Origin of the sequence: Rhodococcus sp. MEB064, from assembly GCF_000834565.1 — a bacterium.
Taxonomy (GTDB): domain Bacteria; phylum Actinomycetota; class Actinomycetes; order Mycobacteriales; family Mycobacteriaceae; genus Rhodococcoides.
The window spans coordinates 114,976-230,318 of record NZ_JXQS01000058.1; the positions used below are offsets into that span (position 1 = coordinate 114,976).

Sequence of the window (115,343 nt, forward strand, 5' to 3'; positions counted from 1 at the left end):
TTGGTCTTGCCGCACGCGGACGGGAAGGCCGCGGCGATGTAGTACGCCTTGTCCTCGGGGGAGATCAGCTTGAGGATCAGCATGTGCTCGGCCAGCCAGCCCTCGTCGTGGGCCATGGCCGACGCGATGCGCAGCGAGTAGCACTTCTTGCCCAGCAGAGCGTTGCCGCCGTAGCCCGAGCCGTAGCTCCAGATCTCACGATCCTCGGGGAAGTGCGAGATGTACTTGGTGTCGTTGCAGGGCCACGGGACGTCCTGCTGGCCCTCGTCGAGCGGTGCGCCCAGCGAGTGCAGGGCCTTGACGAAGAAACCGTCGTCGCCCAGCTTCTCGAGCACTGCGGCACCCATGCGGGTCATCACGCGCATGGAGACCACGACGTACTCGGAGTCGGTGATCTCGACGCCCAGCTTGGGATCCTCCGCGTCGAGCGGGCCCATGCAGAACGGAATCACGTACATCGTGCGGCCTCGCATGCATCCGCGGTACAGCTCGCGCATGGTGCTACGCATCTCGTCCGGAGCCATCCAGTTGTTGGTGGGGCCGGCGTCGATCTCGCGGTGCGAGCAGATGTAGGTGCGCGACTCGACACGCGCCACGTCCGACGGGTCGGAGTTGCCCAGGAACGAGTTCGGCTTCTTGTCCGCGTTCAAGCGGGTGAAGGTGCCGGCGTCGACGAGCTGGTCGGTGAGGCGGCTCCATTCGGCGTCCGAGCCGTCCGCGAAGACGATGCTGTCGGGCTGAGTCAGCTCCGCTACCTCGCGTACCCAGGCCAGCAAGCCGGCGTGCGTGGTGGGGGGCGTGCCGTCGGTTCCGTTGAGACCCGGAATGGTCGCGGTCATCTTGTCTCCTGGGGGTGCTGCAGGAACCGATCCGTCCGATGCCTGTGGACGAGTCATGTGTTCCAGTGGGCGGGCTCCTCCCGTGACCAGCGATCGACGGATCGCAGGGCCTCGAGTGTCCTGGACCTAGAGGTTAACGCCGTGATCTTCGGCCGGGGCACTCGGGGCATGTCCGGTCTGTCACAAAACCGATTCAGTGACCTGGCCGTAAAGCGCACTATGTCAGGACATTTGGAGTCACGTCGGTCACAACGAGCCGCGTTCCGCCGCCCGCCACGACTCGTCCGCGGGGTCCTCCGAGTCGGACGTGAGCACCCACGCGACATAGTCGCCGTCCGCATCGATCTCGGTCACACGGTCGAGGTGACCGTCCGCGTCCACGTCGGACCAGACCACCGTTCCGGCCCCGCCACCTCCGTGCGTCACGACGGTGTCGAAGATGCCGTCGCCGTCGGTGTCGATGTCCGGAAGGAACATGTCCTCGGACCCGAGCGGTCCGCAGTCGGCCACCCCTGCATCGAACGTCCCCGACCACTCGACCACGCGGCCCCCTTCCGTCATCCGTTCTCGTGCTTCGACGCACGCGGTCGGTCGTCGGTTCCCCGTTCCAGGATCTCGAGGTCTCGTTGATACGCGGCCGCACGGGACGCGGCACGCGACGACACGTCACGGATCTCGGCGTCGACGTCCGCGAGCGCCGCATCGCGTCGTGCGGCGCGGTCCCGAGCGCGGGACACCGCGAGGTCGGCAGCCGACGCGTCGGCGGCGAGGATCCGGGATGCGATGTCCCGTTCCCACGTGGCGGCAGCATCGGCGACCACCTCGATCGCCCACCGGCGCAGCCGTGCGCGGGAGGACGCCGTGGCCCGTGTGCCGACGACCGCGGTGGCCATGGACACCGCACCGAGGACGGCAACGACCGACGCGAGCAGTCCTCCCACCGACATCGCCCACGCCCCCGCTCGCCCCACGCCGGCACCGGCCGACGCGCCGACGATGCCCGCCAGCACGTCCTCCGACGTCCACCGGCCTCCCGGCGGCGCCGGTTGATCGGTGGACGAGCCGCCCGCCGCGATGACCGTCCCGACCGCACCCCGCCTACCGAATGCAGCGTCGACCTCGGCGGTCAGCCGCGCGGACGCGGCGTCGATCTCCTCCATGACACCAGCCGGGATCTGTCGCAGGTCGGCGCGGCGAGCGGACGCTACCGCCTCCGACACGCGGGCTGCAGTCTCACGGCGATGCACTCCCACCCGGTGAGCCAGCTCGATGCGAAGCTCCCCGCTCGACGTCCGTCCGTCACCGGTGCCGGCGTCGACGAGGACGCGGCGGCGGCGTTCGCGCAACGCCGCGATCTCGTCGACGCCGGTGTCGTTCCGCGCCGCGGCCGCCAGTGCCGACCGGGCCGACGCGAGGGCGTCGGCACGCAGCAGTCGGTCGACCTCGGCGTCGTCGATGCGGCCGACCGCTCGCTCCACCGTCTCGACGAGCGCGGACGGTCCGTCCACCGACGGCACGACGACAGGTGCGGACGCGCACCGCGGCGCCAGGGCGGCGACGGCGGACCGTATCCGTGCGGCCTGCTCGTGGTCGGCCGCCGGCACAACGACGACGATCGGCAGATCCAGCGGGACCGCTCGCACGGACTCGATCAGCGCTCGGCCCACCGGCAGGTCCGGATCGAGCAGAACGATCACGGCCGCGCCGGACGCCACCGGGACAACCGCCCAGCCTGCGCTCTCCACCGCACGCCGGACATCCCGCTCGCTCATCCCCGGGGCGGACAACACGGCGACGACACCGGATCGGGCGCGCGGCCGCGACAGTGCGTCCAGAGAGTCCGGGCTCCACCTGCCGATCACACGGCGCATGTCCGCCGGCAGGGTCACGATCCGTTCCGCACCGTCGACGCGGCAGTGGACCGGAGGAAGGTCTCCACGAACGGACGCGTGTCTGGACGCGCCGCCGCGACACGTTCGAGGTCGCGGAGCAGCGTCGCGTCCCGACGACGGCGCGCCCGCTCCCGCGCGTCGACACACCAGTGCCGCACGGCGGTGGTGTCGTCGGCGGGCAGCACCGGGCCGTCGACGTCGAGTGACGCGACGTAGGCGCGGGGGTCGTCTTCTAGATCCAGCCGTCCCGCGACGACGAGAGTGTCGCGCCCCACCCGCGACGACAGAACCCGACGATCGGCCGGGGTGACGGTCCTCGCGACGACGTGTACGAGAACGTCCTGGTCGAGGACCGGGTCGGCCGCTCCGGGCGTATCGACGCCGTGCACCTCGTGCACGTCGTCGAGCTGACTCACCAGCGCGGACTTTCCGACTCCGGGGCGACCGGACACCCCCGCCGTCACCGGTGATCCCCACGTGGCGACGGCACGCCGGAGTTCCCCGTCGTCGGACTGTCTCGTCAGCTGTTCCACGGCGCTCGCGAGCGCATCCGTACTGGTCCCCGGCATCCTTCGTCCCCCGATTCGGCGATGCGATCGTGCGATTCTCCCATGCACCTCGGGTGCCCCACCGATCCCGAGTCTCGACCTGAAGTCGAGACCCTGCTGTCCCAGAACGAGTCCATGGGAGACAATGGACCCATGACCGACCCTGACGCCCTGGACACAGTGCCCGGTCGAGGCCTGTACGACGGCGCCGCCGAGGGTGGTTCGAGGCTCTATCCGCGAGTCACGAGTTTCCGATCGCGTCGTGGTGCGCTCACCGAGCCCCAGCAGGCGTCGTGGGACAGGATGTGGCCCGTCATCGGCCGCGACGTGGCTGACGAGCCGCTCGATCCGGAGTCCTGGTTCGGTCGATCCGCACCGGTGGTTCTCGAGATCGGGTCCGGCACCGGCACCGCTGCGCTGGCGATGGCCGCGCGCGAACCGCAGGTCGATCTGATTGCCGTCGAGGTCTACCGCCCCGGGATCGCGCAGACGGTCCAGGGCATCGAGAGGGACTCGCTCGGCAACGTCCGGATCCTGCGCGGCGACGCCGCCGACGTGCTGGAGAACATGGTCTCTCCCGCGTCGCTGGCCGGAATCCGTGTGTTCTTCCCGGATCCGTGGCCGAAGGCTCGCCACCACAAGCGCCGCTTCCTCAAGGCGGAGACCTTCGCGCTGATGGCAGACCGTCTCGAGCCCGGCGGGATCCTGCACGTCGCCACCGATCACGCGGACTACGCCGAATGGATAGAAGAGGTCGGCGACGCCGAGCCCGCTCTGACGCGGCTGCCCTTCGATGCCGAACGACGTACCGTCGAGGGGTCCTCCCTGTCCGTGGACCGTCCGGTGACGAAGTTCGAAGGTAAGGCACAGCAGGTCGGACGTCCGACGAACGAATTCGTCTGGATCAGGCCGGGCCGATGAGCACGCGACGAGGAAGCGAGAACACACTCCGATGAGCGTGGACGACCAGAGCCCCACGGGCGCCGTGCTCGACGTGTCCGGTGATTCTCGCCATACCAAGCGCGTTCTGCTGGTGTGGGACGCACCCAACCTCGACATGGGACTCGGCGCCATTCTCGGCGGCCGACCCACCGCCGCGTACCGGCCACGCTTCGATGCGCTGGGCCGATGGCTCCTCGGCCGTACCGCGCAGCTCTCCGTGCACCAGACCGCGACCCTCGAACCCGAGGCGACGGTGTTCACCAATATCGCCCAGGGCAGCGCCGATGTCGTGCGGCCGTGGGTGGAGGCGTTGCGTAACGTGGGTTTCGCGGTCTTCGCGAAACCGAAGATCGACGAGGACAGCGACGTCGATTCCGACATGCTCGATCACATCGAGCTCCGCGCGGCCGATCACGGTCTGGCCGGAGTCGTGGTGGCGTCGGCGGACGGGCAGGCCTTCCGTATCCCTCTCGAAGCGATAGCGGCGACAGGTGTGCCGGTCCAGGTGATCGGGTTCCGGGAGCACGCCAGCTGGGCCGTGTCGTCCGAGACGCTCGAATTCGTCGATCTCGAGGACATCCCCGGGGTGTTCCGCGAGCCGCTGCCTCGTGTCAGCCTCGAGTCCCTGCCCGACGAGGGCGCGTGGCTGCAGCCGTTCCGTCCGCTGTCCGCCCTGCTCGTCGGGCGTCAAGGAGTGTCCTGAGTGTTTGCTCGTTGGGGTGATCTGGTCCACCGATCGCGGTACACCGTGATCGGTGTGATGGTCGCGTTCCTGTTGGGCCTCGCCGCGTACGGCCTCACGCTGAACGACCATCTCAGTCAGAGCGGCTGGGACGATCCGAATTCGGAGTCCGTGCACGCCGCGGTCACTGCCGACGGCACGTTCGGCCGGGACAGCACCGGCGACGTCGTCGCCCTCTACACCGCTCCTGCGGGCTCGACGGTCGACGACCCGACGTTCCAGCAGACGGTCACCGCAGGTCAGGACGCCATGATGGCGGCCCACGCGGACAAGATCTCCAAGATCAACATCAATTACTTCCAGCAGAAACTTCCGGCGCTCGCCTCGCCGGACAAGACCAAGGCCATCGCGACCTTCGCCATCGCCGGAGCGAACGACACCGAACTGACCAACAACTTCCGTGACGTGAAGGACGCGTTCGCGATCGACGGCGTCGACGTGCAGCTCGCGGGGCTCCAGCCCATCGCCAACGCCTTGAACGACACCATGGCCGGCGACATCCACCGCATGGAGATTCTGGCGATTCCGGTCGTCGGCGTGCTGCTGTTCTTCGTGTTCGGCGGCGTCGTGGCGGCCGCGTTGCCGCTGATCATCGGCGGTCTCACCGTCGTCGCGGCCAACGGCATGGTGCGACTGTTCACCAACTTCGTCGAGGTGAACAGCTTCGTCGCACCCGTGGTCTCTCTGATCGGGCTGGGCCTGGCCATCGACTACGCCCTGTTCATCGTCAGCCGGTTCCGAGAAGAGCTGGCCGACGGCCGCACGACCCAGCAGGCCGTGCAGCGCTCCGTCATGACCGCGGGCCGAACGGTCGTCTTCTCCGCGACGATGATCGTCGCGAGTCTGGGCGGCCTGCTGCTCTTCCCTCAGGGATTCCTGAAGTCCGTCGCCTTCGGTGCCATCGCCACCGTCGCGTTGGCAGCCCTGACCGCCATCACCATTCTTCCGGCCATCCTGTCGATCCTCGGCCCGCGCATCGACGCTCTCGGCCTCAAGAGCATGCGCAAGACCAAGACGACCGAGGAGATCGAGTCCGGTCCCTGGGGCAAGCTCACCCGGTGGGTCATGCGCAACCCCCTGAAGGTCTGCGTTCCCATCGTCCTGGGCCTGCTGATCCTCACGCTGCCCGTCGGTGCCATCAAGTTCGGCGGCATCAACGAGACGTACCTTCCGCCGGACAACGGCACCCGCGAGGCGCAGAACGAGTTCGACGCCAACTTCCCGTCGTACCGCACCGAGCCCCTCAAGATCGTGCTCGAGAATGCTGCCGGCCCGCAGCTCGGCGCGATCCTGCGCGAGGCGTCCAACGCTCCCGGCCTGGTCGAGAAGTTCTCTATCGAGCGCAACGAGAACGGCGTGGCCGTCCTCAAGGCCGGGCTGGTCGACCGCAACGTCTCCAACCCCGCGATCGACTACATCCGCTCCATCGACGTTCCCGACGGCGTGACCATGTCGGTGGGCGGCACCCCGGCCATCGAGCAGGACTCGATCGCCGCACTGGTCGACCGACTACCGCTGATGGCGGGGCTCGTGGTCCTGGTGACGACCCTGCTGATGTTCCTCACCTTCGGATCACTTGTCCTGCCGCTCAAGGCCATCCTCATGACGACGCTGGGGCTCGGCGCGACGCTCGGCATCCTGACGTTCATCTTCGTGGACGGAAACGGTGCGGGTCTGCTGAACTTCACGCCGGGCCCGATCATGGCACCCGTCCTCGTGTTGATCATCGCGATCATCTTCGGGTTGTCGACGGACTACGAGGTCTTCCTCCTCTCCCGCATGGTCGAGGCCCGAGCACGCGGCGCCAGTACGTCCGAAGCCATCCGCGTCGGTACCTCGCACACGGGTCGCATCATCACCGCCGCCGCGCTGATCCTGATCGTCGTCACCGGCGCCTTCGCGTTCTCCGAGCTGGTGATGATGAAGTACATCGCCTACGGCATGATCGCCGCCCTGATCATCGACGCGACGCTGATCCGCATGTTCCTCGTGCCGGCAACGATGAAGTTGCTCGGTGACGACTGCTGGTGGGCACCGCAGTGGATGAAGCGCATCCAGCAGAAGCTCGGACTCGGCGAGCCCGTGCTCGACGAGGAGCTCATGCCTGCCGACGTTCCGGAGCTCGTCGCGATCGGGTCCGCGCCGCTGCCTGCGCGCACCCGTGAGCCGCTCACCCAGCCCATTCCGCGGGTCCTGCAGAACGGTCCGTCCGCGGCACGTCCGCCGTCGGAGCGACCACGCCCGTCGAAGTTCGCCCCCGCGCCGGCCTCGCGCGTGCAGAAGCCTGCCGAAGAACCGGTCGCCGAGCCCACGACAGCCATCCCCACTCCCGAACCGACTCGCGCGGCCACCCCGGTGGAGGAACCGCGCACCGTCTCGCGCCCGGAGGAAGCTCGTCCGACGCCGCCTCGGACTGCACCGGAGGAGGCCCCGGCGTCGCCTCGGCCCGGCGTCCCCGCTCCGCGACCCATCGAGTCCTGGCTCGCAGAGCTTCGCTCGCCCTCCGCGACCCAGCGTCCCGACACCTCGCCCGCTCCGGCAGAGGCGTCGTACCGCTACGGGTCCACCAACGGCGACGGCATCGACACCGGACGCTCACGAAACGGCAACGGCCGCAACGGCTCCACAACCAACGGTTCCGCGACCAACGGCTCCGGAACCAACGGGCACGGAACCAACGGTCATGGATCCAACGGTCATGGCTCGAACGGCAACGGTGTGCACACCAGCGCCGAGGTCGACTCGTGGATCGCCGGACTGCGGATGCCGGAGCAGGAGTCTCCCGAACCCGAACAGCCGGTGGACGAGCACATCGACATCGATCCGCGTTCCGACGACGACGAGACACCGCCGGCAGCCTCTACGGGCCGCCGACGGGCTCGGGAATCGGACGAGTCGGGTGGTCGCCACCACGGTCAGTCCGGCGCGATCAGCGTCAGCGAGCTGCTGGCTCGCCAGCGCCATCAGTGACGTCCGTGCCGGCTCGATCGGCGAAGGCTCGCGCGTAGCGAGTGCCGATGCCCAGCAGCAACATTCCCACGACAAGGAATGCTGCGGCGCGGGGTAGTCCGCCGAGCGCGCCGAGGTCGAAGAGGAACAGTTTCGCGACGGCAGCGGCGACCACCGCAAGTCCGATGACGAGGAGCGTGTGGCCGTCGCGGCGGTCGGCCAGACCGCGGACGAGGGCGACGACGGCCACGATCATCCACGAGATGGTGGCGATGCCATGTCCGACGAAGAACCCTGTGTCGGAGCCGATCTCGACACCGGCGACAACGGATGTCGCCGTGATGGCGTAGAGACCCGCGATGCCGAACGACGACGCGGACACGGTTCGGGCGGTCGCGTCGTCGAGAGTCCGCACCGACGCCCACACTCCGGCGACAGCCATCGCGAGTGCGGCGACGGAGCCCGGGATCGACGCCCATCCGCTCGCCGCGGCGGTGCCGGGGTAGGTGAGGGCATCGACGGAAGTGACCTGCGTATGAGCGACCAGCCCGGCGAGCGCGACGAATGCTCCGACACCGGCAGTGACGCGCGATCGCGTCCAGCCGCCGGTGACGAGGGCTGCGACTGCGACCGTCAGCAGCGTCACGGCGTGGATCGACCGCGGTGTCCCGACGAGAACTGCCGAGATACCGGCGACCGCACCCGTCACCGCGAACACGAAACGGACCGGCGACGCGAGGCCGCGCGTGGTGGCAGTGACGGCGAGGAGAACCATTGCGACTGCAGCGCAGGTGATTCCGGCCACGGGTCGTGAGAACAGGGTCGCGGTGGCCAGCGTAGATCCTGCAGTCGCGACGACGGCCGCGACGGACACCGGATCGACGGGACGTCGGGTCAGCGTCGAGTACCAGGCGGCGACGGCCGCTGCGAAGGACACGGCGGCGACGACGAGCAGAGGCGCGAGTTCGGACCCCCTCGCGCCGCCGATGCTCGCCGTCAGCACCGCCAGCAGGATCGCCCCGACGACCGGTACGGTGCGGGCGACCCGCAGCCAGACCCAGTCGAGGCGGGAATCGACGGGTGATGCGGCGATCTGCAGGATAACCAGGAATGCGAGGAGCGCGGACGTGATCCCCGCCGTGGCGACAGGTGCGAGGACGGCGACCCCGACGAGGACCATGACGGCCAGTGGCTGCGACGACCACCGGGTGGCGACACCGATGCCGAGGGATGCCACCGCCAGTCCGGTCACGAGGCCGACGACGGGGTGCACCCATCCGTAGAGCGCTGTGACCGCGGCGATGTCCAGGTAGAGGCCGGCGAAGCCGGTGGCCGCGAGCGCGACGGCACCGACGGTTCCGCCGGGCCGTGCGACGATGCGATGCGCGGCGGCGATCAAGACGGCGGACAGCGTTGCTCCCGCAGCGACGCGAGCTCCGGGGCCGAACCAGCCCGACTGCGCGGCGAGGACAACCAGCATGACGACGCCGATCACGGTGACGCCTGCTCCGGCCGCGGCCAGGAGCCGGCTCACGACGCCGTCGCGCTGCCACCACGGGACGGTGGGCGGGGGCTGGAACCGGGGCTGGGCCTGGGCCTGGGGCTGCGGGCGCATGGGTGCAGGCGCCGGTCTGTGCACGACGGGCTGCGGCGCGGGTGCCTGCACGGTGGCCAGTTGCTGCGCGAGGATGCCCAGGTCGTGGCCGACGCGGCCGAGGTGTTGCTGGAGGGCGGCGACCTCGCCGGTCAGGACGTGCACGAGGCGCGGATCGATCGAAGGTGTGGTCATACGTCGATCGTGGTCGGCCACGGAGGCGCCGACCATGCGTAGTTCTACTCGGATACGCCGAGAAGTACGCAGTACGTCAGCCGAACATCTTCTTGATCGCTGTGCCGAACGGATGCTTCGCCGTCACGGAACCGAATCGCACGCGACCACGAACGGTGACGTGCAGGCCGCCGTCGACAGGACGGCTCTTGACCCGGTTGTTCGCGCTGCCGCCGACGGTGTCGACACCGTCGAGGTCGACGGACGCGCCTTCGGGCACGACGACGGTGATGGTGCTGCAGTAATCGTCGACGTCGATGGCGACGTGGCGGGAGGACAGCACCGCCGAGGTGAAGTCGAGCGTGACGGTGGCCATCTTGGATGCCACCCTGATCTCCGACGGTGCATTCCAGGTACCCGAGCGGGTCACCGTCGACATCGTCGCCCGGATGTCGACGGGCGGCGCCGACGGATGCTGCGGCGCGACGGGTGCGGCCGACGGGTGTTCGGCGTTCGACATCCCGGGCAGGTCGATCAGCACAGCGTTCAGCTCGCCCCGCGTCTTGGCGGCCAGGACGGTGTCCATCCGCTCGGTGAACTCCCCGAGGGACAGCATCCCCTGACCGACCGCACGCTGAAGCAATCCGCCGACGTGCTCGCGCTCGGCATCACTGACGCGGAGGTCCTTCGGATCCATGCTGTCAGTGTAGAGGCGGGCGCCCGGTCAGAGGCCTCGCTCGATGGCCCATCGCGTCAGTTCCACGCGGTTGGCGAGGTGCAGTTTCCGCAGCGTCGCCTGTACGTGATTCTCGACGGTCCGGTGACTCAGCGTCAGCTTGGCGCCGATCTGCTTCGCGCTCAACCCTTTCGCCACCATCCGCAGGATCTCGGTCTCCCGGTCGGTCAGCGCCGGAGGCGTCTCGTCCTCGGGCGGCGCCGACGCCATCCGTCGGTACTCCCCCAACACCAGTCCTGCGAGCCCCGGTGTGAACACGGCGTCACCTCGTGCCGTCGCCGTCACCGCAGCCACCAGATCCTCGATCGACGCACTCTTGACCAGGTATCCCGTCGCTCCCGCCTTGACCGCCTCGAGGACGTCGTCGCGTTCGGCGGACGCCGAGAGCACCAGTACCCGACTGGCCGGGGACACCGCGAGCACCGAGGCCGTCCCCACCGCGCCGTTGTCGTCTCCGAGGTCCATGTCCATCAGAACCACCTGTGGGACAGTCGCCTTCGCGCGAACGGTGGCGGCTTCGACGCCGTCCGCGGTGGCCACGACTTGGAACCCGCGAGCCTCCAGATCGCGTGCCACGGCGTCCCGCCACATCGGATGGTCGTCGACGACCATCACCGTCAGGTCCCGTTCGTCCCGGCCGGCCTCCGGCCGTCCCGCTGCACCGTCAGTTCCCATTCCGTTCCCTCTCCGGGCGCACTGTCCACCCTCGCTCGTCCACCGAGTGCGTCCATCCGGCCGATGATGGAGCCGGACACACCCATTCGGCCTTCCGCGCGCGCGGCGTCGAGTCGACCGGGTTCGATTCCCGGACCGGCGTCGCGCACGGTCACCACGACACTGTCACCCAGATCTTCCACCAGGACGAAGATGTCGACGTCGGGTCCGCCGTGCCGGTGCGCGTTGTCCACGGCGGCCAGCACCGCGGCGGTGACCTCCGACGCGACCGCGGCGGACAGCAGCACCGCACCCGACGGTGCCGACACGGTCACCGCCGGCCCCACGGACTGCCGTACGGCGACGCTGAGATCGGACGTGCCATCCGTCCTGGACTGCGTCGAACCGGACAGCAGCGCTCGCAGCGCGGACTCCTGCCGTCCCGCGAGGGTGGCCAGTTCGGCTGTCTCACCGCCGATCTCGGCGCCGCGTCGACTCACCATCGCCAACACCTGCAGGACGCCGTCGTGAACTTCGCGCGCCAGGCGTTCTCGTTCCGCGGTGGCGGCGGCCAATGCCACGGCCTCGTCGAGGCGGGTTCTCGCGACACGCGCCGTTCGCGCAGCGAGGCCCAGGGCGAGTCCGACGGACAGCAGGACGGGTCCGGTCGAATCCCTCCACAGATCCGCGTCGACGTTCCCCCGCACCACGGCGATCGCGACGGTCATGGTCACGGCGGACAGCAGACCGATCCGCGGGCCTCCGAGGATGGCGGCAGCGATGACGGCATTGGACACCCAGATCGTCGTCGGCAGCACCTGATGATCGGAGCGCCAGCGCGGACCGGCGACGAGGATCGTCGACACGACGAGCCCCAGAGTAACCACCTGGTCCGCCACGACGAACACCCGTCGTTCGAACCACCGTCGTTCGAACCACGGACTCACCGACGGCTCGAGCGTCGCCACGACCGCCACGCCGGACCAGACGACGGTGACCAGCACGAGGAACCAGCTCAGCCGGAAGGAGTCGTACTCCTGCCCGACGACGACCTGGAATCCGACCGCGTAGACGACGGTGACCAGCCGGAATGCCGCTGCGGCGCGCCACAGCGGTCCGTCGGCGGCGTCACTTCCCGTCCGCGGGCCCGTCGACCTCACCGTGCCCGAGTTGCTTGTTCTCCGGATGCGGACTGTCCGGGGCCGCCGGGTACATACCGTCGGACGGATCGCCGACGGCGATCTCCTCGTAGGCCTCTTCCGGATCGTCGGCGAGCAGCGACCGGATCGCGGTGTTGGCCATCGCGACGAGGGGGACGGACAGGAGTCCGCCGATGATGCCGGCGAGCAGGATGCCGGTTGCGATGGCCAGCACCACGGCCAGCGGGTGGACCCGCACGGCTCGGCCCAGGAGCAGGGGCTGCAGGACGTGGCCCTCGAGCTGCATCACGGCGACGACGATCGCGAGAGCAATGAGGGCGGTGATCAGCCCCTTGGTGACCAGGGCGACGATGACCGCCACGAATCCCGTCAGCACCGCGCCCACGATGGGGATGAAGGCGCCGATGAAGACCAGCGACGCCAGGGGAAGCGCCAGCGGCACTCCGAGAACGGCCAGCCCTGCACCGATACCGATGGCGTCGACCGCGGCGACGGCGACCGTCGCCCGCACGTATCCGACCAGCGAGCCGAACGCCTGACTGCCCGCCAGTCGTACCCGGCGGCGGGCCGGCGTCGGGAAGATCCGGCTGACGAACTCCCAGATCTGCTGTCCTCCGTAGAGGAAGAAGATAAGAGTGAACAGCAGCAGCAGCGCACCGGTGAGGATCTCGCCGATGACCGCGGCCGTGGTGAGCGCCCCGCTGGTGATGGCTTCCTGGTTCGACTGGATCGACGTGACGACGGAGTCGCCGGCGCTGCGGATCTGGTCCTCGCTGAAGTGCAGGGGACCTCGGGTCAGCCAGTCCTGAATCTGGGTGATGCTGTCGGTGAACTGGTCGGTGAGGGCCGGGAGACCGACGATGAACTGCTCGACGACGAACGTCAGGATGCCCACGACGAGGCCGAGGCTGCCCAGGATGGCGACGACGACCGCGAGTACACGCGGCACTCCGCGGCGCTGCATCCAGTCGACCAGCGGCGAGAGCAGGCCCGACGCCAGCAGAGCGAGCGCCACGGGGACCAGCACGCTGTCCAGACGCTCGACGATCTTGCCGACGGCGATCAGCCCGGCGAACAACACCAGCAGCCGCCACGTCCAGGCCGCGCCCACGCGAACGACGGGATGGACCGAGTCGGACGGGTCGCCTGTCACCGCGTGAGCCTAGCCGAGAGACGGTCCGGCCTCACCCGGTAAGTTCATCTCGTGCTGACGCTTCTTCGTGCGGTCTCGTTGACCCTGAGAAGTCGCTGGCCTCTTTATCTGGCGTCCATGTTGCTGGCCAATCTGCTCGGCGCGATCCTGGTGTTCGCCTTCGTCCGCTACGGACTTCCCATTCCGGAGAATCAGTCGATCGTCGTGGATCGGGTGCGCAACGGCGTGATCTTCGGGGCGTACCTCGTCTTCGCGGGCATCGTCAGCCTCGCCACGGCGGCATTCATGTTGCGCAGCGTCGTGCGGTGGCAGTTGCGCGGTGGGCCTCCGAGCCGATCCGAGCAGATGGCGGCACTTCACGCGCCTCTGCGTCAGGCGATCGTCCATCTCGTCCTGTGGATCATCGGCGGCATCATCTTCATGCTGCTGACCGCGGCCGAGATGCCCTCCCTGGCGGTGGCCGTGGCCGTGACGGTCGCGATGTCGGCCGCCATCACGTTCGGATTCACGTACATGCTCGGCGAGCGCATCCTGCGGCCGGTCGCCGCGCAGGCGCTCAGCGAGGGACGCTTCGACCGGACGATGACTCCCGGCGTGGGCACCCGGATGGCGATGACCTGGGGACTCGGCACTCTGATCCCCGTCGTCGGCATCCTGCTACTGTGTGCGACCCAGCTGACGACCGACCTGGTCTTCTCGCCCGACTCGCTGGCCATCGCGATCAGCCTGCTGTGTCTGCTGGCGATCGTCCAGGCGTTCTGCCTGTCGATGCTCACCGCCAGCCAGATCTCCGACCCGATCCGCCAGCTGCGCCGAGCCATCGAGAAGGTGCAGGAAGGTCACACCGAGGTCCAGGTCGAGGTGTTCGACGGCAGCGAGATCGGACGGCTGCAGGTCGGGTTCAACCGCATGATGGCCGACGCGTCGGAAAGGGCCGTGCTGCGCGAGCTCTTCGGCCAGCACGTCGGTGAGGACGTGGCGCGCCGCGCCCTGCAGTTCGGTACCGAACTGGGCGGCGAGACCCGGTTCGTGGCCGTCCTGTTCGTCGACATGGTCGGGTCCACGGCAGCCGCGTCCGAGCGTCCTCCCGGTGAGGTCGTGGAGCTGCTGAACGACTTCTTCCGCGTGGTCGTCGACATCGTCGACCGACACCACGGGTTCGTCAACAAGTTCGTCGGCGATGCGGCCCTCGCCATCTTCGGTGCGCCGCTCGATCGCCCGGACGCACCGACGGCTGCGCTGTCCGCTGCCCGTGAGCTGCGGAGAGAGCTGAGCACGATCGTCGGGCTGGACATCGGCATCGGCGTGTCGGCAGGACTCGCGGTCGCCGGCAACATCGGTGCCAAGGAACGATTCGAGTACACCGTGATCGGCGACCCGGTGAACGAGGCGTCCCGGCTGACGGAGCTGGCGAAGTTCACTCCCAGTCGCGTTCTTGCCTCGACGTCCGCCCTCTACTTCGCGGACGAGGACGAGCAGTCGGAGTGGGAACTGGGCGAGAAAGTGCAGCTTCGCGGACGTCGCCGGGCGACTCACCTGGCCTCGCCCGTCGACTACCCGCAGTAGTTCACCGCACGGTTCGTTACGCTCGCTCTCGTGGTAGATCCGGAGCAGGGCCGATCCGCAGGGTCGACCCGCGCCGGTGGCACGTGGCGATGGCTGCGCTGGGTCGGTGCGATCGCCCTCATCGGCCTGCTCGTCGGCGAGGGCGTCTACCTCTGGCCCCGCCTCCACGAATCGTGGCGGGCGCTGACCGAGATCCACTGGGGATTCGCCGCCGCATGCGTCGTCACGCAGGCAGTCTCGCTCTCGGCCTTCGCCCGCGTGCAAAAACAACTCCTGCACGCCGGCGGGGTCCGCATCACGCAACGACGATCCCTGTCGGTCATCTACGGCAGTACCGCCATGGCTCTGACGCTTCCCGCCGGCCAGGTCTTCTCGACGGCGTTCACCTACCGCGAGACACGCCGGTGGGGGGCCAGCCCGGTGGTCGCGTCGTGGCAGCTGGCCATCTCGGGCGTGATCGCCGCCCTGGGTCTGGCCGTCCTGGGTGTGACCGGAGCGTTCCTGGTCGGAGGCAGCGCCGACCCGATCGCCCTGGTCGTCCCCGTCGTCGGTGTCGTGGCGATCGTGCTGACCGTCCGCTACATCCGCTCGCACCCGCAGGCGATCATCGCCGTCGGTCGATGGGGGCTCTCCAAGTACAACTCGCTGCGCAACAACGATCCCGATACCGGAATGGTGCGGCTCGACGAGATCGTCGAGCAGGTCAGATCGGTGCGCCTCGGACCGCGGGACGCCTCGCTCGCACTCGGCTTCTCCGCCGTCCACCGGTTGGCCGACGTCGCGTGTCTCGGATTCGCCTGTTACGCGATCGGTGCGGATCCCAAGATCTACGGGCTCCTGATCGCGTTCTCGGCGAGCAAGACCGTCGGCTCGATTCCCGGCGCTCCCGGTGGTCTGGTCATCGTCGACGCCACCTTGATCGCGACGCTGACCACCGCGGCGAGTATCAGTGCGTCGCAAGCAGTCGCGTCGGCGTTGGTCTACCGGCTGGTCAGCTTCATTCTCGTGGCGCTCGTCGGATGGATCGTCTTCCTGGTGATCTTCCGCAAGCACCAGCACGAAGATCTCCACTTCGACCTCGAGGTCGAACAGCGCGAGATGACCGAGTTGCGCACGCAGCAGCGACCGACGTCGGGAGATACCTCGACCACTCGGGAATAGATGCGGACCGCGGTCCGGTTGTGTACTGTGAGGCTTGAAACTTCAACCACACAGGAGCTCGACATGACTTCATCAGTGACCGTCCCCCAGCTGTCCGCCGGCACGTGGGCCATCGATCCCGCCCACTCGACCGTCGGATTCACCGTCCGCCACCTGATGGTGAGCAAGGTCCGAGGACGCTTCCAGGCCTTCACCGGCACCGTCACGATCGACGAGAACGGCGCTCCGTCCATCGACGCCGAGATCGACGTCACCTCGATCACGACCGACAACGCGCAGCGCGACGGCCACCTCAAGACCGCCGACTTCTTCGAGGTCGAGAAGTTCCCCACCGCGACCTTCCGTTCCACCTCCGTCCAGGCCAAGGGTGACGACTTCGTCCTCACCGGCGACTTCACGCTGCACGGCGTCACCAAGTCGATCGACCTGAACGTCGAGTTCAACGGAGTCAACGCCGGAATGGGCAACGGACCCGTCGCAGGCTTCGAAGCCACCACGACGATCAACCGCAAGGACTTCGGCATCAGCATCGACATGCCCCTCGAAGGCGGCGGCGCTGTCGTCGGCGACAAGATCGCCCTCCTCCTCGAGATCGAGGCCGGCCTGCAGGCCTGATCCACTCTCGACCACGAAGGACCCGCTCGGCACGTCGCCGAGCGGGTCTTTCGTACGCTGGGGGCATGACAGCTCCCGTGCGCACTCGTTCTCTCGCCGTCTCGGCGGTCCTCGACGTCGTTCTCGTCCTGGTCTTCAGTGCCATCGGTCGGAGCAGTCACGCCGAAGGCGTCACCGCCGGGGGCGTCGTCTCCACCGCGTGGCCGTTCCTCGTCGGTCTCGTCGTCGGATGGGCTGTCACCTATGCGCTCTACCGGGAGAAGTTCGTCGCGGATTCCCTCGTTCCGACGGGTGTGATCGCGTGGATCGGCACGGTCCTGGTCGGCATGCTCCTGCGTCAGCTGACGGACGAGGGCACTGCGTTCAGCTTCATCGTCGTCGCATCGGTGACGCTGGGGATCTTCCTTCTCGGGTGGCGCGCCATCGCACGGTTCGTCCGCACGCGTCGGTGACGGCTCAGCCGAGCCACAACCATGCGGCCAGACCGAAACCGCACAGCGCCACTGCGATTCGCAGCGGATTCGGCGGAAGGCGGCGCACGACGCGAGGCCCCAGTGTCCCTCCGGCGATCGTTCCGATGCCCATCGCCAACGCCGCCAGCCAGTCCACCTGACCGGAGAACGCGAAGATCACCGCCGCCACCAGATTGGCCACTCCCAGCAGATAGCTCTTGAGCAGCGTTGCGCGCCAGACGGGTTCCGCTGTACAGATCAGCGTCAGCGCCATGAAGATCACGCCCGCACCGGCTCCGAAGTATCCGCCGTAGATGGCCACGAGGAAGATGGCCGTCGGGTAGAGCACCGGGAACGTCCGAGTACCCGCGAGCGCACGGATGCGTGGTTGCAGCAGCATCGCGACGGACGCCAGGACGACGAGGACCGGCACGACCGCTTCGAACGTCTCGCCCGGTGCACGCAGCAGCACGACGGCGCCGAGGATACCTCCGAGCGCAGCCCACAATGTCAGCCACACGAGCGAACGACCGCTCTTCGCAAGCTCTTTGGTCGACGATGCGGTGGCACCGACTCCGGCGCCGACCAGTGCGACAGTGTTGGTGACGTTGGCGGCCACCGGCGCGAGACCCACCGCGAGCAACGCCGGGTACGACACCAATGACGCCAGACCGGTGATGTAGCCGATCACTCCTGCACCGAAACCCGCGGCCATGAGCAGCAGGAACACCGGAACAGTCACGAAAGTGACGGTAACAGAACGGGACTCACTCGGACGGCGTCGCCATCTCCCTCATGAGCCTGTTCGTCATGCGAGCAGCCGCATCGGTGCCGTCGGCATCCTCGATGTAGACCGCGAACGCCAGGTCGCCGGAGGTACCGAGGAACCAACGGTCCTGACCGTTATCTCCTGCCAGTCCCGCGACGGACGTATCGCTGATGCCTTCCTCGTGTGCTTTGTCTCGCATGGCCTTCCGAAGAACCCCAAGTTCCGAAGACGCCACGGGCGATCCCGCTGCACTCACCGACGCGGGCACTCCGCTGACGATCGACGGGGCAGGCGCGGACCCGCGAGAGATCGACGCGGCCATCTCGGCCAGGCCGAACGGGGTGACCGTCATACGGTCGGAGGGCGTCGATCGGCTGACTCCGCGGAACTGGTCGACGGCGGACTGCCCGTCCGGCAGCGACGCGGTGACCAGGTCGAGGCCGGGGACGTCGAACGACGTTCCGAGCCCGAACTGACGTGCCGCGTCGGCGAAGTCGATCTTCTGGCGATCTGCCGACGCCGACACGGTGTCGACCAGCGTTCCTGCCGGGTACAGCGTCGTGAAGGCCGGGGTACCCAGGTCGTTGGCGTAACTGTTCTGCGCCGTCGCCAGCACGGCACCGGTCGAGGGCTGCAGGACCACGATCGACGCCGGTGTTCCGACGCTGACGGCGGCCGTCTCGGCGGCCAACTGGATCGCGGGGTCGACGGTCGAGCGGATGTCCGGGGAGCCGGGGCCCTGGAATCCTGCCTGACGTGTGGTCTCTCCGTCGGCGTCGGCGACCTCCACGGCCCAGCCGGACGTCGCGTCGCGCGTGTCCTGCCAGACGTCACGAAGCGAATCGAGCACCGGAGAGGTGAGTCGGCGATCGGCGGCGATCAACTTCGGCGTCGCGTAGAGGACGACGCCAGGGATGGCCCGTAGATCGTCTTCGAGTACCGCGTAGTCGTCGGCACGGAGGTTGACGGCGTCGATGATCTGTCCGGGCTCGGCGGCGACATCCGCCTGCAAGGATTCGGACGTGATCAGCGGCGCGACGACGTCGATCACGTCGGCGAGTCGGCTGGTGGTGTCGGCGAGATCCGACGTCGCGGACGGATCCACCCGGACCGAAGCGACGTTCTGCTCGGTCATCATGATCGCGCCGGTCGTGTCGAGGATCCGCGGAGCGGGCGCGTCGGTGCGGGTGTAGCGGACGGATCCGCCGGCGGCCAGATCGGGCACCAGGATCGACGGATCCCAGGAGATGCGCCACCCGACGCCGAGCTTGCGGGCGGATCCCTGCGTCGTGACGTGCCACTCGCGAGGGTCCTGGTCGCGGGGTTCGCCGAACTTCCAGGTCGAGTCGAGTGTGAAGAACCCGGACTCGTCGTCGAGTCCGATGTACTGCGACATGCGGCTGGTGGAGACACCCGGTCCCATCGCATCGAACATGGCGCTGATCGTTTGGGCCGCGGCATTGGGGTAGGACGTCAGAGCGGCGGCCGCGGCCACGTCGCGCTGATCGAGAGCTGCTGTGAACCGGTCCACGAGAACGGCGGCCTCACTGCGAGGCTTGTTCACCACGAACGAGGCGACAGTCGCGAGCGACACGAACACTGCAAGCAGCGCGACGACATACCTGGAACGCAGAACCATGCACCAATAATCACATGAGTCACACCAGTAACACAGCACGGGAAGCGCTCGGTGCGGTCACGATCCGGTCACCGACCGCTCGTCCTGTTGTGCCGTGCAGATCAGCGCAGGAAGGACCCCGCCGCTGTCAGCGCCGGCGCGGACGAGTCCCCACCCTCGACGAAGACGGCGAATGCCAGGTCACCGCGGATGCCGACGAACCAGCCATGGGCAGGTCCGCCCGCGACCTCGGCGGTGCCCGTCTTGCCCAGCAAGCCGTCGATGTCCTGGAGCTGCGTCGCCGTTCCCGCGGTCACCGTCTCGCGCATCATCGCCCGGAGCTGCTCGGTCACCTGCGCCGACGGCGCGGCAACTGTCCGGTCGGGAGTTCCCGGTCGTCCCGTGATCATGGTCGGCTCGGGCGTCGACCCGTTGGCGATGGACGCCGCGACGAGTGCCATCCCGAAGGGCGACGCGGTGACCGCGCCCTGCCCGATGGCGGACTCGACGCGTTCCGCCGGTGTCGTAGCGGCCGGAACGCTGCCGGTCACCGTCGTGAGACCCGGTGTCACGTAGTCGACTCCCAGACCGAACTGCGCTGCCGCCTTCTGCAGTGCGTCGCCGGGGAGGTCGACGGCGAGCTGACCCATCGTGGTGTTGCAGGACCGTGCGAATGCCGTCTGCAGCGGCACCTGGCCGAGGTCGAAGTTGTCGTCGTTGGGGATGGTCCGACCCTCGATGTTCGCCGACCCGGGGCACGGAAGCACCGACGTCGGCGTGACGTTGCCGGCCTGCAGCGCAGCGGACGTCGTCACGGTCTTGAAGGTCGAGCCGGGCGGATACAGGCCGGTCAGTGCGATGGGCCCCTGAGCGTCGGCGGCGGCGTTCTGCGCCACGGCGACGACATCCCCGGTGGAGGGCCGGATCGCGACGATCGCCGACGCATTCTGGGCCGTCGCCAGGGCGTTCTCCGCTTTGAGCTGGAGCAACGTGTCCAGAGTGACCTGGATGTCCTTGCCGACGGTCGCCTCGACACCGGTGAGCTGCTGGGCGACTGCGCCGTCGGGGCCGAGCAACTGGACGGCCCACCCGGCTGTGGCGTCCTGCTGTTCCTGCCACAGTTGCGCGACGTCGTTCAGGGCAGGTGAGGAGAGGGCGCGGTTCTCGGTGAGCAGCCGCGTCTGCGGCGCGAGCGTCACACCCGGAAGGGCTGCGAGTAGTGGCTCGATCGGCGCGAGGTCCTCCTGTCGCAGACTGACGGCGGTCACCGTCTGCCCGCCGGCGAGGTCCGCGCGCAACGATTCTGCCGTCACGGTCGGCGCGAACGGGGACACCAACGCTGCGACGGCAGTCGGGTCCGCGGTCTGATCCAGGTTCACCAACGTCACGACCTGCTGCGACATCAACGCTGCGCCCGACGTGTCGACGACGCGGGGAGTCGTGGTGGCCGTGACCGGGGTGTAGCGAACGGTCGTGTTCGGCGTCAGACCCGGCACGACGACGCCGGGGTCCCATGTCACCTTCGAGCCTTGGTCGCCGTCGGCCACCGAGCCGGACGTCGTGTACGTCCAGACGCGCTCCGCGGTCGCGGGCGCAGCCGTCGTGGTGGCGGCGGCGGTCGTACTGGTGTCGGGCTGCGAACTGTCCGACTCCGGAGGCGCGAAGGACCACGACGCGGACATCGTGAACGTCTGCAGCTCGTCGTCTGCCTGACTGACGGTGAAGCGCGGGGTAGCCGTGACCGCGCCCGAGCCGCCGAGCCCGTCGTAGACCTGCGTCAGTGCCGCGGTGGCCGCGGCGGGATCGGACGTCAGCTCGGCCGCCGCTCCGATATTTCCGGTGCTCAGCGCCTCGGCGAAGCGATCGGCCGTCAGACGGGACTCGGGCGGTTCGTCGCTGCTGCAACCGGTGGCCGCCAGGGCGAGAGCGGCGATCACGGCAACGAGTCGAGGGACTGGGCGGGAGATCAGCGTGGACACGCACTGATAGTGCCCCACGGCTCCGACGGTCACACGGACGAACCGATTCCTTGACGATGTTCCACAACTGTGTAATCTTGTAATCACTGGCGTTGTAATCATGTAATCGCGCCACTGACGAAAGAAGATCATCATGCACACCCACGAGAACTTTCCGTTCGGAGAACACCCCTTCGCCCCCGGAGAATCCCCCCGTCGCGGCGGCCCGCACGGCCGCGGACGCGGAAGCAAGCGCGGCGAGCGCGCGGAACGAGTCGGTCGCCCCGGCGGCTGGCAGCAGAAGGACGTCCCGGATGCAGGCGACGCGGAACAGTGGTTCCTCGGCCGCCTTCCCGACGACTGGTTCGACGGCGTCGCCACGGTCGAGATCGATCGCGAGGAGATCGTCGTCATCGGCGAGCTGAACGCGCCGGAGTCGGAGGCGGGCGTCGAGGGCCGTATCGCTCGCTTCCGCGAGACCACCCGCGAGGACCGCATGCGCATCGCTGCCGAGGCCGAGGCCCGCTACGGCCGCAAGGTCGCCTGGGGCGTGACCATCGACGGTGACACCACCCTCTTCACCCACCTCGCAGTGCCGGTCATGACGCGCCTGCGTCAGCCCGAACGCAAGGTGCTCGACACGCTCGTCGACGCCGGCGTCGCCCGCTCGCGTGCCGACGCTCTCGCATGGGCAGTGCGGCTCACCGGTGAGCACATCGACCCGTGGCTGGCAGAACTCCGCGACGCGATGGCCAAGGTCGACGACCTTCGCGCGAAGGGACCGACCGTCGAGGGATCCGAGAACGACTGAGTGACAATCGGTTCGAATATCCGTTGACCCCGCGGGCCGATCGTCCTACAGTGGACGAGCCCCCATCCCCGGACGAACGGACATGAACGTTGCTCATCTCGGCGTAGTGCGGATCCCACCTCGAACACTTGCGGTGGCACGACACTCCCTCCCGAGGTGCACCATGTCAGTTTCACCCTCCGTCGTCATCACGGATCTCACCTTCACCTGGCCTGACGGCCGCCCCGTCTTCGACGGCCTGGACGCATCCTTCACTCCCGGCCGAACCGGCCTGGTGGGCACGAACGGCGCCGGCAAATCGACTCTCCTGCAGTTGATCACCGGCCGATCGGCTCCGTCCCGCGGATCGGTCCGCGTCACGGGCACCACCGGCTACGTCCCGCAGCAGGCAGCCACGACGGGCAGCGAGACGGTCGCTGCTCGGCTGGGCATCGACACCGTGCGAGCCGCCCTCGCACGGGTCGAGAACGGCAGTACCGATCCCGACGACTTCACGGTCATCGGCGTGGACTGGGACATCGAGGAACGCACACTCGCGCTTCTCGACGCGGCCGGCCTCGGCGATTCGATCGGGTCCGCGGGCGATCTCGACCGACCCCTCGACACGCTGTCCGGGGGCGAGTCGACTCTGTTGGCGCTGGTGGGTCAGTTGATCCGGCGGCCGTCGGTGCTGCTTCTCGACGAACCCACCAACAATCTCGACGGTCGCGCTCGGGCCGCACTCGCACGCACCCTGGACGCGTTCACCGGGACCGTCATCGTGGCATCGCACGATCCCGACCTTCTCGACCGGATGGACGAGATCGCCGAAATCCGTTCCGTGCGTGAGTCACCAGGCCGCATCCGCAGCTTCGGCGGCAACTGGACTCATTACCGCGCGGTCCTCGACGCCGAGCAGGATGCGGCCCGGGCGAGCGTTCGTACCGCAGAGCAGGACGTGCGCAAACAGCAGCGCGACCTTGTCGAGGCGCGGACGACCGTCGCACGACGACGACGGATGGGAGACAAGGCTTCGCGCGAGAAACGCGTTCCGAAGATCGTCGCCAACAACCTGAAGAGCTCCGCTCAGGTGTCGGCCGGAAAGTACCGCCTCGGCCACGAGCAGCGCGTCGACGAGGCGAAGGCTCGCGCCGAGGAGGCGAACGAGCGGGTTCGGGACGACACCGAAATAGTCGTCGACCTTCCCGACACCGCCGTGCACTCGACACGACTGGTGGCCGAAACCGGTGACACGGCATTGGATCTGGACGGACGCTACCCCGGCCGTTCGGTGAATCTGACCATCGTCGGCCCGGAGCGGATCGCGCTGATGGGCGACAACGGCATCGGGAAGACGACGTTGCTGCGGGCGTTGACCTCGTCGGTTCCGTCCGCCTACCTCCCGCAGTCGCTCGACGTGTTCGACGACACGGAATCGGTGGTCGAGAACGTCCGTCGGGTCGCGCCGGACACTCCGATCACAGACATTCGAATCCGTTTGGCTCGCTTCCTGTTCCGCGGTCGACGAGCCGACGCGGTGGTGAGCACCCTCTCTGGTGGTGAACGGGTGCGGGCCGCGCTGGCGATGCTGCTCCTGTCCGATCCCGCGCCGCAACTGCTGATCCTCGACGAGCCGACGAACAATCTCGATGTCGCGTCGAAGGAACACCTGAGTTCGGCCCTGCTGTCGTATCGGGGGGCGTTGGTGGTGGTCAGCCACGACGAGTCGTTCCTCGACCGGGTCGGCATCACGCGTCGGGTGGAGTTGACTGCCGACGGCGCGCGGTCCTGGAACACCTGAGATCATCGCTACCGTGGACTTCGCAACGAACCCGGTGGACGGCACCCGCATCGCCTACTCGGTGACGGGTGCCCCCACCGGCCCGCCGGTGATGCTGGTGCACGGCAGCCTGTTGTCACACCAGATCTGGCGCACGTTCGGATACGTGCGCGCACTGCGCGACACGTACCGCCTGATCCTCGTGGACCAGCGTGGACACGGACGAAGCGACGCTCCCCGCACCGTCGACAGCTATTCGATGGACCGCATCAGCGAGGATCTCGTCGCTGTCCTCGATGCGGTCAACGTCGACGCGGTGCATTACGTCGGCTACTCGTTCGGCGGGCGGTCCGGTTTGAACCTGGTCACCCGCACTCCCGAGCGGGTCGCCTCCTTGGTGGTCGGCGGCGCTGGATCGGGGCCGCAGCGAGGAGCACTCGACAGTCTGTTCTTCGACGGCAGCGCCGACGTCCTGGCCGAGCGGGGAATGGACGGTTTCGTCCACGAGTGGGCGAACCGCCGCGGCTTTCCGGTGGACTCCGGCACCCGAGCCGCGTTCCTGCGCAACGACTCCGAGGCACTGGCCGCGTACTTCCGGGCATCGGACGACGATCCCGGCATCGCCGACGACGCCGTCCACGCCATCACGGCACCGACACTGTTCTACGTCGGCTCCCGCGACATCCAGCGTATCGACGACACCCGTCGCACCGCATCGCTGATCGCCGGCTCCGAGTACGAAGAGCTCCGCGGGTACGACCACGCGACGGCCGTCGCCGCCCCGGAGGCCGTCGAGCTGGTGTCCGGGTGGCTGGACACGGTCACGTCGTCGGAGCGGTGAGCGGATCGGGTGCTCGCCGTGTACGCCCGGTGTCGGACACGACGGCGAAACCCTCCCGTGTCCAGTACTCGAATCCCCCGATCAGCTCCCGCACGCGGGAGTAGCCGAGGCGACTGAGCGTCAGAGCCGCTCGGGTGCTGCCGTTGCATCCCGGTCCCCAGCAGTAGACGACGATGTCGGCGTCGCGATCCGGCTCCACCTCGGCGATGCGCGTGCCCAGATCGGCCCCGACGATGTGCACCGCTCCGGGAATGCGTCCCGCACTCCAGGACGCGTCCGAACGAACGTCGATGAGCAGCGGCCCCGCACCGCGGGTTCGCTCGGCGGCGAGATCGGCGGGATCGGTCTCGAACCTCAGTTTCGCGGCGAAGAAGTCGGCGGCGGACAGTGTCTGTTCCATGACCTCAGCCAATCCTGTTCGGGCGACTGGGAGAAGTGGTGATCACCGGCTGATCGAACGATTCGGCGTCGATCGGCCGGTATCGTTTCCGTTGTGCCGCGCAATCCACACCCGGACGTCGACGAGATCGACCGACGACTGCTGGACGAGTTACAGAACGACGGCCGCGCGAGCGTCGCACATCTGGCCCGAGTGGTGAACTTGTCGTCGAGTGCGACGGCGGACCGCGTCCGTCGCCTGACCGACATCGGCGTAATCACGGGCTACTCCGTCACTGTCGACACCGAGGCGCTCGGCTACACCGTCACCGCATTCGTCCGTCTCGCGTACCCGTCGGGCAACTACGGTCCGTTCGACGCGCTGGTGGCATCCACTCCGGAAATCATCGAGGCGCATCACGTCACGGGTGACGACTGCTTCATCATCAAAGTCCTCGCCCGCTCGATGCGGGATCTCGAACGCGTCACCGGCCGGCTCGCCACCCTCGGCTCCATCACCACCAACGTCGTGTACTCGAGCCCCCTTCCGAGTCGTCGCATCACTCCTGCGTGACGGCCTGTTCTCGTTCGCCCGTCGACAAGGACTGCACCAGCAGATCGAGCCGGAGGCGAACATCCGCCGTTACGCGAGTTCCCCGGTCGGCCGCACTGCACGCATCGGTAAGCTACAGACATGGACGCTTCGGGGTAATTGAAGTATCCCGAAGCGTCCATGTCGTTCTCAGGTGACGGGCAGGAGCCCGACGAGAGTGACCACCAAGGCAGTGGCGATGGCCATCGAGGTGGTGTTTCCGATGAACGGATGGAAGTCTCGCGGCAACCGTGCCGATATCGGACGGGCGATGATCGGACAGATCAATGCCCCGGCGATGGATCCCACGATGATCGAGACTGCGCTGCCGCCGAATGCGAGGACAGTTGCGGGAGCGACGGACACCACCGAGATGTAGGTGGGTGCCCAGCCGCCGCCACGATAGAGCCGCCGCCACACGACGACACCGATCGCCGACGTCAATGCCTGAGCGAACAGAATGTGCGGTAGCAGTGCAGTTCCGTACGACGGGAACAGCGGATTGGCCAGGAATGCGATCACCACTCCGATGATCACTCCGATGCTCGCCAGTTCGTTGGCGTAGAACTGCGTCTCGGTGAAGTCGGCGATGATGCGCCGCACCGTCCAGATGGCGTCCTTCCTGGTGCTGGTGGCTCCTGTGATCGTCATGGGTGGGGCTTGGCCAGGTTCCGGGGCCGGTGGTTGTGCGGCGGGGCTGGGAAGTGTCATCCAGGGCATGTATCTGCAGGCGACGAATGTGACAGCGGTGCCGACTGTCATGGCGGTGGTATTGGCCACGACTGTGGGCAGTTCGAGTGGGCCGGTGACGTAGGCGATAAGGATAGTGGCGACGGGGGTGGTGGTGAGTGCTCCCATGACGGCGCCGGTGAGCAGAACGGCCCAGCCCGATCCGTAGACCAGTACCAGTGACGTCGCGACACACACGAAGGGTATGAAGGTGGGCTGCCAACCTTCGTTCAACCTCCAACCGAATGCGAGGTTGGACAACGCGAGGCTCAGAGTGGACGAGCCGAGTATCCATGGCCACAGGCCACTTCCGTAGGAGATGGGCAGGCCCGACCATCTCTTGTTTCGTGTTCCGGCCCACCAGGCAAGAACAGCTCCGAGCAGCAAGCCGATCGATGCCGGCCACGACTTGTAGAACTGTGGTTCGGTGATGTCGCCGAGGGCCCACTGCGCGCGAGCCAGGACGTCGTTCGATGCGGCCGCACCGAGCCATTCGGTGTAGCTCGGTCCGACCCCGGACAGGTGACCGGACAGTGCGACCAGTCCGCTCGACAGAAGTCCGAAGACACCCACTACGACGGCGGCACCGAGCAGCAGGCCGGGGAGCCGTAGTTCACCGGAGGTCTTGTCGAAGGATCCGTTCGAGGCTGGACGTGAACGCTCGACGGTGTCGGCGGATGCGGTGGGTGGACGTTCCGGTGTGGTCATGGGCGCACCCGGCAGACGCTGTCGTCGCGGCTCACCGAGCGAGCCGTCGACCGGAGGTGTATCCCAGCAGGGGGTCGTAGAGATCGGTTCGTCTATCGCGTGCGAGATCGTTCAGGTCGTTCCAGATGAGCGCGGACCGGGACGCCACGATGTCGATGTCGGCATACAGAACTGCGGGTGCTTCGGCATCTGCGATCTCGCCGATGGGCCAGCCGTTCGTTCCGGTGATCAACGAGCATCCCAGGAATTTCCCGCCGCGCTCCTCACCGACTCGATCTGCGGCAACGATAGGAATGTTGTTGACGTGGGATGCCGACATCGTCAGATAGGACGCCATGCAGTTTCCGGCGTCGTCGAATAGCGGCGGTGGCGTCCATACCCAGTTGTTGACCGAACAGATGATGTCGGCGCCCTGGGCGGCGAGTATTCGGGCGACCTCGGGGAACCAGATGTCCCAGCAGATGAGGAGCCCGATACGGCCGATCTTGGTGTCGAATACGGGATAGTCGTCACCGGTCGTGAAAATGAGCTTCTCTCGGTTCCAGAGATGAGTCTTCCGATAGCGGCCGATGTATCCGTCCGGTCCGATGAGCACCGCGGTGTCGTACAGGTGCACTCCCTCGACCTCGGCAATCCCGGCGACGACATACGCGTCGTTGCGCCGCGCCGCGTCGATCCAGGCACGACATGTCGGGCCGTCGGGCACTGCCTCGGCGTGGGCATAGGCCTCGTCTCTGGTGTCGAAGCTGTATCCCGTGTTGGCCAGTTCCGGCAGCACGATCAGGCGTGCGCCGGCCCTGGCCGCCTCGTCGATGTGCTCGACGGTGGTGGCGAGATTCTTCTCCTTGTTCTCCAGGCCGACCTGCATGTCGAATTGCACGGCTGCGACCTTGAGTTCGCTCACTGCGGGATTCGTCGGTGATCTCATATCTGTTCTGCTTCCTGTTTCTCGTGGTGCGTTTCGTCTGTACGGTTCAGCTCTGGTGGCGCGGTACCGGAACAGATGTCTGTGATGTCACCGGGTTGTGGCCGGCGAAGACTATGGAGTCGTCTGCGGTGTCGGTGTACCGCCGGGTTCTCGTGTCGAATGCTGCGGAGATGGCGACGTGGTCGTCACCTCGGGCGAGCAAGGCCGCGAGAAGAATTCGCGCTTGGCTGGGCCGCAAGTTGCCCGACGGAATCGCGCCTGCCTCGACGAGATCGACGCCGCCACCGCCACCGCCGTAGACGGCGCGGACGGGTCCGGCGGACACTCGTGTGGACAGGACAACGGGGATTCCTGCCGCTGTGTGTTCTCCTACCGCGGCTGTGATGTCACTGTTGGCATTGCCGTATCCGGTCGCCTGCAGAATGATCCCCTGCGCTCCTGCGGCTATGTTCGCGTCGATCGCGGCACGGTCGGCTCCGGGGTACAACGCGACGGTGTCCACCCGTGTGCCGGAGATTGCGACGGGCCACGTCAGGTGGGCGTCGGGGCGCGTGATCTTCTCGTGTACTCGCACGCAGCCATCGACGATGAGTCCTATGGGGCCGTTGTCGACGTCGAAGAAAGCTTGCAGAGCGCTGTTGTGCACTTTCCGTGTTCCGCGGGCAGCGTGGATGACGCCGCCGAAGCACACGAGTACTCCTAAGCCGCGGGGCGATGCCGACGCGGCGACCGAGATCGCGTCCTGCAGGTTTCCGGGACCATCGCCATCGGGGTCGTCGGCGCTCCGTTGGGCACCGGTGAAGACGACGGGTCGGGGATCCTGATGAAACAAGTCCACGACCATCGCTGTCTCTTCCAGAGTGTCGGTGCCGTGGGTGACGACGACTCCGCACGTAGTCGGGTCTGCCAAAGCGTCGTGAACAGCAGAGTTGATCTGGTCCATGTCGGCGAACGTCATCGCGTAGCTGTTGACGGATACGACGTCGACCACCGTGAGCGCCACCCCCTGTGGGGTCGCTGCACGCGCGATCAGGTCGCCACCCGGCACCGTGGCGGTCTTGACTCCCCGGCTGTTCGCGGTGCTAGCGATGGTTCCACCGGTGGTGATCACTACTACTCGTCGCATGTTGCCCAATCGTTTGCGCCAATCGTTTGCGCAAACGTAGCTTATGATCCAGATCACCGCAATCGTTTGCCGGAGATGTATCGCTTGGTGTCACACTTGTCGCACAAGGCTCGCGCGGAAGGACACTCATGGAGGCGGCTCTACCGCATCTGGACGACTCCGGGCGCCCGACCTTGCGCACCATCGCCGATCTCGCGGGTGTGCATGTGTCTACGGTCTCGCGGGTGCTGTCACCTTCGCTCGGTCCGGGCGTTCGATCTGCTTCGACGGCAACCACCGAGAAGATCAGGAAGATCGCTCGTGAGGTCGGGTTCGCGAGGAACCCGCATGCTGCCGGTTTGCGTACGAGCCGGAGCAATCTGGTGGGCGTGCTCGTGCCTCATCTGACCGACATCGTGCTCGCCACGATCTACGAAGGCGTCAGCGACTCTGCGCGCGACGCCGGCTATCAGACCTTCGTCACCAACAGTTACGACGACCCGAAATTGAGGGCCGAAGCCACCGACATGCTTCTTGCGCGACGTGTCGACGGAGTGGTGATCGGCGATGCCGTCGTCGAGGACGACGATCTGCTCTCGTCGCTGGTAACCCGAGATGTGCCGTTCGTGCTGGTGAGTCGACGCTCCGGCAACTACCCGAGCGTGACGTGCGACGATGTCGAAGGTGGTCGTCTGGCCGCTCGGCATCTCCTCGAGTTGGGGCACGTCGACGTCGGCATCGTGTCCGGCAGGCCATACTCGAGCACCTCGGTCGACAGAACCCATGGCTTTCGCGACGAGTACCGACAAGCCGGCCACCCGATCCCCGACGCGCGAGTGGTGAGCAGCTCGTTCGATGTGGCGGGCGGGCGGTCTGCTACCGAAGCGCTACTCGCCGAGTCGAACACGGCAAGTGCGGTGTTCGCCGTCAACGACTTCGCCGCGATCGGCGCGCTCGGCGCCATACGTACAGCAGGACTCCGCGTGGGCGTCGACGTCGCTGTCATCGGCTACAACGACACCCCGCTGGCAGGGGAATTGCCGATACCGCTCTCGTCCGTGAGATCACCCATGTGGGAGATGGGCTCCACAGCTATGTCACTTCTCATCGACAGATTGAACGGCGTCGACATCGAATCCGTTCGATTAGCTCCTACGTTAGCCATCCGCGAGAGCTCCGGAATCATTCGGGAGAAAAGCTAGCGCAACATTTCATCGTCAGTACGAAGTAAGTCCTGCGGCCGTCGTCTCGACTACGTGGCCCGGAACAGAGGGAGTCGACCCGGGAGTGGGCAAACGCGCATGGGTGCAGGGTCAGTGACCGCGACGGGATCCCCGAGGCGTTGGACGCTGCCCACTTCGCTGTAGTTCGCGCTGACATCGTGAAACGGCCTGGCGTGAGCCTAGGAGCGAGAGAGCGCATCGATGTCGCGGACAGCACCTTTGTCCGCGGACAGTGCGAGCGCGGCGTAGGCACGGAGAGCGACGCTCACCTCGCGCTGCCTGTCGCGGGGCCGGAACCCGTCCAGGGCGGAACGCCGGCGAGCGAGCTCGTCGTCGGCAACGTCCAGTGTGATCGAGCGTCGCGGGATGTCGATGGTGATGCTGTCTCCGTCCTCGACCAGGGCGATCACGCCACCCGCGGCCGCTTCCGGAGACACGTGACCGATCGACAGACCGGACGTTCCGCCGGAGAAGCGGCCGTCGGTGATCAGCGCGCACGACGCTCCGAGACCTCGGCCTTTGAGAAACGCTGTCGGATAGAGCATCTCCTGCATGCCGGGACCTCCGCGTGGACCTTCGTATCGCACCACCAGCACGTCACCGGCGGATATCCGACCGGACAGGATTGCGTCACAGGCGTCCTCCTGTGACTCCACGACCACGGCGGGGCCGGAGAAGGTGAGGATGGAGTCGTCGACGCCGGCGGTCTTCACCACACACCCGTCGGCGGACAGGTTGCCGCTCAGAACCGCCAAGCCGCCATCGGCCGAGTATGCGTGCTCCACATCGCGGACACATCCGGCGACGGAGTCGAGATCCAGTGTGTCCCAACGTTCGGACTGCGAGAAGGCGGTGGCGGAACGCACGCATCCCGGTGCGGCGTGGAACAATTCGATCGCGGTGTCATCGGCACGTCCGGACCGTACGTCCCATCGGTCGAGCCAGTCGACGAGAGATGCCGAGTGCACCGTGTGCACGTGGTCGTGCAGATGACCCCCTCGCCGGAGCTCCCCCAGAATGGCGGGCACGCCCCCGGCGCGGTGTACGTCCTCGACGAGATAGTGCCCGTTCGGCGCGACCTTGCACAGGCACGGCACCATGCGTGACCGTTTCTCGATGTCGTCGAGGGTGTAGTCGAGTTCGGCCTCACGGGCCGCGGCCAGGAGATGCAGGATCGTGTTCGTCGATCCACCCATCGCGATGTCGAGGGCCATGGCGTTGTCGAACGCAGCGCGTGAGGCGATGTTCCGAGGAAGAACCGAGTCGTCGTCGTGGTCGTACCACCGACGGCACAGATCGACGACGGTGCGCCCGGCGTTCTCGTAGAGGTGCCGACGTGCCGTGTGCGTGGCGAGCGTGGTTCCGTTGCCCGGCAGCGCGAGACCCAGCGCTTCGGTCAGGCAATTCATCGAGTTGGCCGTGAACATGCCCGAGCAACTTCCGCACGTCGGGCACGCCGCCTCTTCCACACGCGCCAGGTCCTCGTCCGAGACGTCACCGGCGGCCGCATCGGACATGGCGGACACCAGGGTGAGTCGGGTACGCACGGTGCCGTCGACGAGCACGGCGGTACCGCCTTCCATCGGCCCACCCGAGACGAACACCACCGGAATGTTCAGTCGCAGTGCGGCCATGAGCATTCCCGGCGTGATCTTGTCGCAGTTCGAGATGCACACAAGGGCGTCCGCGCAGTGCGCATTCACCATGTACTCGACGGAGTCCGCGATGAGGTCTCGGGAGGGCAGCGAGTAGAGCATCCCGCCATGTCCCATAGCGATGCCGTCGTCGACCGCGATCGTGTTGAACTCGCGCGGTATTCCGCCGGCCGCGGTGATCGCGTCGGAGACGATTCGGCCGACGGGCTGGAGATGGGTGTGGCCGGGAACGAACTCGGTGAAGCTGTTCGCGACGGCGACGATCGGCTTACCGAAATCGTCGCCGTTCACCCCCGCTGCTCGCAGCAGCGCACGGGCCCCAGCCATGTTGCGTCCGTGCGTGACGGTTCTCGATCGAAGTGCAGGCATGTGGACGACAATGCCGGTCGAGGACGTCGGCAGGAAGACAGCTTCGGTACTGGTATCGCCACCACCACCTTCCCGAGTCGGACGCTCGTAGAGTTGCCGTGTGACCACCGACCAGGACTCCGCCGCTCGCCGTGAGCTCGGAGCATTCCTGCGTGCACGCCGCTCGGCACTGCCGCGCTCGCGGCTCGGCTTGCCGCCGATACCGCGGGGTCGATCGACAGGACTACGCAGAGAGGACGTCTCGGCGCTGTCCCACGTCAGCGTCACCTGGTACACCTGGCTCGAACAGGGGCGCGACATCCACCCGTCACGCCAGGTTCTCGATGCCATCGCCACGACGCTGCAGCTCACGCCCGCCGAGCACGACTACCTGCTCGACCTCGCCGGCCACCCGCCCACACCCACTCCGTCGAGCGCGGAGACGACGCCACCGCCCATACAGCGCCTGCTCGATGCACTCACCGAGTTCCCGGCGTTCGCCCTCCGTCCCGAGTGGACCATCGTCGGGTGGAACCGCGCCTACCGAGCACTGTTCCCACGCATCGAGACAGTGGACGCAGCTGACCGCAATCTCCTGTGGCTGGTCTTCACCGACCCGTACGTGCGTGACCTGCTCCCGCGCTGGGAGTCCGACAGCAGGCGCTTCCTCGCAGAATTCCGGGCGGATGGAGGCGCGGCGCTCGGGACACCTGCCTTCGTCGAACTGGTCGATCGACTACGCATCACGAGCGAGTCTTTCGCTGCCGGGTGGGACAGCCGCGACATCGAGGGATTTGCCTCGCGCGCGCGGATCTTCCAGCACCCCGTCGTCGGAGAACTGCGCTTCGAGCACCACCAGTTGGCACCGGCCGACCACAAGGAATTGAACATCGTCGTCTACCTTCCTGCCGACGGCACCGACACCCGCGAGAAGATGCAACAGTTGATCGGTGGCGGGTCCTCTCGTGCGCAGCTGTGAGCGAGTTGCGGTGTTTCCCTGGAGAACGCTCTCGAGTTCGGCGAAGGGGTCCGTGGCCGCGCTGTAGTGGGTGTGTGCACCCGTTCTGATGACCGCACACCGTTACCCGCCGGCAGCAGAGGCTGTGCGCTCGACGCAGAGGGTGTACACACAGGTTGCCGCGCCACTATCGGACACGCAGCGACACTGCGCCCAATTCTGCAGCACCCGGGTGTGTGCACCCCTTCTGGTAACCGCACACCCCCACCAGCCGGCAGCAGAGGGTGCGCGCTCGACGCAGAGGGTGTACACACCGGTTGCCGCGCCACTATCGGACACGCAGCGACACTGCGCCCAATTCTGCAGCACCCGGGTGTGTGCACCCCTTCCGGTAACCGCACACCCCCACCCGCCGGCAGCAGAGGGTGTGCGCTCGACGCTGAGGGTGTGCACACAGGCTGCAGCAGCCGACGCGCTGCACTGCGCTCACCGCTGGGGGTGTGCACACGGCTCGCGGCGACCGCACGTTCGGCCCCGTCGGTAGCCTGGCGAACATGGCGTCACGGTTCTGGTCCCTGCTCGGTCGTTCGGTCGCGAAGGGGCATGCGCGGTCGCAAGGTGCCGTGGAGGCAGCCCGGGCGCTCGAGGAGCGCCACAGCGACCTCGACGCGGACGGCCTGCGTGCAGCCGCCGATGACCTACGACGAGCCGGAACGCTCGACGTTCCCGCATTCCTGGCTCTCGCCCGCGAGGCATCCGATCGCGCATTGTCCCTGCGGCCCTTCGACACCCAGCTCTACGGAGCCGTTCGGCTGCTGGAGGGTGACGTGGTCGAGATGGCGACGGGCGAGGGTAAGACCCTGTCCGGCGCGATCGCCGCGGCCGCCTATGTCCTGCAGGGCCGGGACGTGCACGTGGTGTCGGTCAACGACTTCCTCGCCCGACGCGATGCGGAGTGGATGGGCCCGCTGTACGACGCTCTCGGTGTCACCGTCGGGTGGATCACGGCGGAGTCGACCGCGGACGAGCGACGGGCCGCCTATGCCTGCGACGTCACGTACGCGTCGGTGAACGAGGTCGGGTTCGACGTTCTGCGGGACCACCTCGTCGACGACGCCGACCTGCTGGTCTCCCCCACCGCGGACGTTGCCGTGGTCGACGAGGCGGATTCGGTGCTGGTGGACGAGGCGCTGGTGCCCTTGGTTCTGGCCGGCTCGATCGATCAGGACGTGTCGGCGGACGACGTGCTGGACGCCGTGCGGTCCCTCGACGCGGAGACCGACTGGGAGGTCGATGCCGAGCGGCGCAACGTGTTCCTCACCGACGCCGGGGCGGAGAAGATGGAGGCCGCGCTCGGCGACATCGACCTCTACAGCGAGGAGCACGTCGGCACCACATTGGTGCGCGTCAACCTCACCCTGCACGCTGAAGTGTTGGTACGCAGGGACGTCGACTACATCGTGCGCGACGGGCGGGTGCAGCTTGTCAACGCGTCGCGTGGCCGCGTCGCCGAACTGCAGCGCTGGCCCGACGGCCTACAGGCTGCCGTCGAGGCCAAGGAAGGCCTGGAGCGCACACAGACGGGCCAGGTACTCGACACCGTCACGGTGCAGGCACTGATGGGTCGTTACAAGCGCGTGTGCGGCATGACCGGCACGGCTCTCGCTGCGGGAGAACAACTTCGGACGTTCTACGGCCTGGGTGTGTCGGTGGTGGAGCCGAACGAGCCGCTGGTGCGTGTCGACGAGGTCGATCGCGTCTACGCCACGGCGCCGGAGAAGACGGCCGCAGTCGTGGCCGCGGTGGTCGAGGCCCATGCCACCGGTCAGCCGGTCCTGGTCGGCACTCACGATGTCGAGGAGTCGGAGGATCTCGCTGCGCGACTCGAGGACGAGGGTGTCCCGGTGGTCGCCCTCAACGCGAAGAACGACGCGGAGGAAGCCGAGATCATCGCTCGCGCAGGACTTCGCGGCGCTGTGACCGTCTCGACCCAGATCGCCGGCCGCGGCACGGACATCAGACTCGGAGACGGAGTGACCGATCTCGGCGGTCTGCTCGTCGTCGGAACCGGGCGGTACGTCACCGAGCGCCTGGACAACCAACTACGCGGACGTGCGGGGCGCCAGGGCGATCCGGGCCGCTCGGTGTTCTTCGCCAGTTGGGACGACTCCCTGGTGACGCGATACCTGGAGAAGAGCGATCGTCCCGGACACCCCGACGACACGGGCTTCATCGAGTCCGAGGTCGCGGCCAAGCGCATCGATCACGCACAGCGTGTCGCCGAAGGCGCGATGCTCGACACCCACGCGTCCACGTGGCGGTACAACCAGCTGACCGCGCAGCACCGGGACATCCTCGATGCCCGACGCGCGACGCTGCTGACCACCGACGAGGCGTGGACCCTGCTGGCCGATCGCAATCCGGACCGTGCCGCGGAACTGGAGCCGCTCGACGCGGACGTTCGCGTAGGTGTCGCGCGGCGCATCGTGCTGCACCACCTGGACCGCGCCTGGTCGGACTATCTCGCTCACCTCGGTGATGTCCGCGAGAGCATCCACCTCCGGGCCCTCGGACGCGAGAATCCGCTCGACGAGTACCACCGCATCGCGATCGACGCGTTCGCCGAGGTGCAGTCACGTGCACTGGAGGAGTCGGATCGCACGTTCCTGACCTCGGAGATCACCGAGGACGGCATCGACCTCGAATCCGCCGGATTGGTTCGCCCATCGTCGACCTGGACGTACGTGCGGGAATCTCACCGCCCCCTCGCGTTCTGACGGACTATTGCGAGTGATCACTCTCTAAGTTACGGTGAGCCCATCGCACAGTGATGGAGGTCACATGAACGAGTCGCACTTCGATGTGGTGATCAGCGGCGGGACCGTCTTCGACGGCGACGGCGGTCCCGGTGTCCGCCGCGATGTCGGCATCGTCGACGGCGTGGTCCGCGCCGTCTCCTCGGACGCGCTGGCCGTCGGGCCGGACACCGAGGTCATCGACGCCACCGGCCAGTGGGTCATGCCGGGGTTCGTCGACGTGCACACCCACTACGACGCCGAGGTGCTGGTGGGCCCCGGACTGGTGGAATCGGTCCGCCACGGCGTGACGACGGTTCTGCTGGGGAACTGCTCGCTGTCCACGCTGTACTCGACGCCGGTGGACATCGCGGACCTGTTCAGCCGCGTCGAAGCACTGCCGCGCGATCACGTGCTCAAAGCTGTGGACACGCACAAGACGTGGGACGGTCCCGAGGAGTACATCGCCGCGCTCGAGCGGCTCCCTCTCGGTCCGAACATCGCGTCGCTGGTGGGACATTCGGATCTCCGCGCCCACGTCATGGGGCTGGATCGGTCGACCGACCGCTCCCAGAAGCCGACGCGCGAAGAGACCGCGCAGATGTCCGACGCTCTCGAGAAGGCGCTCGACGCCGGAATGCTCGGCATGTCCACGATGACCAATCCGTGGGACAAGCTGGACGGCGACCGCTACCGGTCACGATCCCTGCCGTCGTCCTACGCATCCTGGTCGGAGTTCCGGCGCCTGCACAAGATCCTGCGGCGCCGCGGCCGGCTGTTGCAGAGCATTCCGAATCTGAACACGAAGTACGACATGGTCTTCTTCCTCGGTGCGGCCACCGGGATCGGACGTCGCGCGCTGAAGGTGTCGCTGCTCGCCGCGGCCGACGCCAAGGCCTCACCCTGGATCCACCACATCTTCGGCCCCCTCGCCGCGATCGTGAACGGCCCCGGCAAGGGTCAGTTCCGGTGGCAGCACCTGCCCACGACGTTCGACGTCTACTCCGACGGAATCGACCTGGTCGTCTTCGAGGAATTCGGTTCCGGCAGAGCGGCTCTGCACCTGCGTGAGGAACTGGGCCGTAACGAGCTGCTGAAGGACGAGGCGTATCGACGCTGGTTCCGCGCCGACTTCGAGAAGAAGTTCTCCTCCCGTGTGTGGCACCGGGACTTCGGCGACGTCATCATCACCGAGTGCCCCGACGCGTCCGTGATCGGCAAGAACGTCGCGGAGTTGGCGCGAGAGCAGGGCATTCACGTGGTCGACGCGTTCCTCGACCTGGTCGTCGAGCACGGCCGGACGCTGCGCTGGCACACCACGATCGCCAACCATCGCCGTAAGCAGATGGACAAGCTCATCACGAAGCCCGGTGTGACGGTGGGGTTCTCCGATGCCGGGGCGCACCTGCGGAACATGGCGTTCTACAACTTCGGGATCCGCCTGCTCCGTCGGGTGCACGACGCACACGAGTCGTTCCTGACCGTCGGCCAGGCGGCGCACAAGCTGAGCGGCGAACTGGCCGATTTCTACGGCGTCGACACCGGACACCTGCGCCTCGGGGACCGTGCGGACATCGTCGTGGTGAACCCGGCGGGACTGACGGACGAGGTCGACGCCTACAACGAGGAGTCGATGCCCGAGTTCGGTGGGCTGAGCCGGATGGTCAACCGCAACGACGACGCCGTCACGGCGACGCTCATCGGAGGCCGAGTTGTCTACCGCGAGGGTCGCTTCGCATCGTGGTTCGGGGTGTCCGAGCGCGCCGGCAGATTCCTGCGAGCGGGCGTGAGGACACCTGCGGCCACTACCGTGTCCGTGTGAGACGAACGCAGGAGCAGCGCCGGACCGACACCATCGCGAAACTTCTCGACGCCACCATCTCCTCGCTGGCCGAGAGAGGTTACGCCGCAACGACGGTGAACGAAGTCGTCACCCGTGCGGGTGTGTCGTCCGGCGCTCTGTTCCGGCATTTCCCGACCAGGCTCGACCTGGTGGTCGCCGCCGCGGACGAGATTCGTAGGCGCCAGTTCGAGGAGTTCCGCGGAGGTCTCGCGAGCTTCGGTTCGGCGTCGGTCGAGCACTGCCTGACGTTGCTGCGCGCGGCGTGCCGCGCCCCGATCAACGGCGCCTGGTACGAGCTCCTCATCGCCGCTCGCAGCGACGAGGAACTGCGCGCGAGACTCGTCCCGTTCACCGTCCGCTACCACCGGGAGATCACCGAGCTGGGCCGGACGTTGCCGATCGCCGGGACGATTCCCGCCGCCGAACTCGATACAGTCCTCTTCACGGTGGTACACCTCCTGGACGGAGAAGCGCTCTCGGCCGTGGTCCATCCGCAGCCGGAGCAGGAGGAGATGCGCCTGCATCTCGTCGCTCGACTTCTCCGCGGAGAGTCTCTCTACAGCAGAAGCGAGGTAGGATGACCGAACCGCACAGCAGGTGGACAGCTCGATCCGACGGGGCCGCCCTCGCGGTGTACGAGTACGGGAACCCCGACGCGGACACGACCGTGCTCCTGGTCCACGGCTACCCGAACAACCACACGATGTTCGACGCCATGATCGATGCGATCGGTGATCGCGCCCGGGTCATCTCGTACGACACGCGCGGCGGCGGTCACACCGTCGTCGAGCACCCCGAGAAGTCGTCGTCGTTCGCCATCGAGCGTCTCGCGGACGACACCTACGCGGTGATCGATTCGATCCCCGATCTGCGGGGGCCGATCCATGCGTTCGCGCACGACTGGGGTTCGGTCCAGATGTGGGAGCCTCTGCGGGATCCTCGTGCCACCGACGTCTTCGGCTCGTTCACCTCGGTGTCGGGACCGAGCATCGACCACCTGCGGGAGACCTCGAGGCGGCGAGGGCTGCGACCGACACAGTGGCCGTCCGTGCTCGGGCAGCTCGGGCGGTCCTGGTACATCTGGGGCTTCCACATTCCCGTCGTCGGAAAGTACGTGCCCGATCTGTTCGTGAAGGCCGGGCCCGCCGACCCCGCACCGGCGGCGGATCCGATCGACCTGCAACGTGGAGTGGAGCTCTACCGCGCCAACATCATTCGACGCATGCTCTCCGGACCACCACCGAGATGCGAGGTCCCCACACTCGTGGTCGTGCCGTTGAAGGACCGCTTTCTGTCCGCCGATCTGGTCGAGGACGTCGATCGGTGGATCCCGGACCTCACCGTCCTCGAGGTCGACGCGAAGCACTGGTGGCCGTGGACGCACGCGTCCGATGCTGCCGACGTGCTGCTCGACCACGCGCAGCGCGTCTGACGTAGGCGGGTGTGGGAACGGTCTTCCCGGCACGTTCCCACACCCGGGTCTATCCCCCTGGTACGTCAGGCAGTCAGGCGCAACCCTGTTTCCGGATGGAACAGGTACGCCGTGCCCTCCTGCTTGGTCAGCGTGACGGTCTCGCCGATCTTCGCAGGAGCCCTCCGAGGTGAGCGTGCCACGATCGTGGCCGGAGTGCCGTCCGAGGAGCGAATTCGTGTGTCGCCGAAGCTGGCGTACAGGTAACTCTCGTTGCCCAGTTCCTCGACCAGATCCACCGTGACCACCAGTCCGTCGTCGTCCGCGGATCCGATGGCGAGCTGCTCGGGGCGCAGACCCAGCGTGACCTCGTCGAGGCCGGCCGCCGCGATGGCTGTGAGCTGGTCGCGTTCGAGGGCGATGGTGCGGTCCCCGACCTTCAGTCCGCCCGTCGCGACGGGCACCGTGAACAGATTCATCGCGGGCGAGCCGATGAAGCCGGCGACGAACGCGTTGATCGGGTGGTCGTACAGCTCGGTGGGCGAGGCGAACTGCTGCAGCTTCCCGTCTTTGAGGATCGCCACCCGGTCACCCATCGTCATCGCCTCCACCTGGTCGTGGGTGACGTAGACGGTGGTGGTGCCGAGTCGCCGCTGGAGTGCCGCGATCTGGGTGCGCGTCTGCACGCGTAGCTTGGCGTCGAGGTTGGACAGCGGCTCGTCCATGCAGAACACCTGCGGCTCGCGCACGATGGCGCGTCCCATGGCCACGCGCTGGCGTTGACCACCGGAGAGCTTGCCGGGCTTGCGGTCCAGGTATTCGGTGAGGTCGAGCAGATCGGCAGCGTCCTTGACTCGCTTCGTGCGCTCCTCGAGGCTCACGCCGCGCATCTTGAGGGCGAAGCCCATGTTCTCGCCGACGGTCTTGTTGGGGTAGAGCGCGTAGTTCTGGAACACCATCGCGATGTCGCGGTCCTTGGACGGCACCCCGACCATGTTCTTCCCCCCGATCTCGATGGCGCCACCGTCGATCTCCTCGAGGCCGGCCAGCATCCGCAGCGCGGTCGACTTGCCGGAGCCGGACGGTCCGACCAGGACGATGAACTCACCGTCCTGGATGTCGAGGTCGAGGGAGTCCACCGCCAACTTGTCGGCGCCGTCGTAGATGCACGATGCTTGCTTGTACGAGATTGCAGCCATGGTTCTTCTCCTACTTGATTGCGCCGAAGGACAATCCGCGCACGAGCTTGTTCTGCGCGAACCATCCGGCGAGGACGACGGGGAGGGCTGCGAACGTCGCAGCGGCGGACAGCTGGGCCCAGTACAGGCCTTGGCCGGTGATGAAGCCGACGAGGTAGACCGGAATGGTCTGTGCCTGGACGGCGGTGAGGTTGACGGCGAAGAAGAATTCGTTCCACGAGAAGATCACGCAGATGAGCGACGTCGCCGCGATTCCGGGAGAGACCAGGGGCAGGATGACCTCCCGCACCGACGTCCACAGCGAGGCACCGTCCATGCTCGCGGCCTCGAGCAGTTCGCTCGGCACCTCGAGGAAGAACGAGCGCATCATCCACACCGCGATCGGGAGGTTCATCGCCGTGTACAGGATGATCAGGGCCCAGATGTTGTCCAGCAGACCGATGTCGCCGACGATCACGTAGAGCGGAACGATGGCCGCGACGACGGGGAGCATCTTGGTGGAGATGAAGAAGAACAGCACGTCCTGCGTCTTCTTCACCGGCCGCAGCGACAACGCGAACGCGGCCGGAACTCCCAGCAGCAGAACGAGAGCCGTCGAGACGATGGTGGCGAAGGCCGAGTTGAGCAGCGTGGTGCCGATGCCGCTGTCGAGAACTCCGCGGTACTGGTCGAGCGTCGGGGTGAAGAAGATCTTCGGTGTGGCGGTGTAGGCGTCGGCTTCCTGCTTGAACCCGGTGATCACCATCCACAGGACAGGGAAGAAGAAGGCGATGCCGGCGACCCAGGCGACGAAGGACCAGATCGAGCCCGTGCCCCACCGAGCCTTCCGGGTGACGGGCGCTTTCTCCACGGTTCCGGTAGTCATCACGCCGCCTCCTCGTTCCCACTGAAGCTCTTGAAGATCAGTCGCAGCGCCAGGGTGCTGACGACGATGGTGGCCACCACGGTGACGACGCCCATGGCCGCGGCCTGGCCGATGTCGAAGCCGAGGAAGGCTCGTTGGTAGATGTAGAAGGGCAGGTTCGACGACGCCACGCCGGGTCCGCCGGAGGTCATCATGTAGACCGCGTCGAAGGTGTTGATCAGGTAGATCGCGCCCAGGACGGCACCCAGTTCGATGAATCGACGCAGGTGCGGCAACGTCAGCTCGCGGAAGAGTGCGAACGGGCCGGCGCCGTCGACACGGGCTGCCTCGGCGATGTCCTTCGGCATCGACTGCAGGCCGGCGAGTATCAGCAGCATCATGAACGGGGTCCACTGCCACACCAGGTTGGTCATGACGGCCGCCAGGGGGAAGCGGGAGACCCAGTCGATCTGGTCCACCCCGAACGGACTCAGGGCGAAGTTGATGAGGCCGAAGACGGGATCGAACATCGTGGTCTTCCAGATCAACGCGCCGGCGACCGGGGTGATGAGGAACGGCGTGATCAGCAGGGTGCGGACCAGGCTGCGGCCGATGAACTTCCGGTCGAGCAGCAGTGCCAGCAGCAGACCCAGCACCACCGAGATGATGACCGTGCCGACGATCATGATCACCGTGTTGAGGGCAACCTGACGGAACTGGCTGTCGCGGAACACGTCGACGTAGTTGTTCAGCCAGTTGAACTCTCGGGAGCCCGGTCGCACCAGGTTCCACGACTGCGTCGAGTAGTACAGCGTGAAGAGGAACGGAATCTGCGTGACGACGATGGCGAACACCATGGCCGGGAGCAGTGGTCCACGGCGGCGCCATCCCTCCGCCTTGCTGATCGTCCGTTCACGCCGGACGACCGGCGCGGACTCCGTTCGCGGCGAATCGACATCGGTAGCGGTCATCACTCGTCCTCCTGGTAGGTCTTACCGACCACTTCGGCGTACTGCTGCGCCTGGGCGAGTGCGTCCTGGACACTGATCTGTCCGGCGATCGCGGCGCTGATCTGTTGACTGACACGGGTTCCCAGGTCCTGGAACTCGGGAATGGTGAGGAACTGCACCCCGGTGTAGGGCACGGGGTCGACCGTGGGCTTGTTCGGGTCGGCGCCGTTGATCGAGTCCAGCGTCACCTGACCGAACGCGGCCGACGCCTTCTCGTACTCGGGGATCTCGTACGTGGACAACCGACTTCCCGGCGGGACGCGCTCCCATCCGAGTTCGTTGCCGACCTTGTTCAGGTACTCCTTGTTCGTCATCCAGGACACGAACTTCCACGCGTCGTCGGGATTCTCGGAGGTCTTCGGGATACCGAGCGCCCACGAGTAGAGCCATCCGTTGTCACCCTTGGCCGCGGACGGCGCCTTGGCGTACCCGATCTTGCCGACGACGGTGCTCGACGTGGGATCCTCGAGCACGGACACTGCCGAAGTGGCGTCGTACCACATTGCTGTGTTGCCCTGCGCCAGTTGCGTTCCGCACTCACTGAACCCACTGGTCGCCGCGCCTGCCTGCCCGTGGGTGCGGACCAGATCGACGTAGAACTGCACCGCTTCCTCGACCTGTGGACTGGTCAGCTGCGCGTTCCAGTTCTCGTCGTACCAGCGGCCACCGAAAGCGTTGATGACGGTGTCCAGAGGGGCCAGGACCTCGCCCCAGCCGGGCTTGCCTCGGAGGCAGATACCGGAGACACCGGGCGTGTCGAGCTTCGCGGCGGCGTCGGCGACCTGCTGCCAGGTGGGCTCCTCCGGCATCGTGATGCCGGCCGCCTCCATCAGATCCTTGCGGTACATCAGGAACGACGACTCACCGTAGAACGGCACCGAATACATGCTGCCCTCGTAGGAGAGGGACTCCTTCAGGGACGGGATGAAGTCGGCCTCGTCGTATCCCGGTGTGTCCTGCGCGTACTCGGAGAGGTTGGTCAACCAGCCGTTCTCGGCCCATTGCGGGGTCTCGTAGTTGCTGATCATGACCACGTCGAACTCACCGCCGCCGGTGGCCACCGAGGCCGTGATCTTGGCGCGCGCCTCGTTCTCCGACAGGGAGACGAACTTCAGGTCGATGCCGGGGTTGTCCGCTTCGAATTCCGGCGCCAGAGAGATGGCGTCGGACATCTGCGAGTTGGACACGATGGCGACGGTGATCGTCTTTCCCCCACCGTCGCCCCCGAACGAGCCCGCCCCTGCGCATCCCGTCGCCACCAGTGCGGTGGTGGCGACAAGCGCGACGAGTGGTGTCAATCGTGACGTCACGTCGGTACTACCTCGATTCCTGTGGAGTGTGCGTGCTAGCCGAGTAGGTAGGCGGCGCACGCGATGTCGGTCACCAGCACGGTGGCGAGACGGCCGCGCAGAGCGGCCCGGACGGCGGCGTGTTTGCGTGCTCCGCCGGAGATCAGAAGGGTGTTGGCGCACCGCCGGATGTCGTCGAGCGGAACCGACATGGTGCGTGCACCGAGGCTGCCCTCGATGTCCGCGCCGTTCTCGTCGAAGAATCGTCCGCCGATCTCGCCGACGGCCCCGAGGTGATCGAGTTCGGTCAACTCGGCCTGCTCTAGAAAACTGCCCTCGAACAGAGTGGTCGACGTGGACACCGGCCCCAGTCCGAAGAACATCAGATCTGCCGAACGCCCCGCCTCGAGGGCGCGGGACATGATCGAGTCGTTCTGCAGGGCAACCACTGTCGCCGGATCTGCGTAGAGCGGGGCGTTGAGACGCATCGTGGCAGCCTGGAGCTGCTCCGCGCATCGACCGAGAACGAAGTCCACACCGGTCTGGTATTCCGCGGCGCTCATCGATCCGTCGAGTTGGACCACCAGCGAGCACCGGCTTCCCCGCGAGGACAGCGCCTGAGCCACCGCCACGGTTTCCGGGCCCCAGGTGAACCCGACGGTGTGGTCGGGCTGCACCCGTCGGGTGAGCACGCCGGCGGCTGCGCGACCCACCGCGTCGTACCGTCCGCCGCCGTCGTCGATGTTCGACGTGACCACCAGCGCCTCGTCCAGCCCGTACTTCTCCTCGAGCCGGCGCTCGAGGTCGGTGTGCACGGACCCGCTGATCTCCTCGGGTACGTGGATCTCGATGCGGACCAACCCGTTGGCGCGAGCCTTGGCGACCAGGCGACCCGCCGTGGGGCGCGAGACTCCGAGCTTGGCCGCGATCTGCGCCTGGGTAGCACCGTCGAGGTGGTACATCGTTGCCGCGCGCAGGGCGAGCCGGAGCTCGTCGCTGGCATTCGGCGTAGTCACGTCGTCGTCTCCCAAGTGAGGGTGAGCATCTGCTCACCTGTTGTTCATCTGCTCACTTAAGCTAACATTCAGGTGTGATCCACACAACAGTCAGTTCCATGAGTGCCGCAGTTCTCACCGAGCCGGGACGCATCGTCACCGAGAATCGGCCCGTTCCGACGCCCCGATCCGGCGACGTCCTGGTCCGCGTGTCCGCGGTCGGAGTCTGCGGATCGGACACTCACTACTACCGCGAGGGACGCATCGGCGACTTCGTCGTGTCCTCGCCGCTGGTGCTCGGCCACGAGGCATCGGGCGTGATCGTCGCGGTGGGTGAGGGTGTGTCCGAGAAGAGGATCGGTTCACGGGTGTCCGTCGAGCCGCAGCGTCCGGATCCGGACAGTCGCGAGAGCAGATCAGGCCACTACAACCTGTGTCCCCACATGGAGTTCTACGCGACACCGCCCGTCGACGGCGCGCTGAGCGAGTACGTGAGCATCGGCAGCACCTTCGCCCACGATGTACCGGACTCGGTCTCCGACGACGCCGCCGCTCTGTTCGAGCCGCTGTCCGTGGCGATAGCGACGGCACGGAAGGCCGGTATCACCGGGGGATCGCGCGTGCTGATCGCCGGGGCGGGTCCCGTCGGACTTCTCACCGCCCAGGTCTCGCGAGCGTTCGGAGCGACCGACATCATCGTGTCCGACATCTCGCCGAGCCGACGCGAGAGTGCCGCGCGCTACGGTGCGACGCGGGTCCTGGACCCCACCACCGAATCGGTGCACGACCTCGACGTGGACGCGTTCATCGACGCCTCCGGTGCGCCTCGGGCCGTGCAGGACGGCATGCGCGCCGTGCGTCCCGCGGGCAGAGTAGTCCTCGTGGGGATGGGCGGCGACGAGTATCCGATACCCGTCTCGGTGATCCAGAACCGTGAACTCTGGGTCACCGGCGTCTTCCGATACGCCGATACCTGGCCCACTGCACTGGAACTCGTGCGGACAGGGCGCGTCGACCTGGACAGCATGGTCACCGCGCACTTCGACCTCGCGCACGTCGAGGATGCTCTGAACCACGACCGCACCGACGGCAGCATCAAGGCTGTCGTCACCGTGACCCCCAGTCAGGAGACACTGTCGTGAAGTTGTCCACCGCCACGCTCGACCAGCTCCCGAGCGACGTCGATGCGCCGTCCTACGATCGTTCCGCGATCACCACCGGAATCGTGCATGTCGGGGTCGGTGGGTTCCATCGGGCGCATCAGGCGATGTACGTGGACCGCTTGCTGCGCACCGACTTCGAGTCGGCCGCGCGGTGGGGGATCTGCGGTGTCGGGGTGCTCCCCGGCGATCGTCGGATGAAGGACGTCATGGACGCCCAGGACTGCCTGTACACGCTGGCGCTGCGGCATTCCGACGGCTCGTGGGACACCTCCGTCATCGGATCCATCACCGAGTACCTGTTCGCGCCGGACGATCCCGAGGCCGTGATCGAGAAGCTCGCCCACGAGGACACCCGCATCGTCTCGCTCACCGTCACCGAGGGGGGTTACAACTTCTCGGCGACCACGGGCGAGTTCGACGCCGAGAACCCAGCTGTGAGAGCAGATCTGGAACCCGGGTCCGTACCGACGACGACGTTCGGGCTGGTGTGCGAGGCGCTCTCGCGGCGCAAGGACCGTGGTCTCGCACCGTTCACGATCATGTCGTGCGACAACATCGAGGGCAACGGGCACATCGCCCGCTCGACGTTCACCGCGTTCGCCGCACTGAAGGACCCCGACCTGGCGCACTGGATCACCGAGAACGCGCAGTTTCCCAACTCGATGGTCGACCGCATCACGCCCGTGACGACGCCCGACGTCGTGGAGCAGTTGGCGTCGCGCTACGGCATCGACGATCAGTGGCCCGTCGCGGCGGAGCCGTTCACGCAGTGGGCGCTGGAAGATCGGTTCACGCTGGGTCGACCCCGATTCGAGGATGTCGGCGTCCAGGTGGTCGACGACGTCACCCCGTACGAGCTGATGAAGCTCCGGTTGCTCAACGCCAGCCACCAAGCGCTCTGCTACGTCGGCTATCTCAGCGGATACCGCTTGGTCCACGACGTGGCGCAGGACCCTCTCTTCGCCGACTTCCTGCTGCGCTACATGGACGAGGAAGCAACGCCCACGCTGCAGCCGGTTCCCGGCATCGACCTCGCCGACTACAAGAAGACGCTGATCGAGAGGTTCTCCAACCCCGAGATCCGCGACACCGTCGCTCGACTGTGCGCGGAGTCGTCGGACCGCATTCCGAAGTGGCTGGTGCCGGTGATCCGGAGCAATCTCGAATCCGGTGGCCCCGTTGCCCTGTCGGCGGCGGTCGTCGCGAGTTGGGCACGGTACGCCGAGGGTGTCGACGAGCAGGGCGAGCCCATCGAGATAGTCGACAGGTTGAAGGACACTCTGACCCCGCTGGCTCGCCGGCAGGGCGAGGACCGCACCGCGTTCGTGCAGAATCGCGAGCTGTTCGGCAACCTCGTGGACGACGGGCGCTTCGTCGACGCCTACGTGTCGGCGCTGGACTCTCTGCACGCGCGGGGTGCGCGGGCGACGGTGCAGGACCTGCTCGCCTGATGGCCGGGTATCAGCGGAACGAAGCCGTCCCGACGGTCCAGGCATGTGCCCGCTCGCTCAGGGTGAAGCCCAACCCCGGTCGATCGGACAGGTGCATCCGGCCGTCGCGAGTCTCGAGGTGCTCCTCGAACAGCGGATCCAACCAGTCGAAGTGCTCCACCCAGGTCTGCAGCGGGTAGACCGCCGCCAGATGCAGGTGAATCTCCATCGCGAAATGGGGAGCCATCTGCAATCCGTGGTGCTCCGCCAGACCCGTGAGCTTCAGGAACTGGGTGATGCCGCCGATGCGCGGAGCATCGGGTTGGATGATGTCGACGGACCCGGCCTCGATCAGGCGGACGTGCTCGCCGACACTGGCCAGCATCTCACCGGTGGCGATGGACGTGTCGAAGGTGCGCGCCAGCATCGCGTGTCCCTCGGCGTCGTAGGCGTCGAGCGGCTCCTCGATCCACACCAGATCGAACTGCTCGAGGATGCGGCACATGCGAGTCGCGGTCGGACGATCCCACTGCTGGTTCGCGTCGACCATCAGCGGCACGTCGTCGCCGAGATGTTCGCGCACCGCTGTCACGCGGGCGATGTCCTGGCGCCAATCCGGCTGACCCACCTTGAGTTTGATGCCGCCGATCCCGGCCGCGAGTGACGCCGTGGCGTTGTCGAGCACCTCACCGATCGGAGTGTGGAGAAATCCGCCGGACGTGTTGTACGTCTGGACCGAATCGCGGGTGGACCCGATCAGTTTGGCCAACGGGAGCCCCGCTCGCTTGGCCTTGAGGTCCCACAGCGCGATGTCGATGGCGGCGATCGCCTGTGTCGCAACACCACTGCGGCCCACGGAGGCACCCGCCCACGTCAGCGACGTCCAGATCTTGCCTATATCGCTGGGGTCCTGTCCGATCAGGACGGGCGCGATCTCCTTCGCGTGCGCGAACTGCGCCGGACCACCGGCGCGCTTGGAGTAGCTGAACCCGATTCCTGAGTGTCCCTGCTCCGTCCGGATCTCGACGAAGAGGAACACCACCTCCGTCATCGGCTTCTGTCGGCCCGTCAGGACTTTCGCGTCACTGATCGGCGTGGACAGCGGGAGCACGATCGAGCGCAGAGTCACGTCTTCGATGCGATCGATCGTCGCCGAACCGGCCGCGAGAGCACGCAGTGCCGCATCGGGCGCGGTGAGTCCGCTGGTCGGCCTGGTGGGAGTGCGGTCGGAGATCTCTCGCGTATCGGTCACTGTGGGCTCCTCGTCGAGTGTGTGGTCGCGCTCACACGGTAAGCCCATGGCCGATGCACGTCCAGGTCCTTTCATGCATCCTTCGATGCCCTCCAGGTATCGGTCTCGGGGGGGCGGTATCGCACCGAATCGGTATCGGTCGATGCCGAAACAGCATGCGCTCGTGATAGTCCGGTCATCGGAAGGCGACGACTCGACATCGGCGCAGGTGGGCGACGTGCGCATCCGACACCAGGGGTCGAGAACGGCTCCATAACGGTCTCGGTACGCCGTTGACGATGCGCATCGCCGCTCCTACGTTGTGTCCACCGTCACAACATCTCCGGAGGTCGACATGAGCCCTGCACCACGGAACCGAACCTCGGCGGTGGTCGCCGGCGCGCTCACCCTCGCCCTCGCCGCGTCGGGCTGCTCCGTCGCGAACACCGACCGCAGCTCGTCGACCGACCCCGACACCCTGCGCATCGTCCTGAGTCAGGAGCCCCCCACGCTCGAGGCGTGCGATGTCTCCCAGACGTCGATCGGTGTGGTCACCCGCTCGAACATCACCGAGCCGTTGATGGAGCGCAACCCCACCACCGGTGGACTCGAACCCAAACTCGCCGACACGTGGGAGCAGAACTCCGACCGCGAGTGGACCTTCCGGTTGCATCCCGGCGTGACGTTCAGTGACGGCCGACCCTTCGAAGCCGCGGATGCCGCTCACTCGATCGAGCGCACCGTGAACTCCGACATCGGCTGCAACGTCGAGGGATACGTCTTCGGAGACGCCGATCTGACCGTGACCGTCATCGATCCCCTCACTCTCACGGTGGCGGCACCGGCTCCCGATCCGATTCTTCCGCTACGCATCTCCTTCGTCGAGATGGTTCCGCGGACGGCGAGCTTCACCGAGCGCGAGCGTGAGCCCGTCGGCACCGGCCCCTTCGCGCTGGACACCTGGGAGTACGGCCAGCGACTGACCCTGGTGCGCAACGATCGTTACTGGGGACCGCGTCCGGACTTCGCGAGAGCCGTCTACCAGTGGCGCAGCGAAGGAAGCATCCGAGCGTCGATGGTGTCCGGCGACGAGGCCGACATCGCCACCGGTATCGGGCCCGAGGACGGGGCAGGTGACCTGGGAGTGGCCTACCCGAACAACGAGACCACGGCGGTTCGGATCCAGGTCGAGGAACCGCCGCTCGACGACATCCGGGTTCGGCAGGCGATCAACTACTCGATCAATCGCAACGGAATCGTGCATGCGCTCTTCCGCGATCTGGGCCGGCCTGCCGCACAGTTGGTCTCACCGGGAGTCGTCGGCTACAACGACGAACTCGAAGCATGGCCGTACGACACCGACAAGGCGCGCGCGTTGCTCGACGAGGCCCGGGCGGACGGTGTACCGGTGGATGCGAAGATTCGGTTGATCGGCCGCACCGGCCAGTTCCCGAAGGTGAACGAGACACTCGAGGTCGTGCAGAATGCGCTGTCCGAACTGGGCATGAACATCTCGATCGAGATGATGGACTCGGCAGGCACGTCGCAGTACCAGGAGCGGCCCTTCCCTGCCGACTCCGGTCCGTACCTGCTGGTGATCCAGCACGGCAACCAGGCAGGTGACTCCGCGTTCACCGTCGACCAGTACTTCACCAGCGACGGCTTCCAGAGTGCCTACGGGACACCGGAGTTCGATGCCGAGATCGCCGCGGCGAACCAGCGCACCGGCGACGCTCGTCAGGACGCCTACGCCCAGCTGTTCGCGGACGAGCCGACCGAGATCATGCAGATGGCCTACATCGCCCACATGGAGGGTGTCCTGGCGAAGTCGGACCGCGTCGACTACACACCCGACTCGGCGACCGTCGACGAGATGCACCTGGCCGCCATGACGCACGCACAGGAGGGAGCGTCGGCGTCGGGTCGGTGAGCTACCCGGCCCCCTCGGTCAGGTCGCGCACCTCGGCGTAGCGCGACCTGACCGACGGTGTCGGATCGGCCTCGAACCGAGGGATGTCCGACGCAGCCCAGACCGGCGGCTCGGCCGCACCCGAGAGAACCCATGCGGCTTGCCGCGCGGCACCGTCCGCCACGTACTCGCCGGCGGGGGGCACGTCGACGGGCATTCCGAAGATCGCCGGAGCGAGAACGCGCACCGCCTCGGACTTGGCACCTCCCCCGACGAGCAGCACTCTCGAGACCGACGCCCCCTGCTCGATCAGGTGATCGATACCGTCGGCCAGGCTGCACAGGAGTCCCTCGACCGCAGCGCGGGCGAGATGTCCGGGCGTCGAATTGTGCAGTCGCAGTCCGTGGATCGCGCCGCTCGCGTCCGGTCGGTTCGGTGTCCGTTCCCCTTCCAGATACGGCACCATGACGAGGCCGTCGCTGTCCGTGGACAGCGCGAGCCGCGACAGTTCGTCGTGGTCGACGCCGAGCAGACGCGCGGCGGCGTCCAACACGCGCGCCGCATTCAGTGTGCACACCAACGGCAGTTGGCGCCCGGTGGCGTCGGCGAAGCCCGCGACCAGTCCCGACGGGTCGCGCGGGGCCACCGTGGAGACGGCGGACACCACCCCGGACGTCCCCACGGACACCACCAGATCGCCCTCTCCGGCACCCAGAGCCAGTGCGGCAGCGGCGTTGTCGCCCGTTCCGGGCCCGATCGCCGCGCCGGACGACGTGGTCCCGATCCGGGCGGACGGTTGCATCACCGTCGGCACGTGGGGGTCACGCCCGCGCAGCGCCAGGCCGAGCAGGTCGACGCGGTACTCGTCGGTCGCGGCCGAGAAGTAGCCGGTGCCGCTGGCGTCGCCCCGGTCGGTCGCGAGAGCGTCGAGGCCGCGAGCTCCACCGAGGCGCCACGACAACCAGTCGTGCGGAAGGCAGACGGCTGCAGTGCGATTCGCATTGTCCGGCTCGTGGTCGGCCAACCAGCGCAGTTTCGATGCGGTGATTGCCGCGACCGGGACGACGCCGACGGCATCTGCCCACGCCTGGCCGCCACCCAGCTCGTCGACCAGGTCGCGAGCGGACCGTGCGGACCGAGTGTCGTTCCACAGCAACGCCGGTCGGACCACACCGCCGTCCTCGTCCAGGCAGATCATGCCGTGCTGTTGGGCTCCGACGGAGACCGCGTCGACCCCGTCCATCCCGCCGGCATCCGCGAGCGCCGCGTCCAGCGCGTCGGACCATCGCTGCGGATCGATCTCCGTCCCGTCGGGGTGGGCAGCGCGCCCCTGGCGCACCATCTCGCCCGAATCGGCATCTCGAACAACGATCTTGCACGACTGGGTGGACGAATCGACACCCATCACCAACGCCACTGTCGCCGTCCTTCACGGTAGGGAACGTTCACGCTACCGTGAGGCCATGGCCGCCCACGAGGAACCGCGCGAATCGGACGATGCGCAGTTCCGCCTCGACGTGATGCGTGCAGCGCTCGACCTGTTCGAGAGCAAGGGGTACGAGGCGACCACCGTCGACCAGATCGCGGAGAGCGCCGGCTTGTCGCGGCGCACGTTCTTCCGCCAGTTCCGGTCGAAGGAGGACGTGGTCTTCGTCGACCACGACGCAACCCTCGCCCACGTGCAGGACTTCCTGGGGACGACCGACCTCGACCCGCACGACGCCGTGTGCGAGGCCGCCGCGCGCGTGTTCGCCCGGTTCGCGGGCACACCCGACACCACTCGCCGGCGCTATCGCGTCCTGCAGACGGTGCCCGCGCTGCGCGAGCGCGAACTGGTCATGGTGCTGCGGTACGAACGCGTCTTCGTCGACACACTGCGCCGCGGGGCACCCGGGGAGGATCCGCTCTCCCTGGTGCAGTTCGCCGCAGCGGTCACCGCGACGCACAACTACCTGCTGCGCACATGGCTGCGCGACGGGGCACGACTCGAGGTCGAGGACGTGCGGCGCGCCCTCGGGGCGGTGAAGCGGCGGTTCGTCACCGACACCGCGGGTGACCGGCCCACCGCACTCGTGTTGCCGCCGGGGACGTCGGTCGCCGACGTCACGACCCTGCTCGCACAGCACTTCGGGGACGGTCTCACCACCACCCCGTGACCTCGCCGAGCGTGCTGTCGATCACCGGCACGAGCGACCGGACGTACGTCGCCGACAGGTGGTGGGAATCGTGGTAGACCAGCACGTTTCCCTCGACGACGCGACACACGTCGGGACCGCAGACCGCATCGGAGAAGTCGACGGGAACCACCGAGGGGAACGGCAGCGACGCGGCGCGGGCCGGATCGATCTCGGACAGGACCTCACTGCGCGGCAGTCCGCAGGACTCGCTGTCGCCGCCGTCGGCAAGGCAGTCCGCAGCGCGATACGGGACGCCCTCCCTGCTGAGCCACGGAGTGTCCCGCACGGCCACGACGGGAAGAGCGAGCGCGGAGAAGCGTGCCCAGACGTCGAGGTACGCGTCGGGCGTGACGTCGCCGAACTCCGTGGGGCTCGGCCGCGTCGAGGTGGTGAACACCCAGTCGGGGCGGTCCGACGCGAGGATGTCGAGCACGTCCGAGGACCAGTCCCGGCAGTCCGGGTAGGGCAGATCCACCAGGAGCGGCTCGCCGATGTCGAGCGGGCACCCCATCTTGAGGTAGGTCACCACGGCGAACCCGCGGTCCCGGCCGATCCGGTCGAGGGCGGGGAGCCAGTGCTCGGCGTGCGATCCGCCGGCCAGGGCAAGGGTGCGCGTCGCGTCGGGATCGCCGTACACGCACGAGGTCACCTCGCGCTGCGTCATGTCCGCGATGCAGCCGTCCAGCGTCGACTGCGGCAGGTCCAGGTCCGCATCGAGCACGGTGGGTCGCATCGGAGCGTCCGGCACGGGCACACCGTCGACAAGTGCGAGCGCCCCCGGGTAGCGATCGTCGGAGCTCACGTCGGCGGTCGGCTGGGCCGTCGCTCGATCGAGGTAGCCCTGCCAGGTCGCGCTCGCGGCGGCGAGGCCGATCGCTCCGACGGTCACCAGGGCGGTGAGGACGCCGCGGCCCGCGCCCCGACGGTGCACCGGCTCCTCCACCCACGAGCGCGTGGCGACGGCCAGGGCGATCGAGACCACCACCACGGCGGATCCCGTCACCACGGTCACCGAGTGCCCGGTACCGAGCACCGCGATGAGGATCGGCCAGTGCCACAGGTACAGCGGGTAGGCGATGGAGCCGAGGAACTGCAGTGGGCGGGATTCGAGAGCGCGGGTCACGGCCGGTGCTCGGGACTCGGGAGCACCCGCACCGGCGACCACCAGCAGCATCGCGGCCCCGACGGGCACCAGCGCGGCAGGTCCGGGGAACTGCGCCGCACCGTCGACGAGGAACCCACAGCCCACCAGTGCGGCGAGTCCGACGACGGCGGCCGCGGCACGTAGCGCGGCCGGCAGCACCACTCGACCGATCACCAGCCCGCCGATCGCACCGACCGCGAGTTCCCACGTCCGCGCCCCGGTGTCGTAGTAGGCCCACCCCTGGTGGGTGCGGCCGATGTCGGCCGCATAGGCGAACGACACCGCGGCGGCGACCGCGAGCACCGACACCAGCACCGGTGTGGTCAGGTCCCGACGACCACACCGTCGGCACGCCGCGGCGACGAGGAACACCACGGCCGTGACACCGACGTAGAACTGCACCTGCACGGACATCGACCACAGGTGCTGGAGCGGACTGACCGACAGATCGGCCGCCGCGTAGTCGGACGCGGTCCGCGCGAGCTCCCAGTTCTGGACGTACGCCAGCGACGCGAGGAGCTGCCGCGTCGTCGCGTCCCACATCGTGAAGGGTCGGTCCCACAGGGTCCAGAGGGCCACCGCGCCGAACACCACCACCGCCGCGGGGTACAGGCGTCGGGCGGTGCGGACGACGAGGGGCCGCAGGACCGGACCGTCGGCTCGCTCGACGCGGCGCAGCACCATCGACGTGAAGAAGAAGCCGGACAGGACGAGGAAGACGTCGACACCGCCCGAGACCCTGCCGAACCAGATGTGGAAGACGACCACGAGGGCGATCGCCAGCCCGCGGAGACCGTCCAGATCGACGCGGTGGCCCGGCCTGCGCGCGCCGACTGCCCGGGCACCCGGCGCACGGGTCGTCGCCTGGTGGTGCACGACCACCAGAATAAGGGACGGACGGTACGGGTCCGGAGCACCCACACGTGACCGGTGACACCAAGTGCCAATCGGCCATGGTCATCGGCACTCGGGTCCGGTACGCTGGCCACATTCCGTGACACTGCGTGCCACGATCCCTTCCCCACAACGAACGGACTCTTCATGGCCGGGAACCCCAGCTTCGACCTGTTCCAGCTCTCCGACGAGCACAACGAGCTCCGCGAGGCCATCCGCGCACTCTCCGAGAAGGAGATCGCGCCGTACGCCACCGAGGTCGACGAGCAGGAGCGTTTCCCCGACGAGGCATTGAAGGCTCTCAACGCCTCCGGCTTCAACGCATTGCACATCCCCGAGGAGTACGGCGGCCAGGGAGCCGACTCGGTCGCAGCCTGCATGGTGATCGAGGAAGTCGCGCGCGTATGCGGTTCCTCCTCGCTGATCCCTGCCGTGAACAAGCTCGGCACCATGGGCCTGATCCTCAGCGGCGGCGAGGAGCTCAAGCAGAAGGTGCTGCCGTCCATCGCCGAGGGTGAGATGGCGTCCTACGGACTGTCCGAGCGTGAAGCCGGATCCGATGCCGCCGGTATGAAGACCCGCGCCAAGGCGGACGGCGACGACTGGATCCTCAACGGCTCGAAGGCGTGGATCACGAACGCCGGCGCATCGTCCTGGTACACCGTCATGGCGGTGACCGATCCCGAGAAGAAGGCCAACGGCATCTCGGCGTTCATGGTGCACAAGGACGACGAAGGCTTCTCCGTCGGCGCGAAGGAGCGCAAGCTCGGCATCAAGGGCAGCCCCACCCGCGAGCTGTACTTCGAGAACTGCCGCATCCCCGGAGACCGCATCATCGGTGAGCCCGGCACCGGCTTCAAGACGGCACTCGCGACGCTCGACCACACGCGCCCCACCATCGGCGCTCAGGCCGTCGGCATCGCGCAGGGCGCTCTCGACGCAGCCATCGCGTACACCAAGGACCGCAAGCAGTTCGGCAAGGCCATCAGTACGTTCCAGGGCGTCGAGTTCATGCTCGCCGACATGGCGATGGAGATCGAAGCGGCCCGCCTCATGGTGTACTCGGCAGCCGCTCGCGCCGAACGCGGCGAGAAGAACCTCGGTTTCATCTCCGCTGCGTCCAAGTGCTTCGCGTCCGATGTCGCCATGAAGGTGACCACCGACGCGGTCCAGCTCTTCGGCGGCGCCGGCTACACCCGCGACTTCCCCGTCGAGCGCATGATGCGCGACGCGAAGATCACGCAGATCTACGAGGGCACCAACCAGATCCAGCGCGTCGTCATGTCGCGGGCACTGCTGCGCTGATCACCCGAGTCACCCCCGCAGTTTGTCGATTTCCCGCCGGTCGCGTTTGGTCGGTCGCCCTGCCCCACGATCACGCACGGGTAGGGCGGCGAGCACCTCTCGCGGCGGCGGGGGTGGGCTGCGGTCGATGTAGCAGGCCACCGCGGCCGGGGCTCCCACTCGCTTGTTCACGAGCTGAGTGACCTCGACGATCTTCTCGAAGCCGCCCGCGCGGATACGTACCTCGTCACCCGGTACCACGTGTTGGGCCGGCTTCGCCGCGGTCCCGTTGATCTTCACATGCCCACCTCGGCACGCCGAGGCTGCCGCGGACCGCGTCTTGAACAGTCGCACCGACCAGGTCCACGCGTCGACGCGCGTCACAGCCGCACCAGGTCGACGTCGCCGATCACGCCGTCGGCAAGTGTCAGGGTCATGTAGGTGCAGTGCGGTTGCCGACGCCGGTCGGTCGGCGATCCGGGGTTGAGAAGCCGCATCCCGTTGTCGGACAGCGTGTCCCACGGAATGTGACTGTGCCCGAACACCAGGAGGTCGGTGTCCGGGAATGCCGCGTCCATTCGTCTCTCCCGTCCCGTCTTCGCCCCGGTCTCGTGAGTCACGGCGATCCGGACCCCCTCCACCGTGCGCCGAGCGATCTCCGGCAACCGGGACCTGACGTCGTCGCCGTCGTTGTTGCCCCAGCATGCGAGAAGGTCGCGAGACCGCTCCAGGAGGGCCTCCAGCAACGACGGTTCCATCCAGTCGCCTGCGTGCACCACCAGATCGGCGGCGTCGACCGCCTCCCACACCGCGACGGGGAGATCCCGCGCGCGGGTGGGGACGTGGGTGTCGGACAGCAGGAGCAGCCGCATCGTCAGTCCTTGGGACCGCCGGCGACGTAGACGACCTGGCCGGAGACGAACCCGGCACCCTCGCTGCAGAAGAACGACGCGGTGTGAGCGATGTCCTCGGGCTGACCGATCCGGTTGACCGGGATCTGCGACGCGGCACCCTTCTTGAAGTCCTCGAACGGCACGCCGACGCGCTCCGCGGTGGCCGCGGTCATCTCGGTCTCGATGAACCCGGGCGCGATGGCGTTGACGGTGACGTTGTAGCGACCCAGTTCGATGGCGAGTGTCTTGGTGAAGCCCTGCATGCCGGCCTTCGCCGCCGCGTAGTTGGCCTGTCCGCGGTTACCCAGAGCGGATGTCGACGACAGGTTGACGATGCGTCCCCACTTGGCCTCGACCTGGTGCTTCTGCACCTCGCGGGACATCAGGAACGAGCCGCGCAGGTGCACGCCGAGGACGGCGTCCCAGTCGTCGACCGACATCTTGAACAGAAGGTTGTCGCGCAGGATGCCGGCGTTGTTCACCAGCACGGTGGGGGCGCCGAAGTCCGTGGCGATGCGCTCGACGGCGGACTTCACCGACTCCTCGTCCGCGACGTTCGCGCCGATGCCGATGGCCTGACCGCCCGCGGCGGTGATGGCGTCGACCGTTCCGGCACAGGCCGCCTCGTCGAGATCGACGACGGCGACACCGAATCCGTCCGACGCGAGACGGCGGGCGATGGCGGCGCCGATTCCTCGCGCACTTCCCGTGACGATTGCTGTCTTGACCTGCTCGCTCACGACTACCCTCTTTCTCATCTCGGCCCCGAAACCCCGCGGCTCCCACTCTTTCTATCAAGTCACAGGAGTCGGCGGACCACCCCCGCTCGAGAAAGAGGCTCGACCATGACCACTCGGCTCAACCCCTACCTGTCGTTCCGCGACTCCGCGAAGGACGCCATGGAGTTCTACCGAACCGTGTTCGGCGGCACGCTCACCGTCTCGACGTTCGGCGAGTCCGGCATGCCCGTCGAGGACTCCGAGCAGAACAACGTCATGCACTCGCAGCTCGAGACACCGAACGGCTTCACCCTGATGGGTGCGGACACCCCATTGTCGATGGAGGTCAGCGTCAACGGCACGGTGTCGCTCAGCGGCGACGACGAGGCCGAGCTCCGCGGCTACTGGGATGCGCTCGCCGAGGGCAGTACCCCCGGCGTGCCGCTCGAGAAGGCGCCGTGGGGCGACTACTTCGGAATGCTCACCGACAGGTTCGGCATCGCCTGGATGGTGAACATCGCCGGCAGCTAGCTGCCGAAGGTGACATGGCCGGCAGCTAGCTGCCGAACGCGAGCGGCAGGTCCCGTCGGAACGTCACCTCGTCGAACTCCCGTCCGTACTCGTCGACGGCGGCGATGCGCAGTCGGCTGGGCGTGATGCCGGGAACGCCCGGCGTCATGTCCGCGCGGACGAACGAGTAGTTGCGGAAACGCACGCGTGACCACGTCAGGGACTCGGGAACCTTGGTCCCGTCGGCAGCGACGACATAGCTGTTGGGCACCGACGTGTCCGCGACCTCGTGCCCGCGGTAGCTCTCCGGCTCACCGTCCTGGAATCCGTAGCGCGGACGGCCGCCGCCGCCCACGGTGTAGTACACGGTGCCGTCGGAGACGGAGCTGACCTCGGAGCGGTCGCCCGCGACCCGCGTGGGCGACCCGCCGCGGATCGGGTCGGACCGCTCGAACACGTGGTTGTGCGCCTGCAGCACCACATCGACGTGATAGCGGTCGAAGAGCCCCGCCCAGGCGTTACGGACACCGCCGTCGCTCGCGTGGTCCTTGGTCGTCGAGTACGCGCAGTGGTGGAAGAAGCACACGATGAAGTCGACGGCCGGATCGGCTCGGTAGCGCGCCAGGGTCGACTCCACCCAGCCCGTCTGACGTCCGCCGCTGTACCCGGTGTTCGCGCGGATCTCGTTCGACACGTCGTTGGCGTCGAGCGAGAGCACGGCGACGTTGCCGTGGACGAACGAGTAGACCGACGGGCAGCCGGCGGGACCGTTGTCGGGTTGATCCAATCGTGCTGCGTGCCCGCCGTATCCGTTCGACCCGTACAGCGCCTCCATGTCGTGGTTTCCGGTCGCGAAGAGCCAGGGCGTGGACGCCGCGCTCGGCTCGATCGCCGCGAGGTAACCGTCCCAGACGTACGGGTTGAACTTGTCGAAGACCTTGTCGACGGTGCCGCCGCTGGGTACGAAGCGGGGAGTGCGGCCCTGTCCCGACGGGTCCGCGTAGGCGATGTCGCCCGCGAGGATGTGGAAGTCGGGCCGCGATGCCGCGATCTGGCGCACGATGTTCGCGGCGTGCTTGGCCGACGGCTCGTTGTCGGGCTTGTAGTACAGATCGTCGTAGTCGCCGGGCTTCAGGCCGGGAGGCTGCGTCGGCGTCTCGTCGACGCCTTGATCTCCCATCATCGTGAATCGGAACGGTGCGAGCCGTCCGGGCGGCAGAGCCGGTGCGGCACTGCGGACGTCGCTGACGTAGCCGTCTGCGGTGCGCCACCGGTAGTAGTGCGGAAGACGAGGTGTGAGGCCGTCCACCGGAACGTGCACGTAGAACTGCTCGGCTGCCAGGATGCCGCCGTCGGATCGCGGCACCTGGCTCACCAGGTTGCGCACCTCGGCCGACGTCGTCGCGCCGAGCGCCGGGGTCGGACCGTGGTCCAGGAACACCCCGGTGAGTCCGGGATTGCGGGAGAGCTGCGCAGAGAATCGCAGCTGCGTCGCGGCGTCGGAGCCGAAGGAGAGGTGCCGTCCGCCCACGGTCAGCGGCGCGTCCTGCGCGTAGGCGACGCGGTTCCATCCGGGGTTTCCCACCCCGGCGGCTGCAGCGACGGCGGCAGCGCCCACGAGGAAGTTGCGTCGGGACACCCGATGGCGACGGAGATTGCTCAGGTGCCAGTCGTGCTGCTCGGCCATCGATGCCTGTGCCGCGATGTGGGCGGGAACCCCCGTGTCGACGATCTCCCCGGCCGGGTTGCGTGCGCTCTCCACCATGTCATCGACGCTGCTCCCGTCACCTCGACGTCAGGAACACGACGAATGGACACCGGATTGACCGTCGGTGAACAACGTTGCAGTACAGAACAATCCGGTCGAGTCGGACACCGATCAGTATTGACGAACGGACAGCTCCACGGCGACCTGGAGGTACTCGGCGACGGTCCGTGAGATGGACACCGGCTTGTCCGGCAGGTCGATCTCCGGGACGTCGATGTGCACGCTCGCCGAGCGGTACTTGCCGGGCGGAGGGCCGTAGTGCAGACCCATCACGACCAGCTTCGGCTCGACACCACGGGATCTGGCCCTGGCGATGATGTGCCCGACTCCGCTGCCGACGTGCTGCAGTACGGCAGGGTCACCGTCGTTGCACGTGCCTTCGGGGAAGATCGCGAGATCGTCACCACGGCTGAGCCTCTCGGCGCACAGATCCATCATCTGGCTACCGGCCCGGGATACGGCCCGCAGTCCGTGATCGCGGCTGCGGAACACCGGGATGCCGCCCATCATCTCGATCCGGCGACGCTGCGACGTCCGCTCGGCAATGACGCGTTTACGTCCCGTCGGCTCCGTCTCGACGAACAACTCGTCCTTCGCCAGTACCCGCGTGCGACCGATCACGGGCCGCAGTGCACTGGACCACGCTGCGGCCGCCACGGTGTACGGGTCGGTCTCGCTCACGTGGTTGACGGCGATGATCAGCCGCGTGTCGTCGTAGATCAGGCTTCGCAGTCGCTCCCGCGCTCCGTCGCCGTATCGCACCCGCGGACGGAAGCGTCCGGCCAGCGCACCGTAGGCCAGTCTCGCCACCCGTCGATTCTGCTGATGGTCGCGGTAGTAGTCGTAGACGGCGTCGGCGTTCTCGAGAGTGACCACGGGTCGATCCATGCTCGAATCGTAGGCGTTCGTGCTGTTCCACCAGTTTGTTCTGACAAATCGAGCGCGGCGTGTATGGTCTGGGTCACAGGCGACAAACCCCGTCGTCGGCGGACCCGCAGGTCGGCCACTTGTAGCGAGAGGAACGGGTACTGGTGACCACCAACACTGCCCCGCACCGCGTCGTCGTCGTCGGCTCCGGATTCGGTGGGCTGTTCGCGGCGAAGGCCCTTCGACGTTCCGATGTCGACGTCACACTCGTGGCGCGGACGGATCACCATCTGTTCCAGCCGCTGCTCTACCAGGTGGCCACCGGCATCCTCTCCGAGGGCGAGATCGCCCCGTCGACCCGGTTGATCCTCAAGGACCAGAGCAACGCGGCAGTTGTCCTCGGCGACGTCACCGACGTCGATCTGGAAGCTCGCACGCTCGTCTCCGTCCACCGGGGCCGCGTCACCGTGACCCCGTACGACAGTCTCGTCGTCGCCGCGGGTGCCGGACAGTCCTACTTCGGCAACGACCACTTCGCGGAGTTCGCTCCCGGCATGAAGACGTTGGACGATGCGCTCGAGCTCCGCAGTCGCATCATGAGCGCGTTCGACGCCGCCGAGCTGACCAGCGATCCTGAGGAGCGCGCACGTCTGCTGACGTTCGTGGTCGTCGGAGCCGGACCTACCGGCGTCGAGATGGCGGGACAGATCGCCGAACTCTCCCGTCGCACCCTCGCCGGCACGTTCCGCACGATCGACAGCCGCGACGCACGCGTCATTCTCCTCGACGCTGCCCCGAAGGTGTTGCCGCCCTTCGCCGATTCGTTGGGCGAGAACGCTCGACGACGGCTCGAGAAGGTCGGCGTCGACGTCCAGCTGGGCGCCTCCGTGACGGATGTGGATGCCGACGGACTGTCCGTCCGCGACAGCGACGGCACCGAGCGCCGCATCGAGGCCACGTGCAAGGTGTGGTCCGCGGGCGTCTCGGCCAGTCCCCTCGCCGCGATGCTGGCGCAGAAGTCGGGCGCCGAGGTCGATCGTGCCGGCCGCGTGCTCGTGGAGGCCGACCTTACTCTGCCCGGACATCCCGAAGTCTTCGTCGTGGGCGACATGATGGCGCGCGACAAGCTCCCCGGCGTCGCCCAGGTGGCCATCCAGGGCGGACGGTATGCGGCTCGGACCATCACCGCCGAGGTGAAGGCAGACGCGAAGGGGGCGCCGCGCCCCGAGCGTGCGGCGTTCCGGTACCGCGACAAGGGCAGCATGGCCACCGTGACGCGGTTCTCGGCCGTCGCCCAGGTCGGTCCCGTGAAGATCACCGGCTTCCTGGCGTGGGTGATGTGGTTGGCCGTCCACCTCGTCTACATCGTCGGCTTCAAGAGCCGTCTGACCACGGTGTTCAACTGGGCGTGGACGTTCCTGGGACGTGCGCGCACCCAGCTGACCGTCACACACCAGCAGATGCAGGCACGCACCGCGTTCGGTCGGCTGACCGTGCTCGAGGACGCTCGACGACACCGCACCGCCGAGCTCGAGGACGCCCGCGCAAGTTGAGTGCCCGAAACGGGTACAAGCCGGAGATGGGTCGTCTCTCTGCACTGATCGTCGCCTCGCATCCGGGTCCCGGTGCTGCGGTGACGGTGTTCGTCGGCCTCCTGGCCCTCAGCCTCGGGCCGCCGTCGCCGGGTCTGTTCCTCGCGATACTCGTCGCCGTTCTCAGCGGACAGTTGATCGTCGGATGGACCAACGACCTCATCGACGCACCGCGGGACGCGGCGTCGGGCCGCGTCGACAAGCCGGTGGCGCAGGGCGTCGTGGCGACGACCACCGTCCGCCGATGCGTGGCCGTTTCCGGAATCGTCTGTGTTGCGTTCTCACTGCTGCTCGGGGTGGTCCCCGGCATCGTCCACCTGGTGGTGGGCGTGGGGTCGGCGATCGCCTACAACATGGGTCTCAAGTCGACTCCGGTGTCGTGGCTGCCGTACACGGTGGCGTTCGGCTCGGTTCCCGTCGTCGTCGGGCTGGCGGTGTCCGACGCGATGCCGCCGGCCTGGATGGTGGCGGTCGGCGCACTGCTGGGTTTCGGCGCCCATCTGGTGAACGTTCTTCCCGACATCGCCGACGACACCGCCACGGGTGTCCGCGGGCTGGCTCATCGGTTGCCCGAGCGCGCGGTCGCACCCCTCGCCGCTGCGGTTCTGCTGGTGGCGTCGGTCGTCGGGCTCTGGGGAAGCGGGATCTTCGCACGAGGAGGAACCCATGCGGCGATCGGAACGGTCGCGCTGATTCTCGTCCTGGGTCTGGCCGCCGTGGCGACGACGGGGCACGGCCGCACCCCGTTCCGCGCGGCGATCATGATCGCCGGCGTGGACGTGCTGGTGCTACTGCTTCCCCGTTGATTTCTCGGAGTTCTCGGTCTCCAGTTCCGCCGTGTCGCGGAAGACCAGGCATCCGTTGTCCAGAGCGACGGCCCACCGGTGCGCGACGGCCCAGTCGCGGTTCACCGATGCCGGCTCGACGTAGGCCGCGAAGTCCTCGACGATCACCCCGCCCTCGAGGGGCCAGGTCTCACGATCTCCCGAGCGGTCCACGGAATGCCGTGTCCGCACCCTCGATCCCACCGAGATCTCCGACGTCTCCGTCTTCTTCAGTGTCGATGTCATGACCGCCTCCTGCGCGTGATCCCCCGGCAGCCCGGTATTCCCCGTCACGCATGTTTCACACATCTCTCCCTCATGCAGTCGTGATGTAGTGGAACCATGGCAATCACTTTCACCACTCGTGTCCCCGAAGGTCCGATCCGTGGCGGCGTCGTCGTCATCCAGGAAGCGTTCGGGGTCACCGACCACATCGCCGAGGTCTGCGGTCGTTTCGCCTCGGCAGGGTGGGTCGCCGTCGCTCCCCACCTCTTCCACCGCACCGGTGACGCCGTCCTGGCGTACGACGACATGCCGACGGCGATGAACCTGATCGGACAGCTGAAGGCCGAGGAGATCGATCAGGACGTCGACGCGGCGATCGACGAGCTCGCCGGCTACGGGTTCGGTCCGAGCGGGTGCGCGATCGTCGGATTCTGTATGGGCGGGACCGTCGCGTACGAGACGGCGGTGCGCAGGCCCCTCGGCGGCGCGGCGACGTTCTACGGCGGCGGAATCCGTGAAGGACGCTTCGGATACCCGGCGCTTCTCGACGGCGCGACCTCGCTCCGTACGCCGTGGCACGGCTTCTTCGGCGATCTCGACACCGGCATCCCGGTGGACGACGTCGACGCGCTGAACGCCGCGATCGCCGATGCACCGGTGGACACCCGGATCGCGCGATACCCCGATGCGGAGCACGGTTTCCACTGCAACGACCGCCCCGCCGTCTACAACGAGCGCGCCGCTCACGACGCCTGGTCGCGGACCCTCGACTGGTTCGACGAGCATGTCGAGGCCGTGTAGGGAATGAACGAGGGGGGACGCAGGTTGAGCGGACCAAGTAGTTGATCCGTCAACTTTCTCCCCTGGAGGTTCCGATGCCCGCAGTGACCGTCGACAACGTTCTCGCTCTCCCCCGCATCCCGTCGTCCGAACCGGGATCGGTGGACAGGCCGGTCCGGTCCGTCACCACCGCTCCCACCGGATACGAGGGTGAGGGCTTCCCGGTGCGGCGCGCCTTCGCAGGCATCGACATGAAGTACCTGGACCCGTTCATCCACATGGACCAGATGGGCGAGGTGAACTACGCGCCCGGCGAACCCAAGGGCACCCCGTGGCATCCGCACCGCGGCTTCGAGACCGTCACCTACATGATCGACGGGATCATGGACCACCAGGACTCGCACGGCGGCGGCGGCTCCATCACCGGCGGCGACACCCAGTGGATGACGGCCGGAGCGGGCATCCTGCACATCGAGGCACCGCCGGAGCATCTCGTGGTGTCGGGCGGGATGTTCCACGGAGTCCAACTGTGGGTCAATCTCCCGCGCAGCAACAAGATGGCAGCGCCTCGCTACCAGGACATCACGGGAGGGCAGGTCGCTCTGCTGTCGAGCCCCGACGGTGGCGCACTCGTGCGGATCATCGCCGGTGAGATCGCCGGGCACCAGGGTCCGGGGTCGACGTACACCCCCATCACGCTCTCCCACGTCACGGTGGCACCGGGCGCCTCGGTCACGGTGCCGTGGAATCCCGCGTACAACGCGATGGCCTACGTCCTGGCGGGAGCAGGCACGGTCGGGGCCGAACGGCGTCCCGTGCGCAAGGGCCAGATGACCGTGTACGGATCGGGAGATTCGCTGACGTTCTCGTCCGCCGACGGTTCCGAGCCGTTGGAGATGTTCGTCCTCGGCGGCGAACCCATCCGCGAGCCCGTCGCGATGGCCGGCCCGTTCGTCATGAACACGAAAGCCGAAGTGATGCAGGCCTTCGACGACTACCAGTCCGGTCGCTTCGGTCAGCCCTGACCGGCTGTCCCGATCACGATCGTGGCGTCACGCTCGTCGTCGTGTCGGACCCGAGGGGTCAGACCGGCGGCGAGCATGATTGCCGAGGCGGTATCCGCCTGCGCGACAGATGTTTCCACGATCAATGAGCCCCCGGGCGCCAGCCATCCGGGAGCCTCCGCCGCGAGTCGACGTTGGATGTCGAGCCCGTCGGCGCCGCCGTCCAGCGTCCCGCGGGGCTCATGATCGCGCGCCTCCGGCGGCATCGTGTCGATGGCGGCCGTCGGTACGTAGGGCGTGTTCGCCGTGACGACGGTGACTGCACCGCGGAGATGACCGGGCACTCCTGAGAAGCCGTCGCCCTCGGACACCGTGCGTCCCGGCAGGTTCCGTCGCGCACACTCCACGGCGGCCGGGTCGATGTCGGAGGCGAACACCGTCACCGAGGGCCTCGCGTGGACGACGGCGGCCGCGACCGCGCCCGATCCGCAACACAGATCGAGCAGGACGCCGTCGTCGCCCACCCTGTCGAGTGCAGCGTCGACCATGGCCTCGGTTCGTCTGCGGGGCACGAAGATTCCGCGGCTGACCCGGATCCTCAATCCGTGGAACTCGGCCCACCCCACGATGTACTCGAGCGGTTCACCGTCGACACGCCGTGTGATCCATGCCGACAACGTCTCCTCGTCCGGCGCCTCGTCGGTCAACAATCGCGCCTCGTCCTCGGCGAACACGCACCCGGCCGACCGCAGTACGGCGACCGTCCGGGACAGCGTCACTCGGAGACGAGCCGCGCGACGGCGTGCATCGGGATCGACAGCCAGGTCGGGCGGTTCCGGGCCTCGTACACCGCTTCGTACACGGCCTTGTCCAGTTCGTACGCCCGCAGCAACGCCCACGAGGACCGCGGGTCGTTCCCCGACACCTCGGTGTAGCCGTCGCAGAACGCGGACACGTTGCGCTCCACCCATTCTCGCGCCACCGGTTCGAGACGCTCCCGCTCCTGCGCATCCTCTATCTCCACGATGCGACTCATCGCGGCGTAGTCGAACGAGCGGATCATGCCCGCAACGTCGCGGAGTGGACTGTCGGGTGTCCGACGCTCCTCGAACGACTTCGACGGCTCGCCCTCGAAGTCGATCAGGACCCAGCGTTCCGGTGTCCGCAGAACTTGACCGAGGTGCAGGTCGCCGTGAATGCGTTGGGTATCGATCCCGCCCGCGCCGGCCGCCTCCTCGATCAGGGCCTGGATGCGTGGCAGGTGGTCCTCGAGTTCGGCCACCACCGGAAGAGCGGACTGCACGCGCGCGGAGATGTCGGCGGTGGTGTCCGGAGCGGGTGCGAGGGACGTGCCGAGCACCCGGGCCAGATCGGCGTGCACCGACGCGACGGCCTTGCCCAGCTCGCGCGCTTCCGCCGTGAAGTCGGACGCGGCGACGTCGCCGGTGGCGAGGACGTCCTGCACGGTGGCCTGCGCGGTCGTCCAGCCCTCGGTCGACCCTGCGACGAAGTCCTGCGCCATCGCCAACGTCGTCTCGGAGTGTTCGATGTCCGCTTCCATCCATCCGCGTAGCGGCGCGACGTTCTCGCAACCCGCCTGCCCCAGGGCCCGGTGGAGCTCCACATCCGGATTGATGCCGACGGTCACCCGGCGGAAGATCTTGAGCAAGTAGTGGTCGCCCAGGATGACCGACGTGTTCGACTGTTCCGCTCCGAGCACGCGACCGCGCAGACCTGTCTGCAGATCACTTCCCGGCATCGCGAGGAACCGGACGTCGCCCGTGCCGCCGGTGGCCAACAGATCCGAGTAGACCGAGATGGCATCGGGATCACGCAGTGCGTCGAACACGATCGCGCCCGGCGCGCGCGTGATCACCCACGGGTCGAGGTCCTCGGACACGGACGAGCGGATTCCGAGAGGGATCTGGAAGATCTGCGACTCCGCGCCGTCGAGGTCCACCTTCGCGAGGAGATGCTCGACAGTCAGCTCCGCGGTCGTGGCGAGCGTCTCGCGTGTGAGCACACGGACGGCGGTGACGGTGTGCCCCTTGGCCGAGAACCACCGCTGGTCCGGCAGCCAGGCGACGAGAGCGCTGGTCAACGCGTCGTCGTCGAGAGGCGGCGGGGCGACGGGCTCGTCGATGCTGTGCTCTTCGGTGGACATGAGTACCGGATACCCCGAATTCTCTCGTCGACAACTTCTCGCGGCCGAAACCCACCCTATGTGCCCCGGTGTAAGGATGGAGACATGACAACCGCCGCAGACCGGTCCCCCCGATCCGGGCTCGACCTCTCGTTCGTCGATGCCTCGACCCGCGCACAGGACGACCTCTTCGAGCACGTCAACGGACGGTGGCTCGCCGAGTACGACATTCCCGCCGACCGCGCCGTCGACGGTGCCTTCCGCACCCTGTACGACCGCGCCGAGGAGCACGTGCGCGACATCATCCAGGTCGCTGCCGAATCCGACCCTGATGCCGGCACCGACGCCGCCAAGATCGGTGACCTGTACAGCAGCTTCATGAACGCCGACGTCATCGAGGCGGCGGGAACGACACCCATCGCGGACGAACTGTCCGCGGTCGCCGACGCTGCCGACTCCGCAGCACTGGCGCGGGTTCTCGGATCGTTGCAGCGGACGGGCGTCGGCGGCGCTGCCGCGCACTACGTCGACACCGATTCCAAGCAGTCGGACCGCTACGTCATGCACGTCTCGCAGTCCGGTCTGGGTCTGCCGGACGAGTCGTACTACCGCGAGGACGAGCACGCGGAGATCCGCACGAAGTACCTCGCGCACATCGAGAAGATGTTCACCCTCGCCGGCGTCGGCTTCTCCGCGGCCACCGTGCTGGATCTCGAGACCGCGATCGCGGGCGGCCACTGGGACGTGGTCAAGCGACGCGACGCCGACCTGACGTACAACCTGACGACGTTGCCTGCACTGACGTCCGACGCTGCGGGCTTCGACTGGGAATCCTGGATCGACGGCCTCGGCGCAGAAGGACACTTCGACGAGATCGTGGTGCGGCAACCGGACTTCCTGACCACGTTCGCCGGCCTGTGGTCGGAGCGCAGCCTCGACGAGTGGAAGGCCTGGGCGACCTGGCGGATCCTTCACTCACGGGCGCCCTACCTGACATCCGACATCGTCGACGAGAACTTCGACTTCTACGGCCGCACCCTCACCGGCACCGAGAGCAACCGCGAGCGGTGGAAGCGCGGCGTCTCCCTCGTCCAGGACCTCATGGGCGAGGCCGTCGGAAAGCTGTACGTGGACCAGCACTTCCCGGCCGACTCACGGGCACGGATGCAGGAACTGGTCGCCAATCTGGTGGAGGCCTACCGCCGCAACATCACCGACCTCGAATGGATGAGTCCCCAGACGCGTACCGCCGCGTTGACGAAGCTGGACAAGTTCACGCCCAAGATCGGCTACCCGGACACGTGGCGCGACTACTCGACGCTCGAGATCGACGCCGCCGACGTGGTGGGCAACTACCGCCGCGGATACGAGGCCGAGTACCAGCGTGACCTGGACAAGCTCGGCGGCCCGGTCGACCGCGGCGAGTGGTTCATGACGCCGCAGACCGTCAACGCCTACTACAACCCCGGCATGAACGAAATCGTCTTCCCCGCAGCGATTCTGCAGCCGCCGTTCTTCGATCCCGAGGCGGACGACGCAGCCAACTACGGCGGCATCGGCGCGGTCATCGGTCACGAGATCGGCCACGGATTCGACGATCAGGGCGCCAAGTACGACGGCGACGGCAACCTGGTCGACTGGTGGACCGACAGCGACCGTACCGAATTCGGCAAGCGCACCACCGCGTTGATCGAGCAGTACGACGAGTTCGAGCCGAAAGCTCTCCCCGGCCATCACGTCAACGGCAAGTTCACCATCGGCGAGAACATCGGCGACCTCGGCGGACTGTCCATCGCCGTCGAGGCCTACAAGATCTCGCGCGGCGGAGCGGACGCTCCCGAGATCGACGGCCTCACCGGCTTGCAACGGGTCTTTTTCGGCTGGGCGCAGGTGTGGCGTACGAAGGCGCGCGACGCCGAGGCGCTGCGCCGTCTGTCGATCGACCCGCATTCCCCGCCCGAGTTCCGGTGCAACGGTGTCGTGCGGAACCTGGACAGTTTCCACGAGGCCTTCGAGGTGACGGAGAACGACGCTCTGTACCTCGATCCGGATGCGCGCGTACGCATCTGGTGATCTAGCGCAGGCGTAGGCCGGACTCGGGATCGAAGAAGAACAGCTCGCCCGAGTCCGGCCTCACCCGCAGGCGTTCGCCCGCACCGACCACGACACGTCGATCCACTCGCACCACCACGCGTCCACCGCGCGCCGTCCATCCGGCGTCGGCCGGTCCTACCGAGTAGGCGAAGGACTCCGCGCCGAGTTCCTCGACCAGCTCGGTCGTCAACTCCAGGGCACCGGTGTCGGACTCGCCCACCAGTTCCCAGGACTCCGGACGGACACCGACGACGATCTTCCCCGTGTGTGCGGACGGCACCGGCACGCGGGCCCCACCCAGGACGGCATGGCCGTCCACGACGTCGGCCTCGATCAGATTCATCGCCGGCGAGCCGATGAACGAGGCGACGAAGTCGTTGACCGGATTCGCGTACAGCTCACGCGGACTCGCGACCTGTTGCAGCAGTCCGCCTTTCAGAACAGCGACCCGGTCTCCCATCGTCATGGCCTCCACCTGATCGTGGGTGACGTAGACGGTGGTGGTACCCAGACGCCGCTGCAGCGAGGCGATCTGCGACCGGGTGCTGACACGCAGCTTCGCGTCCAGGTTGGACAGCGGCTCGTCCATGCAGAACACCTCGGGACGACGCACGATGGCGCGCCCCATGGCCACACGCTGGCGCTGACCACCCGACAACTTGCCGGGGCGCCGGCCGAGGAGCGGCTCGAGCTCGAGCATCCGAGCCGCCTCCTCGACGCGGACTGCGGTGTCCGCCTTCGACATTCCCGCGTTGCGCAGTGCGAAGCCCATGTTCTCGGCCACCGTCATGTTGGGATACAGCGCGTAGTTCTGGAACACCATCGCCACGTCGCGCTCCTTCGGCGCCAGGCCGCTGACGTCCTTGCCGCCGATCTCGATGCGACCGCTCTCGATCGCCTCGAGCCCGGCCAGCATGCGCAGGCTGGTCGACTTCCCGCACCCGGACGGACCGACGAGCACGAGGAACTCGCCGTCCGCGATCTCGAGATCGAGCGCGTCCACCGAGGGTGCCGGGGCACCCGGGTAGCGGTGAGTGGTCCGAGCGAAATTTACCGAAGCCATGGCGTGAGGTGATCCACTTCTACTTGGGCAGCTTGGGGGTGATCTGCCGGTCGATGATCTGCTGCAACTGGTCCTGCACTCCGGCGAACGTCGTGGCGACGTCGGCGTTTTGCAGGGCGATCTGCTCGAGACCCGCACCGATGATCTGGTCCCCGCCGGGAACGAAGACGCGGGCGTAATCCTGCGAGCGCGTCCGAGCGAGCTGGTCGACGGCGGTGCGCGACCGCGGGTTCTTCTCCAGGAACGCGACCTCACTGGGATCGGTCGCAGCGGACTTACGCACAGGCATGTAGCCGACGTTCTGCGAGAAGTACGCCGTGTTCTCCGCGTTGGTGACGAACTCGATGAACTTGAGCGCGTTGATCTTCCGCTCGTCCGGGATGTTGGCCGGGATAGCCAGACCGGCTCCACCGGTCGGGCAGCCGGGGGTACCCGCCTCGGCGGGGAGGAAGGCGGTGCCGAAGTCGAACTTGGAGTCCTGCGTGATACCCGAGAGGTCGCCGGTGGAGGCGATGGTCGACCCCAGCAGGCCCGCCGAGAAGTCGTTGGCGATGTCGTTCGAGACGGCCGCGTACTTCTTCGTGTGGATCATGTCCTTGAGGAAGTTGCCGGCAGCGATGGTGCGCTCGTCGGTGAACTTCAGGTCGAACTGGTCCGAGTAGCTTCCGCCGAACGTCCAGATCGGCCCCTCGAAGGTCCACCCGAGGTAGTCCTCGGCGTTGCCCCATCCGTGGGCGAGCTTGCCGGATCCGATGGCGCGCTGGATCTCCGGGCCCCACTGGTCGAACTCCTGCCAGGTGGCGGGTCCGCGGTCGGGCAGTCCTGCGGCCGTCCACACCTCGCGGTTGTAGTAGAACAGCGGGGTGGAGCGGGCGTACGGGAGTGCCCAGGTCTTGTCGTTCCAGTTGTAGTCCGCCACCAGGGAATCGACATAGTCGGTGGTGGAGACACCTGCCTGGGAGAACAGATCGTCGAGCGGCGAGATCGCGCCCAGCAGAGCGAAGTTGAACCACCAGACGTCCGACAGCAGCACGACGTCGGGCAGCGAACCGCCGGACAGTGCCGCGTTGAACTTCTGCGCGATCTCCTCGTAGTTCTTTCCGCCGTCGATCATCTGCACGGTCAGGTCCGGATTGGCTGCCTGGAACCGCGAGATGAGTTCGTTCTCGACGTCCTTCGAGCTGCCGGGATGCGACGACCAGAACGTGATGGTGTTGGCGTCGCCTCCACCGGAGGACGACGATCCGCTGGTCGAACTCGTACCGGCGCAGGCGGTGAGAGCGGCGCCCGCGGCGACGGCACCGGACAGTCCGAGGAATCCGCGGCGAGAGAATGGCTGCATCATGTGCTCCTTGTTCATAGGTTGGTCAGCCCTTGACGGCGCCGGAAGTGAGGCCCTTGATCATGTGACGCTGGAGGGCCAGGAAGACGATCAGAATGGGGAGCATCGTCAGGACGGTGCCGGCCATGACGGGACCCCAGTTGGTCACACCGTCGTTGTTCTGCAACTGGGTGAGACCCACCGGCAGCGGCGCCACGGACGAGTCGTCCGACATCAGGAACGGCCACAGGTACTCGTTCCACTCGTTGACCACGGTGATGGTGGCGAAGGCGACCATCGTCGGGCCGGACAGCGGAAGAACGACACGGAACAGCAGTCGCACCGGACCGGCGGCGTCCATCCGGGCGGCCTCGATGATTTCCTGCGGTATCGACAGGAAGTGGTTGCGCATCAGGAAGGTGCCGAACGCGACGCCCGCAAGCGGCACGATGATGCCCTGAAAGGTGTTGCGCCACCCCAGCTGTGCCACCAACGCGTAGTTCGAGATGACGGTGATCTGGTTCGGCACCATCAGTGCGGCGATGATGACCAGGAAGACGATGGTCTTGCCGGGGAAACGGAGGAAGACCAGGCCGTAGGCGCTCAGGACCCCGAGCGTGAACTTCACGACGGCGAGGATGCTCGTGATGATCAGCGAGTTCTTCAGGAACGTGAAGAACGGGACCGTCGACGTCGCGTCGTCGTAGTTCTCCGGTCGGAACACCGACGGCCACCACACGGACGGCTGGACGTAGATCTCGCCGCGCTCCTTGAACGAGGTGATCAGAATCCAGAAAAGCGGGAGCCCGATGATGATGATGACGACCACCATCGCGGCATAGCCGAACAGCGTCGACAGCCTTCGGCGACGGGCGGCATCCCGGGCGGGACGAGCGTCGTCGGTGGCGGTGTCGGGCATCCTGTCGATCACGCTCATCGCGCGTCACCTCTATCCATGACCCGCACCTGAAGCACGGTGATGACGAGCAGAACAAGGAACATGATGGTGGCGACCGTTGCGCCGTACCCGGCGCGGAAGTTGCGGAACGATTCTTCGTAGACCTGGTAGACCATCGTCGTCGTGCCGGTGCCCAGCGGTCCGCCTCGTGTCATCACGTTGATGATGTCGAAGACCTGCAGCGAGTTCAGCATGACGGTGATGGACAGGAAGAACGTGGTCGGACGCAGCTGGGGAAGCGTCACCTTGCGGAACGTCGTCCATCTGCTCGCACCGTCGATCTGCGCTGCCTCGGTCAGATCCTGGCGAAGCCCCTGCAGAGCAGCCAGATAGATGACGAAGGCGTAGCCGAGGTTCTTCCACAGATACGTCACCGTGATCATGAACAGGGCCCAGCCGGGGCTCTGGTAGAAATCCGGGACCTCGCCGAAGCCGATCCGACGCATGATGTCCTGGATCAGGCCGAAGTTCGGGTCGAAGACGAACTGGAACGCGACGCCGATGGCCGCGCCGGAGATGACGAACGGCGCGAACACCGCCGACCGGACGATGTTGCGACCGCGTAGCTTCCGGTCCAGGAGCATCGCCAGGACCAGCCCCAGCAGCATGCTGCCGGCCACCGCGGCGATGGTGAAGATGACGGTGTTCGACACGATCTGCCACGTGTCGCTGCGGCCCCACCATTCCCGATAATTGGCGGTTCCGATGAACGTCGACGTTGGCGAGGAGATGTTCCAGTCGAAGAACGACAGCCTGATGTTGTCCAGCAGCGGGCGGTAGGTGAAGACGCCCAGCAGGATCAGATTGGGACCGACCAGCACCAGGAACAGTGCATAGTCACGCCACGGCCGACGGAGGAAAGACCGTTGCGCCGGTGGCAGTTCCGGCAACGTGCGTTGAACTACAGGCCGACTTGCTCTCACCGATGGGACATTAGCCTAGGTAAAGCGAACGAATGGTGAACATGGACCGATCAGAATCGGTCCGAGATGTGATGGTTCAGAGTTGCCAGTCGCCCAGACCGTCGCGGCCGTTCAGAATGCCGCCGTTCGTGTTCTGCACGATCACGGGATCACCCTTCTGCGCCGTCTCGAAGAACCACTTGGCGTCCTCCGTGCTGACGTTGAGGCAGCCGTGGCTGACGTTCTCGACGCCCTGACTGTCCACCGACCACGGCGCCGCGTGCACGAAGATGCCGCTGTTGGACATCCTGGTCGCGTACTCGACGTAGGTGCGGTAACCCTCGGGCGCATCCACCGGGACTCCGTACGTGGACGAGTCCATGTACATGTCGCGGAAGCGCTCACCGACGATGTAGGTGCCGTTCGGCGTCTCGTGCCCGACCTTGCCCATCGAGGTGGGCATCGTCTTCACGACTGCACCGTTGCGGGTGACGGTGATCGTCTTGGTGTTGTCGTCGGCCGTGGTGATGATCGCGTCGCCGACGGTGAAGGTCGACGAGGCATCGCCTGCGTTCACGGTCACGGTCGTGTTCGACGGCCAGAACGCGTCCGGACGCCAGCGGACCTGGCTGTCGGAGAACCAGTAGAAGCGGCCGGGGACGTCACCGGCGGACGTGGTCACGTCGATGGCGCGCTCGGCGACGGCGCGATCACCGATCGCCGAGTCGAACCGGATGATGATCGGCTGCGCGACACCCACGACCTCGCCTGCCGACGGGTTCAGGGCGGGAGCCGAGAAGTTGGCGGGCGCCCGGGGCGCTTCGATCGGCGCGGTGGGCACACCCGGCGCCGGAGCGGTCACACCGGGGATGGGCGGGAGAGAGATGTCCGGGCCGCCGGGCCACAGCGGTGCAGCTCCTCCCGGCGCAGCGACGCCGAGTGCGACGGCTGCAGCCAACACAGCGCCTGCTGCGGAACGAGTGAGGAAACGAGTCGAACGTCGAGCACCCATGCTTGTGAACCATCCCTAGCGGAGTCGCTGAACCTGATCGCACCGCAATTAACACACACCAGCGGTTGACATGGCTAATCGGGTATTGTGGCCGGACGAAGCAGGACTCCTGTCAAACCACGGCGGCGGTCGAGTGGCATGTGCGTACAGACGACGCGTGCGACGTGACGAAAGGATCGATGCCGTGGTGGTCGAAAATCGGACCGGCGATGTGAATTCTCGCCGCGCAAGCCCTGTGTTGTTCTCCGACGGCCGCGACGGTGGAGCCCTGAGCGATCTGCTCGGCCCCGGCAGCCTGCACACGTCGTTCCAACGCATCATCGACCTGCAGACCGACGCCATCGTCGGCTACGAGGCGGTCGTATGCGGCCCCGAGGGTTCGTCGTTCCAGGACCCCGCGACCCTCGCCGCGACGGCGAAGTCCATGGGAATGACACCCGACCTCGATGCTGCTCGCTGGAACGGTGCACTCAGCGAAGCCGCACGCGCCGACCTCCCTCGCGGACTTCCCCTCTTCATCGCCGTCGATCCCGATTCTCTCGTCGATTTGCCCAACCTGCGCGATCACGACATGGGCGGCGCAGTACTGCAGTTCGACGAGACTGCTCTCATCCGCAGGCCCGCCCACCTCATGCGCGTCGTCGCCGAGGTCCGGCGTCTCGGCTGGGCCATCGCCGTCGATCATGTCGGCGTCCGCCCGGAATCCCTCGCATTGCTTCCCCTGCTCGAGCCGGACGTCATCAAGCTGGACCGGACTCTCCTCTCGACGCGTCCCAATCGTTTCAGTGCTCGTGTGGTCAACGCCGTGGCAGCCCAGGTGGAACGTACGGGCGCGGTCGTGATGGCCGAAGGCATCGACACCCCCCGCGCTGCGCTCACTGCGCAGGCCATGGGTGCGCGGGTCGGGGAAGGCTCGCTGTACGGATCGACCACCGACCTCACCATCGACGCACCCGTCGGCTCGCCGCTCGAGTTCCAGATCGCTCGTGATCGCGGATTCACGCCCATGTCGACGCCGTACAACCTCGCAGCAGGCGGACGCGATGTGCGGCGCGCGAGCAAGCGTCTGCTGATCGAGATCAGCAAGAACCTCGAGGCCATGGCCACGGACAGCCAGCAGACCGCACTCATGCTCGGCGCGTTCCAGCACGTGGATCACTTCACGCCGATCACCGGTCGGCGCTGGGAGTTGATGGCCATGAACGCCACTCTCGTCGGCGCCCTCGCCGAGAACATCGGCACGGAACCCGCACCCAAGATCCGCGGGGCGAACCTGGCCGCGTCGGATGCGCTGCGGGAGGAATGGGACGTGGTGGTGCTGACGCCACACTTCTCGGCCGTCCTGGCAGCACGGGACCTCGGCGACACCGGACCGGACATGGAGCGTCGCTACGACTACGTCCTGTCACATGACACGACGTTGACCGTCGAGTGCGCCCGTTCCCTCATCGCTCGCCTGCCCCCGGAGCGTTCAGGAAACTGACGCCCGTCATTCGCCGGGTGCGGTGAGGTAGTCGTTGCCGTGGGAGTCGCGGATGTGGACGATGCCGTCCCGGAGCATGCGGTAGTGCCACTGCCGGCGGGTCTTCAGTCCATGGTGCCGGCGACACAGCGGTTCGAGGTTGCCGGTGACGGTCCAGCCGCCCCTCCGGGGGTCGGTGTGATCGAACGGGACTACGTGGTCGAGGTCGCAGTCCTCACTCGGCACCGCGCACCCCGGATGGACGCACGTCGGATACAGCGCTGTCACCAGCGCCGCGACCGCCTCGGATGGGCGGTAGGTCAGTGCCCCGTCCGGAGGCACGACGAAACCGCCGTGGCCGTCGGGATTCTCGACGGCACGGTCCAACGCGGACGGTGGGAGCGTGCGGAGGTACTCGACCTGCTCCCTGACTTTTCTGGCTCTCGCGCTGCGGACGTCCCCGGAAGTAGGCGTCCAGCCCGGTGGCATACGGCGGGTGCGGCGAACTTCCCGCCCGTCGACCGGAACCGGTGGATCGGGTTCCGGGTCGGGTGGGTGGTGTTCGGATTCCGCGCCGCGGGCTGCGGTGATGAGTGCTTGCCACGTCGCATCCTCGGCGATCGTGCGGGCCACATCCGCCGGGACCGGTCCCCAGCCGACGAGGTGACCGGGTTCCCCCGCCAACCCCGCTGCGGTGGCAGCATCGAGAACGATCACCGCATGGTTGGCCGGTTCATTCGACACGGCCCCGGTCAGGAGTGCGTGCGCGGCGTCGAACAGTCGCGCCGACAGTGACGTCGGATCGGTCACCCCACGCGCGGCGGCAACGATGTTCCGCCACAATTTCGGCGATCTGCTCCGCCGGGCCACGAATCTTCAGCTCCGCTTGACGCGCGGCAGTTTCCGCACGGTCGCGGCACGCTTTAGCGCCGCACGCTCCCGGACGACCCTGTGCCACTCCGCGTCGAAGTCGGCGAGGATCCGGTCGATCGCCGACGCGACCGCACCCGGGGTGCACCTTGATGCGGCAGCAATCACCCGCTGCAGCAACGCTTCGGTTGCATTCGGAACCCCGGCAAGGGATCGGCACACCGTGCGGAACGCCGCATACGCCAACCGGCCCGCAGCGAACGCTTCCCGCACCGCCGGCCGGGCCGTACGAATCAAGAACAGCCACTCGGTGACCGTGCCCGTGGACACCGACAATGCTGACGCGACCTCCGCCACCGCACACGCTTCGGCGGCATCGGCGTCGAACACCCCACCCGGACCGAGCACCGCGGGACGACGCGATTCCTCGTGAACGTAGGAGCACGACGCGGCCACGGTGCGGGCGAACGAAGCCTGGGCGTCGACCTTCGCCGACACCAGCACATCGACGGAAACTGTTGCGTCGTACACGAATTCACCCCCCGGTGATGCCCGATCAAGCCGCCCCCCGACGACCTGACCACACAGTAACCCACACCACCGACAGAAACTCGAACGCACGTTCGAACCGACGGCGCCCAGCTTCTCGCGGACGTTCCACGTTCCCGCTGATGCTGCAACTCCTCCGGGAACCTGGAGTGTCAGCGGGAGCGCCTACCGGCAGGCTCCGACCCGGAACTGTCAGGCGTCAGCGTGGGATCGCCGCACCGTCCACAACGTGCCTGACCTCTATACCTCGTCCGGAACGATCACGTTGTGGACGAAGCGCATCTTCTCCAGGACCTTGGCGGGCAGGACGAAGGGGTACAGATCCTGATGCCCCATCGACCGGTTCAACTGGTTCAGCGACCAGGTGAGCGGCAGCCACCAGTCGATGATGCGCGCGAATCCGACGTCGCCGGCCAGCGGTGCGTCGAAGGTCGATCCCGCGGGAGCGAATGCGTAGGCCGCGGCCGTGTCGAGCGTGTCGCGGATGTGCAGGTAGTGCGCGAACGTCTCCGCCCAGTCCTCCGCGGGGTGCATCGTGGCGTAGGAGGAGACGTAGTTCTTCTTCCAGCCCTCCGGCGCACCCTCGCTGTAGTGACGGTCGAGCGCGGCTTTGTAGTCGTCGTCCGGGTTGCCGAACAGCTCCTCGAAGCGGGCGCGGTGCTCGCCGTCACCGATCAGCACCATCTGATAGAAGTGGCCGATCTCGTGGCGGAAGTGTCCGACGAGGGTGCGGTACGGCTCGTCCATCGACACACGGAGCTGCTCGCGATGGACGTCGTCGCTCTCGGCGAGGTCGAGCGTGATGAGCCCGTTCGCATGACCGGTGATGACGTTCCGGTTCGCGCTGGAGAGCAGATCGAAGGCCAGACCGCCCTCCGGATTCTCGTCCCGGCCGATGATGGGCAGGTGCAGCTCGTCCAGCTCGAGGACCACCCGACGCTTGGCGGTCTCGGCGGAGGCGAACTCCGCGATGGCCTCGATGTCGGTGTCCGCCGGGCGCGTGCGCGTCAACGAGCACGACAGACACAGTGTCGCGCCGTCGCTGGAGTCGACGAGCCAGTTGCACTGCGCTCGCTTGATGTTGGCGCAGCGCCGCCAGACGTCACCGTCGACGGTGACGGACAGGTCCTCGTCCAGGACCATCATGCTGCGACTGGGGAGGTGGAATCCGAGTCGGCTGTCGCAACTGAGGCAGATCGAATTCTCGAACGACAGCTGTTGGCCGCACTTACGGCAGAAGAAAACACGCATGACTAGTCAGAACACCCTTCTCGGACAAACCCTTCGAACCGAAGCCTACGCAGCCCGGGTGACACCTCTCACCAGTGTTTGAACGGCGGGGCCGATGGGCAATCAGTCCGACATGACTGACACGACGCAGAAGGCGGCCTCGTACACCGTTCCCGGCATGAGCACCTCGGACGGCGCAAACGTCGCCGCGGTTCTCCAGGATCGATTGAATGCGCTCAACGACCTGCACCTGACGCTCAAGCACGTTCATTGGAACGTCGTCGGACCCAACTTCATCTCGGTCCACGAGATGCTGGACCCCCAGGTCGAGGCCGTTCGCGGCTTCGCCGATGACGTCGCGGAGCGCATCGCGACGCTCGGCTCGTCCGCTCTGGGAACGCCCGGAACGATCGTTTCCCAGCGCAAGTGGGACGACTACAGCATCGGTCGCGCACTGGCCATCGAGCACCTCGGCGCTCTGGACCTGGTCTACACCGGCGTGATCTCGGACTACCGCGCCGCGATCGAAGAGGTCGGCAAGGTCGATCCCGTCACCGAGGATCTGCTCATAGGGCACAGCGGCCAGCTCGAGCTGTTCCACTGGTTCGTGCGCGCGCACCTCGAGAACTCCGGCGGACAGCTCTCCACCGCGGATGCAACTTCGGAGAAGCAAGCAGCACGCGACGCGGGCTAGTCACCCGTCACATCTCACAGCGCCGCACCCGGTCACGGGTGCGGCGCTGTTGTAGTTTCATCGACGTGTCAGATTCGATCACCGCGCGCCCGACGCGTATGCAGAGCCTGATCGACAAGATCGCCGAAGCGCGGCGCGGCGACAGCAGCGAGACCATCGCTGCAGCATTCCTCCTCGTCGCAACCGTGGCGGCTCTGATCTGGGCGAACTCGCCGTGGGGTGAGACGTACCAGAGTTTCTGGCACACCCCTCTGTCCATCACACTCGGCGACCACGGCATCGAACTAGACCTGCAGCACTGGGTCAACGACGGTCTGATGGCGCTGTTCTTCTTCGTCGTCGGCCTGGAGGTCAAGCGAGAGTTCGCGATGGGTGAGCTGCGCGACCGTTCTCGCGCCGCGGTCCCCATCGTCGCCGCGATAGCCGGTCTCGCACTCCCTGCCCTGCTGTTCCTGGCGCTCAATCCGTCCGGTCCGGAGGCGGCCGCCTGGGGCGTCGTCATCTCGACGGACACCGCGTTCGTCGTCGGTCTGCTCGCCGTCGTCGGCCCGGCCCGCGCCGTCCGGCTCCGCATCTTCCTGTTGACCCTCGCGGTCGCCGACGACGTGGGCGCCCTGGCCATCATCGCCGTCTTCTACACCGACGAGTTGAAGATCGGCCCGCTGATCGTCTCCCTCGTGGGCCTGGCGTTGATCGCGTCCCTGCGACGACTGAGGGTGTGGCGTGGTGCCGGTTACCTCGTCGTCTCGGTGGTCACGTGGGTCGCCATGTACGAGTCGGGGGTCCACCCCACGCTGGCAGGCGTCATGATCGCGTTGATCCTGCCCGTCTATCCGCCGCGACGCAGCGAGGTCGAGCACGCGGCAGCCCTCACGCGCGCGTTCCGCCAATCACCCAATCCCGAGTACGCCCGCGCGGCGCGTCTGGGCCTCGAGCGGGCCGTCTCGGTGAACGAGCGCCTGATGCGGTTGTATCAGCCGTACACGGCGTTCATCATCGTGCCGATCTTCGCGTTGGCCAACGCGGGTGTCGTCCTGAGTTCGGAGACGCTGAAGGCCGCGGCCACGTCGTCGTTGACGTGGGGCATCGTCCTCGGACTCGTCGGCGGCAAGTTCGTGGGCATCACCGGCGCGAGCGCGCTGTTCGCGAAACTGCGCCCCGGATCGATGACCCCCGGCCTCACGTTCCCTCAGATCGCCGGTGGCGCAGCGCTATCCGGCGTCGGCTTCACTATCTCCCTGTTCATCGTCGATCTGGCTCTGGACGATCAGGCGCTGGCCGACCAGGCACGAGTGGGTGTGCTCAGTGCGTCCGTCATCGCCGCCCTTCTCGGGTGGCTGGTCTTCTCGCTGGGCAACCGGTTCGCGCCGCCGCCGGCCGAGCCGTCGCTCGACCTGCTGCGCCCGGTCACCGCCAAGCGCGATCACATTCGCGGACCGGTCGACGCTCCCCTGACGATCGTCGAGTACGGCGATTTCGAGTGCCCGTTCTGCAGCAAGGCCACCGGAAGTACGCGGGAGGTCCGTGCGCACTTCGGCGACGACGTGCGCTACATCTTCCGCCACTACCCCCTCGACGACTATCACCCCCACGCGCGGTACGCGTCCGAGGCATCGGAAGCTGCTGCGGCGCAGGGCAAGTTCTGGGAGATGCACGACACGCTGTTCCTGCACAGTGATGCGCTCGAGCGCGACGACATCGACGTCTACGCGGCGGAGCTCGGACTCGACCTGGACAAGTTCGAGGACGACCTGCGCACCGGCGACTTCGTCACCCGCGTCGAAGACGACGAGATCGATGCGCTGACCAGCGAACTGCCGGGCACCCCCACCTTCTACCTGGGCGTGCAGGGCAGCGCTCCCCAGCGGCACACCGGCCAGCACGACGCGGCGACCATCATCCGAACGCTCGAATCGATGCGCGCCGCGTCCGTTCGCGACTGAGCGGACCTACTGCTCGGCCTTGTTCCCGTCCTCGTCCCAGTGCGCCGCAACCTTCTTGGACGGTTGGACGCGCGGTGGTTCGCCCGGCATCTTCGGGTAGTCGGGCGGGAAGTTGAGTTCCCCTCCGGGCAACGTGTTCCACAGGTCCAACAGGGGTTCCAGCGAGAAGGCCTCGTCGTCCATGCCGGCCCAGGGATCGCCGCCGTCGCGGAGGTGGTCCGCGACGGTGACGATGTTGTAGACCGCGGGATCGTCGGTGTCCGCCAACTGGTCCCACGTCAGGGGCGTCGACACGGGTGCACCCGGTCGCGCCCGCAGACTCCACGCACCGGCGATCGTGCGGTCACGATTGTTCTGGTTGTAGTCGATGAACAGACGTTCCCCACGCTGCTCCTTCCACCATGCGGTGGTCACCGAGTCGTCTCGGCGCTCGAGTTCCCGCCCCAGCCCGATGGCCGCGTGCCGCACGTCCTCGAAGCCCCACTCCGGTCGGATACGCACGTACACATGGACGCCGCGGTTACCACTGGTCTTGACGAAACTGCGGATCCCCAACTCCTGCAACACATCGCGCGTCAGGAGCGCGACACGACGCGCATCGGTGAACGTGGTGCCCGGCTGCGGGTCGATGTCGATGCGGAGCTCGTCCGGGTGGTCCACGTCGGGTCGGCGCACCGGCCACGGATGGAACGTGAGGGTTCCCATCTGCGCCGCCCAGACCAGAGCCGCCGGTTCCGACGGGCACAGTTCCTCCGCGCGCCGCTTGCTGGGGAACGTGATCTCCACGGTCTCGATGTAGTCGGGAGCCCCACGCGGAAGGCGCTTCTGGTAGAAACCGTCGCCGCCCTTGTCCTGCGGTCCGGTGGCCAGACGCATACCGTCCCGATAGCCGTCGGGCCACCGTTCCATCGCCGTCGGTCGATCCCCCAGCGCCCGCACGATCGGCTCGCCGACGGACGCGAAGTATTCGCACACCTGGAGTTTGGTGATGTCGGGCGTCCGCGCCGTCGCCTCGTAGATGATCCGGTCGGGGCTGGACACGCGAACCTCGCGCTCACCCACCTGCACCATCGCTGCTGCACTCTTGGCCATGGTTCAGGCACCGTCCAGGATGTCGGCGACGTCGTACTCGGCGGGCACGTCGAGTTGGTCGTACGTGCAGCTCAGCGGATCGCGGTCCGGGCGCCACCGGACGAACCTCGCGGCGTGACGGAGCCTCGACTTCTCCATCTGGTCGTACGCCACCTCGAGCACCCGCTCGGGGCGTACCGGGATCCACGTGCGATCCATTCCCGACCGCCAGCGGGTCTGCTCACCGTCGGCAACCACGTCGTCGCCGACGCGGAGCGGTTCGAGTTCCGCCAGGTACGACAGCCGCTTCGCGTCCGTGAATGCCGAGGCGCCGCCGATCATCTGGAGCTGGTCCCCGTTGTACAGGCCGAGCAGCATCGACCCGATACCGTTGCCGCTCTTGTGGATCCGATACCCGATCAGCACACAGTCGGCGGTACGCGCGTGCTTGACCTTGATCATCTCGCGCTTGTTGGGCACGTAGACACCGTCCAACCTCTTGGCGACGACGCCGTCCAACCCGGCACCTTCGAAACGGTCGAACCAGTCGGTGGCCAGTGCGGCATCGTCCGTCACGCGGGTGACGTGGCAGCGCGGCGCCGTGCGGGATCCGTCGAGAATCGTCTCGAGCCGCGCACGTCGCTCGGCGAAGGGCAAGGCCGTGAGGTCGTCGTCGCCGAGTGCGAGGAGGTCGAATCCGATGAACTGGGCCGGCGTCTTCTCCGCCAGCATCCGCACCCGGCTGTCGGCCGGGTGGATGCGCTCGGACAGTGAATCCCAGTCGAGGCGCCATGACCCGTCGGTCTCGAGTGCGACCACCAGTTCACCGTCGACGACGCACCTCTCGGGCAGCTCCTCCTTGACGGCCTCGACCATCTCGGGGAAGTAGCGCGCCAGATCCTTGCCTCCGCGCGACCCGAGGACCACCTCGTCGCCGTCGCGGAAGACGATGGTGCGGAAACCGTCCCATTTCGGCTCGTAGGACCACGTCGGATCACCCGACTCGGGCTGGTCGGGGACGACCTTCGCGGCCTTGGCGAGCATGGGCTGCAACGGGGGCGAGACTGGGAGATCCACATCGTCATCCTTACACGCGTGGATACGCCCGCAACGGGCATAAAGTGTCGTCCATGACCATTTCTCGGCGACCGTCCGCGGCCGCCATCCTGGCTGTCCTGGCAACGGTCGTGTTGGTGGCAGGGTGCTCGTCGACCGTGACCGGGACCGCCGTCGCCCAGCAGGACACCGTTCCCGCGACGGAACTCCCGAACGACACGTTGTTACCTCCGACGACGACGCCGTCGGGAACCGGTGGAGACGTCTCGATCGACGCGCAGGCAGGCGATTGCGTCCGCCTGGGCGGAACGGTCGACGACGCCACCATCGAGGAGGCCCCGTGCGGGTCGCCCGAGTCGAACTACCGCGTGGTCTCCGCGGAGACCTCGGTCGACTTCTGCCCGTCCGACGTCGATCAGACCTATTACGAGACCCTGAACGGTGTCGAGCAGGGCGCACTGTGCCTCGACATCGACTTCGTCGTGGGTGGCTGCATGGATCTCGGCACGCCCGATCCCGAACGCAGCGACTGCGACGCGTCGATGATCGAGGGTGTGCGCGTCGTCGAGATTCTGCAGGGAACGTCCGACGAGAACGACTGCTCCTCGGACCAGAGCTACGTCTACGACGAGCGTGACTTCGTCGTCTGCTTCGACCCCGCGTGACGACGCCGTCCGCGTCGACGGTCCCACTGGCGTCGGCACGGGGTCGGTGGATCGTCCTGGCCACCGTGCTGGGATCGACGCTGTCTCTGCTCGACGGGACCGTCGTCACCATCGCGCTCCCCGACATCGGAACCGATCTGGGCGCGGACGTCAGCGGCCTGCAGTGGACGGTCACCGGATACACGCTGACTCTGGCGGCCTTCGTGCTGCTGGGAGGGTCGCTGGGTGACCGCTTCGGCCGCCGACGGATCTTCGTGCTGGGAACCGTCTGGTTCGCGGCCGCGTCGGTGGCGTGCGGGCTCGCGCCGAACGTCGAGTTCCTCGTGCTGGCCCGCGTGGTGCAGGGCGTCGGCGCGGCGCTGGTGACTCCCGGGTCGCTCGCCATCCTGTCCGCGTCGATCGATTCGAAGGATCGCGGTGCCGCCATCGGCTTGTGGTCCGGCTTAGGAGGAATCGGGTCGGCTGTCGGCCCTCTGCTGGGCGGCTGGTTGGTCGAGTTCGTGGGGTGGCGATCGATCTTCTGGATCAACGTCCCCCTCGCCGTGGCCGTCGTCGCCGTGACGCTCCGTCACGTTCCCGAGACCCGTGATCCCGACGCGAGCGGCCGACTCGACCTTCCGGGGGCCGTCGTGATCGCCGGTGGCCTGGCCGCCCTCACCTATGGGGCGATCTACGGTCGGTGGCTACCGGTGGTCCTGGGGCTCGTCGCGGTCGCCGTCTTCGTCATCATCGAACGTCGGACGCAGCACCCGCTGGTACCACCGTCGCTGTTCTCGTCGTCGGTGTTCGTCGCGGCGAACGTCGTCACGTTCGCGGCCTACGCGGCGCTCGGCGGCGTGTTCTTCCTTCTACTGCTCCAACTGCAGGTCGCTCTGGGCTACACCGCGCTGGCGGCGGGCGTCGCGACTCTGCCCATCACGGCGGCCCTTCTGCTGCTGTCCGCCCGAGCCGGTGCGCTGGCGGGCCGGATCGGACCGAGGTTGCCGATGACGATCGGGCCCACCGTCGCTGCCGTGGGACTGGTTCTGATGATCCGCATCGTTCCGGGATCGTCCTACGTCGGGTCCGTGCTGCCCGCCGTGATCGTGTTCGGCGTCGGCCTCTCGCTGCTGGTCGCCCCGCTGACGTCCGCGGTGATCGGCGCCGCTCCCGCGTCGCACGCGGGCACGGCGTCCGCGGTGAACAACGCGGTGGCGCGGACGTCCCAGCTGCTCGCGGTAGCAGCCATCCCGGGCATCGTCGGGATCTCGGGCGAGCTCGACCCGAACCAGTTCTCGTCGGGTTTCCGCAGCGCGATGCTGCTGTGCGCGGGCATGCTCGCTCTCGCGGGCGTCATCGCCGCCGTCACGATACGGTCGCCGAGAAGGTCCTAGGCGATGTCGGCGAGGCAGGCGATCCGCGGATCGACGCGCATCTTCGCCAGCGCGCTACGGATGCGCGACTTCATCGTCGACACCGGCACACCCATCCGGTCGGCCGCTTCCGCGTAGGTCAGTCCCTCGAAGAACGCCATGAACAGGCATTCCCTCTGACGACCCGACAGTTCCGACATCGCGTCGATGACGGGTCGGCGGTCCAGGAAGCGGTCCGAGGTGTCCGTCGATCCGGTCGCCGCGTCGAGCATGGCGTACTTCGATTCACGATCGGTGCGCGACTGCTCGGAGCGGACACGGTCGATCGCGCGGCGATGAGCCATCGTGACCAGCCACGCCGCCGGCGATCCCTGGGCCGGGGAGAAGGTCGGGGCCTTCTGCCAGACCTCGAGGTAGACGTCCTGGACGCACTCCTCGGAGAACCCACGGTCGCGGAGCACACGGAGCACTGCGCCGTAGACCCGCGACGAGGTCGCGTCGTAGAAACGGGCGAATGCCTCACGGTCTCCGCGCCCGACGGCCTGAAGCAGAGCGGACAGCTCCGCTGTCGATCGCGACGTCGGACGGGCCGATGATGCCTCCGCGGAATCTTCCGTAATAGGTTGAGCGACAGTTGTATTCACGGTTCTCACCTCGATCCGTCGAACGCCGGTGGTGCTTTCGACAGGCACGACGATGCCAGGGCGACCAGTCGGTAGCGCATCGCGAGTGTCGCGATCAGGTCACTGGTTGATAACGGCAAGGTAACGGTGCTCGGGGGTGTTGCGGACCACCCGATCAGGGGCGTCACCGGTGCGGTCTAGGGTTTTTGCCATGAGCAGCACCCCTTCAGATGCCACTGCCCCCACCAGCACCGATGCCGCGGACGTCAAGCCCCGTAGCCGCGACGTCACCGACGGTCTGGAGAAGACTGCCGCGCGCGGGATGCTGCGCGCAGTAGGCATGGGAGATGCGGACTGGGGCAAATCCCAGATCGGTGTCGCCTCGTCCTGGAACGAGATCACGCCGTGCAACCTCTCCCTCGACCGCCTGGCCAAGGCCGTCAAGGAAGGCGTGCACAGCGGGGGCGGCTTCCCGCTCGAGTTCGGCACCATCTCCGTCTCCGACGGCATCTCCATGGGCCACGAGGGCATGCACTTCTCCCTCGTCTCACGCGAGGTCATCGCCGACTCCGTGGAAACCGTGATCAGCGCGGAACGCCTCGACGGTTCCGTGCTGCTCGCCGGTTGCGACAAGTCCCTCCCCGGCATGCTGATGGCGGCCGCGCGCCTCGACCTGGCCAGCGTCTTCCTCTACGCGGGATCCACGCTGCCCGGCTTCGCGACGCTGTCCGACGGCAGCGAGCACCAGGTCACCATCATCGACGCGTTCGAAGCGGTGGGGGCGTGTTCGCGCGGCCTCATGTCGCGTGAGGACGTCGACACGATCGAGCGCGCCATCTGTCCCGGCGAAGGCGCCTGCGGCGGCATGTACACCGCCAACACGATGGCCAGCGCGGCCGAGGCCATGGGTATGTCGCTTCCCGGTAGTGCGGCCCCGCCCGCCCCCGACAAGCGTCGTGACGGATTCGCGCGTGCCAGCGGCGAGGCCGTCGTGGAGTTGCTGCGCCGCGGCATCACCGCGCGCGACATCATGACCAAGGAAGCGTTCGAGAACGCCATCGCCGTCGTCATGGCGTTCGGTGGGTCCACCAACGCCGTCCTGCACCTGTTGGCCATCGCCTACGAGGCCGACGTCGAACTGACGCTCGACGACTTCGTGCGCGTGGGCTCGAAGGTCCCGCACCTCGCGGACGTCAAGCCCTTCGGTCGCCACGTCATGACGGACGTCGACCGCATCGGCGGCGTTCCCGTCGTCATGAAGGCGCTTCTCGACGCCGGCCTGCTGCACGGTGACTGCCTCACCGTCACCGGCAAGACCGTCGCGGAGAACCTCGCCGACATCGCTCCCCCGGATCCCGACGGCCTGGTGCTGCGCGCGATGAGCGAGCCGATCCACCCCACCGGCGGCATCACCATCCTCAAGGGTTCGCTGGCTCCCGGCGGCGCCGTCGTCAAGTCCGCAGGCTTCGACTCGGACGTCTTCGAGGGCACCGCACGCATCTTCGAGCGCGAGCGCGCCGCCATGGACGCACTCGAGGACGGCACCATCACCGCGGGCGACGTCGTCGTCATCCGCTACGAGGGCCCGAAGGGTGGACCGGGCATGCGCGAGATGCTCGCCATCACCGGCGCCATCAAGGGCGCAGGCCTGGGCAAGGACGTCCTCCTGATGACGGACGGCCGGTTCTCGGGCGGCACCACCGGCCTCTGCGTCGGACACATCGCGCCCGAAGCCGTCGACGGTGGACCCATCGCGCTGGTGAAGGACGGCGACAAGATCCGTCTGGACGTCGGCAAGGGCACGCTGGACTTGCTGGTCGACGAGGCGGAACTCGAATCGCGTCGCGCCGACTGGGCCCCGCTGCCTCCGCGCTACACCCGCGGTGTGCTGGCCAAGTACTCCAAGCTGGTCGGCTCGGCCTCGCAGGGCGCTGTCTGCAGCTGAGACCGCACCGTTACCAACGTGTGATGACTCCGTGATCTCAGCGGACGTTGGGTGATACCGGGCGGGGGCACTCTTCAAGGACAAGACGCGGCAGCACTCGTTGCCGTCGACCGTATTCGGGAGAGGGCAACCCACACCATGTCAGTAGTGAAGAAGACAATCGCCGGAGCGTTCGGAATCGCGCTGGGTGTGGCTGCATTACTGCCCGCAACCGCGTCGGCAGCACCGGTCACCGCATGCCAGGCGCCGTTCGGTGCGGACGCTGTTCCCGCCGACGGCCTCTGCGAGGCCACCAGCGATGCGAGCAGCGCCGCTGCCGCCTACGGGAACGCGTCGGCCGACGCCAGCCGTAACGCACTGGCTCTCGCGCTCGGCCTCAACGGCGGCACTGCCAGCAGCAGCGCGGTCGGCTTCGCCGCACCCGCCGCCATCGCGTTCGGACCGGGCAGCGTCGCCGACGCCCTCGGCCTGAACCCGGGTCTGTCCATCGCGATCGCCGGACCGGGCTCGACCGTCACGGTCGACTCCCTCGGCGGCGTCACCTGCGACGGCCCCGGCTTCGCCGGCGACCTGACCACGTTGAAGGCATGCCTGCGCGTCAACTGATCCACACGAAGAAGGCCGTGACTCCTGCGAGGGAGTCACGGCCTTTCTCGTGTGCAGCGGGCAGTTACGGCGTGGGAACGAATCCGGTGCCGACGCCGCCGCCGCGGTTGATGTCGTCGAAGACGGTCTGGATGTTGGTGCCGACCTCGGGTCCGATGCACGGCACGCCGAGGTACGCGTTCACCATGCCCACCAGCGTGGTTCCGGCGACGACGGGGCCGCCCGAGTCACCCTGCTGCACGCAGATCTGCGTGTAGGTGCGGTCGTTCTGGAAGAGCTCACCGTAGGTGATGCCGCACGTGTTGCCCGTCGTGCGGCCTTCCTTGCACATGATGCCGGGGAACAGCGCCGGAGCGCCGACGCCGGTGATGGTCACGTTGCCGACGCGGTTGGTCGGTGCGACCCGTCCGCGGTCGAACTCGATGACGGCGTAGTCCAGGCCGGGTACCGAGGAGACGATGCGCCCGACTGCCCCCGCGTCGGGAAGGTATTCCGCACCGATCAGATCTCCGGGAACACCGCAGTGACCTGCGGTGAGTCCGACCAGCCGACCGGCCGCATCGTTACCGATGGTGGTCAAGGTGCAGTCGAACTTTCCCTTGCCGGCGCTGTCCGCGACCAGTAGGCCCGATCCTCCGCCGAGTACTGCGACGGGTGCGGCGGCCGCTGTTCCGGCACCGAGTCCACCGGCGAGCGCCAGTGCGGTGGTAGCGACGAGCACGAGTTTCTTGAGCATGTATTCCCCTCCGAGGTCACGCACACCGTAGCAATACGTGACGCGGGGTTCGTACGACTTCTACTCGTTCTTCAATCTGTCCAGCGCTCGGCGGGCCTCGTCGAGCTCCCGACTCAGCGCCTCGACGCGTTCGAGCGCGGCTGCGCGAGCGGCCTCGATCTTCTCCTCCACGGCTGTAGACGCCGCCTCGTCGCCGAGTTCGCGGACCGCCCGCAGGACCCGGTCGGCGGACACGTCGGCGGGCTTGGCCACCTTCTTCGCACCGTGGGACACCGTCACGGTCCACTGATCGTCGGGGCCTGAGGTGACGGTGACCGACACCGGAGCCGGCTGCGCCTTCGTGCGCCGCGCCGGGCGAGCCGGGGGCTTGACGGACGTCTCGGGAGCGAGCGTGGGCGCTGGGGCTGCTGCTGGGGCTGGGACGGTCACCGGCAGCTCCGCCTTCGGCGCCGGCCTGCGAGCGGGAACCTTCGCCGCCTTGCGGGGAGGTTCCGGCGCATCCTTGCTGATCCGCAATTCGTCCGCCTCGTAGGGCAACTGGTCGTCGACGCCCTTGGGGCTGACCGTGACCGTGGTGCCGTCGACGGACAGCACGCGAGCGGAGGCGCCCGCCTCCAACCCGAGGGACGGTGTCGCCTCGCGTAAATAGACGGTGACGCGACGACCGGCAGCGAGACCGGCCTCGATGGTCGCGAGATCCTCGGACGTCAAGGCGTCACCGGGGACGCGGGCGGCGCGGCGCCGGGCGGGAGCGCTCAATTCGGGTGCCTCTTCTCGCAAATATCGGGTGCTCGGCTGAGCCAGGGCAAAGTTTCGCACGAGCCACCGACACACTTCCCGCTCCGTTCGGTTGCGACGCGCTCGAGTCGGGTAGCCGGTCGGCATGACTACTGATGGAACCGCACGCGTCGCCGACCTCATGTCCGACGCGAAACTCTGCATGTTCACCACCAAGGGCACCGACGGACACCTGAAGTCGCGGCCGATGGCGTTGCAGGAGACCGAGTTCGACGGCGATCTCTGGTTCTTCGCGGCGAACGACTCGCGCAAGGTCGCCGACATCGGCGTCGACCCCTCGGTCAACGTCTCGTTCCAGTCGGGCACCTCGTGGGTGTCCCTGTCGGGACGCGCGAGTGTCGTACGTGACGACGCCAAGAAGAAGGACCTCTGGAGCCAGGGCGTCGCGGCCTGGTTCGAGAACGGACCCGAGTCGGACGAGGTCGTCCTGCTCCGCGTCGAGGCCGAGGGTGCCGAGTTCTGGTCCGCGCCGGGCTCGAAGGTCTCCACGCTGATCGCGTACGCCAAGTCGCGGATCACCGGAGACAAGCCGGACGTGGGTGACAACGAAACCGTCGACATGTCGTGACGAGTTCTCCACCGCGGGAGCGGCCCCGGGCGTAGCGTTGCGGCCAACCGCACAGCGGGCGCCGACTTCTCGTGTCGGTCGCTCGTGGTCCATCACATGCACGGGCCCACCGCCGGTGGCTCCTCCCGGGGGAAGGCGAGCAGTCATGTCTCAACTCGATTCGACGGGGTTTCCGACGACGGACGATCCACCGCCGTCCGATGGTCACGGCCAGGTCTTCCTGATCGATGCCGTCTCCGACGTCGACGTCCACGCCGCGAACGACTGGATCGATCGGCACCACGACGACGGTCGACCCGAATCCGTGGTCATGACCGGTAAAGCCCTCGACGAGCTCACCGACCGTAGCGGCGGTTACGACCCGTTGGTGACGCCGCTGAGAGTCAGTTGGACCAAGAAGCCGCGCCGAGGCCTGCGGGTGTGGGCCGGTGCTCAGCGCGGCGAGCCGCGAGTCATCGTCGGCGAGCCGGCACTGCTGACCGATCTGACGGAGCGTTTCCGCGCCTCGGGCGGCCGATCGCTCAGTTCCTACATCTCCCGCCAGGCCAGTCTGACGTTGGACAAGGCCGAGCGCGAGGTCATCGGCAGCGAGTACAAGGTCCCGCGGTTCGTCGTCGAGGAGATGACGGAGCGTTCGCAGTTCCGCGCCGACCTGGCGGAACTGGCGGCGTCGGTTGACAAGCCGGTGTCGGCGGTCAATTCCCGCGTGCACGAGATTCTCGACGAGATGGTCGCGACGGAGAACAAGCGCGCCGTCGAATTGTGGGGACAGCTCGGCGCGTTCTTCTCGCGCGCCTACCGCGTCGAGGTGGACACCGACCGGGTCGCCGAACTGCGGGAACTGGACAAGTCCTTCCCGCTGGTCTTCCTGCCGAACCACAGGTCGTACCTCGATCCGCTGGTGCTGCGGCCCGCCCTTCTCGAGCAGGGGTTCCCCCTCAACCACGTCATGGGCGGCATCAACGTCGGCTTCTGGCCGATCGGCCCCCTGGCGAAGCGCAGTGGCGTGGTGCTGATCCAGCGCAAGTTCTCCGACGCCGTCTACAAGTGGACTCTGCGTCAGTACATGAGCTTCCTGCTGAGCAAGAAGTTCAACCTCGAGTGGTACATCGAGGGTGGCCGATCCCGCACCGGCAAGCTTCGTCCCCCACGGTTCGGCCTGCTGAGTTACCTGTTCGACGCCCTGGAGAACAGCACCGCCGCCGACGCCTACCTGGTGCCCACGTCGATCACGTACGACCGGCTGCACGAGGTCGGCGAGATGGCGAAGGAGTCGCACGGCGCGCAGAAGCAGGCCGAGGGCATCAAGATGGCCATCGGATACGTGCGCGCCCAGGGACAGATCCGCGGCACCGTGTACCTGCGCTTCGGCAAGCCCATGTCGGCGCGCGGATTCCTCGACGAGTACGACGACAAGCGCGTCGCCGTCCAGCGCGCCGCGCTGGCGGTGTCGCACGCCATCAACGAATCCACGCCCGTCAGTCCCGCGGCGCTCGTCGCGATGGCCATGCTGGGTATCGAGGACCGTGCGCTGAATCAGCGTGAGATGTGGTCGATCGTCGAGCCGCTCGCGCAGTACGTCCACCAGCGCGGGCTGCCGACGGCCGGCGGTATCGACCTGACCGACATCGAGGTCATGACGGCCGCGGTGCGTGCGCAGGTGGCCGCCGGTGTGGTGACGCGGTTCGACGACGGTCCGGAGCCGCTGTTCCTCCTCGCCCAGGACAAGCATCTGGTCGCATCCTTCTTCCGCAACAACGCGATCCACTTCTTCGTCATGCGGGCCATCGGTGAGCTGGTGGTCCTGCGGACCGAGGACTGCCCCACCGGGTCCGTCGCTGCGGACGACCTGTGGAAGTCCGCGCTCGAACTGCGGGACCTGCTCAAGTTCGAGTTCTTCTTCGGAGAGAAGAAGGAATTCGGCGAGCGCCTCGAGGACGAGGTGACGATGATCGATCCGGAGTGGCGCACCGGGCTCGATCACCAGGGATACGCTCTGAAGTCGTTGCAAGCACAGCCTTTCCACCTCGCGCACCGTGTTCTGCAACCCATCTTCGAGGCGTACCAGGTGGTCGCCGACCAGTTGATGACGCTCGCCCCGAGCGTCGAACTGGACAAACCGGCGTTCCTGAAGGAGTGCATGGGCGTGGCGCAGTCACGCCGACTGCGTCAGCAGCTCGAGCACAGCGAGGCCATCTCCAACGAATTGTTCGACACCGCACTGCAACTCGCCGAAAATCGCGGCCTGCTCGATCCCTCCGGTGACGCAGTCGCCGAGCGCCGTGCCGCGTTCGCCGCCGAAATTGCCGCGTGGGGACACGTAGCCCGACGCATCCGGACGATGGTGCACGTCTCTCTCGACTCGGTCGACACCCACGGAGGAACCCGGTGACCACCACGCATCCCGCGCGGACGTTCGACGACCTGATCGCCGACGTCGCGGCGGCGCCCGAGGGCCCGGACGTCGTGGCGTTCTTCGACTTCGACGGAACCGTGATCGACGGCTACTCCGCGACAGCGGTGTTCAAGGAGCGGCTGCGCCGATTCGACGTCGATCTGTTCGAGCTGTGGGAGATCAGCAGCGCGGTGGTGGAGATGCGCGTGCGCGGCACCACCGTCGACAATCTGATGGACAAGGCCGTGCGCGCCCTCGCAGGCAAGACTCACGACGAACTTCTCGACCAGGCCTACCGCCTGTTCCGGTCCGAGATCGCATCGCAGATCTTCCCGCAGGTCCGGACGCTGATCGCCGCCCACCGCCGGGCCGGTCATCGCGTGGTGATGTCGACGTCGGCAACTCCGTACCAGGCGCAGCCCGTGGTCGACGATCTGACGTTCGACGACTTGATCTGCACCCACCCTGAGATCGCCGAGGACGGCGTGCTCACCGGACTTCTCGACGGCAAATCCTTGTGGGGTCCGCGCAAGGCGGAGGCCATCGAGGACTGGGCGACCGAGGCGGGCGTCGACACGGACATCTGCTTCGGCTACTCGAACGGTGTCGAGGACGTCCCGATGCTCGAGACGGTTGGACGACCCGTTGCGCTGAACCCGGACCCGGAGCTCGATCGGATCGCGCAGAATCGCGGATGGTCGCGTGTGCAGCTCCGCAAACCCACGCGGGGAGCCGACCTGACCTCGACGGTTCGCAGCGTCGCCGCCTTGGGCTCGGTCCTGGCCAGTGCCGGACTGGGCGCGACGATGGGCATCCTGAGCGGGAGCCGCCGCGTCGGAGCGAACGTCACCAACGCCGTCGCGCCCGAGGTCGCACTGGCTCTGACGGGGGTCACGGTCGAGGTGATCGACGAGGAGAACGCGTGGTCGCACCGACCCGCCGTTTTCATGTTCAACCACCAGTCGTCGATGGACATGATCGTCGTCGCACGGGTCCTCCGACGCGACATCACGGCCGTCGCGAAGAAGGAACTCAGCCGCGACCCGCGGTTCGCCCCTCTCGGCGCCCTGTTCGACGTCGCGTACGTCGACCGGTCCAACAATGCCGCGGCCCGCGAGGCCATGAAGCCCGCGATCGACAAGCTGCACAGCGGCGTCTCCGTGGCCGTCGCCCCGGAAGGCACGCGCATGCCCACCGCCCGACTCGGACGGTTCAAGAAGGGCGGGTTCCACCTCGCTCTGGAGGCCGGAGTTCCTGTCGTGCCGCTCATCCTGCAGGGGGCGGGTGACGTCATGTGGAAGTCGTCGTTCACCGCGCACCCCGGAACGGTCACCGTCACCGTCGGGGCCCCGATCCCGACCACGGACTGGTCGCTGGACACTCTCGACGACCACATCGCCGAGGTCCGCGGCGTCTTCGAACGAACGCTGGACGACGTTCGACGATGACGGATCACGACAACGACGACGTCCCCCGCACGTTCCGCCAGGCGGATGTCGAGCAGACGCTCCTCGGCGAGGAGGCGAAGTACTCGCGAGATCAGGTGGCCGAACGGGCCGGCGTCGATCTGGAACGCGCACAACAGCTCTGGGTCGCCATGGGGTTCCCGACGGATCCCGATCCGGATGTCGTCATGTACACCGACGCCGATGTCGACGCGCTGAAGCTGATCACCACCATGGTCGACACGAACGTGGTCGAGAAGTCCATGGAAGTCGCTGTCGCCCGCACTCTCGGGCAGTCGATGTCGCGCCTCGCAGAGTGGCAGGTGGGCGTCGTCAATTCCTACATCGCCACCCGTATCGCCGATGCCGAGGCGGCGTCCGAATCCGATCGCGACGCCATCCGCGCCGAGGCCAGAGTCATCGCCGCGGAGACCGTGCCGTCGATCGAGCAGCTGCAGAACTACGTCTGGCGGCGCCATCTCGCCGCGGCGTCCGGACGCGCGCTCGCGGTGGACGCGTCGGGCGACACGCGCAACGTCGTGGCGGTCGGCTTCGCGGACATGGTCGGCTACACCTCCCTCACCCGACGTCTCGACGTGGACGCGCTCACCTCCCTGCTCGAGGAGTTCGAATCCGTCGCCACCGGCATCATCGCCCGTGGTCACGGCTCCGTGGTCAAGAACGTCGGCGACGAGGTGATGTTCCAGGCGGCGACGGCCGCGGATGCCGCCCGGATCGCACTCCACCTGCACGAGGCGTTCGACGACCGCGACGACGTGCCCGCGTTGCGCGTGGGTATCGCGGTGGGCCCGGCGCTGGCCCGTTTCGGTGATCTGTACGGGTCGGTGGTCAACATCGCGGCACGCCTGACCAGCAATGCGCACCCCGGCACGGTCCTCGTGGACAGCGAGACGGCCGACGCCTTGGCAGGGCAGGACGAGTTCTATCTGAAATCGCTCAGGCCGCTGCGGGTGCGCGGGTTCAGCAAGCTGCGGACCTATGCGCTGCGCTGGAACAAGCAGAGGGAAGCATCGCCGCCGTCCTGACGTTGTAAAGCTCGTGACCGACTCACTCCTCGCCCCCACTCGCCTGTGGACGCCCCGTCGGGTCCAGATCACCAAGTCGGCGGCCGATCTTCCGCACACGGCCGAAATCGTGCGGCGGTGCGAGGCAGCAGGCGTCACCGAGATCGACGTCCTGACGGCCGACCGACTCACCGGCCTGCGAGGCGAGTCCGAGCGCGAGACCTACGCGCGTGCGAAGTCGACGCTCGCCGTCGTCGTGGCGCCGCCCAGCGCGCTGAAGCCGCAGCCCATCCCGCCGAGTGCGGACTGGCGCATCGATCTGGCCAAGGGATGTCCCGCGCACTGCCAGTACTGCTACCTGGCCGGGTCTCTGTCCGGCCCGCCCGTCACCCGCGTGTACGCCAACCTCGACGACGTCCTGGCGCCCATCGCCTCACACGTCGGCCGCGGCACCATCACCAGCGGCACCGCCGAGCGAGGGCACGAGGGCACGACCTTCGAGATGTCCTGTTACACAGATCCTCTGGGGATCGAGCACGTCACCGGCTCGCTCGCCGCGGCCATCTCCCGCGTCGGCAGCGGAGAATTCGGTGCAGGCGCCTCACTGCGCTTCACCACCAAGTTCGACGACATCACCGAGCTGGTCGGCCTCGATCACGGTGGACGCACCCGCGTGCGCCTGTCGGTCAATGCTCGCGACATCGGCAACCGTTTCGAGGGCGGCACCGCCAGGATGCCGGCACGCATCGCCGCTCTGCGTGCGCTGGCCCTGGCCGGGTACCCGGTCGGTGTAACCATCGCGCCGATCATGCCCGTCCCCGGCTGGCAGGAGCAGTACGGCGACCTCCTCGCCGACATCGCGGCCGCAGTGGCGGACGTTCCCGATGTCGACCTGACGGCCGAGATCATCACCCACCGGTTCACGCCGTCCAGCAAGGACGTGTTGCTGAGTTGGTACCCGGCCACGAAGCTCGAGATGGACGAGGACGCGAGGTCGGCGAAGCGCTCGAAGTTCGGCGGCGTCAAGTACGTCTACCCGAAAGCGACGATGGCGGAGATGAAGTCGTGGTTCACCGCCGAACTCGAGCGCGTCCTACCCGCGGCGCAGCTGCTGTACTGGACCTGACGTGCCCGAGGGTGACACCGTCTTCGCACTCGCGGCACGGTTGCGCGCGGCACTCGACGGCAAGGTCCTTCGCGAGGGGCGGCTGAACGTCCCCGCACACGCCACCGAGGATCTCGCCGGTCGCACCGTCCTCCGCCACCGCACGCACGGGAAGCACCTGCTGACGGACATCGACGGCGATCTCACCCTGCACACCCATCTGAAGATGACCGGGTCGTGGACGATCACCCGACCCGGCCGTCACCTTCCCCGTCGACTCGATCCCGACGTCCGTGTCCGGCTCGCCGTCAGGGACGGCCCGACGGCGTACGGCCTGCTGCTTCCGGTCGTGGACTTCTCCACCACGGCCGACGCCGACGCCGGGCTCGCCTACCTCGGGCCCGACCCGCTGCACGACGACTTCGACGCCGCACTCGCGGCGGCCAACGTCCGACGCGATCCGCGTCCGGTCGTCGCGGTGCTGCTCGATCAGCGCGTGATGGCGGGACCCGGCAACCTGTGGGCGAACGAACTGTGCTTTCTCCGCGGTCTCGGCCCGTGGGTCCCGGCGACCGAGGTCGACGCCGACAAATTGGTGGCCTTGACCCGGAAAGCGATGCGGCACTCCGTCTCCACTCCGCGGGCCATGCAGGTGACCACCGGGGACACGCGGCCCGGTCGACAGCACTGGGTCGCCGGTCGCGCCGGCAAACCCTGCCTCCGATGCGGCACGACGATCCGCGTCGTCGCCGAGGTGCCCGGGGATCCGGAACGACGCCGTACGTGGTGGTGCCCGCACTGCCAGCCCGGGCCGGAGCGAGAATGACTCGGTGATCTCTCTGCATGACAGCACCGTCCGCGGTTTCGCGTCCGACAACTACGCGGGCGTGCACCCGGAAGTCCTCGACGCTCTCGCCGCCGCGAACGGCGGTCACCAGGTCGCGTACGGCGGAGACGACTACAGCAGGCGTCTGGACGAGGTCTTTGTCGAGCATTTCGGGCCGGACATCGCCGTCTTCCCGGTCTTCAACGGCACCGGCGCCAACGTCGTCGGACTGCAGTCGATGCTCCCCCGCTGGGGCGCCGTCGTCTGCGCGTCCACCGCCCACATCAACGGCGACGAGGGCGGGGCACCCGAGCGAGTCGGCGGCATCAAGCTGCTGACGGTCGACTCACCCGACGGGAAGCTGACCCCGGAGCTGATCGACCGCGAGGCGTACGGCTGGGGCGACGAGCACCGCGCGCAGCCGCTGGTCGTGTCGATCACGCAGTCCACCGAATTGGGCACCGTCTACACGCCGGACGAGATCAGGGCCGTCGCGGACCACGCTCACGGCTACGGCATGCGACTGCACGTCGACGGAGCCCGCATCGCGAACGCGGCCGCGGCGCTCGACCTCCCGCTGCGCGCCATCACAACCGATGTGGGGGTCGACGTCCTGTCGTTCGGCGGCACCAAGAACGGCCTCATCTTCGGCGAGGCGATCGTCGTGCTCGACCCGTCGGCATCCGAGGGGATCACGTATCTGCGCAAGCTCGACATGCAGCTGGCGTCGAAGATGCGGTTCGGTGCCGCTCAGCTCCTCGCCCTGCTCGAACCTGGTGAGGACCGCGGGTTGTGGTTCCGCTCGGCGTCGCACGCCAACTCGATGGCCTCCCGTCTGCGCTCGTCCCTCGAGGCACTCGTCGACGCGGGCGACGCACCGGGCCTCGGGTTCAGCCGACCGACACAGGCGAATGCCGTCTTCGCCACCCTGCCGGCCGGTGTGGCAGACCGCCTCCGCGAGCGCTTCCGGTTCTACGACTGGGACGCCTCCCGCGGCGAGGTCCGCTGGATGTGTTCCTTCGACACCACCGAGGCCGACGTAGAGAAGTTCGTCGAGGCGATCCGCACGGAGCTGGCGCGTGCCGATTCCCCGATATGGCAAGGTTGACCGCGCCTCCACCCGGACGAAGAGAGTCACGTGATGCAGTATCAGTCGACGCGGGGTCACAACCTGCCCCAGCACTTCTCGGACATCCTCCTCGGCGGTCTCGCGCCCGACGGGGGCCTCTACCTGCCCTCGGAGTACCCGCAGCTGACCGCCGACGAGCTCGAATCGTGGCGCGGCCTGGCCTACGCCGACCTCGCGTTCGCGGTGCTCTCGAAGTTCGCGGACGACATCCCGGCCGACGATCTCCACGACATCACGCGCCGCACGTACACCGCCGAGGTGTACTGCAACGGCCGCGAGGGTGACGACGTCTCGCTGATCACCCCGCTGCGCACTCTCGGAGACGAGGACGGTGCACCGCTGAAGCTGCTCGGACTGTCCAACGGGCCCACGCTGGCCTTCAAGGACATGGCCATGCAGCTCATCGGCAATCTTTTCGAGTACACCCTCGCCGCGAGCGGCAACGAGCTGAACATCCTGGGCGCCACCTCCGGGGACACCGGTAGCGCCGCCGAACACGCGATGCGGGGCAAGAACCGTATCCGCGTCGTCATGTTGAGTCCGCACGGACGGATGAGCAGCTTCCAGCGCGCGCAGATGTTCAGCCTGCAGGACGACAACATCGTGAACCTGGCCGTCGAGGGCAACTTCGACGACTGCCAGGACATCGTCAAGGCGGTGTCCAAGGATGCCGAGTTCAAGGCACACCACGCGATCGGCACCGTCAACTCCATCAACTGGGCTCGCGTCGTCGCGCAGGTCGTCTACTACGTGCACGGGTGGCTGCTCGCCACCGACGGGCCCGGACAGAAGGTGTCGTTCTCGGTCCCGTCCGGCAACTTCGGCAACGTCTGCGCCGGACACATCGCACGATGCATGGGTCTTCCCATCGATCAGCTAATCGTCGCGACGAACGAGAACGACGTCCTCGACGAGTTCTTCCGCACCGGCGTCTACCGCCCACGGTCGCCCGCCGAGACGCACCACACCTCGAGCCCGAGCATGGACATCTCCAAGGCGTCGAACTTCGAGCGCTTCCTCTACGACCTGGTCGATCAGGACGCGGCCCGGCTCGGCGAGCTGTTCCGCGCGCTCGACACCGACGGCGGCTTCGACTTCTCCGGCACTGCGGAGTTCGATCGGATCGCCGAATTCGGCTTCGTCTCCGGGCGCAGTACGCATGCCGATCGCGTCGCGACGATCCGCGACGTGAAGGACCGCTACGGGGTGACCATCGACCCGCACACAGCCGACGGCGTCGTCGTGGCCCGCCGCAATCTTCGGGAGGGCATCCCGATGATCGTGCTGGAGACCGCACTGCCGGCGAAGTTCGCGGACATCGTCCGCGAAGCTCTCGGTGAGGAACCCGAACGGCCGGCGGCATTCGACGGCATCGAGGATCTCCCGCAGCGTTTCGACGTCGTCCCCGCGGACGTCGAACGCGTCAAGGCCGTGATCGTCGAGCACACCGCGCGCTGATGCCGATCCGTCTGGAGAACGTCGGGATCGCCGTCCGCGATCTCGACGCGGCCGTCGCGTTCTTCACCGACCTCGGACTGACCCTGCTGGGCCGCGACACCGTCAGCGGTGAGTGGGCCGATACCGCCGTGGGAGTCGACGGCAATCACGCGGACATCGCGATGCTCGAGACTCCGGACGGGACCGGCCGCATCGAGCTGTTCCAGAACCGCCATCCCACGATGATCGAGACGGAACCGACGCTCCCATATCAGGTCGGCATGCACCGGGTCGCCTTCGCTGTGGACGACCTCGACGAGGCGCTCGCGATCGCCGCCCGGCACGGGTGCTTTCCGCTGCGCGGTGTCGCGAACTACGAGGGCGTGTACAAGCTGACCTACCTGCGCGGTCCCAGCGACATCATCGTCATGTTCGCCCAGAAGTTGGTCGACTAGCCAACTCTCCGAGCGTAATTCGGTGATCACGAGTCGGCGTGGTCCCGCGTGTCGTCCAATCGGCCGGCCGCCGCGCGTCGACGCAAGAACTCGCGGTGTCCGAACGTCGCGCAGAGAATCTGCTCCTGGTCGGCCACGGTGCTGCCGACGGCACCCGCCACGGTGCCCAGCGACCGCGTACATGGTGACGACTCCGGCGACGACCGTACCGAGGGTGGCGAGGTTGTACATCGTGCGGTCGATCCTCGCTCGCGCCGAGTGCGCTTCTCCCACAGACTGTTCGGGAAGATGAGCCACGCTGTGACGGCGAGCAGAGCAGTGGCGGACACCGCGGTCAGGCGCACGATCGACATCGACGCCGCCATCTGCCAGATGCTCGAGTAGAAGAGGCCGAATGCGGACGTCGCAGTCGCCGCGGCGAGCGCGCCCGACAGCGTCGGTACCAGCCTCCACGGGCGGTTGGTGCGGATCATGCCCGCGACCACCCGCGCATGCCCCAGCAGGGCGGGCGCCACCAGGGCGTCGTGGCCGGACACGGTGGACCACTGCGCCGGACCGGTGGCGGGATCGGGTCGGTCGACACCGGTGGAGTCGCGCAGCGCGCCCAGAGCGGCCAGCGTGACGGCGCGCGCACGTCGCGCGACCCGGTGGATGCCGAACGACGGGACGTAGATCACCACCATCGACGGCCGGACTATCTCGGCGAGGACGGGGCGCGAGCGCACACGGCGCGGTATCTCGGAGACACACACGGTCACGGTGTCCTCGCTCCCTCCGGTGTGACCGAGCAGGGACGACCAGGTGTCGAGATCAGGGCTTCCGCTCTGCACCGGAGGCAGGGGGACGGTCACCCGGTGGACGGTGAGCAGATCTCCGTCGCGCGTGGTCGATCCGTCGAGACCGGTGACGATCGAGTCGGCGACGGTCGCGGCGAAGCCACGATCGGTGGCAACTCTGACAGCGGGCATCCGGCTCGGCTACCCGTCGAGCCCGATCGGAAACTGTGCGGTTGCCGAGCATCATTCGGCGCTTTTGATCTCCCGGTGATACGTCTGCATCGCATCGGTGAGCGCACCGAAGACGCGGTGCGCCGCGGCCAGGTCGTCGTCCGGGAGGTCCGCGAGAGACTGTGAGACGTGCTGCCCCAGCGGACCGAAGAACTGTCGAGCGACGTCCATTCCGGGCTCGTCGTAGCGGAGAATGACGCGTCTACGGTCACGGACGTCGGGTTCGCGGCGGATGTGGCCGGACACGATCATGCGTTCGACGAGGTAGGTCATCGCCGCGGACGACAGTCCGAGCAGTGAGCCCAGTTCACCGGGAGAGACGGGGCGTCCGCCGACGTCGGAGACCATGATGTGCAGCAGAGCCCGGAAGTCGTTCGCGTTGAGGTGGTGCCGAGCTCCGAATACTCGTCCCAGCTGATCCGACTCGGCGGTCATGGCGCGCATGTCGGCGGCGATCAGCGATTCGAGTTCGCGCCGTGCGGCATCGCCGTCCGACCGATCCTGCTCCGACACTCATGCTCCTTCGCGAACCCCGGCGTCAGCGTACTCGCCACACTGCCGTCCATATTACTTCAGTTGCTTAATGATCAACAGACTGAGACACTGGCGAGCGTGAACGAGAACTCCGTGTGGGACCGCATCGCCGGACTGGTGTCCGGACGCCGATCCTGGATCGTCGCCCTCCTCGTCGTGCTCGCGTCGGGCGGGTTCATGGGTGCGATCGGGAGCAATTCGGCTGCCGAGAGCTCGCCCACCTCCGTTCCGGTGGATGCCGAGTCCGCACAGGTCGACGTACTCCTACAGGACTTCCCCGACGCCGACCTCTCACCGGTCATTCTCGTGGCGACCCGTACCGACGGTGGCGCGCTGTCCGAGCAGGACCTGGCGGACGTCGCAGCCGCGCGGGAGCGGATGAACGCCGTCGACAGAGGCGTCGATCCGTCGGTGCAGGATGCTCCCGTCATCCCCGCACCCGACGGCGAAGCAGCCATCGCGCCCGTCCAAGTGTCGACGGAAGCGAACGGCGCCGGCTTGGCCGAGTTGGTCACCGATCTCCGGTCCGCAGCCACCGACGGCCTGCCCGCGGAACTGACACTCCAGGTCACCGGCGGACCCGCCTTCGCCGCCGACATCGCCGACTCCTTCTCCGGCGCGAACTTCGTCCTGCTGACTGTCACGGCCCTGGTCGTCGCGCTGCTGCTCATCGCCACCTATCGATCACCGGTGCTGTGGCTCGTTCCGCTGCTCGTCGTGGGCTTCGGTGACCGCGTGGCCACGACGGTCGGTACCGCGGTCTCGGACCTGACGGGGCTCTCCTTCGACGGCAGTACCTCGGGCATCACGAGCGTCCTGGTGTTCGGCGCAGGAACCAACTACGCGCTCTTGCTCATCTCCCGCTACCGCGAGGAACTGCGCCGCGAGGCAGATCACCGGGTCGCGCTGCGGCATGCCGTCCGACGGGCCGGCCCCGCCATCGTGGCCAGCAACGCGACGGTCGTCCTGGCGCTGCTCACACTCCTCCTGGGCACCCTGCCCAGTACGCGCAGCCTCGGCGGACTGGCCTCCGCCGGTCTCGTCGTCGCTGCCGTCTTCGTCCTCTTCGTGTTGCCTCCACTGCTGTCACTGTGTGGCCGGAAGCTGTTCTGGCCGTTCGTTCCTCGCGTCGGCGATCCGGAGCCGACCGAGAAGGGCGTCTTCTTCCGAGTGGCCAACGCCGTCGGCCGTCGGCCCGGCCGCGCGGCCGTCGTCTCCGTGGTCGCACTGGCCGTCTGCATCCTCGGGCTGATCGGCACGAACGTCGGGCTGTCACAGACCGAGCAGTTCCGCGTCACCGCCGAATCCGTCGACGGCATCGACACTCTGGCCGACCACTTCCCGGCCGGGCAGTCGGATCCGACGATCGTCGTCGCGAACACCGATTCCGCGCAGCAGGTCGAGTCCGCGGTGCGGGGCACCGACGGTGTGGTGTCGGTGACGCAGACCGCCACCTCCGAGACCGGACTCACGGAATTGTCGGTGGTTCTGGGCGCAGAACCGTCGTCCGACGGCGCGTTCGACGCTGTCCGGAACGTGCGGGCGACGGTCGGAGAGATCGCGGGAGCCGACGCCGTGGTGGGCGGCAGCGACGCGCAGGCGCTGGACACGTCCGACGCCGCGGCACGCGATCGCCTCGTGATCATTCCCGTGATCCTGCTGGTGGTCCTGCTGGTGCTGATCGCACTGCTGCGGTCTCTACTGGCGCCGATCGTCCTCGTCGCGACGACGGTCCTCAGCACCCTCGCTGCCCTGGGCGTCGGAAGCTGGGTCAGCCAACACGTCTTCGGGTTCCCTGCCCTCGGTGACAACGTCCCGCTGTTCGGCTTCCTGTTCCTGGTCGCACTGGGCGTCGACTACACGATCTTCCTGGTGACCAGGGCTCGTGAGGAGACACCCACTCACGGCACCCGAACGGGGATCGTCCGCGCGGTCGCGTCGACCGGTGCTGTCATCACCAGCGCCGGCATCGTGCTCGCCGCCGTGTTCGCCGTCCTGGGCGTGCTGCCGCTGATCCTGCTCACCCAGCTGGGCATCGTGGTCGGTCTCGGCATCCTGCTGGACACGTTCGTCGTGCGCACTGTCGTGATCCCCGCGCTCTTCACTCTCGTCGGGCCCCGCATCTGGTGGCCGACCACACTGGACCCCCACTCCGAAGACAGTCACAGCACCACTCGAGAAGGAGTCACCCCATGATCCGAAGCATCATCCGCACGGCTGTCGCCGGAGCGCTCGTCACCGGCGCGGTTCTGGCCGGAGGCAGCGCGGCCTCCGCGCAGCCGTTGTTCGAACCTCTGCAGCCGATCCAGCAGCTCGACGTCCAGCGCTACACGGGTGACTGGTGGCAGATCGCTGCCGTGCCGCAGCCGTTCAACCTCAACTGCGCCAAGGACACCAGGGCCAACTACCAGCTGCTCGACCCCAGTAACGTGCGCGTGCAGAACAACTGCACTCGCTGGGACGGCGGAGCCAACGAGATCATCGGCAACGCCCGGGTGAACGATCCGGTCACGCAGGCGCAGCTGCACGTGAGCTTCCCCGGCGTTCCCACCCAGGACAACCCCGAGGGCCCGACCAACTACATCGTCACCTACATCGCCGACGACTACTCGTGGGCACTGGTGGGCGACCCGTTCCGCACGTCGGGCTTCGTCCTGTCGCGCTCGCCGCAGGTGAGCACCGATCAGTGGAAGCAGATCCGCAGCGTCGTCGAGAGCCGCGGCTACAACGCGTGCCTGCTGCTGACGTCTCCGACCACCGAGGGCAGCAACGAGATCCGCCCGCTCTGCACGGTCTGATCGATCCCCGCTCGCCGTTCGGCTCAGTCGGGCCGAACGGTGAGAACCGGGACCGGTGACGTCATCAGCAGTCGCTGACTGACGCTGCCCAGCAATGCTTTTCCGACGCGACTGCGCTTCTTGATACCGATCACCAGGCGCGTCACCTGCGGGTGCGCATCGATCTCGTCGATGACCGCCACCACAGGATCGCGGTCCTCGCGCCCGGCGCGCTCGATCACGCGCACCGGTACGTCGTCGTCGAGGTCGCCGGTGTCGAGCGCTCCGAGAGTCAGGTTCACCGCGATCACGTCGGTGTCCAGCATGCGTGCTTCACGCACGCCCTCCCTCAATGCGTGACGCCCCTCGTCGCTGTCGGTCACTGCTACCAGCACTGCCATGACGTGTCACCTACCTTTCGTGTGTCGGTCGTGTCAGGAGTATTCGCGGCGGAAGCGAGCTTCCAAGTGTTCCAGACTCTGGCCGCGGGTCTCGGGCACCTGGGTGATGATGAAGACCAAGGCCAGAATGCCGAGTCCGACGAAGATGAAGAACGTCGGCGCGATGCCCAGCGCCTCCACCACCGGTGGGAATGCCAGCGCGACTGCAGCATTGGCGATCCAGAGCATGAACACGCAGACACCGATGGCGAAGCTGCGGATCTTCAGCGGGAAGATCTCCGCGAGCATCAACCACACCAGCGGCCCGATGGTGCCCTGCATGCAGAAGACGAAGAGAACGACGAAGACGAGGATGAAGTACGCCTTCGCGGTGCCGTCGGGAAGCAGAAGGGCCGACAGTCCGACCAGCAGATGGAAGAACGTCGTCAGCGAGAAACCCGCGATCAGCATCGTGCGACGGTTGACCCTGTTCATGATGAACAGTCCGACGGTGATGCCGAGAACACTGAACAGCCCGTTGAGCGTGTTCGCGAGAATGGCTGCGCTGCTGGAGAACCCGGCATCACCGAGCAGCTGGGTGCCGTAGTACATCACGGAGTTGATGCCGGTGAACTGCTGGAAGACACCGAGTCCGACGCCGATGAAGATCAGCCGTCTGATCCACCGCACGGACAGATCGGCCGCTCCGCCGGTCTGGGAGAGCTTCTCCTCCTCGGCGAGCGCGTGGACTTCTGCCATCTCGGCCTCGGCGCGTTCCGGTGAGCGCACCTGCTTCAGCACGGCCAACGCGTCGTCGTCCCTGCCCTGCGAGACCAGCCAGCGCGGACTTTCGGGCATGCGCAGCATTCCGAAGAAAAGGGCGAACGCCGGCAGCACCGCGACCAGAAGCATGTATCGCCAGACGGACTCGTGGTCGCCCCAGATGTTGAAGATCAGGGCGTTGATGACGAAAGCGGCGAACTGGCCGCTGACGATCATGACCTCGTTGCGGGTGACCAGTGAGCCGCGACGCTCGAACGGTGAGACCTCCGAGAGGTACACCGGCACCGTCGCGGATGCGCCACCGACGGCCAGGCCGAGGACGAAGCGGAACACCGCGAGTACTTCCCACGACGGCGCGAGAACACATCCGAGCGTGCCGAGGACGAAGACGCCCGCCAGCATCAGGATGTTGTGGCGACGCCCGTACTTGTCCGACAGCCGGCCTCCGACCAGGGCGCCGATCGCCGCTCCGAAGATCAGGATGCTGACGACGAACCCCTCGGTGAACGACGTCAGGGACAGGTCCTCCTTCAGCGGCTCCAGCGCGCCGTTGATGACGCCGGTGTCGTAGCCGAAGAGCAGACCACCGAAGGTCGCCACGACGGCGATGACCCCGAGTCGTCGTGAATGCGGGCCGGGAGAGTCGGCCGGGAGCGAACTTCCCGTACCGGTGACTTGCGAAGACATGACATCCCATCGTCGGCGTGTGGCCTCCAGCCCTGCGAGGCGCTCAATCCATGTCTGTATGTCTTAACATACTTCGTCAGCGATGAGAAGTGGGTCACATCAAAATCCCCTCTGCACGCCGTCGGCGCAGCGGGTACTCTCTCAGTTGTTCAACTATTCAGTAGATGAGAGTGTTCGGAGGGGACCATTCATGTCGACATCACCCGACGATCGCGAGCACGACAGACCCGAGAAGAGGCGTGCAGCGCCCTCGTCGTTCGTCCAACTCTTCTACGACGCCACCGTCGACGCTCACGCGTCGGCGGAGTCCCCGAACGCCGGGGGCATGCGTTCGTAGAACTCCAGATGCCGGGCTGCCGCGTCGTCCCAGTCCGCTGCGGCGGCGAGCGCACGTCCAGCCGCAGCCCGATCGCTGGAGCCCATCGCATCCTCCAGCGCCCCGGCCGTCTCCTCGGCGTCGCCTCCGTACCGCACCGCGTCGCCGAACACTTCCCGGAACACCGGGAGGTCTCGCATCACCACGGGAACCGACGCGGCGAGAGCCTCCATCGCGGCGAGGCCGAATCCCTCCTTCGTGGACAGGAACGCGAACGCCGACGCCCCGGCGACGAGGGACGGAAGCACATCGTTGTCGACGGTCCCCATCACGACGGGGGCCACCGCGGCCCGGCCCGCACGCGCATCGAACTCCGCCCGGTATCCGCGGTAGTCGAACAGCGTCTCACCGCCGGCGAAGACCAGTCGGACGTCGGGATGGCGGTGCTGCAGAACGGCATAGGCATCGAGCAGATCGATGCTGCCCTTCCGCGGCTCGATGCCGCCGACGGCCAGGACGTACCTGCCCATGCGCGCACGCCAGTCGTCACCCCGCGCCGACGCGAACCTCACGTGGTCCACCCCGTTCGGGATGACCGTCGGCTCGAAACCCCAGCCGGCCCGGACCTCGTCGGCCACGGCCCGCGAGACGCAGATATGGGCGTAGGGCTCGACGATCGCGCGTTCGTGACACGCCGCCAGCTCGGGTGTCGTGAAGTTCTCGAGGTGGTGGATCGTGCGGATGCACCGTCCGACAGCGTTGGCCGTGATGCAGTCCTGCGCGTGCACGATGTCGGCGTCGGCCGGGTCGAACGCCTCGCGCATCACCCGGATCGAGCGGAGGATGCGCTCGCCCACCGACTCGTCGTCACGCGGGGGGAACGGAACCAACCGCACCCGGACCGACGGGTCGACGGTGCGGTAGAAACCCTCGTCTCCGCCGCGAGCCAGAGACCACACGGTGACCTCGGCCCCGGCCCGCGAGAGGGCTTCGGCCAGTTCGACGGTGTGCACCACTCCGCCGCGCGGCTTCGTCGAGTAGGTCAGGAGTGCGATGCGCACGAGACCTCCCGGTGATACGCGTCGGGGCGCCGCTCGTCGAGATGGCGCAACACCCTCCGCGCGCGATCCACCTCGGCATCGACATCGATGTCGCAACACGCCAGCCCGCCCTTGTCGCGGGTACGGCAGAGCACGTCGCCGCCGGGGCCCACCACTTTCGCCTGCCCGAGGAAGCGCAACGAGCCCATCACCCCCGTGTGGTTCGAGGACAGCAGCACGACCTGGTTCTCCGCGGCACGTGCGGCGTCGTAGAGGTCGAACAGACGGGACTGCCTGTCGTTGGCCAACTTCGATGCTCGATCGGTCACGCTCGCCGGCCACGCCGACAGCGCCGCGACGATACGCGCGCCGTCCAGCGCCAACGTGCGCGCCGACTCGGGGAACGTCTTGTCGTAGTCGATCAGCATGCCCATCCGCCCCACCGGTGTGTCGAACGCCGAGAAGCCGTTTCCCGCCGAATATGCCAGGGACTCCCCGGCAGGCTGGTGCACCTTGCGGTGACTCCCCAACACGCCGTCACCGGTAAGGCACACCGCGGCGTTGTACCGCTGATCTCCGGCCCGCTCGGTGTAGCCGACGCACACGGTCATCGAGCGCGCCGCGGCCGCGATGCCGGACAGTTCCGGACCGTCCTCGTCCAGAGCGGGCGGCAACTCGTCCAGGTCCGGGTTGTTCAGATCGCCGATGTACCCACCGAGACACGCGTCGGGAAGCACCAGGAGGTCGATCTTGCGATCGTGCGCATGACCGATGATGCCCAGGATCTTCTCCAGAGACCGCTCGACGTCCCTGCCGAAATGACCTGCGAGCGCCGCTGCTCGGATGGGGGCCACCGGTGCACTCAGACTCGCGCCGGCACGCGTGCGCCGGCCGCCACCTGCTCGCCCAGGTACTCGGCATCGCGCGCCACCGCCGCGAAACGTCCGGAGCCCCAGGTGTTCTGCCAGGGCAGGCCGAGGAAGTACAGGCCCGGAGCCGCGGTCACCCCGCGTGTGTGGGCCGGGTGACCCTCACCGTCGAACACACCCACCTTCAGCCACCGGTAGTCGCGTCGGAAACCGACGGCCCACACGATGGACGTGATTCCCTCGGCCGCGAGGTCGAGTTCAGTGGGTTCGACCTCCGGCCGCCACACCGGCGTGTACCGCTCCTCGACGGGAGCATCGAGACCCGCCCTGGCGATGTACGCGTCGATGTCGTTCTTGATGCCCTCGGACACGGCATCGGCAGCGTCGAGCGACTGTTCGAGGGTCTGCGCGAAGTGCAGCCGCCCGTCCTAGTCGACGTCGGTGAGACGGCCGTAGAGCCGCATGCCGTCCACCGCGAACGCCCGCAGGTCGATGTCGCGTCCACCGTCACGGCCCGTGACGTAGTGGTTGGTGCTCTCCCGCTTCGACAGTCCACCGGCATGGGCGGAGATGGAGACGTCGTACACACCCATGTCCTGCAGCCACGCGACACAATCGCGCCCTCGGTAGAACCGCGCCACCCGGGGAGCGGATCCGGCCACGAGGTGCACCTGGCGGCCCTCGAGATGGAGGTCTTCGGCGATCTGTGCCCCGGACTGCCCGGTGCCGACCACCAGGACACCGCCGGCAGGCAGTGCGCTCGCACTCCGGTACGCCGACGAGTGGATCTGCGCGATCGACGGCGGAATGCGTTCGGCGAGTCGAGGTATCGACGGGGTGTGGTACCCACCGACGGCTACCACGACCTGATCCGCCGTCATCGCACCTGACGAAGTAGAGACCGAATACCCGCCCCGGGGGCGCTGCTGGACGTTCAGGACGGTGACGTGCTCGCGTACCGGCGCATCGAAGGACTCCGCGTATCGACGCACGAAGTCGTACACCAGATCCCGGGTCATGAACCCGTCGGGATCGTCACCGTCGTACGTGTAGCCCGGCAGCACGCACTGCCAGTTCGGCGTCACCAACGTGAAGTTGTCCCAGCGGCCGTCGAGCCATTCGTGCGCGACGGTGTCCCGCTCCAGGACGACGTGGTCGATGCCGCGGCGAGTCAGGTGCCAGCTCATCGACAGCCCGGCCTGCCCCGCACCGATGACGATCGCGCTGTGATGTTCGCTCATCGCCGGCCTCCCAGGTCGAGAACTCGGACCGTGCCCGAGTCGAATGCTGCTGCGGTGGTCTCGATCTCCCGTAGCGTGGCCGCGGCCGAGGTGCACGCGAAGCCGAACTTGGCCATCACCCGATCGCTCGCCTCCGTCAGCGCCGTCCTGCTGCGCTGGACGAAGTCGACGATCTCGTAACGGTCGCCCACCGTCAGGTGGTCGCGAACGACCAGCGACGGTGAATAGCACTGCTGTCGAAGCCCGTTGGGCCAGAGCACGGTGAACGTCATCTCAGGCACGGCTCATCACCCGATCCACGCGGGACATGCTGTCCTCGTCGGTGATGGTCCCGTAGATCGACGGTCGACGATCCCTGAGGTTGTACATGCCGCCGCCACGAGCCGCGGCGATTGCGCGCTGGACGTCGAGTGTGGCCGTGGCCAGGCCGGGCTCGATGCCCGTCCCCGCCAGGATCTCCCCGCCCGGCCCGACTATCTTGGCGCTGCAGACGAAGTCGAGCGAGCCGAACGAACCCGCCTGGTTCGCGGCGACCCAGACCACCTGGTTCTCGAGCGCACGCGCCTGGTCGTAGATGTCGAAACGGAGCTTCCACCTGTCCTGCGCCATGTCGGGAGCCCGACCCGTCCGCGACGTCGGCCATGCGGACAGGGAGGTGATGATCTCCGCGCCGTCGAGAGCGATCTCCCGCGCGGCCTCGGGGAAGGCCTTGTCGTAGCAGATCTGCATCCCCATCCGGCCGACCGGCGTGTCGAACGCCCGGTACTCCGAACCTGCTGAGTAGCAGAGATTTTCGCCCAGTGGCTGATGCACCTTGCGGTAGGAGCCCAGCACACCGTCGCCGTGGACGGTCACCGCGGCGTTGTACCGCACCGGTCCGTCCGCCTCGCAGAATCCGAACGTCACCACCATGTCCCCGGCCATCGCGGCGACCCTGGCGATCTCCGGGCCGTCGAGTTCGAGGGCCGGCGGAAGGTTCTGCAACCGCCGCTGCCGCTTCTCCTCCGTCTCCTCACCCCCACCCAGGCTGGGAAGGTAGCCACCCAGGCAGGCCTCCGGCAGGACGAGCAGTGAACTGCCGCGTCGTCGTGCCTCGACGATGTTCCTCTCGATCGTCGCGTAGGACTCGGCCATATCGCGGCCGAACCGTTCCGACGCAACCGATATCATGATCTCGCTCATGCTCGTCCCAATCCTGTGACTGCGGCGGACACCGCAGAGGTGACGACGCCGTCGGGCCACCGCAAGGTGACGCCCGGCGTCCTGGTGAGTCGGCCGCACACAGCCGACGTTGCCGGTCCTGCAGCCGGGACGCGGCGTCCCGGCCGGTCCGCGGTGATCATCGCGAACCCCGGAAAACACGTGATCCACCGGCCGAGATCCGCGCCGGCAGGGCGAGGTATCCGGGCGACGTCGATTTCCGCACCCGTCCCCGACGCTTCGGCCATCATCCCGGTCGTGCCGGCGAAGCCGGCCATACTGACGTCCTTGGCCGCTCGCGGAGCCGCGCGGGCCACGAACGATCCCATCGCCACCAGTTCGTCCCGCGACCTCGTCGACGACGAATCCCACTGCGCGCCCTGATATCCGGCGCGCCAACCGCCGCCCAGATCGGCGGTCAGTCGCAGGTCGTCGCCCACGCGTCCGCCTCCTGCGGGCACGGGGCGGGTCGTTCTGCCGAGTGCCGTCACGGACAGTGACGCAGGAACGCCCACCTGGGTGTGTCCACCGAGGACCGGCACGCCCCACGCGTCCCCTGCACGCGCCAATCCACGAATCACGCGCGTCAGGAGAGAGGTGGTTGGGGCACCGACCGCGTCGAGCATCCCGATCGGTGTCGCGCCCATCGCCGACAGATCGTTCAGATTGACCAGTGCCGCGCACCACCCGGCCCATTCGGGATCGCGCTCGACCATCGACGGCACGATGGCATCGCACGCGGCGACGATGTCGGATCCGGGGACCGGCACGCCGTCGTCACCTCGGAAACCACTGGCGCCCAGCCCCAGTGGGCCCGTCGCCAGCGGGGCGAGGACGCGGGCGAGCATGGATTTGGTGGAGTCGACCAGTCGCTGCACGGTATGCAGGGGCCACCGCATCGACTCGTGCGGCGTGTCGGCGATCCATGCGGCTCCCACGGATTCCCAGCCGAGCTCGGTGAACATCGGCACGTACTGCTGTTGCACCGTCGCGTCGAAACGCAGGACGCCGAGAGTCTCGACGTACGCGCAGGCAGCTCGCACCAGCGCGGGACCTACCGTCCGACCGCGGCTTCCGCGCGCGACCACCAGACGACTACCCGCCCACCACCCCAGGTCGACGTCCGTGCACGGCGCCACCCGGACACCGCCCAGCACCGTGCCGTCCGGGGCTGTCGCGACCAGCACGGTCGCCCGGGGATCGTCGTCGACATCGTCGCGATCGGAACCCTCGAACAGCCCCTGGTCGACGACGAACGACTCACGCCGGAGTTGCCGGTAGGCACCCAGGTCGGCGTTCGACTCCGCCGGCCGCACCAGGAAGGGTGCGAGGACAGTCGACGGTTCACCCGTCAGGATGGACAGTTCGGACGCCATGTCAGCCCCCCATCGTCTGCAGCACACTGCAGGCACCGCACGCCGCGCATCCGGCCTTCTGATCGGTGCCCAGCATTCCGGCGTCGGCAAGCGCCTCGGCGACCCTCGTACTGACGTCCGTGAGCAGCTCCGACGAGGGTGCGCGGGCACCGTCGACGTCGACTGCCAGCGTGCCGGGATGCGGACGGAACGGGACGACGAAGGGATAGACGCCCATCTCGATCAGCTCGGCGGCCCCCGCCACCAGCTCGTCCGGATCTTCACCGAGGCCGACGAGCAGGTACGTCGACACCTGGTTGCGGCCGAAGACGCGGACAGCCTCGACCCATGCTGCGCGGTAGTCGTCCAGCGGTACCGACGCCTTGCCGGGCATCCACGCCCGGCGGACGTCCTCGTCGAGCGACTCGACGTGGATACCGATGGACCGCGCACCCGCGTCGTACAACTCCGTGATGGTGGCGAGGTCACCGGGAGGTTCGCACTGCACCTGGATCGGTAACTCCGGGACCCGCGCCTTGACGGCCCGGACGCAGCGCGCCAGATGCAACGCTCCACGGTCGGTGCCGGCGGAGGTGCCCGTCGTCATGACCATCTGCGTGACGCCGTCGAGCCGCACCGCGGCCTCGGCGACGGCGGCGAGATCGGCCGGCTTCTTGACGGCCACCGTGGCGCCGCTGCGCAGCGATTCCTCGATGGAGCAGAACCGGCACCGCTGGGACTCGTCGTAGCGGATGCAGGTCTGCACCACCGTCGTCGCCAGGACGCCCTTGCCGTGCAGTTTGGCCAGCTTCTCGTAAGGGACGCCCTCGTCGGTCGTCAGGTCGTAGAAGGCCGGCCGATCGATGGCGGCGATGTCCAATCCGATGTCGTCGCCGTCGAACAGGACCCGGTCGCCGTCCAGGACGTACGGACTCGACGGGTTGCGCGGCAACGCGGCGCCCAGGCCGTCGATGCTGACATGACCGTCGTCGCTGGGTCCCGCGCCGGCCGTGCGCCGCACGGGCGGAGTGCCGCGGATACCGAGAAGAGCGAGGTCCACGCGGTGGTTCCTGGTCTGGGTGACGGACATCGGACCGGCCTCAGACCATGTAGGTGGAGTTGATGATCGCGCCCTTGCGGGCGTAGTGGATCAACGCGTCCTGCACGTCGAGCGGGTGCGCGGGAATCACGCCCTCGATCAAGTCCTCCTCGCGGCCGCCGTGCAGCGCGAGTCCGAAGCGGCAGCAGAACACCGTGCCGCCCTCGGAGATGAACGTCGCCAACGCGTCGTTGATGTTCTGCTCACCGGGAAAGCCGGAGTCCCCGGTGGTCGGGAAGCCGCGCGTGGCGAGGCAGTTGATCGCGCCCGGACCGTAGAAGTACATCGCCGACTCGTACCCCTTGCGCAGGGCGCGGGTGGCCTGGAGCACCGCGACGAAACTGACCGACGACTCGTGTGCGATACCGTGCACCAGGGTGAAGTAGGACTCCCCGTCCTCCGCCTTGTAGTCGGGGAAGATCTTCGTCCCGCCATAGATGTTGCTGCCCTTGGGAAGTGACGGGTGCGGGATCTCGGCGAGCGAAGCGGACATGTTGTCGAGGATGGTCTGATCGAACGCGGCCACTGGAAACCTCCGAGGATGAGGGAGCGAGGGAGACGATCCGTCTCTACGCACAAGTACAAGCGCGACCGATGTCCGGATGGTCACCCGCGGAACAACGCCCGGTTTCGTCCTGCTCACTCGGGTAACGCGCAGGACACATGCGCCGCCGTCCGGGGGACGAATCGGACGGGGATAAACTGAGGACACCATGTTCACTCCCATCACGGTCGCCCTCTACGTGCTGCCACTCGTCGCTGCCGTCTGGGCGATGGTGAAGTTGGTCCGCAACAAGGCCCTCCTGCTGGCGAACCGCAGCGACCGCGTGTTCTTCCGCTTCCTCGTGGGCATCGAACTTCTGGTGATCGCGCAGGCCGTGGTCGGATTCGTCGCCCTGGCCACCACCGACCGTGACGTGCACGCCGTCACCTTCGGCGCCTACCTCGTCGGGCTCGCTCTGCTGCTGCCCATCGGTGTGTGGTGGTCCCTCGGAGATCGCAGCCGCGGCGGAACGGCCGTACTGATCGTCGTCACGCTGACGCTGGCCGTCATGGTGTTGCGCCTGAACCAGATCTGGGCCGGCCATGCCTGACTCCCTGCAGACGGCGACCCGCTCCGGGCCGGGGCGCGTGCTGATCGCGCTGTACGCCCTGTTCTCCGTCGCGGCGGCGTCACGCTCCGCCGTGCAGATCGGCACCCGGTTCGACGATGCTCCCGT

The 115,343-nt window shown here is 67.3% G+C and carries 105 protein-coding genes and 1 pseudogene (2 of these 106 only partly in view); 48 read left to right on the forward strand and 58 right to left on the reverse strand.

Going from position 1 to position 115,343, the window contains the following annotated elements; all coding sequences use genetic code 11:
* The 4 genes from RU01_RS19175 to RU01_RS22990 form a co-directional block, all read right to left on the reverse strand.
* Window positions 1-839 carry the 5' portion of a phosphoenolpyruvate carboxykinase (GTP) gene (locus tag RU01_RS19175; protein WP_042576172.1) on the reverse strand. 991 nt of this gene lie to the left of the window's left edge, so only the first 839 of its 1,830 coding nucleotides appear in the window; the start codon lies at window positions 837-839; its stop codon lies off the left edge, out of view.
* 246 nt (window positions 840-1,085) lie between these two features.
* Complete coding sequence (locus RU01_RS19180; RefSeq protein WP_156149006.1) at window positions 1,086-1,400, reverse strand: DUF6802 family protein; 315 nt, start codon at window positions 1,398-1,400, stop codon at window positions 1,086-1,088.
* Window positions 1,397-2,728: a hypothetical protein gene (locus tag RU01_RS22285; RefSeq protein WP_052493375.1), complete on the reverse strand. Its 1,332-nt coding sequence runs from the start codon at window positions 2,726-2,728 to the stop codon at window positions 1,397-1,399. The genes RU01_RS19180 and RU01_RS22285 overlap by 4 nt, the downstream gene beginning before the upstream one ends.
* Window positions 2,725-3,300: a hypothetical protein gene (locus RU01_RS22990; protein ID WP_042576176.1), complete on the reverse strand. Its 576-nt coding sequence runs from the start codon at window positions 3,298-3,300 to the stop codon at window positions 2,725-2,727. Before RU01_RS22990 ends, RU01_RS22285 begins: the two co-directional genes overlap by 4 nt.
* A 96-nt stretch (window positions 3,301-3,396) precedes the next feature.
* Here RU01_RS22990 and trmB point away from each other — a divergent pair, with 96 nt between their 5' ends.
* The 3 genes from trmB to RU01_RS19210 are packed head-to-tail and all read left to right on the forward strand — an operon-like array spanning window position 3,397 to window position 7,933.
* Window positions 3,397-4,200: a tRNA (guanosine(46)-N7)-methyltransferase TrmB gene (trmB, locus tag RU01_RS19200; protein WP_442970571.1), complete on the forward strand. Its 804-nt coding sequence runs from the start codon at window positions 3,397-3,399 to the stop codon at window positions 4,198-4,200.
* A gap of 31 nt (window positions 4,201-4,231) precedes the next feature.
* Window positions 4,232-4,924 (forward strand): NYN domain-containing protein, encoded by a 693-nt coding sequence (locus tag RU01_RS19205; protein ID WP_042576177.1) that lies wholly within the window; start codon window positions 4,232-4,234, stop codon window positions 4,922-4,924.
* A complete protein-coding gene (locus tag RU01_RS19210) occupies window positions 4,925-7,933 on the forward strand; it encodes an MMPL family transporter (protein WP_197074828.1) in 3,009 nt (1,002 codons plus the stop codon).
* Here the strand turns inward: RU01_RS19210 and RU01_RS19215 are convergent.
* The 5 genes from RU01_RS19215 to RU01_RS19235 all read right to left on the reverse strand — a co-directional run bounded on the left by RU01_RS19215 (window position 7,899) and on the right by RU01_RS19235 (window position 13,383).
* A complete protein-coding gene (locus RU01_RS19215) occupies window positions 7,899-9,701 on the reverse strand; it encodes a DUF2339 domain-containing protein (protein WP_042576355.1) in 1,803 nt (600 codons plus the stop codon). The genes RU01_RS19210 and RU01_RS19215 overlap by 35 nt on opposite strands.
* A 76-nt stretch (window positions 9,702-9,777) precedes the next feature.
* The gene (locus RU01_RS19220) at window positions 9,778-10,377 is read right to left on the reverse strand and encodes a DUF1707 SHOCT-like domain-containing protein (protein ID WP_042576178.1); all 600 of its coding nucleotides are present in this window, start codon (window positions 10,375-10,377) and stop codon (window positions 9,778-9,780) included.
* A 27-nt stretch (window positions 10,378-10,404) separates the two neighbouring features.
* Complete coding sequence (locus RU01_RS19225; protein WP_042576179.1) at window positions 10,405-11,091, reverse strand: response regulator; 687 nt, start codon at window positions 11,089-11,091, stop codon at window positions 10,405-10,407.
* The gene (gene macS / locus RU01_RS19230) at window positions 11,034-12,230 is read right to left on the reverse strand and encodes a MacS family sensor histidine kinase (RefSeq protein ID WP_042576180.1); all 1,197 of its coding nucleotides are present in this window, start codon (window positions 12,228-12,230) and stop codon (window positions 11,034-11,036) included. Before macS ends, RU01_RS19225 begins: the two co-directional genes overlap by 58 nt.
* Entirely contained in the window at window positions 12,199-13,383 is a 1,185-nt protein-coding gene (locus RU01_RS19235) for an AI-2E family transporter (protein WP_042576181.1), read from the reverse strand. Before RU01_RS19235 ends, macS begins: the two co-directional genes overlap by 32 nt.
* 108 nt (window positions 13,384-13,491) lie before the next feature.
* On the opposite strand from RU01_RS19235, the gene RU01_RS19240 reads away from it, so the two are divergent.
* The 4 genes from RU01_RS19240 (at window position 13,492) to RU01_RS19255 (ending at window position 17,177) form a co-directional block, all read left to right on the forward strand.
* The gene (locus RU01_RS19240) at window positions 13,492-14,949 is read left to right on the forward strand and encodes an adenylate/guanylate cyclase domain-containing protein (RefSeq protein WP_042576356.1); all 1,458 of its coding nucleotides are present in this window, start codon (window positions 13,492-13,494) and stop codon (window positions 14,947-14,949) included.
* Between the two features lie 30 nt (window positions 14,950-14,979).
* A complete protein-coding gene (locus RU01_RS19245; protein ID WP_042576182.1) occupies window positions 14,980-16,110 on the forward strand; it encodes a lysylphosphatidylglycerol synthase transmembrane domain-containing protein in 1,131 nt (376 codons plus the stop codon).
* Window positions 16,111-16,173: 63 nt separating this feature from the next.
* Window positions 16,174-16,725 carry a YceI family protein gene (locus tag RU01_RS19250; protein WP_042576183.1) on the forward strand — a complete coding sequence of 184 codons (552 nt, stop codon included), beginning with the start codon at window positions 16,174-16,176 and terminating at the stop codon, window positions 16,723-16,725.
* A 65-nt stretch (window positions 16,726-16,790) separates the two neighbouring features.
* On the forward strand, window positions 16,791-17,177 hold the full coding sequence (locus RU01_RS19255; RefSeq protein WP_042576184.1) for a DUF3054 domain-containing protein: 387 nt from the start codon (window positions 16,791-16,793) through the stop codon (window positions 17,175-17,177).
* A 4-nt stretch (window positions 17,178-17,181) separates the two neighbouring features.
* Here the strand turns inward: RU01_RS19255 and RU01_RS19260 are convergent, their stop codons facing one another.
* The 3 genes from RU01_RS19260 to RU01_RS19270 all read right to left on the reverse strand — a co-directional run bounded on the left by RU01_RS19260 (window position 17,182) and on the right by RU01_RS19270 (window position 21,543).
* Complete coding sequence (locus RU01_RS19260) at window positions 17,182-17,919, reverse strand: sulfite exporter TauE/SafE family protein (protein WP_042576185.1); 738 nt, start codon at window positions 17,917-17,919, stop codon at window positions 17,182-17,184.
* Window positions 17,920-17,944: 25 nt separating this feature from the next.
* A complete protein-coding gene (locus RU01_RS19265) occupies window positions 17,945-19,585 on the reverse strand; it encodes a penicillin-binding protein (protein ID WP_042576186.1) in 1,641 nt (546 codons plus the stop codon).
* A 101-nt stretch (window positions 19,586-19,686) separates the two neighbouring features.
* A complete protein-coding gene (locus tag RU01_RS19270) occupies window positions 19,687-21,543 on the reverse strand; it encodes a penicillin-binding transpeptidase domain-containing protein (protein WP_442970562.1) in 1,857 nt (618 codons plus the stop codon).
* A gap of 133 nt (window positions 21,544-21,676) precedes the next feature.
* Here RU01_RS19270 and RU01_RS19275 point away from each other — a divergent pair, with 133 nt between their 5' ends.
* The 3 genes from RU01_RS19275 to RU01_RS19285 all read left to right on the forward strand — a co-directional run bounded on the left by RU01_RS19275 (window position 21,677) and on the right by RU01_RS19285 (window position 24,933).
* Window positions 21,677-22,333, forward strand: coding sequence for a hypothetical protein (locus RU01_RS19275; RefSeq protein ID WP_231568780.1), 657 nt, complete (start codon window positions 21,677-21,679; stop codon window positions 22,331-22,333).
* Window positions 22,334-22,496: 163 nt separating this feature from the next.
* Window positions 22,497-24,113, forward strand: coding sequence for an ABC-F family ATP-binding cassette domain-containing protein (locus RU01_RS19280; protein WP_042576187.1), 1,617 nt, complete (start codon window positions 22,497-22,499; stop codon window positions 24,111-24,113).
* Between the two features lie 13 nt (window positions 24,114-24,126).
* Window positions 24,127-24,933, forward strand: a complete 807-nt coding sequence (locus tag RU01_RS19285) for an alpha/beta fold hydrolase (RefSeq protein WP_156149007.1) — start codon at window positions 24,127-24,129, stop codon at window positions 24,931-24,933.
* Here RU01_RS19285 and RU01_RS19290 read toward each other — a convergent pair.
* Entirely contained in the window at window positions 24,914-25,333 is a 420-nt protein-coding gene (locus RU01_RS19290; protein ID WP_042576189.1) for a rhodanese-like domain-containing protein, read from the reverse strand. The genes RU01_RS19285 and RU01_RS19290 overlap by 20 nt on opposite strands.
* 93 nt (window positions 25,334-25,426) lie before the next feature.
* Between RU01_RS19290 and RU01_RS19295 the strand changes: the two genes are divergently transcribed.
* Complete coding sequence (locus tag RU01_RS19295) at window positions 25,427-25,885, forward strand: Lrp/AsnC family transcriptional regulator (protein WP_042576190.1); 459 nt, start codon at window positions 25,427-25,429, stop codon at window positions 25,883-25,885.
* Between the two features lie 168 nt (window positions 25,886-26,053).
* On the opposite strand, the gene RU01_RS19300 is transcribed toward RU01_RS19295, so the two are convergent.
* Genes RU01_RS19300 through RU01_RS19310 form a run of 3 tightly spaced genes read right to left on the reverse strand, consistent with a single transcriptional unit; the run spans window position 26,054 to window position 29,394 of the window.
* Window positions 26,054-27,340: a hypothetical protein gene (locus RU01_RS19300; RefSeq protein ID WP_042576191.1), complete on the reverse strand. Its 1,287-nt coding sequence runs from the start codon at window positions 27,338-27,340 to the stop codon at window positions 26,054-26,056.
* Between the two features lie 31 nt (window positions 27,341-27,371).
* Window positions 27,372-28,268, reverse strand: coding sequence for a nitrilase family protein (locus tag RU01_RS19305; protein ID WP_042576192.1), 897 nt, complete (start codon window positions 28,266-28,268; stop codon window positions 27,372-27,374).
* Window positions 28,269-28,314: 46 nt separating this feature from the next.
* Entirely contained in the window at window positions 28,315-29,394 is a 1,080-nt protein-coding gene (locus RU01_RS19310) for an asparaginase (RefSeq protein WP_082043254.1), read from the reverse strand.
* 128 nt (window positions 29,395-29,522) lie between these two features.
* On the opposite strand from RU01_RS19310, the gene RU01_RS19315 reads away from it, so the two are divergent.
* Window positions 29,523-30,575 (forward strand): LacI family DNA-binding transcriptional regulator, encoded by a 1,053-nt coding sequence (locus RU01_RS19315; RefSeq protein ID WP_042576193.1) that lies wholly within the window; start codon window positions 29,523-29,525, stop codon window positions 30,573-30,575.
* A gap of 200 nt (window positions 30,576-30,775) precedes the next feature.
* Here RU01_RS19315 and ilvD (RU01_RS19320) read toward each other — a convergent pair whose 3' ends face one another.
* Window positions 30,776-32,620, reverse strand: a complete 1,845-nt coding sequence (ilvD, locus tag RU01_RS19320; protein WP_042576194.1) for a dihydroxy-acid dehydratase — start codon at window positions 32,618-32,620, stop codon at window positions 30,776-30,778.
* A 100-nt stretch (window positions 32,621-32,720) separates the two neighbouring features.
* Here ilvD (RU01_RS19320) and RU01_RS19325 point away from each other — a divergent pair, with 100 nt between their 5' ends.
* The 5 genes from RU01_RS19325 to RU01_RS19345 all read left to right on the forward strand — a co-directional run bounded on the left by RU01_RS19325 (window position 32,721) and on the right by RU01_RS19345 (window position 39,627).
* Window positions 32,721-33,578 (forward strand): helix-turn-helix transcriptional regulator, encoded by an 858-nt coding sequence (locus RU01_RS19325; protein WP_042576195.1) that lies wholly within the window; start codon window positions 32,721-32,723, stop codon window positions 33,576-33,578.
* A gap of 533 nt (window positions 33,579-34,111) precedes the next feature.
* A complete protein-coding gene (gene secA2, locus RU01_RS19330) occupies window positions 34,112-36,334 on the forward strand; it encodes an accessory Sec system translocase SecA2 (RefSeq protein WP_042576360.1) in 2,223 nt (740 codons plus the stop codon).
* Window positions 36,335-36,398: 64 nt separating this feature from the next.
* A complete protein-coding gene (locus RU01_RS19335) occupies window positions 36,399-38,174 on the forward strand; it encodes an N-acyl-D-amino-acid deacylase family protein (protein WP_042576196.1) in 1,776 nt (591 codons plus the stop codon).
* Window positions 38,171-38,776, forward strand: coding sequence for a TetR/AcrR family transcriptional regulator (locus tag RU01_RS19340; protein ID WP_042576197.1), 606 nt, complete (start codon window positions 38,171-38,173; stop codon window positions 38,774-38,776). The genes RU01_RS19335 and RU01_RS19340 overlap by 4 nt, the downstream gene beginning before the upstream one ends.
* Window positions 38,773-39,627 (forward strand): alpha/beta fold hydrolase, encoded by an 855-nt coding sequence (locus RU01_RS19345; RefSeq protein WP_042576198.1) that lies wholly within the window; start codon window positions 38,773-38,775, stop codon window positions 39,625-39,627. The genes RU01_RS19340 and RU01_RS19345 overlap by 4 nt, the downstream gene beginning before the upstream one ends.
* Window positions 39,628-39,692: 65 nt before the next feature.
* On the opposite strand, the gene RU01_RS19350 is transcribed toward RU01_RS19345, so the two are convergent.
* Genes RU01_RS19350 through RU01_RS19370 form a run of 5 tightly spaced genes read right to left on the reverse strand, consistent with a single transcriptional unit; the run spans window position 39,693 to window position 44,964 of the window.
* On the reverse strand, window positions 39,693-40,805 hold the full coding sequence (locus tag RU01_RS19350; RefSeq protein ID WP_042576199.1) for an ABC transporter ATP-binding protein: 1,113 nt from the start codon (window positions 40,803-40,805) through the stop codon (window positions 39,693-39,695).
* Between the two features lie 10 nt (window positions 40,806-40,815).
* A complete protein-coding gene (locus RU01_RS19355) occupies window positions 40,816-41,670 on the reverse strand; it encodes a carbohydrate ABC transporter permease (protein ID WP_042576200.1) in 855 nt (284 codons plus the stop codon).
* Entirely contained in the window at window positions 41,670-42,620 is a 951-nt protein-coding gene (locus RU01_RS19360) for a carbohydrate ABC transporter permease (RefSeq protein ID WP_042576201.1), read from the reverse strand. The genes RU01_RS19355 and RU01_RS19360 overlap by 1 nt, the downstream gene beginning before the upstream one ends.
* Window positions 42,620-43,969: an ABC transporter substrate-binding protein gene (locus RU01_RS19365; protein ID WP_042576202.1), complete on the reverse strand. Its 1,350-nt coding sequence runs from the start codon at window positions 43,967-43,969 to the stop codon at window positions 42,620-42,622. The genes RU01_RS19360 and RU01_RS19365 overlap by 1 nt, the downstream gene beginning before the upstream one ends.
* A 35-nt stretch (window positions 43,970-44,004) precedes the next feature.
* The gene (locus RU01_RS19370; protein WP_056074051.1) at window positions 44,005-44,964 is read right to left on the reverse strand and encodes a sugar-binding transcriptional regulator; all 960 of its coding nucleotides are present in this window, start codon (window positions 44,962-44,964) and stop codon (window positions 44,005-44,007) included.
* Window positions 44,965-45,062: 98 nt separating this feature from the next.
* Here RU01_RS19370 and RU01_RS19375 point away from each other — a divergent pair, with 98 nt between their 5' ends.
* Together RU01_RS19375 and RU01_RS19380 are read left to right on the forward strand one after the other, a co-directional pair.
* Window positions 45,063-46,085: an NAD(P)-dependent alcohol dehydrogenase gene (locus RU01_RS19375; protein WP_042576204.1), complete on the forward strand. Its 1,023-nt coding sequence runs from the start codon at window positions 45,063-45,065 to the stop codon at window positions 46,083-46,085.
* A complete protein-coding gene (locus tag RU01_RS19380; protein WP_042576205.1) occupies window positions 46,082-47,557 on the forward strand; it encodes a mannitol dehydrogenase family protein in 1,476 nt (491 codons plus the stop codon). Before RU01_RS19375 ends, RU01_RS19380 begins: the two co-directional genes overlap by 4 nt.
* A 10-nt stretch (window positions 47,558-47,567) precedes the next feature.
* On the opposite strand, the gene RU01_RS19385 is transcribed toward RU01_RS19380, so the two are convergent.
* Window positions 47,568-48,713: an L-talarate/galactarate dehydratase gene (locus tag RU01_RS19385; RefSeq protein WP_231568785.1), complete on the reverse strand. Its 1,146-nt coding sequence runs from the start codon at window positions 48,711-48,713 to the stop codon at window positions 47,568-47,570.
* A 409-nt stretch (window positions 48,714-49,122) separates the two neighbouring features.
* Here RU01_RS19385 and RU01_RS19390 point away from each other — a divergent pair, with 409 nt between their 5' ends.
* Complete coding sequence (locus RU01_RS19390) at window positions 49,123-50,697, forward strand: ABC transporter substrate-binding protein (protein WP_042576361.1); 1,575 nt, start codon at window positions 49,123-49,125, stop codon at window positions 50,695-50,697.
* Between the two features lies 1 nt (window position 50,698).
* On the opposite strand, the gene RU01_RS19395 is transcribed toward RU01_RS19390, so the two are convergent.
* A complete protein-coding gene (locus tag RU01_RS19395) occupies window positions 50,699-52,093 on the reverse strand; it encodes an FGGY family carbohydrate kinase (RefSeq protein WP_042576207.1) in 1,395 nt (464 codons plus the stop codon).
* A gap of 46 nt (window positions 52,094-52,139) precedes the next feature.
* On the opposite strand from RU01_RS19395, the gene RU01_RS19400 reads away from it, so the two are divergent.
* The gene (locus RU01_RS19400) at window positions 52,140-52,832 is read left to right on the forward strand and encodes a TetR family transcriptional regulator (protein WP_042576208.1); all 693 of its coding nucleotides are present in this window, start codon (window positions 52,140-52,142) and stop codon (window positions 52,830-52,832) included.
* On the opposite strand, the gene RU01_RS19405 is transcribed toward RU01_RS19400, so the two are convergent.
* Window positions 52,816-54,873, reverse strand: a complete 2,058-nt coding sequence (locus RU01_RS19405) for an acyltransferase family protein (protein ID WP_042576362.1) — start codon at window positions 54,871-54,873, stop codon at window positions 52,816-52,818. The two genes, RU01_RS19400 and RU01_RS19405, sit on opposite strands and share 17 nt — an antisense overlap.
* 165 nt (window positions 54,874-55,038) lie before the next feature.
* Here RU01_RS19405 and RU01_RS19410 point away from each other — a divergent pair, with 165 nt between their 5' ends.
* The gene (locus RU01_RS19410) at window positions 55,039-56,196 is read left to right on the forward strand and encodes an acyl-CoA dehydrogenase (protein WP_042576209.1); all 1,158 of its coding nucleotides are present in this window, start codon (window positions 55,039-55,041) and stop codon (window positions 56,194-56,196) included.
* A gap of 9 nt (window positions 56,197-56,205) precedes the next feature.
* Here the strand turns inward: RU01_RS19410 and RU01_RS19415 are convergent, their stop codons facing one another.
* From RU01_RS19415 to RU01_RS19425, 3 genes are read right to left on the reverse strand one after another with little or no spacing between them, the layout of a single operon-like run.
* A complete protein-coding gene (locus tag RU01_RS19415) occupies window positions 56,206-56,559 on the reverse strand; it encodes an RNA-binding S4 domain-containing protein (protein ID WP_042576210.1) in 354 nt (117 codons plus the stop codon).
* Window positions 56,556-57,047 (reverse strand): metallophosphoesterase family protein, encoded by a 492-nt coding sequence (locus tag RU01_RS19420; protein WP_042576211.1) that lies wholly within the window; start codon window positions 57,045-57,047, stop codon window positions 56,556-56,558. Before RU01_RS19420 ends, RU01_RS19415 begins: the two co-directional genes overlap by 4 nt.
* A gap of 2 nt (window positions 57,048-57,049) precedes the next feature.
* Window positions 57,050-57,826, reverse strand: coding sequence for an SDR family oxidoreductase (locus RU01_RS19425; protein WP_442970563.1), 777 nt, complete (start codon window positions 57,824-57,826; stop codon window positions 57,050-57,052).
* An 87-nt stretch (window positions 57,827-57,913) separates the two neighbouring features.
* Here RU01_RS19425 and RU01_RS19430 point away from each other — a divergent pair, with 87 nt between their 5' ends.
* A complete protein-coding gene (locus tag RU01_RS19430; RefSeq protein WP_042576213.1) occupies window positions 57,914-58,318 on the forward strand; it encodes a VOC family protein in 405 nt (134 codons plus the stop codon).
* Window positions 58,319-58,343: 25 nt separating this feature from the next.
* Here the strand turns inward: RU01_RS19430 and RU01_RS19435 are convergent, their stop codons facing one another.
* Together RU01_RS19435 and RU01_RS19440 are read right to left on the reverse strand one after the other, a co-directional pair.
* Window positions 58,344-60,062, reverse strand: coding sequence for a metallophosphoesterase family protein (locus RU01_RS19435; RefSeq protein ID WP_042576214.1), 1,719 nt, complete (start codon window positions 60,060-60,062; stop codon window positions 58,344-58,346).
* Window positions 60,063-60,176: 114 nt separating this feature from the next.
* Window positions 60,177-60,953 (reverse strand): lysophospholipid acyltransferase family protein, encoded by a 777-nt coding sequence (locus tag RU01_RS19440; protein WP_042576215.1) that lies wholly within the window; start codon window positions 60,951-60,953, stop codon window positions 60,177-60,179.
* Between the two features lie 143 nt (window positions 60,954-61,096).
* Here RU01_RS19440 and RU01_RS19445 point away from each other — a divergent pair, with 143 nt between their 5' ends.
* Both RU01_RS19445 and RU01_RS19450 read left to right on the forward strand, forming a co-directional pair.
* Entirely contained in the window at window positions 61,097-62,485 is a 1,389-nt protein-coding gene (locus RU01_RS19445; RefSeq protein WP_042576216.1) for an NAD(P)/FAD-dependent oxidoreductase, read from the forward strand.
* A 26-nt stretch (window positions 62,486-62,511) separates the two neighbouring features.
* A complete protein-coding gene (locus tag RU01_RS19450; RefSeq protein WP_042576217.1) occupies window positions 62,512-63,330 on the forward strand; it encodes a UbiA family prenyltransferase in 819 nt (272 codons plus the stop codon).
* Here RU01_RS19450 and RU01_RS19455 read toward each other — a convergent pair.
* Window positions 63,313-63,594, reverse strand: a complete 282-nt coding sequence (locus RU01_RS19455; protein WP_042576363.1) for a hypothetical protein — start codon at window positions 63,592-63,594, stop codon at window positions 63,313-63,315. The two genes, RU01_RS19450 and RU01_RS19455, sit on opposite strands and share 18 nt — an antisense overlap.
* A gap of 96 nt (window positions 63,595-63,690) precedes the next feature.
* Between RU01_RS19455 and RU01_RS19460 the strand changes: the two genes are divergently transcribed.
* The gene (locus tag RU01_RS19460; RefSeq protein ID WP_042576218.1) at window positions 63,691-64,374 is read left to right on the forward strand and encodes a dienelactone hydrolase family protein; all 684 of its coding nucleotides are present in this window, start codon (window positions 63,691-63,693) and stop codon (window positions 64,372-64,374) included.
* Between the two features lie 74 nt (window positions 64,375-64,448).
* On the forward strand, window positions 64,449-65,378 hold the full coding sequence (locus RU01_RS19465) for a pirin family protein (protein ID WP_042576219.1): 930 nt from the start codon (window positions 64,449-64,451) through the stop codon (window positions 65,376-65,378).
* On the opposite strand, the gene RU01_RS19470 is transcribed toward RU01_RS19465, so the two are convergent.
* Entirely contained in the window at window positions 65,369-66,136 is a 768-nt protein-coding gene (locus RU01_RS19470; RefSeq protein WP_042576220.1) for a putative protein N(5)-glutamine methyltransferase, read from the reverse strand. The genes RU01_RS19465 and RU01_RS19470 overlap by 10 nt on opposite strands.
* A complete protein-coding gene (locus tag RU01_RS19475; RefSeq protein WP_082043256.1) occupies window positions 66,133-67,521 on the reverse strand; it encodes a maltokinase N-terminal cap-like domain-containing protein in 1,389 nt (462 codons plus the stop codon). Before RU01_RS19475 ends, RU01_RS19470 begins: the two co-directional genes overlap by 4 nt.
* A gap of 84 nt (window positions 67,522-67,605) precedes the next feature.
* Between RU01_RS19475 and RU01_RS19480 the strand changes: the two genes are divergently transcribed.
* Window positions 67,606-69,573 carry a M13 family metallopeptidase gene (locus RU01_RS19480; protein WP_042576221.1) on the forward strand — a complete coding sequence of 656 codons (1,968 nt, stop codon included), beginning with the start codon at window positions 67,606-67,608 and terminating at the stop codon, window positions 69,571-69,573.
* Between the two features lies 1 nt (window position 69,574).
* On the opposite strand, the gene RU01_RS19485 is transcribed toward RU01_RS19480, so the two are convergent.
* The 5 genes from RU01_RS19485 to RU01_RS19505 form a co-directional block, all read right to left on the reverse strand.
* Entirely contained in the window at window positions 69,575-70,657 is a 1,083-nt protein-coding gene (locus tag RU01_RS19485) for an ABC transporter ATP-binding protein (RefSeq protein ID WP_042576222.1), read from the reverse strand.
* 19 nt (window positions 70,658-70,676) lie between these two features.
* Window positions 70,677-71,999 (reverse strand): ABC transporter substrate-binding protein, encoded by a 1,323-nt coding sequence (locus RU01_RS19490; RefSeq protein ID WP_042576365.1) that lies wholly within the window; start codon window positions 71,997-71,999, stop codon window positions 70,677-70,679.
* A 25-nt stretch (window positions 72,000-72,024) separates the two neighbouring features.
* Window positions 72,025-72,897 carry a carbohydrate ABC transporter permease gene (locus tag RU01_RS19495; protein ID WP_442970572.1) on the reverse strand — a complete coding sequence of 291 codons (873 nt, stop codon included), beginning with the start codon at window positions 72,895-72,897 and terminating at the stop codon, window positions 72,025-72,027.
* A 14-nt stretch (window positions 72,898-72,911) separates the two neighbouring features.
* On the reverse strand, window positions 72,912-73,859 hold the full coding sequence (locus tag RU01_RS19500; protein ID WP_042576224.1) for a carbohydrate ABC transporter permease: 948 nt from the start codon (window positions 73,857-73,859) through the stop codon (window positions 72,912-72,914).
* 76 nt (window positions 73,860-73,935) lie between these two features.
* Window positions 73,936-74,850, reverse strand: coding sequence for a L,D-transpeptidase (locus RU01_RS19505; RefSeq protein ID WP_042576225.1), 915 nt, complete (start codon window positions 74,848-74,850; stop codon window positions 73,936-73,938).
* 184 nt (window positions 74,851-75,034) lie between these two features.
* On the opposite strand from RU01_RS19505, the gene RU01_RS19510 reads away from it, so the two are divergent.
* Window positions 75,035-76,333, forward strand: coding sequence for an EAL domain-containing protein (locus RU01_RS19510; RefSeq protein ID WP_231568781.1), 1,299 nt, complete (start codon window positions 75,035-75,037; stop codon window positions 76,331-76,333).
* Window positions 76,334-76,339: 6 nt separating this feature from the next.
* Here the strand turns inward: RU01_RS19510 and RU01_RS19515 are convergent, their stop codons facing one another.
* The 3 genes from RU01_RS19515 to RU01_RS19525 form a co-directional block, all read right to left on the reverse strand.
* Window positions 76,340-77,182, reverse strand: a complete 843-nt coding sequence (locus RU01_RS19515; RefSeq protein WP_197074829.1) for an HNH endonuclease signature motif containing protein — start codon at window positions 77,180-77,182, stop codon at window positions 76,340-76,342.
* Between the two features lie 6 nt (window positions 77,183-77,188).
* The gene (locus tag RU01_RS19520; RefSeq protein WP_156149008.1) at window positions 77,189-77,713 is read right to left on the reverse strand and encodes a hypothetical protein; all 525 of its coding nucleotides are present in this window, start codon (window positions 77,711-77,713) and stop codon (window positions 77,189-77,191) included.
* A 258-nt stretch (window positions 77,714-77,971) separates the two neighbouring features.
* Complete coding sequence (locus RU01_RS19525; RefSeq protein ID WP_042576228.1) at window positions 77,972-78,982, reverse strand: zinc-binding metallopeptidase family protein; 1,011 nt, start codon at window positions 78,980-78,982, stop codon at window positions 77,972-77,974.
* Between the two features lie 112 nt (window positions 78,983-79,094).
* Here RU01_RS19525 and RU01_RS19530 point away from each other — a divergent pair, with 112 nt between their 5' ends.
* Together RU01_RS19530 and nhaA are read left to right on the forward strand one after the other, a co-directional pair.
* Entirely contained in the window at window positions 79,095-79,655 is a 561-nt protein-coding gene (locus RU01_RS19530; protein ID WP_042576367.1) for a Dps family protein, read from the forward strand.
* A 98-nt stretch (window positions 79,656-79,753) separates the two neighbouring features.
* Window positions 79,754-81,598: a Na+/H+ antiporter NhaA gene (nhaA, locus tag RU01_RS19535; protein WP_042576229.1), complete on the forward strand. Its 1,845-nt coding sequence runs from the start codon at window positions 79,754-79,756 to the stop codon at window positions 81,596-81,598.
* Window positions 81,599-81,604: 6 nt separating this feature from the next.
* On the opposite strand, the gene RU01_RS19540 is transcribed toward nhaA, so the two are convergent.
* Entirely contained in the window at window positions 81,605-82,690 is a 1,086-nt protein-coding gene (locus tag RU01_RS19540) for a DNA polymerase domain-containing protein (RefSeq protein ID WP_042576230.1), read from the reverse strand.
* A gap of 3 nt (window positions 82,691-82,693) precedes the next feature.
* Window positions 82,694-83,746 carry an ATP-dependent DNA ligase gene (locus tag RU01_RS19545; RefSeq protein ID WP_042576231.1) on the reverse strand — a complete coding sequence of 351 codons (1,053 nt, stop codon included), beginning with the start codon at window positions 83,744-83,746 and terminating at the stop codon, window positions 82,694-82,696.
* A gap of 53 nt (window positions 83,747-83,799) precedes the next feature.
* Between RU01_RS19545 and lppU the strand changes: the two genes are divergently transcribed.
* A complete protein-coding gene (gene lppU / locus RU01_RS19550; protein ID WP_042576232.1) occupies window positions 83,800-84,390 on the forward strand; it encodes an LppU family putative lipoprotein in 591 nt (196 codons plus the stop codon).
* Window positions 84,387-85,763, forward strand: a complete 1,377-nt coding sequence (locus RU01_RS19555; RefSeq protein ID WP_042576233.1) for an MFS transporter — start codon at window positions 84,387-84,389, stop codon at window positions 85,761-85,763. Before lppU ends, RU01_RS19555 begins: the two co-directional genes overlap by 4 nt.
* Here RU01_RS19555 and RU01_RS19560 read toward each other — a convergent pair.
* Window positions 85,760-86,386, reverse strand: a complete 627-nt coding sequence (locus RU01_RS19560) for a sigma-70 family RNA polymerase sigma factor (RefSeq protein WP_231568782.1) — start codon at window positions 86,384-86,386, stop codon at window positions 85,760-85,762. The genes RU01_RS19555 and RU01_RS19560 overlap by 4 nt on opposite strands.
* Before the next feature lie 190 nt (window positions 86,387-86,576).
* On the opposite strand from RU01_RS19560, the gene ilvD (RU01_RS19565) reads away from it, so the two are divergent.
* Window positions 86,577-88,310, forward strand: a complete 1,734-nt coding sequence (gene ilvD, locus RU01_RS19565) for a dihydroxy-acid dehydratase (protein WP_042576234.1) — start codon at window positions 86,577-86,579, stop codon at window positions 88,308-88,310.
* Window positions 88,311-88,448: 138 nt separating this feature from the next.
* Complete coding sequence (locus RU01_RS19570; protein WP_042576235.1) at window positions 88,449-88,916, forward strand: DUF6764 family protein; 468 nt, start codon at window positions 88,449-88,451, stop codon at window positions 88,914-88,916.
* A gap of 64 nt (window positions 88,917-88,980) precedes the next feature.
* Here RU01_RS19570 and RU01_RS19575 read toward each other — a convergent pair whose 3' ends face one another.
* Both RU01_RS19575 and RU01_RS19580 read right to left on the reverse strand, forming a co-directional pair.
* A complete protein-coding gene (locus RU01_RS19575) occupies window positions 88,981-89,652 on the reverse strand; it encodes a S1 family peptidase (RefSeq protein WP_042576369.1) in 672 nt (223 codons plus the stop codon).
* Between the two features lie 60 nt (window positions 89,653-89,712).
* Window positions 89,713-90,411 (reverse strand): DUF6319 family protein, encoded by a 699-nt coding sequence (locus RU01_RS19580; protein ID WP_042576236.1) that lies wholly within the window; start codon window positions 90,409-90,411, stop codon window positions 89,713-89,715.
* A 124-nt stretch (window positions 90,412-90,535) separates the two neighbouring features.
* Here RU01_RS19580 and RU01_RS19585 point away from each other — a divergent pair, with 124 nt between their 5' ends.
* The 9 genes from RU01_RS19585 (at window position 90,536) to RU01_RS19625 (ending at window position 100,835) form a co-directional block, all read left to right on the forward strand.
* Entirely contained in the window at window positions 90,536-91,018 is a 483-nt protein-coding gene (locus RU01_RS19585) for a pyridoxamine 5'-phosphate oxidase family protein (RefSeq protein ID WP_042576237.1), read from the forward strand.
* Window positions 91,019-91,163: 145 nt separating this feature from the next.
* A complete protein-coding gene (locus RU01_RS19590) occupies window positions 91,164-93,410 on the forward strand; it encodes a glycerol-3-phosphate 1-O-acyltransferase (RefSeq protein ID WP_042576238.1) in 2,247 nt (748 codons plus the stop codon).
* Window positions 93,407-94,861, forward strand: coding sequence for an HAD-IB family hydrolase (locus RU01_RS19595; RefSeq protein ID WP_042576239.1), 1,455 nt, complete (start codon window positions 93,407-93,409; stop codon window positions 94,859-94,861). The genes RU01_RS19590 and RU01_RS19595 overlap by 4 nt, the downstream gene beginning before the upstream one ends.
* Complete coding sequence (locus tag RU01_RS19600) at window positions 94,858-95,904, forward strand: adenylate/guanylate cyclase domain-containing protein (protein ID WP_042576240.1); 1,047 nt, start codon at window positions 94,858-94,860, stop codon at window positions 95,902-95,904. Before RU01_RS19595 ends, RU01_RS19600 begins: the two co-directional genes overlap by 4 nt.
* Before the next feature lie 13 nt (window positions 95,905-95,917).
* A complete protein-coding gene (locus tag RU01_RS19605) occupies window positions 95,918-97,009 on the forward strand; it encodes a spore photoproduct lyase family protein (protein WP_042576241.1) in 1,092 nt (363 codons plus the stop codon).
* A gap of 1 nt (window position 97,010) precedes the next feature.
* Complete coding sequence (locus RU01_RS19610; RefSeq protein WP_042576242.1) at window positions 97,011-97,814, forward strand: DNA-formamidopyrimidine glycosylase family protein; 804 nt, start codon at window positions 97,011-97,013, stop codon at window positions 97,812-97,814.
* 4 nt (window positions 97,815-97,818) lie between these two features.
* Window positions 97,819-98,922 (forward strand): threonine aldolase family protein, encoded by a 1,104-nt coding sequence (locus RU01_RS19615; RefSeq protein ID WP_042576243.1) that lies wholly within the window; start codon window positions 97,819-97,821, stop codon window positions 98,920-98,922.
* Between the two features lie 33 nt (window positions 98,923-98,955).
* Window positions 98,956-100,401 carry a threonine synthase gene (thrC, locus tag RU01_RS19620; protein WP_042576244.1) on the forward strand — a complete coding sequence of 482 codons (1,446 nt, stop codon included), beginning with the start codon at window positions 98,956-98,958 and terminating at the stop codon, window positions 100,399-100,401.
* Complete coding sequence (locus RU01_RS19625) at window positions 100,401-100,835, forward strand: VOC family protein (RefSeq protein WP_042576245.1); 435 nt, start codon at window positions 100,401-100,403, stop codon at window positions 100,833-100,835. Before thrC ends, RU01_RS19625 begins: the two co-directional genes overlap by 1 nt.
* Before the next feature lie 26 nt (window positions 100,836-100,861).
* Here RU01_RS19625 and RU01_RS19630 read toward each other — a convergent pair whose 3' ends face one another.
* Both RU01_RS19630 and RU01_RS19635 read right to left on the reverse strand, forming a co-directional pair.
* Entirely contained in the window at window positions 100,862-101,803 is a 942-nt protein-coding gene (locus tag RU01_RS19630) for a hypothetical protein (protein WP_052493379.1), read from the reverse strand.
* A gap of 51 nt (window positions 101,804-101,854) precedes the next feature.
* A complete protein-coding gene (locus RU01_RS19635; protein WP_042576370.1) occupies window positions 101,855-102,286 on the reverse strand; it encodes a MarR family winged helix-turn-helix transcriptional regulator in 432 nt (143 codons plus the stop codon).
* Between the two features lie 207 nt (window positions 102,287-102,493).
* On the opposite strand from RU01_RS19635, the gene RU01_RS19640 reads away from it, so the two are divergent.
* Window positions 102,494-104,572 carry an MMPL family transporter gene (locus RU01_RS19640; protein ID WP_042576371.1) on the forward strand — a complete coding sequence of 693 codons (2,079 nt, stop codon included), beginning with the start codon at window positions 102,494-102,496 and terminating at the stop codon, window positions 104,570-104,572.
* Entirely contained in the window at window positions 104,569-105,174 is a 606-nt protein-coding gene (locus RU01_RS19645; RefSeq protein ID WP_042576246.1) for a lipocalin family protein, read from the forward strand. Before RU01_RS19640 ends, RU01_RS19645 begins: the two co-directional genes overlap by 4 nt.
* 23 nt (window positions 105,175-105,197) lie before the next feature.
* On the opposite strand, the gene RU01_RS19650 is transcribed toward RU01_RS19645, so the two are convergent.
* The 10 genes and pseudogenes from RU01_RS19650 to RU01_RS19695 form a co-directional block, all read right to left on the reverse strand.
* Window positions 105,198-105,554, reverse strand: coding sequence for a universal stress protein (locus RU01_RS19650; protein WP_042576247.1), 357 nt, complete (start codon window positions 105,552-105,554; stop codon window positions 105,198-105,200).
* 33 nt (window positions 105,555-105,587) lie between these two features.
* Window positions 105,588-107,003, reverse strand: coding sequence for a sugar porter family MFS transporter (locus RU01_RS19655; protein ID WP_042576248.1), 1,416 nt, complete (start codon window positions 107,001-107,003; stop codon window positions 105,588-105,590).
* A gap of 291 nt (window positions 107,004-107,294) precedes the next feature.
* Complete coding sequence (locus RU01_RS19660; RefSeq protein ID WP_042576249.1) at window positions 107,295-108,380, reverse strand: MSMEG_0565 family glycosyltransferase; 1,086 nt, start codon at window positions 108,378-108,380, stop codon at window positions 107,295-107,297.
* On the reverse strand, window positions 108,362-109,213 hold the full coding sequence (locus RU01_RS19665) for a carbon-nitrogen hydrolase family protein (protein ID WP_042576250.1): 852 nt from the start codon (window positions 109,211-109,213) through the stop codon (window positions 108,362-108,364). The genes RU01_RS19660 and RU01_RS19665 overlap by 19 nt, the downstream gene beginning before the upstream one ends.
* Window positions 109,214-109,221: 8 nt before the next feature.
* A pseudogene (locus RU01_RS19670) lies at window positions 109,222-110,469 on the reverse strand (MSMEG_0569 family flavin-dependent oxidoreductase).
* Window positions 110,466-110,750, reverse strand: a complete 285-nt coding sequence (locus RU01_RS19675) for an MSMEG_0570 family nitrogen starvation response protein (protein WP_042576251.1) — start codon at window positions 110,748-110,750, stop codon at window positions 110,466-110,468. Before RU01_RS19675 ends, RU01_RS19670 begins: the two are co-directional and overlap by 4 nt.
* Window positions 110,743-111,651 carry a carbon-nitrogen hydrolase family protein gene (locus RU01_RS19680; RefSeq protein ID WP_042576252.1) on the reverse strand — a complete coding sequence of 303 codons (909 nt, stop codon included), beginning with the start codon at window positions 111,649-111,651 and terminating at the stop codon, window positions 110,743-110,745. The genes RU01_RS19675 and RU01_RS19680 overlap by 8 nt, the downstream gene beginning before the upstream one ends.
* Complete coding sequence (locus RU01_RS19685; RefSeq protein WP_042576253.1) at window positions 111,648-113,045, reverse strand: MSMEG_0567/sll0787 family protein; 1,398 nt, start codon at window positions 113,043-113,045, stop codon at window positions 111,648-111,650. The genes RU01_RS19680 and RU01_RS19685 overlap by 4 nt, the downstream gene beginning before the upstream one ends.
* Window position 113,046: 1 nt before the next feature.
* Window positions 113,047-114,114 carry an MSMEG_0568 family radical SAM protein gene (locus RU01_RS19690; protein WP_042576254.1) on the reverse strand — a complete coding sequence of 356 codons (1,068 nt, stop codon included), beginning with the start codon at window positions 114,112-114,114 and terminating at the stop codon, window positions 113,047-113,049.
* A gap of 10 nt (window positions 114,115-114,124) precedes the next feature.
* Window positions 114,125-114,649 (reverse strand): MSMEG_0572/Sll0783 family nitrogen starvation response protein, encoded by a 525-nt coding sequence (locus RU01_RS19695; RefSeq protein ID WP_042576255.1) that lies wholly within the window; start codon window positions 114,647-114,649, stop codon window positions 114,125-114,127.
* 187 nt (window positions 114,650-114,836) lie between these two features.
* On the opposite strand from RU01_RS19695, the gene RU01_RS19700 reads away from it, so the two are divergent.
* Together RU01_RS19700 and RU01_RS19705 are read left to right on the forward strand one after the other, a co-directional pair.
* Window positions 114,837-115,217 carry a hypothetical protein gene (locus RU01_RS19700; RefSeq protein WP_042576256.1) on the forward strand — a complete coding sequence of 127 codons (381 nt, stop codon included), beginning with the start codon at window positions 114,837-114,839 and terminating at the stop codon, window positions 115,215-115,217.
* Window positions 115,210-115,343 carry the start of a hypothetical protein gene (locus RU01_RS19705; RefSeq protein ID WP_042576257.1) on the forward strand. Its footprint extends 274 nt past the window's final position, so only the first 134 of its 408 coding nucleotides appear in the window; its start codon is at window positions 115,210-115,212; its stop codon lies off the right edge, out of view. Before RU01_RS19700 ends, RU01_RS19705 begins: the two co-directional genes overlap by 8 nt.

Coding starts and splice junctions, on each gene's coding strand:
- RU01_RS19180 (WP_156149006.1), bottom strand. CDS start 1,400: ATGACGGAAGGGGGCCGCGTGGTCGAGTGGTCGGGGACGTTCGATGCA.
- RU01_RS22990 (WP_042576176.1), bottom strand. CDS start 3,300: ATGCCGGGGACCAGTACGGATGCGCTCGCGAGCGCCGTGGAACAGCTG.
- RU01_RS19205 (WP_042576177.1), top strand. CDS start 4,232: ATGAGCGTGGACGACCAGAGCCCCACGGGCGCCGTGCTCGACGTGTCC.
- RU01_RS19215 (WP_042576355.1), bottom strand. CDS start 9,701: ATGACCACACCTTCGATCGATCCGCGCCTCGTGCACGTCCTGACCGGC.
- RU01_RS19220 (WP_042576178.1), bottom strand. CDS start 10,377: ATGGATCCGAAGGACCTCCGCGTCAGTGATGCCGAGCGCGAGCACGTC.
- RU01_RS19225 (WP_042576179.1), bottom strand. CDS start 11,091: ATGGGAACTGACGGTGCAGCGGGACGGCCGGAGGCCGGCCGGGACGAA.
- RU01_RS19250 (WP_042576183.1), top strand. CDS start 16,174: ATGACTTCATCAGTGACCGTCCCCCAGCTGTCCGCCGGCACGTGGGCC.
- RU01_RS19255 (WP_042576184.1), top strand. CDS start 16,791: ATGACAGCTCCCGTGCGCACTCGTTCTCTCGCCGTCTCGGCGGTCCTC.
- RU01_RS19265 (WP_042576186.1), bottom strand. CDS start 19,585: ATGGTTCTGCGTTCCAGGTATGTCGTCGCGCTGCTTGCAGTGTTCGTG.
- RU01_RS19275 (WP_231568780.1), top strand. CDS start 21,677: ATGCACACCCACGAGAACTTTCCGTTCGGAGAACACCCCTTCGCCCCC.
- RU01_RS19280 (WP_042576187.1), top strand. CDS start 22,497: ATGTCAGTTTCACCCTCCGTCGTCATCACGGATCTCACCTTCACCTGG.
- RU01_RS19290 (WP_042576189.1), bottom strand. CDS start 25,333: ATGGAACAGACACTGTCCGCCGCCGACTTCTTCGCCGCGAAACTGAGG.
- RU01_RS19300 (WP_042576191.1), bottom strand. CDS start 27,340: ATGACCACACCGGAACGTCCACCCACCGCATCCGCCGACACCGTCGAG.
- RU01_RS19305 (WP_042576192.1), bottom strand. CDS start 28,268: ATGAGATCACCGACGAATCCCGCAGTGAGCGAACTCAAGGTCGCAGCC.
- RU01_RS19310 (WP_082043254.1), bottom strand. CDS start 29,394: ATGCGACGAGTAGTAGTGATCACCACCGGTGGAACCATCGCTAGCACC.
- RU01_RS19315 (WP_042576193.1), top strand. CDS start 29,523: ATGGAGGCGGCTCTACCGCATCTGGACGACTCCGGGCGCCCGACCTTG.
- ilvD (WP_042576194.1), bottom strand. CDS start 32,620: ATGCCTGCACTTCGATCGAGAACCGTCACGCACGGACGCAACATGGCT.
- secA2 (WP_042576360.1), top strand. CDS start 34,112: ATGGCGTCACGGTTCTGGTCCCTGCTCGGTCGTTCGGTCGCGAAGGGG.
- RU01_RS19335 (WP_042576196.1), top strand. CDS start 36,399: ATGAACGAGTCGCACTTCGATGTGGTGATCAGCGGCGGGACCGTCTTC.
- RU01_RS19345 (WP_042576198.1), top strand. CDS start 38,773: ATGACCGAACCGCACAGCAGGTGGACAGCTCGATCCGACGGGGCCGCC.
- RU01_RS19350 (WP_042576199.1), bottom strand. CDS start 40,805: ATGGCTGCAATCTCGTACAAGCAAGCATCGTGCATCTACGACGGCGCC.
- RU01_RS19355 (WP_042576200.1), bottom strand. CDS start 41,670: ATGACTACCGGAACCGTGGAGAAAGCGCCCGTCACCCGGAAGGCTCGG.
- RU01_RS19360 (WP_042576201.1), bottom strand. CDS start 42,620: ATGACCGCTACCGATGTCGATTCGCCGCGAACGGAGTCCGCGCCGGTC.
- RU01_RS19375 (WP_042576204.1), top strand. CDS start 45,063: ATGAGTGCCGCAGTTCTCACCGAGCCGGGACGCATCGTCACCGAGAAT.
- RU01_RS19390 (WP_042576361.1), top strand. CDS start 49,123: ATGAGCCCTGCACCACGGAACCGAACCTCGGCGGTGGTCGCCGGCGCG.
- RU01_RS19400 (WP_042576208.1), top strand. CDS start 52,140: ATGGCCGCCCACGAGGAACCGCGCGAATCGGACGATGCGCAGTTCCGC.
- RU01_RS19410 (WP_042576209.1), top strand. CDS start 55,039: ATGGCCGGGAACCCCAGCTTCGACCTGTTCCAGCTCTCCGACGAGCAC.
- RU01_RS19420 (WP_042576211.1), bottom strand. CDS start 57,047: ATGCGGCTGCTCCTGCTGTCCGACACCCACGTCCCCACCCGCGCGCGG.
- RU01_RS19425 (WP_442970563.1), bottom strand. CDS start 57,826: ATGAGAAAGAGGGTAGTCGTGAGCGAGCAGGTCAAGACAGCAATCGTC.
- RU01_RS19430 (WP_042576213.1), top strand. CDS start 57,914: ATGACCACTCGGCTCAACCCCTACCTGTCGTTCCGCGACTCCGCGAAG.
- RU01_RS19435 (WP_042576214.1), bottom strand. CDS start 60,062: ATGGTGGAGAGCGCACGCAACCCGGCCGGGGAGATCGTCGACACGGGG.
- RU01_RS19440 (WP_042576215.1), bottom strand. CDS start 60,953: ATGGATCGACCCGTGGTCACTCTCGAGAACGCCGACGCCGTCTACGAC.
- RU01_RS19450 (WP_042576217.1), top strand. CDS start 62,512: ATGGGTCGTCTCTCTGCACTGATCGTCGCCTCGCATCCGGGTCCCGGT.
- RU01_RS19455 (WP_042576363.1), bottom strand. CDS start 63,594: ATGACATCGACACTGAAGAAGACGGAGACGTCGGAGATCTCGGTGGGA.
- RU01_RS19460 (WP_042576218.1), top strand. CDS start 63,691: ATGGCAATCACTTTCACCACTCGTGTCCCCGAAGGTCCGATCCGTGGC.
- RU01_RS19465 (WP_042576219.1), top strand. CDS start 64,449: ATGCCCGCAGTGACCGTCGACAACGTTCTCGCTCTCCCCCGCATCCCG.
- RU01_RS19475 (WP_082043256.1), bottom strand. CDS start 67,521: ATGTCCACCGAAGAGCACAGCATCGACGAGCCCGTCGCCCCGCCGCCT.
- RU01_RS19480 (WP_042576221.1), top strand. CDS start 67,606: ATGACAACCGCCGCAGACCGGTCCCCCCGATCCGGGCTCGACCTCTCG.
- RU01_RS19485 (WP_042576222.1), bottom strand. CDS start 70,657: ATGGCTTCGGTAAATTTCGCTCGGACCACTCACCGCTACCCGGGTGCC.
- RU01_RS19490 (WP_042576365.1), bottom strand. CDS start 71,999: ATGCAGCCATTCTCTCGCCGCGGATTCCTCGGACTGTCCGGTGCCGTC.
- RU01_RS19495 (WP_442970572.1), bottom strand. CDS start 72,897: ATGCCCGACACCGCCACCGACGACGCTCGTCCCGCCCGGGATGCCGCC.
- RU01_RS19505 (WP_042576225.1), bottom strand. CDS start 74,850: ATGGGTGCTCGACGTTCGACTCGTTTCCTCACTCGTTCCGCAGCAGGC.
- RU01_RS19525 (WP_042576228.1), bottom strand. CDS start 78,982: ATGCGTGTTTTCTTCTGCCGTAAGTGCGGCCAACAGCTGTCGTTCGAG.
- RU01_RS19530 (WP_042576367.1), top strand. CDS start 79,095: ATGACTGACACGACGCAGAAGGCGGCCTCGTACACCGTTCCCGGCATG.
- nhaA (WP_042576229.1), top strand. CDS start 79,754: ATGCAGAGCCTGATCGACAAGATCGCCGAAGCGCGGCGCGGCGACAGC.
- RU01_RS19540 (WP_042576230.1), bottom strand. CDS start 82,690: ATGGCCAAGAGTGCAGCAGCGATGGTGCAGGTGGGTGAGCGCGAGGTT.
- lppU (WP_042576232.1), top strand. CDS start 83,800: ATGACCATTTCTCGGCGACCGTCCGCGGCCGCCATCCTGGCTGTCCTG.
- ilvD (WP_042576234.1), top strand. CDS start 86,577: ATGAGCAGCACCCCTTCAGATGCCACTGCCCCCACCAGCACCGATGCC.
- RU01_RS19570 (WP_042576235.1), top strand. CDS start 88,449: ATGTCAGTAGTGAAGAAGACAATCGCCGGAGCGTTCGGAATCGCGCTG.
- RU01_RS19575 (WP_042576369.1), bottom strand. CDS start 89,652: ATGCTCAAGAAACTCGTGCTCGTCGCTACCACCGCACTGGCGCTCGCC.
- RU01_RS19585 (WP_042576237.1), top strand. CDS start 90,536: ATGACTACTGATGGAACCGCACGCGTCGCCGACCTCATGTCCGACGCG.
- RU01_RS19590 (WP_042576238.1), top strand. CDS start 91,164: ATGTCTCAACTCGATTCGACGGGGTTTCCGACGACGGACGATCCACCG.
- RU01_RS19600 (WP_042576240.1), top strand. CDS start 94,858: ATGACGGATCACGACAACGACGACGTCCCCCGCACGTTCCGCCAGGCG.
- thrC (WP_042576244.1), top strand. CDS start 98,956: ATGCAGTATCAGTCGACGCGGGGTCACAACCTGCCCCAGCACTTCTCG.
- RU01_RS19625 (WP_042576245.1), top strand. CDS start 100,401: ATGCCGATCCGTCTGGAGAACGTCGGGATCGCCGTCCGCGATCTCGAC.
- RU01_RS19630 (WP_052493379.1), bottom strand. CDS start 101,803: ATGCCCGCTGTCAGAGTTGCCACCGATCGTGGCTTCGCCGCGACCGTC.
- RU01_RS19635 (WP_042576370.1), bottom strand. CDS start 102,286: ATGCGCGCCATGACCGCCGAGTCGGATCAGCTGGGACGAGTATTCGGA.
- RU01_RS19645 (WP_042576246.1), top strand. CDS start 104,569: ATGATCCGAAGCATCATCCGCACGGCTGTCGCCGGAGCGCTCGTCACC.
- RU01_RS19650 (WP_042576247.1), bottom strand. CDS start 105,554: ATGGCAGTGCTGGTAGCAGTGACCGACAGCGACGAGGGGCGTCACGCA.
- RU01_RS19655 (WP_042576248.1), bottom strand. CDS start 107,003: ATGTCTTCGCAAGTCACCGGTACGGGAAGTTCGCTCCCGGCCGACTCT.
- RU01_RS19680 (WP_042576252.1), bottom strand. CDS start 111,651: ATGAGCGAGATCATGATATCGGTTGCGTCGGAACGGTTCGGCCGCGAT.
- RU01_RS19685 (WP_042576253.1), bottom strand. CDS start 113,045: ATGGCGTCCGAACTGTCCATCCTGACGGGTGAACCGTCGACTGTCCTC.
- RU01_RS19690 (WP_042576254.1), bottom strand. CDS start 114,114: ATGTCCGTCACCCAGACCAGGAACCACCGCGTGGACCTCGCTCTTCTC.
- RU01_RS19700 (WP_042576256.1), top strand. CDS start 114,837: ATGTTCACTCCCATCACGGTCGCCCTCTACGTGCTGCCACTCGTCGCT.